Origin of the sequence: Mucilaginibacter sp. (assembly GCF_028288225.1) — a bacterium.
Taxonomy (GTDB): Bacteria; Bacteroidota; Bacteroidia; order Sphingobacteriales; family Sphingobacteriaceae; genus Mucilaginibacter.
Genome location: NZ_JAQBOC010000072.1, coordinates 1 through 88,158 on the forward strand (window position 1 = coordinate 1; position 88,158 = coordinate 88,158).

The 88,158-nt window shown below is 40.3% G+C and carries 79 protein-coding genes; 33 read left to right on the plus strand and 46 right to left on the minus strand.

Annotated features, from left to right (window positions below):
• Positions 1-315 precede the first annotated feature (315 nt).
• A complete protein-coding gene (locus JWQ54_RS20860; protein WP_299588869.1) occupies positions 316-1,185 on the plus strand; it encodes an alpha/beta hydrolase in 870 nt (289 codons plus the stop codon).
• Between the two features lie 125 nt (positions 1,186-1,310).
• Here the strand turns inward: JWQ54_RS20860 and JWQ54_RS20865 are convergent, their stop codons facing one another.
• Entirely contained in the window at positions 1,311-1,778 is a 468-nt protein-coding gene (locus JWQ54_RS20865; RefSeq protein ID WP_299588871.1) for a DUF4293 domain-containing protein, read from the minus strand.
• 188 nt (positions 1,779-1,966) lie between these two features.
• Between JWQ54_RS20865 and JWQ54_RS20870 the strand changes: the two genes are divergently transcribed.
• The 3 genes from JWQ54_RS20870 to JWQ54_RS20880 all read left to right on the plus strand — a co-directional run bounded on the left by JWQ54_RS20870 (position 1,967) and on the right by JWQ54_RS20880 (position 5,336).
• Positions 1,967-2,485, plus strand: coding sequence for a DUF892 family protein (locus tag JWQ54_RS20870; RefSeq protein ID WP_299588873.1), 519 nt, complete (start codon positions 1,967-1,969; stop codon positions 2,483-2,485).
• A gap of 175 nt (positions 2,486-2,660) precedes the next feature.
• Entirely contained in the window at positions 2,661-3,416 is a 756-nt protein-coding gene (gene truA / locus JWQ54_RS20875; protein WP_299588876.1) for a tRNA pseudouridine(38-40) synthase TruA, read from the plus strand.
• Between the two features lie 168 nt (positions 3,417-3,584).
• The gene (locus JWQ54_RS20880; RefSeq protein WP_299589057.1) at positions 3,585-5,336 is read left to right on the plus strand and encodes an ABC transporter ATP-binding protein; all 1,752 of its coding nucleotides are present in this window, start codon (positions 3,585-3,587) and stop codon (positions 5,334-5,336) included.
• Positions 5,337-5,387: 51 nt separating this feature from the next.
• Here the strand turns inward: JWQ54_RS20880 and JWQ54_RS20885 are convergent, their stop codons facing one another.
• From JWQ54_RS20885 to JWQ54_RS20930, 10 genes are all read right to left on the minus strand, one after another.
• Positions 5,388-7,031 (minus strand): serine hydrolase, encoded by a 1,644-nt coding sequence (locus JWQ54_RS20885; RefSeq protein WP_299588878.1) that lies wholly within the window; start codon positions 7,029-7,031, stop codon positions 5,388-5,390.
• A 97-nt stretch (positions 7,032-7,128) separates the two neighbouring features.
• Positions 7,129-7,317 carry a hypothetical protein gene (locus JWQ54_RS20890; protein ID WP_299588880.1) on the minus strand — a complete coding sequence of 63 codons (189 nt, stop codon included), beginning with the start codon at positions 7,315-7,317 and terminating at the stop codon, positions 7,129-7,131.
• Positions 7,318-7,469: 152 nt separating this feature from the next.
• Positions 7,470-8,387 carry an ATP synthase F1 subunit gamma gene (atpG, locus tag JWQ54_RS20895; protein WP_299588882.1) on the minus strand — a complete coding sequence of 306 codons (918 nt, stop codon included), beginning with the start codon at positions 8,385-8,387 and terminating at the stop codon, positions 7,470-7,472.
• 79 nt (positions 8,388-8,466) lie between these two features.
• Positions 8,467-10,041, minus strand: coding sequence for a F0F1 ATP synthase subunit alpha (gene atpA, locus JWQ54_RS20900; protein ID WP_299588884.1), 1,575 nt, complete (start codon positions 10,039-10,041; stop codon positions 8,467-8,469).
• 27 nt (positions 10,042-10,068) lie between these two features.
• Complete coding sequence (gene atpH, locus JWQ54_RS20905; protein WP_299588886.1) at positions 10,069-10,626, minus strand: ATP synthase F1 subunit delta; 558 nt, start codon at positions 10,624-10,626, stop codon at positions 10,069-10,071.
• Positions 10,627-10,744: 118 nt separating this feature from the next.
• Positions 10,745-11,239: a F0F1 ATP synthase subunit B gene (atpF, locus tag JWQ54_RS20910; RefSeq protein ID WP_299588888.1), complete on the minus strand. Its 495-nt coding sequence runs from the start codon at positions 11,237-11,239 to the stop codon at positions 10,745-10,747.
• Positions 11,240-11,340: 101 nt separating this feature from the next.
• Positions 11,341-11,541, minus strand: coding sequence for an ATP synthase F0 subunit C (gene atpE / locus JWQ54_RS20915; RefSeq protein ID WP_299588891.1), 201 nt, complete (start codon positions 11,539-11,541; stop codon positions 11,341-11,343).
• 39 nt (positions 11,542-11,580) lie between these two features.
• Positions 11,581-12,639: a F0F1 ATP synthase subunit A gene (atpB, locus tag JWQ54_RS20920; RefSeq protein WP_299588893.1), complete on the minus strand. Its 1,059-nt coding sequence runs from the start codon at positions 12,637-12,639 to the stop codon at positions 11,581-11,583.
• A gap of 32 nt (positions 12,640-12,671) precedes the next feature.
• Positions 12,672-13,058, minus strand: coding sequence for a hypothetical protein (locus tag JWQ54_RS20925; RefSeq protein ID WP_299588896.1), 387 nt, complete (start codon positions 13,056-13,058; stop codon positions 12,672-12,674).
• Between the two features lie 27 nt (positions 13,059-13,085).
• Positions 13,086-13,316, minus strand: a complete 231-nt coding sequence (locus JWQ54_RS20930) for an AtpZ/AtpI family protein (RefSeq protein WP_299588899.1) — start codon at positions 13,314-13,316, stop codon at positions 13,086-13,088.
• A gap of 182 nt (positions 13,317-13,498) precedes the next feature.
• Between JWQ54_RS20930 and JWQ54_RS20935 the strand changes: the two genes are divergently transcribed.
• The 3 genes from JWQ54_RS20935 (at position 13,499) to uvrC (ending at position 20,752) form a co-directional block, all read left to right on the plus strand.
• Positions 13,499-16,423: a tetratricopeptide repeat protein gene (locus tag JWQ54_RS20935; RefSeq protein WP_299588901.1), complete on the plus strand. Its 2,925-nt coding sequence runs from the start codon at positions 13,499-13,501 to the stop codon at positions 16,421-16,423.
• A 2-nt stretch (positions 16,424-16,425) separates the two neighbouring features.
• Positions 16,426-18,669, plus strand: a complete 2,244-nt coding sequence (locus tag JWQ54_RS20940; protein ID WP_299588903.1) for a transglycosylase domain-containing protein — start codon at positions 16,426-16,428, stop codon at positions 18,667-18,669.
• 262 nt (positions 18,670-18,931) lie between these two features.
• Positions 18,932-20,752, plus strand: coding sequence for an excinuclease ABC subunit UvrC (uvrC, locus tag JWQ54_RS20945; RefSeq protein ID WP_299588905.1), 1,821 nt, complete (start codon positions 18,932-18,934; stop codon positions 20,750-20,752).
• 111 nt (positions 20,753-20,863) lie between these two features.
• On the opposite strand, the gene gldN is transcribed toward uvrC, so the two are convergent.
• The 6 genes from gldN to JWQ54_RS20975 all read right to left on the minus strand — a co-directional run bounded on the left by gldN (position 20,864) and on the right by JWQ54_RS20975 (position 27,753).
• Positions 20,864-21,829, minus strand: a complete 966-nt coding sequence (gldN, locus tag JWQ54_RS20950; protein ID WP_299588907.1) for a gliding motility protein GldN — start codon at positions 21,827-21,829, stop codon at positions 20,864-20,866.
• A 7-nt stretch (positions 21,830-21,836) separates the two neighbouring features.
• Positions 21,837-23,375, minus strand: coding sequence for a gliding motility protein GldM (gene gldM, locus JWQ54_RS20955; RefSeq protein ID WP_299588910.1), 1,539 nt, complete (start codon positions 23,373-23,375; stop codon positions 21,837-21,839).
• Between the two features lie 45 nt (positions 23,376-23,420).
• Positions 23,421-24,224: a gliding motility protein GldL gene (gene gldL / locus JWQ54_RS20960; RefSeq protein WP_299588913.1), complete on the minus strand. Its 804-nt coding sequence runs from the start codon at positions 24,222-24,224 to the stop codon at positions 23,421-23,423.
• Between the two features lie 47 nt (positions 24,225-24,271).
• Complete coding sequence (locus JWQ54_RS20965) at positions 24,272-25,591, minus strand: SUMF1/EgtB/PvdO family nonheme iron enzyme (protein ID WP_299588916.1); 1,320 nt, start codon at positions 25,589-25,591, stop codon at positions 24,272-24,274.
• A 454-nt stretch (positions 25,592-26,045) separates the two neighbouring features.
• The gene (locus JWQ54_RS20970; protein ID WP_299588918.1) at positions 26,046-26,810 is read right to left on the minus strand and encodes a uroporphyrinogen-III synthase; all 765 of its coding nucleotides are present in this window, start codon (positions 26,808-26,810) and stop codon (positions 26,046-26,048) included.
• 19 nt (positions 26,811-26,829) lie between these two features.
• Complete coding sequence (locus tag JWQ54_RS20975; RefSeq protein ID WP_299588920.1) at positions 26,830-27,753, minus strand: DUF4271 domain-containing protein; 924 nt, start codon at positions 27,751-27,753, stop codon at positions 26,830-26,832.
• A 260-nt stretch (positions 27,754-28,013) separates the two neighbouring features.
• Here JWQ54_RS20975 and JWQ54_RS20980 point away from each other — a divergent pair, with 260 nt between their 5' ends.
• From JWQ54_RS20980 to JWQ54_RS21020, 9 genes are all read left to right on the plus strand, one after another.
• Complete coding sequence (locus JWQ54_RS20980) at positions 28,014-28,400, plus strand: YrdB family protein (RefSeq protein ID WP_299588922.1); 387 nt, start codon at positions 28,014-28,016, stop codon at positions 28,398-28,400.
• Between the two features lie 321 nt (positions 28,401-28,721).
• Positions 28,722-29,162, plus strand: a complete 441-nt coding sequence (locus JWQ54_RS20985; RefSeq protein ID WP_299588924.1) for a helix-turn-helix domain-containing protein — start codon at positions 28,722-28,724, stop codon at positions 29,160-29,162.
• 715 nt (positions 29,163-29,877) lie between these two features.
• Complete coding sequence (locus JWQ54_RS20990) at positions 29,878-30,903, plus strand: hypothetical protein (protein ID WP_299588927.1); 1,026 nt, start codon at positions 29,878-29,880, stop codon at positions 30,901-30,903.
• Positions 30,904-30,958: 55 nt separating this feature from the next.
• Positions 30,959-32,080 (plus strand): radical SAM family heme chaperone HemW, encoded by a 1,122-nt coding sequence (gene hemW / locus JWQ54_RS20995; protein WP_299588930.1) that lies wholly within the window; start codon positions 30,959-30,961, stop codon positions 32,078-32,080.
• Positions 32,081-32,396: 316 nt separating this feature from the next.
• Positions 32,397-33,278: a cupin-like domain-containing protein gene (locus JWQ54_RS21000; protein ID WP_299588933.1), complete on the plus strand. Its 882-nt coding sequence runs from the start codon at positions 32,397-32,399 to the stop codon at positions 33,276-33,278.
• A 117-nt stretch (positions 33,279-33,395) separates the two neighbouring features.
• On the plus strand, positions 33,396-33,674 hold the full coding sequence (locus JWQ54_RS21005) for a hypothetical protein (RefSeq protein ID WP_299588935.1): 279 nt from the start codon (positions 33,396-33,398) through the stop codon (positions 33,672-33,674).
• A gap of 121 nt (positions 33,675-33,795) precedes the next feature.
• A complete protein-coding gene (locus tag JWQ54_RS21010; protein WP_299588937.1) occupies positions 33,796-34,203 on the plus strand; it encodes a DUF983 domain-containing protein in 408 nt (135 codons plus the stop codon).
• Entirely contained in the window at positions 34,181-34,843 is a 663-nt protein-coding gene (locus tag JWQ54_RS21015; protein WP_299588939.1) for a DUF2461 domain-containing protein, read from the plus strand. Before JWQ54_RS21010 ends, JWQ54_RS21015 begins: the two co-directional genes overlap by 23 nt.
• A gap of 18 nt (positions 34,844-34,861) precedes the next feature.
• On the plus strand, positions 34,862-35,710 hold the full coding sequence (locus JWQ54_RS21020; RefSeq protein WP_299588942.1) for an OmpA family protein: 849 nt from the start codon (positions 34,862-34,864) through the stop codon (positions 35,708-35,710).
• A gap of 82 nt (positions 35,711-35,792) precedes the next feature.
• Here the strand turns inward: JWQ54_RS21020 and rfbC are convergent, their stop codons facing one another.
• The 3 genes from rfbC to JWQ54_RS21035 form a co-directional block, all read right to left on the minus strand.
• Positions 35,793-36,341: a dTDP-4-dehydrorhamnose 3,5-epimerase gene (gene rfbC / locus JWQ54_RS21025; protein ID WP_299588945.1), complete on the minus strand. Its 549-nt coding sequence runs from the start codon at positions 36,339-36,341 to the stop codon at positions 35,793-35,795.
• A 1-nt stretch (position 36,342) separates the two neighbouring features.
• Positions 36,343-36,645, minus strand: a complete 303-nt coding sequence (locus JWQ54_RS21030; protein ID WP_299588948.1) for a DUF4286 family protein — start codon at positions 36,643-36,645, stop codon at positions 36,343-36,345.
• A gap of 122 nt (positions 36,646-36,767) precedes the next feature.
• A complete protein-coding gene (locus tag JWQ54_RS21035) occupies positions 36,768-38,579 on the minus strand; it encodes a tetratricopeptide repeat protein (protein ID WP_299588951.1) in 1,812 nt (603 codons plus the stop codon).
• A gap of 196 nt (positions 38,580-38,775) precedes the next feature.
• Between JWQ54_RS21035 and JWQ54_RS21040 the strand changes: the two genes are divergently transcribed.
• The 3 genes from JWQ54_RS21040 to JWQ54_RS21050 are packed head-to-tail and all read left to right on the plus strand — an operon-like array spanning position 38,776 to position 43,024.
• Positions 38,776-40,671: a prolyl oligopeptidase family serine peptidase gene (locus JWQ54_RS21040; protein ID WP_299588954.1), complete on the plus strand. Its 1,896-nt coding sequence runs from the start codon at positions 38,776-38,778 to the stop codon at positions 40,669-40,671.
• Between the two features lie 10 nt (positions 40,672-40,681).
• Positions 40,682-42,328: a sensor histidine kinase KdpD gene (locus tag JWQ54_RS21045; protein WP_299588956.1), complete on the plus strand. Its 1,647-nt coding sequence runs from the start codon at positions 40,682-40,684 to the stop codon at positions 42,326-42,328.
• A gap of 3 nt (positions 42,329-42,331) precedes the next feature.
• On the plus strand, positions 42,332-43,024 hold the full coding sequence (locus JWQ54_RS21050) for a response regulator transcription factor (RefSeq protein WP_299588958.1): 693 nt from the start codon (positions 42,332-42,334) through the stop codon (positions 43,022-43,024).
• Positions 43,025-43,091: 67 nt separating this feature from the next.
• Here JWQ54_RS21050 and JWQ54_RS21055 read toward each other — a convergent pair whose 3' ends face one another.
• Positions 43,092-43,277 (minus strand): hypothetical protein, encoded by a 186-nt coding sequence (locus JWQ54_RS21055; RefSeq protein WP_299588961.1) that lies wholly within the window; start codon positions 43,275-43,277, stop codon positions 43,092-43,094.
• A gap of 62 nt (positions 43,278-43,339) precedes the next feature.
• Here JWQ54_RS21055 and JWQ54_RS21060 point away from each other — a divergent pair, with 62 nt between their 5' ends.
• Positions 43,340-43,927: a transposase gene (locus JWQ54_RS21060; protein ID WP_299588963.1), complete on the plus strand. Its 588-nt coding sequence runs from the start codon at positions 43,340-43,342 to the stop codon at positions 43,925-43,927.
• Positions 43,914-44,348 (plus strand): IS110 family transposase, encoded by a 435-nt coding sequence (locus JWQ54_RS21065; RefSeq protein WP_299588965.1) that lies wholly within the window; start codon positions 43,914-43,916, stop codon positions 44,346-44,348. Before JWQ54_RS21060 ends, JWQ54_RS21065 begins: the two co-directional genes overlap by 14 nt.
• Positions 44,349-44,453: 105 nt before the next feature.
• Here the strand turns inward: JWQ54_RS21065 and JWQ54_RS21070 are convergent, their stop codons facing one another.
• Positions 44,454-45,074, minus strand: coding sequence for a class I SAM-dependent methyltransferase (locus JWQ54_RS21070; protein ID WP_299588968.1), 621 nt, complete (start codon positions 45,072-45,074; stop codon positions 44,454-44,456).
• 107 nt (positions 45,075-45,181) lie between these two features.
• On the opposite strand from JWQ54_RS21070, the gene JWQ54_RS21075 reads away from it, so the two are divergent.
• A complete protein-coding gene (locus JWQ54_RS21075; RefSeq protein ID WP_299588971.1) occupies positions 45,182-47,023 on the plus strand; it encodes a CocE/NonD family hydrolase in 1,842 nt (613 codons plus the stop codon).
• Between the two features lie 47 nt (positions 47,024-47,070).
• Here JWQ54_RS21075 and JWQ54_RS21080 read toward each other — a convergent pair whose 3' ends face one another.
• From JWQ54_RS21080 to JWQ54_RS21100, 5 genes are all read right to left on the minus strand, one after another.
• A complete protein-coding gene (locus JWQ54_RS21080) occupies positions 47,071-47,958 on the minus strand; it encodes a UbiA family prenyltransferase (protein WP_299588973.1) in 888 nt (295 codons plus the stop codon).
• Positions 47,959-47,979: 21 nt separating this feature from the next.
• Positions 47,980-49,302, minus strand: a complete 1,323-nt coding sequence (locus JWQ54_RS21085) for a metallophosphoesterase (RefSeq protein ID WP_299588975.1) — start codon at positions 49,300-49,302, stop codon at positions 47,980-47,982.
• A 24-nt stretch (positions 49,303-49,326) separates the two neighbouring features.
• Entirely contained in the window at positions 49,327-50,829 is a 1,503-nt protein-coding gene (locus tag JWQ54_RS21090; protein ID WP_299588977.1) for a sigma 54-interacting transcriptional regulator, read from the minus strand.
• Between the two features lie 94 nt (positions 50,830-50,923).
• Entirely contained in the window at positions 50,924-52,021 is a 1,098-nt protein-coding gene (locus tag JWQ54_RS21095) for a VWA domain-containing protein (RefSeq protein ID WP_299588980.1), read from the minus strand.
• A 278-nt stretch (positions 52,022-52,299) separates the two neighbouring features.
• Positions 52,300-53,166, minus strand: coding sequence for a carbohydrate kinase (locus JWQ54_RS21100; RefSeq protein WP_299588981.1), 867 nt, complete (start codon positions 53,164-53,166; stop codon positions 52,300-52,302).
• A 63-nt stretch (positions 53,167-53,229) separates the two neighbouring features.
• Here JWQ54_RS21100 and JWQ54_RS21105 point away from each other — a divergent pair, with 63 nt between their 5' ends.
• From JWQ54_RS21105 to JWQ54_RS21120, 4 genes are all read left to right on the plus strand, one after another.
• A complete protein-coding gene (locus JWQ54_RS21105; protein ID WP_299588984.1) occupies positions 53,230-53,652 on the plus strand; it encodes a nuclear transport factor 2 family protein in 423 nt (140 codons plus the stop codon).
• A gap of 298 nt (positions 53,653-53,950) precedes the next feature.
• Complete coding sequence (locus JWQ54_RS21110) at positions 53,951-54,769, plus strand: helix-turn-helix domain-containing protein (protein WP_299588987.1); 819 nt, start codon at positions 53,951-53,953, stop codon at positions 54,767-54,769.
• A gap of 68 nt (positions 54,770-54,837) precedes the next feature.
• The gene (locus tag JWQ54_RS21115; RefSeq protein ID WP_299588989.1) at positions 54,838-56,295 is read left to right on the plus strand and encodes an alpha/beta hydrolase; all 1,458 of its coding nucleotides are present in this window, start codon (positions 54,838-54,840) and stop codon (positions 56,293-56,295) included.
• Positions 56,296-56,356: 61 nt separating this feature from the next.
• A complete protein-coding gene (locus JWQ54_RS21120; RefSeq protein WP_299588991.1) occupies positions 56,357-57,538 on the plus strand; it encodes an alpha/beta hydrolase-fold protein in 1,182 nt (393 codons plus the stop codon).
• Positions 57,539-57,594: 56 nt separating this feature from the next.
• Here JWQ54_RS21120 and JWQ54_RS21125 read toward each other — a convergent pair whose 3' ends face one another.
• From JWQ54_RS21125 to JWQ54_RS21195, 15 genes are all read right to left on the minus strand, one after another.
• Complete coding sequence (locus tag JWQ54_RS21125) at positions 57,595-58,170, minus strand: DUF420 domain-containing protein (RefSeq protein ID WP_299588993.1); 576 nt, start codon at positions 58,168-58,170, stop codon at positions 57,595-57,597.
• A 151-nt stretch (positions 58,171-58,321) separates the two neighbouring features.
• Positions 58,322-59,023, minus strand: a complete 702-nt coding sequence (locus tag JWQ54_RS21130) for an SCO family protein (RefSeq protein WP_299588996.1) — start codon at positions 59,021-59,023, stop codon at positions 58,322-58,324.
• A complete protein-coding gene (locus tag JWQ54_RS21135) occupies positions 59,023-59,376 on the minus strand; it encodes a cytochrome C oxidase subunit IV family protein (RefSeq protein WP_299588998.1) in 354 nt (117 codons plus the stop codon). Before JWQ54_RS21135 ends, JWQ54_RS21130 begins: the two co-directional genes overlap by 1 nt.
• A gap of 20 nt (positions 59,377-59,396) precedes the next feature.
• Positions 59,397-60,125 carry a cytochrome c oxidase subunit 3 gene (locus tag JWQ54_RS21140; RefSeq protein ID WP_299589001.1) on the minus strand — a complete coding sequence of 243 codons (729 nt, stop codon included), beginning with the start codon at positions 60,123-60,125 and terminating at the stop codon, positions 59,397-59,399.
• Positions 60,126-60,144: 19 nt separating this feature from the next.
• A complete protein-coding gene (locus JWQ54_RS21145) occupies positions 60,145-60,726 on the minus strand; it encodes a heme-copper oxidase subunit III (RefSeq protein WP_367187125.1) in 582 nt (193 codons plus the stop codon).
• Complete coding sequence (gene cyoE / locus JWQ54_RS21150; protein ID WP_299589003.1) at positions 60,723-61,586, minus strand: heme o synthase; 864 nt, start codon at positions 61,584-61,586, stop codon at positions 60,723-60,725. Before cyoE ends, JWQ54_RS21145 begins: the two co-directional genes overlap by 4 nt.
• Entirely contained in the window at positions 61,583-62,641 is a 1,059-nt protein-coding gene (locus tag JWQ54_RS21155; protein ID WP_299589006.1) for a COX15/CtaA family protein, read from the minus strand. The genes cyoE and JWQ54_RS21155 overlap by 4 nt, the downstream gene beginning before the upstream one ends.
• Before the next feature lie 190 nt (positions 62,642-62,831).
• On the minus strand, positions 62,832-64,718 hold the full coding sequence (locus tag JWQ54_RS21160; RefSeq protein WP_299589008.1) for a cbb3-type cytochrome c oxidase subunit I: 1,887 nt from the start codon (positions 64,716-64,718) through the stop codon (positions 62,832-62,834).
• Between the two features lie 16 nt (positions 64,719-64,734).
• Entirely contained in the window at positions 64,735-65,922 is a 1,188-nt protein-coding gene (locus tag JWQ54_RS21165; RefSeq protein WP_299589011.1) for a cytochrome c oxidase subunit II, read from the minus strand.
• 48 nt (positions 65,923-65,970) lie between these two features.
• The gene (locus tag JWQ54_RS21170; RefSeq protein ID WP_299589013.1) at positions 65,971-67,239 is read right to left on the minus strand and encodes a quinol:cytochrome C oxidoreductase; all 1,269 of its coding nucleotides are present in this window, start codon (positions 67,237-67,239) and stop codon (positions 65,971-65,973) included.
• A gap of 11 nt (positions 67,240-67,250) precedes the next feature.
• Positions 67,251-67,835, minus strand: coding sequence for a cytochrome c (locus JWQ54_RS21175; RefSeq protein WP_299589015.1), 585 nt, complete (start codon positions 67,833-67,835; stop codon positions 67,251-67,253).
• Complete coding sequence (locus JWQ54_RS21180; RefSeq protein ID WP_299589017.1) at positions 67,819-68,355, minus strand: DUF3341 domain-containing protein; 537 nt, start codon at positions 68,353-68,355, stop codon at positions 67,819-67,821. The genes JWQ54_RS21175 and JWQ54_RS21180 overlap by 17 nt, the downstream gene beginning before the upstream one ends.
• Before the next feature lie 2 nt (positions 68,356-68,357).
• Complete coding sequence (gene nrfD / locus JWQ54_RS21185) at positions 68,358-69,830, minus strand: NrfD/PsrC family molybdoenzyme membrane anchor subunit (RefSeq protein ID WP_299589019.1); 1,473 nt, start codon at positions 69,828-69,830, stop codon at positions 68,358-68,360.
• Positions 69,831-69,854: 24 nt separating this feature from the next.
• Positions 69,855-72,911: a TAT-variant-translocated molybdopterin oxidoreductase gene (locus JWQ54_RS21190; protein ID WP_299589021.1), complete on the minus strand. Its 3,057-nt coding sequence runs from the start codon at positions 72,909-72,911 to the stop codon at positions 69,855-69,857.
• Between the two features lie 38 nt (positions 72,912-72,949).
• Positions 72,950-74,224 (minus strand): cytochrome c3 family protein, encoded by a 1,275-nt coding sequence (locus JWQ54_RS21195; protein WP_299589024.1) that lies wholly within the window; start codon positions 74,222-74,224, stop codon positions 72,950-72,952.
• A gap of 576 nt (positions 74,225-74,800) precedes the next feature.
• Here JWQ54_RS21195 and JWQ54_RS21200 point away from each other — a divergent pair.
• The 5 genes from JWQ54_RS21200 (at position 74,801) to JWQ54_RS21220 (ending at position 79,288) form a co-directional block, all read left to right on the plus strand.
• The gene (locus tag JWQ54_RS21200) at positions 74,801-75,673 is read left to right on the plus strand and encodes a DUF4349 domain-containing protein (RefSeq protein ID WP_299589027.1); all 873 of its coding nucleotides are present in this window, start codon (positions 74,801-74,803) and stop codon (positions 75,671-75,673) included.
• 125 nt (positions 75,674-75,798) lie between these two features.
• On the plus strand, positions 75,799-75,972 hold the full coding sequence (locus JWQ54_RS21205) for a DUF3606 domain-containing protein (RefSeq protein ID WP_299589030.1): 174 nt from the start codon (positions 75,799-75,801) through the stop codon (positions 75,970-75,972).
• A gap of 10 nt (positions 75,973-75,982) precedes the next feature.
• Positions 75,983-78,697 (plus strand): DNA ligase D, encoded by a 2,715-nt coding sequence (gene ligD, locus JWQ54_RS21210; protein ID WP_299589033.1) that lies wholly within the window; start codon positions 75,983-75,985, stop codon positions 78,695-78,697.
• A 112-nt stretch (positions 78,698-78,809) separates the two neighbouring features.
• Positions 78,810-79,013 carry a KTSC domain-containing protein gene (locus JWQ54_RS21215; RefSeq protein ID WP_299589035.1) on the plus strand — a complete coding sequence of 68 codons (204 nt, stop codon included), beginning with the start codon at positions 78,810-78,812 and terminating at the stop codon, positions 79,011-79,013.
• A gap of 89 nt (positions 79,014-79,102) precedes the next feature.
• Positions 79,103-79,288 (plus strand): hypothetical protein, encoded by a 186-nt coding sequence (locus tag JWQ54_RS21220; RefSeq protein ID WP_299589037.1) that lies wholly within the window; start codon positions 79,103-79,105, stop codon positions 79,286-79,288.
• A 78-nt stretch (positions 79,289-79,366) separates the two neighbouring features.
• Here JWQ54_RS21220 and gldB read toward each other — a convergent pair whose 3' ends face one another.
• Positions 79,367-80,410 carry a gliding motility lipoprotein GldB gene (gene gldB / locus JWQ54_RS21225; protein ID WP_299589039.1) on the minus strand — a complete coding sequence of 348 codons (1,044 nt, stop codon included), beginning with the start codon at positions 80,408-80,410 and terminating at the stop codon, positions 79,367-79,369.
• A gap of 97 nt (positions 80,411-80,507) precedes the next feature.
• Here gldB and JWQ54_RS21230 point away from each other — a divergent pair, with 97 nt between their 5' ends.
• Together JWQ54_RS21230 and JWQ54_RS21235 are read left to right on the plus strand one after the other, a co-directional pair.
• Positions 80,508-82,157 carry an NAD+ synthase gene (locus JWQ54_RS21230; RefSeq protein ID WP_299589042.1) on the plus strand — a complete coding sequence of 550 codons (1,650 nt, stop codon included), beginning with the start codon at positions 80,508-80,510 and terminating at the stop codon, positions 82,155-82,157.
• Positions 82,158-82,254: 97 nt separating this feature from the next.
• Complete coding sequence (locus JWQ54_RS21235; RefSeq protein ID WP_299589045.1) at positions 82,255-84,630, plus strand: ABC transporter permease; 2,376 nt, start codon at positions 82,255-82,257, stop codon at positions 84,628-84,630.
• Between the two features lie 110 nt (positions 84,631-84,740).
• Here the strand turns inward: JWQ54_RS21235 and JWQ54_RS21240 are convergent, their stop codons facing one another.
• The 3 genes from JWQ54_RS21240 to JWQ54_RS21250 form a co-directional block, all read right to left on the minus strand.
• On the minus strand, positions 84,741-85,703 hold the full coding sequence (locus tag JWQ54_RS21240) for a Gfo/Idh/MocA family oxidoreductase (RefSeq protein ID WP_299589048.1): 963 nt from the start codon (positions 85,701-85,703) through the stop codon (positions 84,741-84,743).
• Positions 85,704-85,796: 93 nt separating this feature from the next.
• A complete protein-coding gene (locus JWQ54_RS21245; RefSeq protein ID WP_299589050.1) occupies positions 85,797-86,858 on the minus strand; it encodes a hypothetical protein in 1,062 nt (353 codons plus the stop codon).
• A 185-nt stretch (positions 86,859-87,043) separates the two neighbouring features.
• Positions 87,044-87,931: a class I SAM-dependent methyltransferase gene (locus JWQ54_RS21250; RefSeq protein WP_299589053.1), complete on the minus strand. Its 888-nt coding sequence runs from the start codon at positions 87,929-87,931 to the stop codon at positions 87,044-87,046.
• Between the last annotated feature and the right edge of the window lie 227 nt (positions 87,932-88,158).

The window sequence follows — 88,158 nt, forward strand, 5'->3', positions numbered from 1 at the left end:
TTTGGGCTAATCCGACAAAATCGTTGCTGCCTGTTAACAATACCGGAATTGACTGTTCCTGGATTGGCGTAGGATTTTCAAATCCTAACTCAGAGATGGCATTAACAATATCATGACGGATTCCCAGATTAATAAATGGGTTCATGAATTTAAATAACGAATTTGACTACATCGCCAAATCGGGCGCAAAGGTATCCATTATTATTTACAATTCAAATACCAATTTTGAAATTTATGATAATGATATTTTATCGGTATAAAACATTACTTTTTAGACAATTATCATATATTTATTGAAAGTTTACCTTTTACAACATGAAACTAAGAATCGTCATCCTCCTCATTTTAAGCATTTTTATAAAATCCAGCTTTGCACAACAAGGTGCATCGCCATTTGATACTACCAAATATGGTAAAAATGCAGCAGTTGGCAAATATGCCGACATCCGCGGATTTAAAATGTATTATGAAACTTATGGTAAGGGCGAACCCCTGCTCATAATCCATGGCAATGGCGGCTCTATCAATAACTTTTTATACCAGATCCCCTATTTCGCCAAAAACTACCAGGTAATAATTGCCGATAGCCGGGCGCAGGGAAAATCAATTGATCATGCAGATTCATTAAGCTATGAAATGATGACCGATGACCTGAATGCCTTGCTGGATAAACTGAACTTAAAACAGTGTTATGTAATAGGATGGAGCGATGGCGGCATTAACGGTTTACTTCTGGCTATTCATCACCCTGATAAAGTAAAGAAACTTGCTGTAACCGGCGCAAATTTATGGCCCGATACCAGCGCGGTTGATCCCTTTGTTTATAACTACGCTTTAAATTTGAATTTGAAAGGTCAGGATACTATTAAAAAAATAAAGAATGTAACGCCTGAAATGAAGAACCAGATTAAATTGTTACACTTGCTAACTTATGAACCGCATATTAAATTATCGGATGTAAAAAAGATAAGCTGCCCTACCCTTGTTATAGGTGGCGATCATGATGTGATACAAACAAAGCATACTATGCTGATAGCGGAAACCATTCCCAATTCCTATTTGTGGATCTTACCAAACTCCGGCCATTCAACACCTATATACTATAAAGATATGTTTAACCAGGTAGTAGGAGATTTCTTCACGAAGCCTTATAGGAAGATTGAAGGATACGGAAGGTTTAATTAAAGTAGTTGATTGGGTTGATTAAGTGAGTGGTTGACTAGGTTGAAAGAATGCGAGCAATTGAATTTTCACCTTCAAAAACTTAATCAACTCAATCCAACCAAATCTAACTTAATCAACTTTTCACGCTACCTCAACCTATCCGCCGATTTCACCAGCTTTTCATCCGCTTTTATTGCACGGATACCCAGCAGAATAAACAACATACTTAGCGAGGAAAGAAAAAGGCCGATCCCCCAATTATGCGTATCGATCTGAATACTGCCCATTATTTTTTTTGCCGCTTGTGATAACCAGAAGCTATAGCCAACAATTACCAATAGTGCACTGTAGCACAGAGCAACTTGTTGTTTGCGATTTTTATATAAAAATATAATAACCAATGGTATTAAGCCAATAAGGGCTGTAGCAATGGTAAGGCCCGCAAAAAATTCCGTATGGGTATTTTGTCCGTTCACATCCTGGTAAACACCGGTAACCATAAGGGTAATGGGTTTGCCACCTGTATAAATGTTGTGTACCAATGGGAAAAGAAACAGGGCAAACAGGGCAAGGCTGGCAAGCAAAAGATAAATGCTTTGTATTCGTTGTAACATATAATTAATTTATCTAACAAAGATAGATAAGAGTCAAGACATTAGCGTCAAGAATCAGGAGAAAAACAATGTAAACCAATTATTGGGGTTATCTTCCTGTCTCCTGGTTCATCGCTCTTAATTCTTATTTATTAAGTATCAATTAAATATTGTAATTTTAATGACTTTAACCCCTGATATAAATTGATATGAGCGATTCATTATCTTCTTCCTTGCAACCTAAAGATGTGCGTATGGACGACTACCTGTTAAAAAAAACATTCCTTGAGCATTTAAATTACATTTATTATGGCAAGAGGCATCTTATTGATTTTTTTGTTGAAGTCAAAGACATAGCAACCTTATCGGTGTTAAAACATGCCATAGAGGAAGCCATTGACGATAACGAGAGCCAGATAAAACAGATGGATGATATATATACAGCGATAAAAGAAGCACCATCCAAAACAAATACACTCGGTATAAAAGCCCTAACCCTTGAAGCGTACCTTGCCGCAATAAAAGCGGGTAAAACCCCGCTGGAACGCGATGTATTTATCCTTTTTTATCTGCAGCAAATTGAAGGAATTGAAGTTACCTATTTTAAAGTATTAAAGAACCTGGCCAAAGCCATAGGTTACAGTAATTCTTTTTTAGATCAGCCTTTTGATACCGCCGTTGAGAACAAGATTTTGTTTGAGTCGATTTATCAGGAGTATATTTCTTAGGTTGTTGAAAAGTTGTAATGTTGAAAGGTTTTAATGTTAGAAAAATAAAAATATCGAATTCCGGGCGATTTCATCATTTTATGTATTCATAATTAAACTAACCGACACGTATTGATCCAAAACTTTACAACATTTCAACCTTCCAACATTCCAACTTCCTCACTACCTTTGCCGCGTGACCAAACAACGTTATTTTATTGAACTTTCGTATGATGGAACAAACTACCATGGCTGGCAGATCCAGCAAAATGCGGTTAGTGTACAGGAAGTATTAAATAAAAGTTTATCTATTGTGTTACGTCAGCAAATTGAAACATTAGGCTGCGGACGAACGGATACAGGTGTACATGCGAAAGAGTTTTTTGCACATTTTGATTTTGAGACCATAGACCATGGACTATGGACTATGGACGAAACGAGTACAATTTTAAGAAGTTTAAATTCCATCCTCCCCAAAGACATCGCTATAAAAAAAATCTTCCCGGTTGCTGCTGAAGCCCATGCGCGGTTTGATGCAACTTTACGCAGCTATGAATACCATATCCATTTTAATAAAGACCCGTTTAAAAATGGTTACTCCTGGGAGCTGCGGGATAAACCGGATGTTGATTTGATGAACAAAGCTGCGGCTATTATTATGGAGCATACTGATTTTAGCTGCTTCAGTAAATCAAATACACAGGTAAAGACCAATATTTGTAAAATCTCAAAAGCGGAATGGGCTATTAAGGGCGATGGAATAGTATTCCACATCTCTGCCGACCGTTTTTTGCGTAATATGGTGCGCGCTATAGTAGGCACATTGCTTATGGTTGGCAAACACGAAATTGAACCTGAAACAGTACGTTCTATCATCGAGAGCAAAAATCGCAGCAACGCAGGCATGTCAGTACCGGCAGGGGGATTATATTTAACTGAGGTAAAATATTAGCCCCCTAACCCCCTAAAGGGGGAATAAATGAAATGAGTTTTAAGAATTAAAGGTAACTTTGAATTATAAGTGAGCAACGATAAAAATAGCAATTCAAAAGTTCCCCCTTCAGGGGGCGGAGGGGGCATTACCGGTAAAGCGCTTGATTGGAAACTGCTAAGGCGGGTAATGCGTTATGTTAAACCGTATAATGTTACCTTTATCATAGCGGCGTTTTTAACCATCTTTTTGGCGGTCAATGCGCTGGTTCAGCCTATACTGATCCAGAAAACGCTTGACGATTATATTTTAAAAGATAACTACGGCGGTTTGGTCTTTATGGTTGAGCTGATGATAGCCCAACTTGTTATTCAAACCGCCGCCCAATATTATCAAACTTATTTAACCAATTCACTGGGGCAATCCGTTATCCGCGATCTTAGGATCGATATATTCAACCATATCACAAGTCTGCGCCTGAAGTACTTCGACCGCACACCTATCGGGATGCTGATTACGCGCACAGTATCAGACCTGGAAACCATTGCAGATATTTTTTCGGAAGGCCTGATATCTATTATGGGCGATCTGCTGCTGGTTGTTGCTATTATAGGGTACATGATATTTAAAGATTGGAAGCTTGCCTTCATTACGCTTATCCCGATGCCTTTTTTGTTCCTGTCTACCTATGTTTTTAAGGAGGCTATCAAATCATCCTTCCAGGAGGTGCGTACACAGGTTGCGCATCTGAACACTTTTTTGGCCGAGCACATTTCGGGGATGAGCGTTATCCAGATTTTTGCCCGGGAGGACCAGGAGATGCGAAAATTTAAAGCCGTTAACGGGAAATACAGGGATGCGAATATCCGCTCAAACTGGTATTATTCTATATTTTTCCCGGTGGTTGAAATATTGTTTGCCTGCTGTATGGGCCTAATGGTATGGTATGGTTGTAAGAGGATCCTGAGCGATCAGCAATTAAGGGCTATCTCAGCATCGCCAAACGGGGTTACCCCCGGGATGATCCTGGAATTTATAGTTTACTTAAATATACTTTTCAGGCCCATCCGCCAGCTGGCTGATAAATTTAACACCCTGCAAATGGGCATGGTCGGTGCCGACCGCATCTTTAAAGTTTTGGATACAGATGAGATAGCTATTAACACCGGGAAATTAAATCCCGCTGTTTTGCAAGGCGAGATAGAATTTAATAATGTTTGGTTTGCCTACAATGATGAGAACTGGGTTTTAAAAGACATCAGCTTTCACTTGCAGCCGGGCAAAACCCTGGCGCTGGTTGGTGCAACCGGTGCCGGCAAATCGTCAACCATAAACATCCTGAACCGCTTTTATGAGATTGGCAAAGGAGAGGTTAAAGTTGATGGTATAGATATAAGGGAATATGATGTTGACTATCTGCGCTCGCATATTGCAACCGTTATACAGGATGTTTTTTTGTTTACAGACACTATTGCCAACAACATCAGCCTTAGCAATACGGAAATAACACGCGAGCAGATCATCGCGGCAGCAAAAGATGTTGGCGCACATGAGTTTATAGAGCGGCTACCGGGGGGGTATGATTATAATGTGATGGAAAGAGGCTCAACTCTTTCGGCAGGGCAGTCGCAGTTAATTTCTTTTATCAGGGCATTGGTGTACAATCCCACTATCCTTGTGCTGGATGAAGCTACCTCATCTGTTGATACTGAGACAGAGATCCTGATCCAAAATGCCATCAGCAAGCTTATGCAGGGCCGTACAGCTATTGTAATTGCTCACCGCCTGTCAACCATTCAAAATGCCGATAAAATTATAGTACTTGATCATGGCGAGATAAAAGAAATGGGCACCCATCAGGAGCTTCTGCGCATTGAAGACGGCTACTATCGTAAGCTTTACGATTTGCAATTTAATTCAGCGGGGATTGTGAAGGAGTAAAGTTCATAGTTGATGGTTCATAAAAAAAAATTCACCAACGCACTGCCGCCTCTATTGTTTATTAAAAACGATATTCTTGATCCTTCCATTAGTCAACTTAAACCCGGAAACTTTATTTTGCCCGTTTTTATAAAATGCGATGTTCCCGTTATAGCTGCTAAAGCCGCCCGCAATGGCAATATCGGGGTCGAAAGCAAAATCGCCCAAGCGCATGTGGTGTGCAACCAACTTTCCGTTTTCAACTGTAAGACGGTAAGATGCTTCCAGTTCGGGACTGTAGTAACTGCCTGCATATTCATTAAGCTGCGATAGGTCGGCTTTTATAGGGACTATTCTTTTTGCATTAATGTCCTTGTATTTAAGCGCACCCGCTTTATCAGTTATGCCGGTAAATGTTACAGAAGCGCCATAAGCCGGCACCCAAAGCGATGTATCTGTTTTTAAATCTGTCGAAAATTTGTTTTCGCCGTTTGCCTGTACCATTAGTTTGCCGTCTTCAAGGGTAAATGTAGCGTACCAGCCTGTGCCCAATTGATAGGTGCCGGTATATTTTTTTAGTATTGAGCTGTCGACTTTAATGGTTGGCAAGCTGTTAATATCGGGGCGTGCCGGCCCAGCCTTTAGCTTATGTTTTAAAAACAGCTGCGCAATGGCATCAGCATTTGCCCCCGAGTCGAAATTACCGTGATTACTTAGCAAGATAATGGAAAGCTTTTCATCCGGGTAATTTGAAATAATGGTCCTGAAACCAGCCCAGCCGCCGTCGTGCTGTATGTTTCGTATCCCGTTGTTGTCGCCCACTGCCAACCCATAAGCATAGTTATTTTTTTGTCCATTATTAAGCAAATCCGTTTCTATCATTCTTAAATAAACCGGGTCGCGCTTATCCAACGATCGCTGGAAGTTAATCATCCATTTTGAAAGGTCTTCGGCGGTGGTAACTATTGAGCTTGAGCCCCAGGCCGTAAGCTCATCATTATTTTTGCTGTAGCCCCGCCCACTAGGCGAATAGGAACCCGCCAAATTTTTCACAACATTCGAATAATCACTCAACACCTGCGATGAATTCATACCCAGCGGTTTAAATATATTTTCAGCAATCCAATCCGGGAAAGTTTTGCTACTTACTTTGGCCACAATAGCGGCGAGCAGGTTATAGCCGGTATTTGAGTAAGAGTACTGCGAACCCGGCTCAAAATCAAGGTCGCGTTGCTTGCTCACCATGCGCATAATATCGTCGTAGCTAAACGCTTCGTCCCAGCGCCAGCCTGCGGCATGCAGGCCAGCCGGCCAGTCGCGCAAACCACTGGTATGGTGTATAAGGTTGCGGATGGTCATCGGCTTGTTAAACTGCGGCACATCGGGCAGGTATTTATGGATGTCGTCGTCAGGCGAAATCTTTCCCTGCTGTATCAATGTCGAAATGGCGAACCCTGTAAATTGCTTGGATACCGAAGCAATATCGAAAACCGTAGTAGTGCTTACCTGTATATTGTATTCAAGGCTGGCCAAACCATAACCCTTTTTAAAAACAACATTGCCATCTTTTATAATTAAAACAGCTACGCCGGGGCTGCCAGGTTGCGTGTAAGCTTTAAAAACAGAATCTATTTGTGTTTGCTGCGCCACAGGGATATCTTGCGAGCATCCCGCTACACAGCATAAAAGCAATAAAAAGGTAAGGTTAATTTTCATGGAGCTAAGAGTTAACGGCTTCGTTATTAGTTAATGGCACACATAAATATGACCATAAATTTCACAAAGCGTTGCATTACCCCAAAACTAATTTGCGCTATACTTTGCGCTTATCGCCGGGGTGCACCGGCTGCTCTTCCCGCTCGTGCTTTTTAGCAATATCGCCGCCGTGAGGCTTATCGGCTTTGTATTCACTATCCTCTTTCCTCACCTTACTTTTACTACCCTTATCAACCGGTTTATGTGTTGATGATGGTTTATCAATTGCGTTTACTGGCTTTGTCATAAAAGATTAACAAAGTAAGGGGAGATTTGTTCATTTTCGGTATTTTATGTCATTGCAAGCGCTGCGCTGCAATGACATAGACAAGAAAATAGACAAAAATAAAAAAGGCCGCTCTTTTCAGAGAAGCCTTTCAATATAAGATTCTTATAAAATTACTGTGCCGACAATGCTGCCGCGCCGCTCACAATTTCGGTAAGCTCGGTAGTAATTGCTGCCTGCCGTGCCTGGTTGTAGGCTAGCTTCAGTGCCTTCAACAGGTCACCCGCATTTTCAGTAGCCTTATCCATTGCCGTCATACGTGCACCATGCTCAGATGCATTTGAATCAAGCACTGCTTTGTATAACTGGGTTTTTATGTTTTTTGGGATCAGCTGTTCAACAATTGCTTCCTGTGAGGGTTCGAGGATGTAATCAACCTGGGTTTGGCTGGCAGCCTTATCAGGAGTTTTAGTATCCTTTTTAGCCTCTTCCTTTCTCTCGGTTTTTGGAACAGGCAACAGCTGTTCAACCGTTAATATCTGCATTGCAGCATTTTTAAATTGATTGTATACCAGGTCAACACGGTCATACTCGCCTTTCAAAAAACCATCCATAATACTTTGGGTAATTACCGATGTATTTTCAAAATTCAGGTCAAGGTACAGGTCATTGTTGTTACCAATAACGTTGTATTTGCGCCTCTGATAAAACTCCTGACTTTTTTTACCTATAGCCACAATTGATACATTGCCTGCTCTTAACTGCTCGCTGTATTTTTCGGCTATAACGTTGTTGGCAGTTTTTATAACGTTAGCGTTAAAAGCCCCGGCCAAACCACGGTTTGATGAAACCACAACTACCAATACCTTATTTGGCTCGCGCTGTTGTAAAAATGGCGATGATCCATCTTCTAAACTTGCAGACAAGTTTGCCAGCAGCTCTTTCAGCTTATTGGCATAAGGGCGTAATTGTACAATAGCGTTGGTAGCCCGTTTCAACTTAGCCGCCGAAACCATTTTCATAGCCTTGGTGATCTGCTGTGTTGAGCTTACGGACTTTATCCTGTTTCTTACTTCTTTTAAATTAGCCATGCTTTGTTGAGTCTTTAGTCCCGAGTCTTTAGTCTAAAGTCTATTGACTCAGGACTAAAGACTTCAGACTTTGAACTAATTAATATTTTCCTGTCAGCTCTTTAGCAACTGTTTCCAGTACGCCGGTTATTGTATCATCAAACTTACCTGCTTTAAGGGCAGCTAATATTTCAGGATGACGCACTTCAAGCTGACTTGTAAATTCGCTTTCAAACTCACGGATCTTGTTTACAGGTACGTTACGCATCAGGTTTTTTGTACCTAAGTAAATAACCGCAACTTGTTTTTCAACTGTTACCGGTGAGTACTGGCCTTGTTTCAGGATCTCAACGTTACGGGCACCTTTATCAAGTACGTTTTTTGTTGATGCGTCCAAATCTGACCCGAATTTTGAGAAAGCCTCAAGCTCGCGGTATTGAGCCTGGTCAAGTTTTAATGTACCGGCAACTTTCTTCATTGATTTGATCTGCGCGTTACCACCCACACGTGATACAGAGATACCTACGTTAATAGCCGGACGAACACCTGCGTTAAACAAGTTTGATTCAAGGAAGATCTGACCATCGGTAATTGAAATTACGTTGGTTGGGATATAAGCTGATACGTCACCTGCCTGTGTTTCAATAATAGGCAACGCAGTTAATGAACCGCCACCTTTTACAAGGCCACGGATAGACTCAGGCAAATCATTCATCGCCTGGGCAATTGAATCATTCTGGTTGATCTTGGCGGCACGCTCTAATAAACGGCTGTGCAGGTAAAACACGTCACCCGGATAAGCCTCGCGGCCCGGCGGACGACGCAATAATAAGGATACTTCACGATAAGCAACCGCTTGCTTTGACAAATCATCATAAATGATCAATGCAGGGCGACCTGTATCGCGGAAGTACTCGCCAATGGCAGCGCCTGCAAACGGAGCAAAGAATTGCATAGTAGCAGAGTCTGACGCACTGGCTGCAACAATGATAGAATATGGCATAGCGCCTTTTTCTTCAAGTGTTCGTACAATGTTTGCCACTGTTGAAGCTTTTTGGCCGCAGGCAACATAAATACATATTACCGGTTTGCCGGCATCATAAAATTCTTTCTGGTTGATGATGGTATCGATACAAACAGCAGTTTTACCTGTCTGACGGTCACCAATCACAAGCTCACGTTGTCCGCGGCCGATAGGGATCATTGCATCAATAGCTTTAATACCTGTTTGCAATGGCTCGGTAACCGGCTGGCGATAGATAACACCCGGCGCTTTACGCTCCAAAGGCATTTCATAAGTTTCGCCAACGATAGGGCCTTTACCATCAATAGGGTTTCCCAATGTATCAACAACACGGCCAAGCATGCCTTCGCCAACGTTGATAGAAGCAATCCTGTTAGTACGTTTAACGGTATCACCTTCTTTAATATCATCGGATTTACCTAACAATACCACACCCACGTTATCTTCTTCAAGGTTAAGTACGATACCCTGTAAACCGGTACCAAACTCAACCAGCTCACCCGATTGTACTTTTGTTAATCCATAAACGCGTGCAATACCGTCACCCACCTGGAGTACGGTACCCACTTCTTCTAATTCAGATTCTGACTTGAAGCCTGCCAATTGCTGACGCAAAATTGCTGATACTTCGTCTGGTCTTACCTCTACCATTTTTTATTTATTTTAGAGTTTTAGTTTTTAATTTTTAACTGGAACTACCCTGTGGGCAAATTCTTTTTTCAATTTATGTAAATCGCTTGCAATGCTGGTATCAATCTGCCTGTCGCCAACGGTTAAAACAAATCCGCCTATTAATGACGGATCAACCTTAGCTTCCAGTTTTACAGTACCACCTGTTGCAGCCTGGATATCAGCTATCATTTTTTGTTTGTTAGCATCAGACAAGGCCGTTGCCGATACTACTGAAGCATGAGTGATATTCTTTTTAATATCATACAGGTTAACAAACTCACTGGCGGTGGCATATAAAACCTCGCCCCGGCCTTTGTTCACCATCAGCTTAAAAAAAGCAAGGCTTGCCTTATTCACCTTTGCAGCAAAAATCTCTTCGAGTATTTTTACCTTTTTTGAGTGAGATACTATAGGGTTAGCCAAAACCGCTTTTAATTCAGGGTTTGCCTTTAAAGTGTGCAGGAAAAGCTCCATATCGCCTTTAATTGGCTCAACCAAATTTTGCTCTTCTGCAAGATCGATGATTGATTTTGCGTACCTGGCTGCTACTGTTAATTCTGACATATTTTTATTTCGGATTTCGGAAGTTCGATTTCGGAATTGATTTACTTAAGATTTCTTATTGGATAAGATGCTAAATTTCATTTTCTTAAATCCGAAATTGAACATCCGAAATCCGATATTAACTTAATTTCACTTCCTTTAAAAGATCCTTAACCAGTTCGTCTTGTTTTTTCTGATCTTCAAATTGCTTGCGCAATACTTTCTCGGCAATTTCCAATGAAAGTGATGCTACCTGGTTTTTAACGTCAGCCATAGCAATTGCTTTCTGGTTATTGATCTCGATGCGGGCAAGGTCAATCTGGCGGGAGCCTTCTTTGTGTGCAGCCTCTTTAGCATCGCTGATGATCTGGTTTTTTACTTTAGTAGCCTCTGATAAAATAGCATCGCGTTCTGCACGTGCTTGTTTAAGCAAAGCTTCGTTTTCGCTGGTTAAACGTGCCATTTCTTCTTTAACTGCTTCAGCTCTTGACAAAGCAGTTTCAATAGATTGCTCACGCTCGTTTACAGCGGCTAAGATGGGTTTCCAGGCAAATTTACCCAGTAAGAACAACAGGATCAGGAATGATAGTGTTGTCCAGAAAATTAAACCTACTTCAGGTGTAACTAATTCCATTATATTTTATTTATTACTGTATGATACTTTTTAATGAATCTTAACACATTCCCGGAACCAACCGTTCCGGGATGTTTTGTTTCTCTGTTGCCTAATAATAATTAGAGCAAAGCCACTACCACGGCAAACAATGCAACACCTTCTACAAGGGCCGCAGCGATGATCATGTTAGTTTGAATTTTAGAAATAGCTTCAGGCTGGCGTGCAATAGCTTCTACAGCTTTTCCACCAATCTGTCCGATGCCGATACCAGCACCAATAGCAGCTAAACCTGCACCGATAGGACCATATCCTCCTGTCATTGTTTAAAAATTTAAAGTGTATATATAGAATAATTAATTTTAAATCACCTCATGATCATGATGCTCCTGTATAGCCATCCCTATAAACAGGGAAGTAAGCATCGTAAAAATATAAGCCTGTAAAAACGCTACCAGTACTTCTATCGTATCAATAAATACCACAAACACAACCGATACCGGTGAGATCCACAAGCTGTTAAATATAAATATTAACGAAACAAGACTCAACACAACAATGTGGCCGGCTGTTATGTTAGCAAACAAACGGATCATTAATGCAATAGGCTTTGAAAATATAGAAACAATTTCTACCGGGATCATGATAGGGAATAACCACCATGGGTTAGGTACAAATATGTGTTTCCAGTAATGTTTATTGGCTTTCAGGTTAACAACCAAAAGTATAATAACTGCTAATACAAGGGTAACTGCAATATTACCGGTAAGGTTGTAACCACCCGGGAAGAAAGGGATCATCCCGAAAATATTATTGATCAATATAAAAAAGAATATGGTAAGCAATAAAGGCATATATGCTTTATACTTAACACCAATATTTGGCAGGGCAACATCATCCCTTATAAACAAGATCAAAGGCTCCATCCATGATTGTAAACCTTTAGGCGCTTTGCCAGCACGTTTTTTATAAGTTCCTGAAACGCTGAAGAATACAAGCAAAAGAATAATACCTGTCATCCACATACTGGCAACGTTTTGGGTGATGGAGAAATCCCAAACCTTTTTGTTATTAACAGCATCAATTTGCTTATCGGCAGCAGCAACTTTTATTTTATTATTTACCAGCATATAATTATAATACTTGCCGGTATAAACTGCACCCTGTGGCTGCAGGTGTGCCGATGAAAACATTTCTAACCCTTTATCGGTATAAAGTATTACCGGTAGCGGGATATATGACTTTCCGAACATATGCCACTCATGCTTGTCAGCAATATGTTCCATTATAGTTTCTTTCGGGTCAAACTTCTTTCCAGCACCCTCTTCCTTATTTTCCTGCGCCAGCGCTTTGGTTGGAAATCCCCCTAACGCTAAAAAAAACGCACAAATTAATGATATGTTAAAAATTTTTGATTTCAAAATCGAGCCGTTTATCATCTAAATGAAGTTTTCTACCTTAAAATTTTGTGCCGCAAGGTACGTAACAAAATATAAACTTCAAAGGCTGTATTTAAGAAATATACGTAAAAAAAATCGCCTATAAAAACATACTTATTTACCTTGTTTTTTACCAGGAAAACCAACACAAAAATGAGGCATGACAGGATCTTGAAAACTGTTGCACCCATAAATGCCTCTGAGAACATATTAGGGTACATTTGGCGTACAACCAATATGCTTGTTACCACCAAAAGCGTTAGCCCTGCTAAGAAAGAGAAGATAAGCCAGAAGTCGGGCATTATCAATTCAGCGTGTCCATAGTTCTTTAAATAATATGGCGGTATGGCAATAATAAAGGTAAACCATAAAAAAAATAATAATGCCTGGTAAATTTTCATAAGGACTGGGTTTGTAATTGTTTTTGATCAATCTTTTATCGACTTTATAACAACGTACAAAGATATAAAAACCCCGGTAAGTGATAGTACTGCAGTTACCCACTTTACGCTATGATTTGCTGACTGGTCTATCTTATAACCTGCAAATGAGAACAGGCCAATTATCACGATCATCTGGAATGCTATCCCCATAAATTTACTATAGTTATTTCCGGGGTTACCGTTGTCGTTGCTTTCTTTTTGTTCATCTTTGGCCATATGCAAATTTATTAATCCTATTGCATAATTGTTATTAAATTAGCGAGGCTTTTACAACCACCTTTACATTGGATCGAATTTCTAAATTTCAAGTATTAAAACAAATCAGGTTCCTGCTTTTTGCGTTGGCAATTATCACAGCAGGGTGTTCACTTGAAAAAAAGAGCGGATTTAACCGCACAATGCAAAACCTAACCGCCCATTACAACATTCTTTTTAATGCTAAAGAGATCTTAAGGCAAAAGCAGGTGAGCTATGCATCATCATTTGTTGACAATTATAACGAGATCCTGAGTGTTTATCCTGATACCATTGCCCAATCAGGAATACCGGATAAGGATCTGGAAGAAGCAATAGTTAAAGGAAACAAAATAATAAACATTAAAGAACAGAGTAGTTACCTGGGCGACGCCTACCTGGTTTTAGGAAAGGCTAATTACCTTGAGGGGAACTATTTTAATGCAACCGAGTTTTTAAACTACGTTATCAAATCGTTCCCAAAACGTTTGGACCTGGTACAGGATGCCCTGGTTTGGAAAACCCGGTCGCTAATGTATCTGCATGATCTGCCACAAGCTAAAATAGCTATAGACAGCGCAATACAAAATATCGACCCCAAAAAAAATAAGCGTCTTATTGCTGACGTTTATGCTACTAAATTGCAATACGACATTAATGTGCAGGAGTATGTTGATGGCGAAGAAATGGCCAAACAGGCTATAAGTTATTGCAGGGATAAAATGCAGCGCCTTCGCTGGACGTTTATTTTAAGCCAGCTACAGGAACTCAATCAAAAACCGGCCGGAGCTATTAAAAACTATAATAAAATAGCAAGCAGCAATGTATCATTCGAGATGGCTTTTAACGCCAGTTTAAACCGGATAAGAATTGATGATGCCCGCGATGGAATTAAAACAAACCGCACCGGACGTTTACTTGCCCTTTTAAAAGAGCCTAATAACAAAGATTTTAAGGACCAGATCTATTTCCAGGTGGCCGAGCTGCAAATGATTGATAAAAATGTTGACGGCGCCATTAAAAACTATAAACTATCAGTTAGTAACAGTGTTAAGAACCAGAATCAGAAAGGCCTCTCCTACCTGCGACTTGCTACCATCTACTTTAAAAACAAGGCAGATTACCTGAGCTCAAAAAAATATTATGACAGTACATTAACCAGCCTGCCTGTTAATTACCCGGGATACCAATCGATACAAAAGACGAATGCCAACCTGCAGTTACTGGCAGATGGCTACCAAACTATTGCCCGCGAAGATACTTTACAGGCATTGGCTAAAATGGACGAGAAAACACGGAGTGCGGTGATTGATAAAATGGTTAGCGATAATACGCTGCAACAACAGGCAGATCTGAATGCTGCGAGTGCGGCAGCGGCTACTACAGGGGTTACTGAAACATCTGGGCCCCGCTCGGGCCAGGCCAATGCATCTAATTCCTTCTATTTCTATAATTCAAATGCCGTTAGTAGAGGTTATAGTGATTTTAAACGAAAATGGGGCGACCGCAAGCTGGAGGATAACTGGCGCCGCAGCAGCCGCTCAAACAGTGATGTAACAGCCAACTCGGTAAATACCAGCAATATAGATCCTGATGCACCTGTGGGAGGGCAGCCTGGGGCTAAACCTAAAACAGCAACCGCAGGAGGTTATCGTGCTGAGCTTACAAAAAGCTTACCGCTTACGCCCGAACTGCTTGCGCAATCAAATTTAAAGATCTATCATGCCTATATAGATATTGCTAATTTTTACCGCGATATTTTGGGAGATAAAAAGGAAGCCATTGCTGTTTATGAAAACATTCTTCGCCGTTTTCCTAATGATGCTAATAAAGCATCCATATATTATAATTTATACCGGCTGTACAGCGATGTGGATAAACCAAAATCTGATCAGTATAAAAACATACTTTTAAAGGAATATGCCGATACCCCGTTTGCCAAAATAATTTCAGATCCGGATTTTGCTAAAAAGATGGAAGATGAAAATACAGAATTCACGCAGGCCTATAACCGGGTGTTTGACCTGTATTCACAAAAAAAGTATACAGCTGTTATTACCGGTGTGCCACAATTGTTTAAACAATACCCCGGCAATAAACTATCGGCTCAGCTATATTACCTTAAAACCATAGCCGAGGGACATAATGAAACCATAACCCCTTTTGTCGACAGCTTAAAGCAAATTGCGCAAAAGTTTCCGGATGACAGGTTAGTTACCCCTTTAATTAACCAGCAGTTGGCTTATATAAATACTAACCTTGCCGAATTGCAGGCAAGGCCGGTGGTACTTACGGATGATAACCCGCAGGACATACCGTTTACCCTTGATCCGGCTTTGCAGAAAGAAACCGCTTATCGCCCTAAAGTAGATCCGAATGCGATTAACCAGCCACAGGTTAGGATTGAAAGACAGCAACAGATAGCGGCTGAACAACCGCGCCAGGCTCCGCCAAAAATAACACCAACTATATTGCCTCCGGTTAAACAACCCATAGTGGTGAAAAAAGACGTTCCGCAAATTACCCCGCCGATTGAGCAGCCTGTTAAACAACCTGAGGTGATAGCGCAGCAGCCTGCGCCGGTTACCCCGGCAGCTAAGCCACCGGTTCGGGATACTGTAGCACCGCCGGTTAAACATGATACCATTACACAATCGGTGCAGAAAAATATTGTAATAACACCTGCTATAGAACAACGGGAAATTAAACCGGATGTGATCACTTCTGTTTTTACAATGCATGATAGTACAAACTATTACTTTGCAGTAAATGTTAAAAGCGGCACAACTAATTTGGCTTCATCGCGTTTTGGTTTTGGACAATTTATAAGGGCCAATTATCCCGGCAAGGGACTTAAACATCAGCTTATGGCTGTAGGGGCCGATAACCAGGTAATTTATATAGGCCGCTTTTTGAAACTTGCAGATGTAAAAAAATATGCCCGCGAAGTTATCCCGCTGTTGCCTGATATTATGAAAGTGCCAAAGGATAAATACAGCTTTTTTATTATATCACAGGAAAATCTGAATAAATTAGCCGACGCAAAATTATTGGATAGTTATTTAGACTATTATCAGAAAAACTTCTAACCATGAGCATTAAACTTGCACCACAAGATATACGAAGATATAATTGGTACATATGGAAAACTGTTATTTGCTTTTTAGCACTTTTCGTATTGATGCTTGTTGTAACTTATTTTGGCTTATTTGGCCAGCTGCCATCATTCAGAGCCATTGAAAACCCTAAAAGCAACCAGGCATCTGAAGTGCTTGCTGCAGATAAAACAGTTTTAGGTACTTATTACGTACAAAACCGTTCAAGCGTAAATTATTCACAATTGTCGCCAAATGTGGTTAATGCCTTGATAGCTACTGAAGATGTTCGTTTTTATGAACATTCAGGTATTGACTTTCAACGCTTGCCGGGCATTGTTTTCTTTACGCTGATAGGCAAAAAACAGGGCGCCAGCACAATTACCCAGCAGCTCGCAAAAAATCTTTTTTCGGGGCAAATCTCTCACAACCCTTTTGTACGCTTTACCCAAAAGCTTAAAGAGTGGATAATTGCTATACAATTGGAACGCCGCTACACCAAGCAGGAAATAGTTACCATGTATTTAAATACGGTTGATTTTGGCGCCTATAATACCTTCGGCATTAAGTCGGCTGCGCGTACCTATTTTAATGTTACGCCTGATAAGCTTAGCCCTGACCAGGCCGCATTGCTGGTAGGCATGCTTAAAGGCACCGGGGTCTATTCACCCATCAGGCATCCGGATAGGGCGTTAAACCGCCGTAACCTTATCTTAGGATTGATGGAAGGCCAGGGATTTTTAAGCAGTGGGCAATTAGCTGAGCTAAGGGGAAAACCACTTGGACTTAACTTTACCCAAACCACCCATAACGACGGGCGTGCACCTTATTTCAGGGCAGTATTAAAGCAGGAGATCCAAAAGATCTTTAAAGATCAGAATATCACTAAATCTGATGGTTCTGCATATGACCTTGACCGCGACGGGCTAAAAATATACACTACCATTGATGCAACCATGCAGCAATATGCCGAAGAAGCTCAGCATGATTATATGCATATATTGCAAGATGAGTTTAATGCCCAATGGAAAGGCGTTAGCCGCGCAAAGACCATTAAAAACTACAAGTTGCTGCTTGACCAGGGCATGTTCAGGTCTGACAGGTATAAGGAGCTACAATTGCAGGGAAAATCGGAAGATGAAATAAAGGAGAATTTTAATACCCGCGATAGCCTGGAACTTTTTACCTGGAGGGGGAATGTTGATACGGTGATGAGACCTATCGATTCTATTGTGTACAGTAAGATGATGCTCCGCAATTCCATGATGAGCATGGATCCTACCACAGGTTATGTAAAAGCATGGGTAGGCGGCACAAACTTTGAACATTTTAAATATGACCAGGTAAAGCTTGGAACCCGGCAGGTAGGTTCAACAGCTAAGCCTTTTACTTATTCGGTAGCTATTGAAAACGGGTTTTCGCCTTGCCAGGAGGTTGATAATGTACCGGTAACTATAACGGGATATGGATCAGGGCCATGGACCCCAAAACAATCATCATCAGATTGGCTGCAGGGTTCCATAACATTACGAAAGGCCCTGGGCTATTCGCAAAACTACGTGGCCGCCTATGTTATGAACGAAGTTAAACCCATCCCGGTGATGGAGCTGATAAAAAAAATGGGGATCACCAGCGATGTACCGCCGTACCCTTCCATATGCCTGGGTACGTTTAATGCCTCGGTATATGATATGACAGGCGCATACTCGGTATTTGCCAATCACGGTACCTGGACGGAGCCTACTTATATACTGCGTATTGAAGATAAAAATGGCAATGTGATATACACCCACACCCCCAAGGTAGTACAGGCCATGGATGTGCAAACCGCTTATGTAATGACCTATATGCTTAAAGGTGTAATTGAAGAAGGTACAGGATCAAGGCTGATGTACAAATATGGGTTTCATAACCCTATAGGCGGTAAAACAGGCACCACTCAAGACAACTCGGACGGCTGGTTTATGGGTATTACTCCGCAGCTTGTTACCGGCGTGTGGACAGGCTGTGAAGACCGCGACATCCATTTCCGTTCAACAAGGCTTGGGGAAGGCGCTAACTCGGCCCTGCCTATTTTTGCCGGGTTTATGAAACGGGTATATGACAACCCAGCCCTCGGCATTAAAAGGAACGTCGATTTTGATGCACCAAAAAATGGTGTAAATATTGTTATGGATTGCAACGCGTATAAGCAGCAACAACAAGGAACGGGTGAGGTGGATAAAAAACTAGGGTTCTAGTTTATTGAAAGGTTGGAAAGTTGTAATGTTTTAAAGTTGTAATATCGTTAATTATTAACATCGTCATTGCGAGGACCGAAGCAACTTCTGCACTCGCTGATCATGAACCTTGAGGTTATGTAGCGCCCTGACAGTTGACAAGCTTTACATTCACCATGTAAACTAAGTTCCATGAATGTCCTTTGCAGAGGTTGCGTCGTTCCTCACAATGACATTTGTTATATTACTAAGTCATTCACAATGACTTAATGACCAAATGACAATGACTACAATATTTGATTATAAAGTCGTATTAAAGAACATACCTCACAAACCCGGTATTTACCAGTTTTGGGATGATGAGAAGGAACTGATCTATATTGGTAAGGCGAAAGACCTGCGTAACCGTGTTACCAGCTACTTTAACAAGGACAACCATGTAAATGCCAAAACAAAGGTACTGGTATCAAAGATCAGGAATATTACATTTACTATTGTTGATACCGAAGTTGACGCCTGGCTGCTGGAAAACAGCCTGATAAAAAAACATCAGCCGCGATATAATGTGATGCTGAAAGATGATAAAACCTATCCATGGATCATCATTAAGAATGAGCATTTTCCCCGCATATTTTATACAAGGCGCATTATTCGGGATGGCTCAAAATACCTGGGGCCTTATGCCTCTGTGAGTATGATGCACAATATCCTGGGGCTTATAAAAGAAACTTTCCCCTTACGTACCTGTAACCTGGCACTTACCCGTGAAAACATTGACAAGGGAAAGTTTAAAGTTTGTTTGGAGTACCAGCTGGGCAATTGCAAAGGCCCCTGCCAAAACTACCAGACAGAGGACGACTATGATCACAGCATTGAAGAAATAACCGATATTTTAAACGGCAAAATTGGTGCTGTGCTGCGTAACCTTAAAGCTGATATGGAGAAGGCCGTGAGCGATATGAATTATGAACAAGCGCACCGCTTAAAAAGAAAATTCGAGCTGCTGGACAATTACCAGAGCAAATCAACCGTAGTAAATTCATCAATAACTGATGTGGATGTTTTCAGCATAGCATCCGAAGAGAAATATGCCTTTGTTAACTATTTAAAGGTGATGAACGGCACAATCATCCAGACACAAACCATCGAACTAAAAAAACGATTGGATGAAAGTGATGAGGAGCTGTTAACCCTGGCCATATCCGAGTTCAGGAGCCGGTATGATAGCCATTCAAAGGAGATCATTGTGCCGTTTAATATAGATCTGGATGATGCTAAGATAAAATTCACTGTGCCAAAGCTGGGCGAAAAAAGGAAGCTGCTTGATCTTTCGCAAAAGAATGTTCATTTCTTTAAAAGAGATAAGCTGGATCAGTATGAAAAATTAAATCCAGAGATAAGGACCGAAAGGCTGCTTACGCAAATGATGAAAGATTTGCGGATGAACCAGCTGCCCAGGCATATTGAATGTTTTGATAACTCCAATTTCCAGGGTAAATACCCGGTATCGGCAATTGTTGTTTTTAAAGATGCAAAACCATCAAAAAAGGATTACCGGCACTTTAATGTGAAGACCGTTGAGGGCCCGGATGATTTTGCAACTATGGAAGAAGCAGTTCACCGCCGTTACAGGCGGATGCTTGATGAAGGTACAGAGCTGCCGCAACTAATAGTTATTGATGGCGGCAAGGGACAGCTATCATCAGCATTAAAAAGCCTTAAACTACTGGGCATTGATAAGCAGGTAACCGTAATTGGTATTGCCAAGCGACTGGAAGAGCTATATTACCCCGGCGACCAATATCCATTGTATCTCGACAAAAAATCAGAAACCTTAAAAGTTATTCAGCAATTAAGGGACGAGGCGCACCGCTTCGGTATAACTTTTCACCGTAAAAAACGCGACAAGGGCACCCTGGTAACCGAACTTGAACTTATTGAAGGCATTGGCAAAACAACCGCTGAAAAGCTTCTTAAATACTTTAAATCTGTTAAAAAAGTGCGTGCAGCAACGGAGGTTGAATTACAGGAAGTAGTGAATACGAAGCAAGCGAAAGCGATAATAGCTTATTTTAGTGATCAGAGGTTAGAGACCAGAGATTAGTTTAAAAAAAACTTTGCTTCTGCGGGTTTAACACAGCGTAAATTAAAAAAGCCTCTGCAAAATGCAAAGGCTCTATATCTTTCGGTCTTTACTGACTTTCGGACTACAACATTAATACGACCACAAATTAAGCTCCCAGTCCATCAGGGTTTTCTTCATCCGTTCAGCTTCATACAGCCGGTCTATACCACTGGCGTAATCTTTTATACGTTCGTCCTTGTCGTTTGATTCTTTTACTATGTAACTCGTGAAGATCCTTTTTACAAAGGCATCGTCAAAGCTTAGCCCTGTAGCATCATTATTTCGACTAACAATTTCTTTGGTTGCCAATATGTGCCTTGCTTCCTGAAAATTCACCCAAAATGCCGGCTGATAATCTTCAGTAGCGCCAACCTTAACCTTAATCATTGGTGCAATACCAACTATACGGGGTTCAAAAATGGACCGCTGCCTGTCAAATATCCAATCTTCCTTAATCCGGAACTTCACAACACTATCGGCATTAAATTCTCCTGCCTGTACAGTAGAGCCGGTTTTGTTGCCGTTGGCGTCAAATTTATCAACTACACTGCTATCCGCCATTTTGCTCCTTGCCTTTCCCTGTGCTAATGGAACTAAAAACCTGTCGCCTCCCGGGTCATCCTTGCTGGCAATTGGATCATATGCTGTTAGTTCGCCGGCGTCAATAGCAGTTAGTAAAACTTCAATTAAACGCTGTTTTGGCGAAGCAAGGTATGCGTTCATTTTTTCGCGGATATCAATTTCGCGCCATACGCGTTTAACAAATGCAGCATCAGATTCCCTTAAATTAGGATATGGGGTTACTTTGGCGCTTAAAATATTGGCCTTTTTAAAATAGCCATCCAACGGCGGTTCAAAAGGCTTTACCGGGCCTGCTTTTTTTGTGGTATCAATACCTGTAGGTTTTGCACTTGTAGTGGCATTGGGATTTACTGCTGCAGGTTGTTGTTGCTGCGTTTGCGCAGGTGGCGTAGCAGCAGCTTTTTTCTTACGTTTTTGAGCATAAGAACTTATGCAGGCCAGGCAAAGTATAACAATTAAAATCCTTGTTTTCATAATTCTTTTAATTAGCAGTTAATACAATCGAATCAAGTCCGCGTTGTGTACCATCAGGGCCAACAGCAATAATCTCTTTAAATACGACAGTTGTACCTGGCGTAACACCATTCATAGCAGAACGCATAGCGCTTGTTAATTCACCGCCATTTGCTGATAATATAACAACATCCTGGCGGGGCTTTGCAATCATTAAGGTAAAACGGGTAACGTTAAATTTAGCATCAAAATCAAAGTTGTCAAGTTTTGCAAAAAGCCTGTCCTGCGCCCTTATGTTAGCCGCACTGGTATTGCCGCTGCTTTTACCTGCAAACTGAGGTTTAGGATCAGGGATCCGTTTAGTACGAAACAATGAGCTACCCAAAACAGATGTTTTACCTGGTGCCAATTCACCCGAAACGGTAATTGTCGCTTCACCTATAGAGGTAACGGTAGCCGTATAATGTCCATTTGAGCCACTTATACTACCACCTGTCATACTTACTCTAAGTTTTTCTTTTCCGATCCCGGGAGCCGAAACTGAAACTGGATTTGGCACACCTATGTATAATACATTCATTTTATCAGGAGACACAACAGCTGATGGCCTGGCAACCTGGTAAGTTTGTGTTGGAAGATCATATGTTTTAATACCATCCGGGCCTTTCACACCAATTTTACCAGAGTAGGTAAAAACACCTTCCTTTGAAGTATTAACAGTATATTTCCCTTTGCCACCTGTTACCGCAATGTTTCCCCCGTTAACAGTAATGATAGGATTTGATTTAGAATCATATGCAGTTAAAAAAATATCTGCAGTATATGGCTGACCAGCTAATACATAGCTTGTTGGCGCAACAGCAACACCTACAAATTGATCTAAAGTAACCTGTGCTACATCAATTTCACTCAATATTTTTTTAACAACTTCGTTTTCAGCGTTTTTATTATCAGTTTGGATCTTGGCAAGTGTGGTGATTGTAGCACCCAAAGGTATCCCTTCTCCAAAATAAGCCTCCTCCCAATTTTTCTTAGGGCCTTGTCCCGCAGTTGCAGGCGGGTCAACAGCCTCAAGTGAGAAATTAACCCCGGCTCTTTCTTTGTCATTCTTTAACAAAGCCAGTAAACTGGAACGTGTTTCAGTAATCTTTTGGCGTAATTCCTCACCCTTTTTTCCGGTTATCATTACCCGGGGAGAAACATCCAGGTTATCCCGTTTTTCAACGTCATTAGTTGTGGTGTTTATACCACCACCTTCAGCAGTTAATTGATCCCTTAAAGCCTGGATATAATCATTCAGGGCTTTTGCCACAGCTGTGGCTTTCTTGGCCCTATCATATATGGGCTGCGCCCGGTCATGCTGTTCCTTAAGCTTACCATTCTCAAAAGAAGTATAAGTTGTACTAATACCCTTTTCTACATTAGATGTGGATGTATCCAGGCTATTCTTTATATTTTTAAATGCATCAAGTAAATTATCCGGTACACTTAAGGCCACAAGGCCTAAAAGCACCAGGTAAAGGATACCCATCATTCGTTGTCTTGGGGTTTGCTTACCTCCAGCCATTTGTCTTAAATGTTATGTTTTTAATTAAATAAAAATTAATAAGCCTTAATTAACGCGTGGCTGATTCATTGCTGAAAGCATATTGCCGTATATTGAGTTTAATGTCGACAGGTTCTTAGCTAAGCGATTAACCTCTTCCTTAAATTGTTTTGAATCATTTGCTGATGCATTAAAGTCCTGAATGGTTGCCGACATTTCGCTATAAAACCTGTTCATTGATTTTAAATGGTTGCTTGAATCCTGCAGCTCAAGCTCATAAACAGCATTTAATGCGGTTAAATTTTTAGCCATTTTATTGATCTGCTCGTGGTATGGTTTTGAATCAACATTTGAGTTGGCCATATCTGCCAGATTTGCTGATGCTTTTTCAAACGCATTGTTTAAGTTATCATAACTTGCTGATGCCTGCTTAATTTTTTGGGTGAAAGCAATAGTTGCATCGCCGGCATCGGTAACACGTGAAATAGAGTTCACTTTATCGCCAAATGTCCTTAGCCCGCTTGCAAGGCTCCCTATTAGTTCAGGACCAATTTTAGCCTCGCTCAACATTGCATCTAAAGCTGCCGTGTTTGAAAAATTATCGCCCGTTGATACAGCCTTGGTAGCCTTTGGCATCTCACCATCATAGTCTTCATCCAGCTCAGGATAGGCACGCTTCCAGTCAAGTTCTTTCTCTTCTCTCTGGAATCCTAAAAGGAAGAACAAAATGGCTTCTGCCGATAGTCCTCCTGAAATAAACCAGGTAGCACCCGGCCAGTGCAATATTTTGAACATCAGACCTACAATAACCACTGTAGCGCCCCATGATACGATATTATTAATTCCGTAAGGTTGTTTCTTCCCTGCCATAGTAATTTGAAAAAGATTAAATTTTATTTTTTATTTGATTAATGTGTTTATCGTTTGTCCCTTATGTCGCGACCAAGGTAAGAAGTTACGCAGCGGAAACCTATATATGATTTGGCTGTATCCTGGTATTCATAAGTACGGGTTGAATTTTGAAGAAAATAACCGATATCTTTCCACGAGCCTCCACGTACTACTTTACGTTTCAGTACTTCGGGATCGCTTGCTTTAGCTTCGTAGTTAAATGTAGGCGCAAGGTCATGAACAAAGGTTGAAGCAGATTCATCAAATGCTGATAGCGTCCACTCGGCCACGTTTCCTGCCATGTTATATAAACCGTAATCATTAGGGAAGTACGACTTAACATTTACTGTATATGCCCCGCCGTCATCAGTATAATTACCTCTGCCGGGTTTAAAGTTAGCCAACAGGCACCCTTTAGCATTTTTTGGATAAGGCCCGCCCCATGGATAATCGGTACCTATCCTGCCGCCGCGGGATGCATATTCAAATTGAGATTCAGTAGGCAGCTCGTAACGCGCACGGTGGGCTAATTTTCTTGAATCTTTATAAGCTTCGTTATAGCGTGTGCGCCATACTGTGAATGCACGTGCCTGGCGCCATGTTACACCCACAACAGGATAGTTGCGAAATGCAGGGTGAGAAAAGTAACCTTCTGTCATAGGCTCATTGGCGGCGTATGAAAAATCACTCAGCCAAACCAGTGTATCAGGATAAACCGGTACAGTATCACGTAATATGAAATCAGAACGTTTTTTGGTTTTATCATTCTTATACTCGGCTGCGTTACGCAAAACCATTAAGGCAAAATTATATTTCAGTAAGCGGACATCCAGCTCGTCGCGGTCAAAAACACGGTCATCGCCCTGGTAATACATTCCCTGTAGTTTTGAAGCATTTGCAGCGCTTGCCTTACCTTTTTTAGTACTCATTACCGGGTATTTTTTTACATAGGCCCAGTTGATATATTTCTTTCCGCTTGGGTTTGCAGACGCGCCTTTACCTGGCTTAAGATAATATTTGTCGTCGCTGATATAATTGGTGATTGCTATTGAGTCGCGAACCCAGTTTACAAACTGATGATACTGACTATTGGAGATCTCCGTTTGATCCATAAAAAATGGAGCTACGGTAACTTGTTTTGTTTGCGCAATTTGTGAAAAGGTAACATCCTGGTCTGTTTGCCCCATAAGGAACGAGCCACCCGGGACGTAAACCATACCATACGGGACCTCAGCACGGAAAGAGCGTTGCGGAACACCTGTAAGCTCGCCCCTGTCGCCTCCCTTGCCACATCCGCTTAAAATTCCAACTGCCAAAACCCCTAGTAAAAAGTATAATTGTTTCATCTTAAAAATCAATGTTAGCTATATAAATATAACACAATGTAACCCCCGAATATATTACTTTTGACGGATTATATCACAAAAAACATTTTTTATCAGTCAAATCTATTCTATTTACAGTTGAAATAGTATAAATCTATAGCTAATAAAAGCATAATTTCAATTAATTAGCCTAATACCATTATGCTAATTAGTTTGCATTTTTACGGAAATATAAAGAAAATAGTTGCAACAGGATTAAATAAATTTAAACAAGTTAATCAAATTGCCTAGCAGTCATGGTAAATTGTTGATTAAGTGAGCAATATACTAATATTGCTCAACAGGTTAAATAATTTATTAACATGCATTTAATACTTTAATAACTTAACCAGGAACCGTGAATGAACCTATTATACAATGAACGCCCCGATATTGGGGCGTTCATTGTTATTATATATCCGGATTAAGTATCCGGTTATTTATTAACCTGTTTTACGTATTGCTCAATAGCCATCGTCATGGAAGGGGCGCCTGGGGTTGGAGCGGGGATATCCATTATAAGGCCCGCTTCCAAAACAGCCTTATGGGTAGTTGCGCCAAAAGCTGCTATCCTGGTATTGTTTTGTTTAAAATCGGGGAAGTTTTTATAAAGCGATTGGATGCTTGAAGGACTGAAAAAAGCAATAACATCATAAAATACTTCTGCCAGATCTGAAAGATCGCTGCAAACAGTGCGAAAAAGCACAGCAGGAGTAAAATTATAGCCGTTTTCCAGCAAAAATTTTTGCGTTTCTTCTGCCGCAACGTCTGAACAAGGATAAAGAAACTTTTCGCCCGAATGCTTTTTTAATACTTCGGCAAGGTCAGATGCGGTTTGTTTGCCAAAAAAGATCTTTCGTTTACGGTACTGAATGTATTTTTGAAGATACAGGGCAATAGTTTCGGATAAGCAGAAATATTTCATTTCAACCGGGACCTCAAAACGCATCTCTTCACAGATCCTGAAAAAATGATCAGCAGAGTTCCGGCTGGTGAAAATTACTGCGCTAAAATCAGCCAGGGTGATTTTTTCCTTACGAAAATCTTTAGCCGGCACGCCTTCAACATGAATAAATGATCTGAAATCAATTTTCAAATTGAGCTTCTTAGCTAGCTCGGCATAAGGGTTCTTATCGTTTTCTGGCTTAGGCAAAGTAACTAAAATGCTTTTAACCTTTTTCTTTCTCTCTTCCAAATTCAAATCGTGTAACAACCTTAATTTATCTATTAAGTGCTTTAATTAAAATTAAAACGGGGCAAATTTCGAGGGCACAAAGATAGATAAATAAATAAAATTTATGAAATCGAATGTTAGAAATGATATTTACACTGTTGCGCAGGTATTGCCATGCAAATATTATAGCTATTAACACCACTGTAAAAATCAATAACCCGGGTATAAACCTGCTTGAAATTAAACTAAAGCAGATTGCGATAAATAAAAGAACAAAAGCTACATTAAAATAAGTAAGGTTTAATATAGCTATATATTCGCTAACTACCCTGTTTATATCAAAAACAAAACCGATAAATTTCAATACAAAAAATTTAAGGGCAAAAAGTAAGCTTATTGATACGGAAAGAAAAACAAACCGCCGGAAACCGCTAAAAGGCAAAGTTATTTTATAATAAATGGTAAGCTGGTATAAAACAAGGCCAAAAGTTAAGCTGAACAATACAAACAAACCTATAAATGCCCATGAATTGATCATGCCGCCCTCTTTATCCAATTGCGTATGTTTACTGTAAAATGATTGTATAATCAATTTTAGATCCTTGCCTAAAAAAACATTAAGCAGTGCAGTATATATCAGCAAACAAATAATAATTGCAATAAGCCATGGATTACGATAGATGCGTACCTCGCCAGTGCGCAGCTGGATATTAGTTTTTAACGGAATATTTAAAAATGAATTAATATCAGCAAATGGATTTTTGTTTAACGTCTTCAAAAACTGATTTTCGCGCAATGAATCGGGCTTTAGCCAGAGCATGGCTAATGAATCGGCAACAAACTGTTCGCGTTTTTCTTTGGCCATAGCGGCAGTATCAGGCACCGGAACAGAAACTATGCGTGTTGGTGCTGCTGTTAAATTACTATCTTTTTTTGCAGGTACTGTATCTGGCTGGGCGCCAGCCACCATGCAACAAATTATTATTAACAAAAAACAAAAAACACTAAACTTCATTTTATATATAACGCATGCCTTATAATGCCACAAAATTACCTTAATAATTGATTGTTTTATAACAGCGTAATCAATTTAGTGTTAAATTAATTACTAAGCGAATGTTTTTGCCTCGCCTAAACCCTCTCCAAGGAAAGGCCTTAGAAACAACTGCTATTTAAGAAGCTCTTTCTTTGAAGTCAGGATGAGGAAAAACAATTAACTTATACTTGTATATGAACACCAATCCAATAAACTTAGCTATTAGGTTTTTATTAGAAATAGCCATGCTTATTACATTTGGCTACTGGGGCTGGCATATAACCAGGGGCTGGATGCAATATACAGCGGCATTGGCCCTTCCGGTAATAGCAGCCGTTTTGTGGGGCGTGTTTCGCATACAAAACGACCCTAAGCCGGCACCTGTTGAAGTTCCCGGTCTTGTAAGATTACTATTGGAATGGGCGCTATTTGGCGGTGCTGTTTTAGCCCTGTTTAGTTTAGGGTATTTTACACTAAGCCTGGCAATGGCCATAATTGTAAAGCTGCACTATATTATATCATATGATCGTACCTGGGCGATGTTGCGGAATAAGCCCTACCGGGGTTTTATCAATAATTAATATCCAAAATCAATGCACACTGTATATTTTATTACCCATTTAAACTACACTTTATAGATTTTTTTACCCCATTTGCGATTTCTTTATTTGCTCGCTTTTTAAAAGGCACCCCATTTTAAAATAAAGAAAGTGACGAAAATTTACTGAAATTATGATGAATTTCAATACACAAGTCTACTAAAACAACTTATAGTTGTATAATGCTTGTAAAAAAAAATCGTCTATAAGCTTCAAACCGGTTAAAATAAAATATTGGTAAGATTTTTGTTAATATTATTTAGTTATAATTTATTATTATTACTAAAAATTAAATTCTGCGACATGAGTGCTTTATTTGTTAACGATAATCATTTTGAAGATAATGATGATATAGCTTATAAAAATGCTGAGGTCGCTCATAAAAATGCCGGTTTAAATTATGGAAGCGTTTTAGAAAAAGCTGTCAGAAAAGATTGTATGGGCATCAGTGAGATTGCCCGTAAACTACAGGTAAGCCGCCGTACCTTATACAATTGGTTTGAATCAGAAAACCTTGATCTTGAAGTTTTTTATAAAGTCGGGCTGGTTACCGGTCATGATTTTTCTAAAGAAATTCCAGGTTTCGAGGAGGAAAAAAAACGCTTTGCCGGTAATTTCCCAAAAGAACTTTCAGCTTTAGATGACAATGCCAATACAGTATATTATTGGATGGAAAGATATATTCATTTACTTGAAAAATACAATTCGATTTTAAGAGAACTTAATCTTGAAAATGGAGAGTAATGCCTGTTTTGCATTTAATTCATTTATCCCGATAGTCACCAGGTGTATTTCAACAATCATTTTTCTTAGTGGCAAGCTTCTCTTAAGTCGTTCTCTCTTTTATTTATTACGGATCATTTAATGATTTAGTATTTTCTTATCAGTCTCAATAAACCAGCATTTGCATCCGCGTAATCTATATCACATTAATCTGTAAAAACCGATTTGCGCTTACCTTGCCATTAGCGGAATTAGCATATAGATATAAGCAGGACACTGTATTTGGCGCTTTTATTTTTTATTTCTAAGGCCGCCATTTGTTACTTTAAATTCAATAAAACACATAGGAGTAACAAAATTAACGAAGCTAATTAAAACGCAGAAATAATTATGTTGCATACTGACAATGAATATTATACTTATTAGTCCGTTGCGATTTATATAAATTTAAGCTCTCATAAAAGCATGGCCGGAACAGAATATTTAATTGATTTACAAATACTTAAAACTTAAAAGTAACAAATAAGCAACAATGCGGAATGAAAAATATCAACTAAAAAACAGTTGGTTTATAGGGCATGCAAGAGGCCATCCTTTCGGCTCCAATATTCTCCACCGTAAATCAAATGCTTAAACCAATAAGTTTAAATACATTAAAATGTGTTTTTCTGTGTTTTTAAAAAGAAAGGTTTGTCGCGTATTTTTGAGAGTCAGAGGCAATTTATAAATTACGCAAATGACAAGACGACATTTAATAACTTTAATTTATTTTTTTCCGACACTTTTGTTTGCCCAGAAGCAAGGAAAACTGACCGCAAGTCAAATTGTAGATTCTTCATTAGTTTTTTGCGGTGGTGAACTCCGAATATCAAAAATAAATTCGGTCCAAATTAATTACTTACTTATCCAACCAGACCAGTCAACAGCAATAATTGATGATAAATTAAAAACTGGAGAAAAATATGTTCAGTGTATTTTATCAAAAACTCATTTTCCGCAGACCACGTTCTTCAATGGAGATAAAATTAGCAGGGTTGACGGAAACTCGGTCATTCATGTTACTGACATTCAATCAAAAGAAGAAGTAAAACTTAAAACATACGGTCAAGTTCAATATGGTTACAAAAAACTTAACTATCAATTGTCCCGACTTCCTGACCAAAAATTTAAAAACTTTGACTGTTTTGTAGTTAATGCCAAAGCGAACAATGGTTATACGACCATGAACTTTTTTGACAAAACAAATTATAGACTATTAATGGTAGCTTACCCCAATGGCAACAAATCAGCCATGATAGAATACATTTTTAAAGATCGCGTTCTTTTTAATTCCCACATCGTAAACACATTCGCTAATTCCAAGGACTTACAAATATTAGAACTGCGAACAATTGATTTAAACGCGAACATTTCCAACACATGGTTTAATTGTCCGTATTCGGACAAAGTATATGTTCCTGAATATATTAAAACCGGGCAATTCGCCTCTACAAATGGGGAAGCAACAACATTTAACAGGACTAAAAGTTCAATGGACTATACTGACAACAAAGGAAATGTAGATTTAAGGCGATTCTTAACATGGGGTATTGTTTCGCCAGACACTTTCGGTCTAATCGATGAACAAGCATTGAAAAATAATGATAAATCTTCATCATCACAGATATTAGTTAGAGTTGTTTCTTGGGACAAACACGGATATGTTTGTCAATGGATTACCGACAAGTATGCAGATACTCAGGATTATAAATTAATTAAGTAAATAGGAGACCTGTCCCTAACAAGGATAGTTTAACTTTGCATTTTATTAATCCCCAATGGCTGGCATATATATCCATATTCCATTTTGTAAACAGGCGTGTCATTACTGCGATTTTCATTTCAGCACCTCTTTAAAATATAAGAACGAGCTTTTGCAGGCATTGATTAAAGAAATTAACCTGCAAAAAGCTTATTTGGGCAACGATACCATTGAAACCATTTACTTTGGCGGTGGCACCCCATCAATATTAAGTGCTGATGAATTAAACCTGCTTATTGGTACAATTACCGGTTTACATACTGTAGCTGCAGATGCTGAAATTACTATTGAGGCCAACCCGGATGACCTGGATAAAGCCAAACTGCAGGCGCTTCGCCAAACAGATATAAACAGGTTCAGCATAGGGATCCAGTCGTTTTTTGATGATGATTTGGAGTGGATGAACCGGGTACACCGTGCCGCCGAAGCTGAAGCATCTGTAAAAAGGGCGCAGGACCTTGGGTTTGAAAACATAACCGTCGACCTTATTTATGGTTATCCATTATTAACTTATGTAAAGTGGAAGCACAATCTCAATAAGATATTTGAACTGAATATTCCTCATGTATCGTCCTATTCTATGACAGTTGAGCCCCAAACCGCGCTGGCATCATTCATCAAAAAGAAAAAACAGGGTGCAATGGATGAACAGCAAAGCGCCGAGCAGTTTATATTGTTAATGGACGCCATGCAGAACCATGGTTTTGAACATTATGAGATCTCCAATTTTTGCAAGCCGGGGCATTATTCCAGGCATAACTCCAATTACTGGAAAGGCGTAAAATACTTGGGAATTGGGCCCTCTGCCCATTCTTACAATGGCGAGGCCCGGCAGTGGAACATAGCTAACAATGCTAAATACATACAAGCTTTGGAAAAAGCAGAAATACCTGCCGAAATGGAATTACTTACAGAAACTGACCGTTTAAACGAATATATTATGACCTCACTGCGCACTATGTGGGGCCTCGATCTCAACAAGCTAAACAGTATTGTAAAAGGGGCCGAAGGACAGTTAAAAAAGGCAGCGCAACGTTACTTTGAAAATCGTTGGATAGAACAGAAAGATAATGTAATTTATCTTACCTCAATAGGGAAGCTATATGCGGATAATATAGCTTCGGGGCTGTTTTTTTAGTGGCTTAATAAATTTATCCAGTCTGCAACTTAAACATCAATAAACGCTGTTTTACTTTTTGAACCTTGCAGTAAAATCAACTGCCCAAATCACCAGGCAGGAACAAAAGATAGCAAAAACGATCAATGCAGTATATAGGGTGAAAAGAGAAGCTGGCCGTAAGGGATAAAAAGACCGCTGCTGCCCAGTCACCTTCGTAGTTTTGTAATTTTAACAATTTGTTAATACAGATCGTCATATTATTTCGTTATTTTGTTAACTTTCCGATAAATAAGTTTTTGTTTTAGCTTATATTAATAGGGAATCAAAACAAAATATGAGCTTTATTCTTCGCCCGATAGATACTGTAGAAACTATTAGTCCCGCAGATTTTACAGCCAACTACTTAAAGCCGCGCCGCCCGTTGGTTATCAAGGGATTAACCAACAACTGGTCCGCACGTGAAAAGTGGACGCCCGAATATTTAAAAAGTGTTGTTGGCAGCAAAATAGTTCCGCTTTATGATAATTCTAAAGCCGATCCTTCAAAACCGATCAATTCATCAGCAGCAGAAATGCCGTTTGATAAATATATCGACCTTATAATGTCAGAACCTACTGAGCTTAGGATCTTTTTCTTTAACATTTTTAAGCAGGCGCCGCAATTACTGGATGATATTGTCTTTCCGAAAGAACTGATGGGCGGCTTTTTAGAAAGCATGCCTTCTATGTTTTTTGGAGGATCAAACTCGGTTACGTTTTTGCATTACGATATTGATTTGCCCCACATATTTCATACCCATTTTGGCGGTAAAAAACATGTGATATTGTTCGAGAATAAATGGAAGCGCCGCTTATACTGTATCCCTAATGCAACCTACGCACTGGAGGATTATGATGTATTAAATCCTGACATTAAAAGATTCCCTGCTCTTGACGGTGTGGAAGGCATTGAAGTGTTTTTAGAACATGGCGACACTCTGTTTATGCCTACCGGCTACTGGCACTGGATGAAGTACCTTGAAGGTGGCTATTCTTTAAGTCTGCGCGCCTGGGATGCATCCATAAGCCGTAAAGCAGCAAGCATATATAACCTGGCCATAAAGGGTGGTTTAGACAGTGTTTTAAAGATGGCCTTTAAAGCCAATTATGCGCAATACCGCGAAAAACTGGCAGTAAAATGGGCTGAGCGGGAACTGGCTGCGGGAAAACCGTATTAGGAGAGAGATTATCGCCTCTCTGCGGTTCAACTGTTTTTGATCTTCTCAACCCTTTAAAATTCCGCGTCGATGTGTATATTCAATTGGTTGCTAAAAATTATTAGTTAAATTTGCCTTATGAAAACAAGCTTAAAAACTGCATTATTCCTTATCGTATTTGGGTTGATGGTTGTAAGCACCATACCTGTTAAAGCACAATGTGCCCAGTGCGCCGCTACTGTTGAAACCAATACCAAAAATGGTGGTAACGCTGCAAGAGGTTTAAATAAAGGTATTATATTTTTATTAGGCGCTCCTTACCTGGCTGTTGCTGCTGTAGGATTGATCTGGTATAAAAAATATCGCCGTAAAAACGTTGATATGAACATGCGCGATGAAAAGCTGCATCTAAATTAAGAAAGCTTACAGTTAATGGTTCATAGTTCATAGCAGGAGTTTATTAATCCTTTCTGTTACAACTATCAACCATGGCCTTTTCCTACCATGAACCATCAACTATGAACTATGAACAACTGCTATGACGCAAACACCAAAATCATGGGCAATGCTGCATACCAAATGCCCGCGTTGCAGGCGTGGTGATATGTTTAGCGGTGGCCTGTATAATTTTGGCTCAAATAAAATTTACGACCATTGTCCGCACTGCAATTTGCATTTTGAAATAGAACCGGGATATTTTTACGCAGCTATGTATGTAAGCTATGCTTTAAATGTAATGGAAGCTTTTGGCATAGTGGCAATTACCTGGGCCGTTACTCAAAATGCTGATTCGCCCTGGCTTTATACGGGCGTAATATTGTTGGGATGTTTGCTGCTTTCGCCAATAAATTTCAGATATTCCCGCGTTTTACTTTTATATTGGCTATCCCCTAAAATAAATTATCAGCCACATTTAGATACCGATGATACAACGCCATACCTTTGATTTTTTAAAAGATCTGGTTGAAAATAATAACCGCGAATGGTTCAATGCTAACAAGGATCGCTACGAGGCTGCCCGGGAAAACGTAATTGACTTTACTACCGGCCTTATAAAGCTGATGCATAAAATTGATCCCGGAATTGATGCAGGGCTCGACAGTAAAAAATGCGTGATGCGCATTTACCGCGACATCCGCTTCAGCAAAAACAAAACACCTTATAAAAATAACTTTGGCGTTAGCATACCTACCAGGGGCCTTAAGCTTGGCGGCGCCGAATACTACCTTCATATTACGCCCGATAAATCATTTATTGCCGGCGGCTATTGGATGCCCGAGGCGGGTCATTTAAAATCAATAAGGCAGGAGATTGACTATAACGGGCACGACCTTAAAAAAATAATTGATGATACAGGATTTATTGAGTTATTTGGCGACTTCAGGAAGCAGGATCAGTTAAAAAGCGTTCCGAGAGATTATGGCGCTGATAATGAAAATATTGAGTTATTAAAACTTAAAAGCTTTATAGCACAACGCTCCCTTAAAAACGAGGAACTGCTAAAAGAAAACGCCGCCGAAACCGTGGCCGCAATATGCAGCAGGATCTATCCGTTAAATGCTTTTTTAAACAGTGCCATTGCTTAACTTATTTTATATACTATAATGAAGACCAGATACATTTTATTTGCAGCCCTATTTTGTTTTGTATTACATTCCTGTGTGGTTATGTCGCCTAAAAAGTATAAGGCATTGGTAGCCGAACGCGATTCACTTTCAATGCGCACAAATTCGCTGTTTGATACGGTAGCCATGCTTCGTGCCGATACCATGCGCCTGCACCGTGAAATAAGGGAAGCCCACGGCACTTATGATGCACTTAAGGGCAACTATAATAGCCTGAATGATAAATACGGCGCACTCAACAATAACTTTAATGCAAGCTCATCAAAAGTAAACGAGCTATCATCTGATCTGAAAAAGAGGGAGGCCCGCTTAAAAGAAGTAGAGGATGCACTGCGTAAACGCGATGAAGCCACAAACGCCTTAAAAGATAAATTACAAAAAGCCCTGCTTGGTTTTCAGCAAAACGGTTTATCTGTTGATATCAGGAACGGAAAAGTTTATGTTTCATTAACTGATAAATTGCTGTTCCCGTCAGGCAGTATTATTATTGATGCCCGTGGTAAACAAGCCCTGGGACAATTAGCCACGGTGCTTAATAAAGAAATGGATATTAACATTGCAGTTGAAGGGCATACGGATGATAAAAAGGTAATTAACCTGGGCCAGATAAAAGATAACTGGGACTTGAGCGTATTGCGGTCGACCTCCGTATGCCGTTACCTTACTGAAGTTGAAAAAATAGATCCGAAAAGACTTACTGCAACCGGCAAAAGCCAATATCAGCCTATTGACGCTGGTATTACAGCAGATGCGCTTTCCAAAAACCGCAGGATCGAGATCATCCTTAGCCCTAAGCTGGATGAGTTGTATAATTTGATAAAACAGTAATACGATTGAAGGATTTAAAGGATGACCATGATTGAAGTAATCATGGTCATCCCCTAAATCCCAAAATCATAAAAAAAATAAATTAGAAAGGGCTAATAAAAGAGTCGAAGGTTGGAAGTACCTCATCTTTGGGCGATAATAAAATTTCGCTGGATGGCAGGCCCCAGTCAATGCCTAAAGCTGGATCATTCCAGAGCACGCCGATCTCTGAGGCTTTATCATAATAGTTATTTACCTTGTAGGTAAAAATGGTATTGTTTTCTAAAACGGCAAAGCCATGTAAAAAGCCGGCAGGCACCCAAAATTGCAAATTATTGTCGCCGCTTAGCTCAATCGAAAAATGCTTTCCATAGGTTGGTGAGTTCTTACGGATATCAACAGCAATATCCAAAACCCGGCCGGTTATAACCCGTACCAGTTTGCCCTGTGCAAACGGGTCAGCTTGGCCATGAAGGCCCCTAACCGCACCTTTGTGTGAAAAGGATTGATTATCCTGCACAAAATCAACCGCTATACCCGCTTCAGTTAACTTTGCTTTACTATAGCTTTCGTAAAAGTATCCCCTGTCATCCTTAAAAATGCGTGGTTCAATTATTAGCAAGCCCTCAATGTTAGTTTTTGTTACTTTCATTTTAGTCTACAGTTTTCATAAGGGTATTGAAGATCACAAACTGATTCTCAAATTCCTGGTTGTGGATTGCCTGTAGCTGATGCAGGTGCATATTATAGAACCGGTTAAAGTTTTCAATATTTTCTGCATAATATTGAACACAATAGGTTATGCCCTCGTTTGGCGAATCAATAACATTCAGCACCTGGTACGATTTAAAGTAGCCGGTTGCCATTACTGCGGGAATATGGACTTCCTTTACCCATTTAAGCCATTTCTCGTGGATAGCTTCATCCACAATTACGGTATCGTTAAATATAATCATTGGCGCAAAGGTAAGGTTTTGGGTTGAATTGTTGATTGAGTTGATTAGGTTAGATTAAGTTGATTGGTTTAATTTGGTTAAATATTACAAAACTTAGTCAACCTCTCACTTAATCAACTCAATCAACTTGCAGCTTCATTCTTATCTCCCCTTAGCAATCTGAAACGCCTGCGGGCTTCATTTATGTAAAGGCTGCCGGCATAATCTGTAATTATTTTTTGGTAGTATATCTTGGCTTTTTCTTTATCCTGAAGCTGATTTTCGTAAATATCGCCCAGCATAAAAACAGCATCATCGGCCCAAAGGTCAAAACTATGCTCTTCAGCAATTTTTTTCAATAGCGGTACGGCATCCGCGTAATTTTTTTTCTGGATGAATAAGCGGGCTTTAGCCATTAAAATATCATCGGAAAGTGAATTACCCGGGTATTTTATATCTATGCTGTCAAGTGTAATTAAAGCTTTGTCGGGCTGTTCGGCAAATATCAACAGATCAGCCCGCGCATAAATTTTCAATGCTGCCCCGGTAGAATCAGCCGTTATATTATCAGATATCAGCAACGAAAGGTTCAGTGCATCATTAGCTATCAGTTGCGTTGTTGCCGCTTTTAGTACATCAAGCTGCCCCTTTGCCCAGGTAAAATCGCCGGTATACCAGGCCAGTTTAGCATTTCGATATTTGGCATCCTGGCCTATAGTTGAATTCGGAAAATCCTTCTCAACCTGGCTATACAGCAATGTTGCATCCCAGGGTTGATTATTTAAAAGTGTAACATCGCCAAGGTCAAGCTTACAGCCAGCCAGCAAAGCAGGCTTAATGCCGGGAATTTTAATGGTTTCTTCCAATAGCTTTTGCGCGTCTGTCAGCTTGTGCAGTTTAAACGCCTGCAGGTTAGCCAGCTTTTGCATAGCGAAGGCAGTGTTTGCATTTTTGCCAAACTCGATTAACAGGTTGTTATAATCCTTTTCAAGACTCAAAAGGTCCTCGTTAGTATATTTGCCAGATGTTACCCTTGAATTTTTAGTGTTTATCAGCTCAATTTTTGAGGGAATATATAATTGCTGGTCTTTCCCCTTGCTAACCAAATATTCGTACCCGCGGATCGCTGCATCATATGCCTCATTAGCGGTAAGTGTGCGGCACAGTTCAAAAATATTGCTGCCATCATCATTTTGACGCCTGCTCAGGGCAAGAGCCTGATTCAATGCCTGGTCAAATTGCTTTTGCTGGAGGAATTGCCAGGTAAGCAGCTCAGGATATAAAGTTTGCTGCGGATCTTTCTGGATCCGTTTCAGCAAGGCCGCTTTAAGCAGGTCATAATCCGCCGGCCCCTCAAACAAAGCCGACAATGTATTCTCAGCCTGGGTTATAAAAGGTGGGTTTGATGGCAAAAAGCTTAGGTATTCCTCAACCAATGCCGCCTTATCTCTTTTATAACGATAAAGGTTTATCAGCTCGTAAGAAAATAACTGATCACTCTGCAGCAGCTTGCGGCCTTGCAAAAAGATCTTTATGGCATAATCAACATTGGCATTTTGGTAAAACAGTGAGGCCAGCATTGCTATCTGGCCCTGGTCGGCCGGCAGGTCTTTAATCAGGTCATCGTAAATGGCACTTGCCTTATCGACAGAGCCCTGCTGTGTGTAAGTCGCTCCCAGCATTATATTATATTGATGATCTTCGGGATGCTTACGCATCATTTTTTTAGTGATACTTATAGCATCATCAAACTTTTTTGCCCCAAGCAGGCTATTTACATAAACAGTAAAATAAGCTTCGTTATTTTGTTTATATAACTTTTGATAAATGTCAAGCGCCTTTTGCTGATCGCCATTGGCTGCATACTGTTTGGCCAATAGCAAATCATTATCTTGTGCAAAAAGCGTTGAGCAAGCTATTAATACAAATAAAAAACACAGGCGTAATTGCTTCATTAATCCAAAAATAGTTTTTTAATTTGAAGTTTTTTAATTTGAAGATTTGGTAATTAGTTAATTTGAAAATGAGCATCTTCAAATTATCAAATCAACACATTTTCAAATTAAGTCGCGGTAAAATTGTAGTGACAGTTTGAATTGATAAAGTTTATTGTATAATTTAACCTGATTAATAACAACGAAGTATAAACTAATGTTAAAGCTTTTCAGAACATTACTGTTTATTTATGTAATAACTGCTTTAAGCGCCTGTAAACAAAAGGCGGTGTCTATCCCTGTGATTGATTTTTTTAAAACCCCTGAAAAAGTTTCGTACAGGATCTCGCCCGATGGTAAATATATTTCCTATTTAAAACCGTATAAGGATAAGCAAAACCTCTTTATTCAATCACTTGCTGGCGGAAAAGAACAAATGGCCACAGCATTCACCGATTATTCAATAAGGGGCGATTATTTTTGGACCTACAACAACGAGATTGTTTTTTTCCAGGATATTATCACTGTTGATGAAATAAGGATGTTCGCCCTGGATGTTTCCACTTTAAAGGCGCAAATTATTATTTCACCAAAAAAAGTACGGATTTCCGTTATTGGCCGTGACAAGCATGAGCCGGATGTTGTAACCATTAGGATGAATAAGAGGGATTCTGCAAACTTTGATATCTACAAGTTAAATATCAAAACCAAACAGCTAAACCCATACCTGGTAAATCCTGGTAATATAACGCAATGGTTCCCTGATGCTGATGGCAAGATCCGCCTGGTAAGAGCATCAGACGGCGTTGATGAAACCATACTTTACCGGCCAAATGATAACGCGCCGTTCAAAAGCATTATAGCTAATAACTTTAAAACATCAGTTAAACCAATAGCATTTACAGGCGACGGGAATTGTTTTTTGGCCCTGTCAAATGTCAATCGGGATAAATCGGCCCTGGTTGAAATTAATGCCAAGGATGGTAAAGAGCGAAAAGTTATATTTGCCTCAAACAATGCTGATATCCAGGATTATCAATATTCAAAAAGCAAACATAAAATTGAGCTTGTAACGTGGGATGCGGCAAAACCTCAAAAGCACTTTTTAGACCCGGAAATAAAACACATCTACGATAAATTATCAACAGAACTTAAAGGGAATGAGATTAACATTGCAGACAGGGATAGTGCTGAAAATAAGTTTATTATTACCACTTATACCGACCGCAATCCCGGCTCATATTATCTGTATGAAAAAAACACAGAAAAGCTCACTAAATTAGGTGATATAAACCCAGACCTTAAGCCGGCTGAATTATGCGTTATGCAACCCATATCATTCAAAGCCGGCGACGGAATGACCATTAATGGTTATCTTACCTTGCCACTTGGCTCAAAAACAACTAACCTGCCGTTAGTTGTAATGCCGCACGATGGGCCTTTTAGCCATACCGGCTGGGGCTATAACCCCGAAGTACAGTTTTTAGCTAACCGGGGCTATGCTGTTTTCCAGGTTAATTACCGGGGATCAACAGGTTTTGGAAAAGCTTTTTATAGCGCAGGCTTTAAAGAAGTTGGGGGTAAAATACAGCAGGACATTACCGATGGGGTTAACTGGCTTATTCAAAATAAAATTGCAAACCCTAAAAAGATAGCCATTTTTGGGGGTGGATTTGGCGGTTTTTCGGCTTTATATGGCGTATCATTTCACCCCGGCCTATATAATTGTGCAATAGTACAGCATGGCCTTATTAATTTTTTTACTTACATTAAAGATGCCCCGCCTTTTATGAAGCCCCTGGTACAAATGACATACGAAAGAGTGGGTAACCCCGAAACCGATGCCAGTCAGCTTAGGGCCATATCACCGGTATTCAATATACGTAAGATCAGGGCTCCTTTACTCATCTTCCAGGGAGCCAGGGACGACCGTGCAAACATAAGCGAGCTAAACCAGTTTGTGCGTGAGTTGCAAAAACAAAATGGGAATGATAAGGTTAAATATTTTTTAAAGGCCAGAGAACGTACTTTTTTCAGGAGCCAGGCAAACAGAATGGAGATGTATGCCGAAATTGAAAAATTCCTGGACGAAAATATGCGGATGAAACCTTAACCTGGTTTTTATGAAAAAGCAGGACACAACTTACCGGAAAAATTTTTCACTGATCATCGTTTTCCTGGTCCTTATATCAGTAACCTTTATAATTGCTCTTTTTGTATCCTATGACCTGAATGTTAAATACGTTGAAAATGAGTTTGCATCAAAAAAAATTGATGTTCAGGAGCAAACTATGAAGCCTTATTACAATCTTTTTCAAAACAAAATACCCGAGATAACTTCATACCAGGGATTTCTTGATTCAGCTTCTGCTGCCAGGTATGCCGATTCAGTATTTCACAACTATAATTTTGTAAGGCGTATAGTTTTTTATGATGTACAGATAGGCAATCAAAAAAACAATAATGCTATTACTAAAAATAAATTGGGCATTTCAATAAAAACCATGTACCAGTACCTGCCTCGAAAAGGCAAGGTAACGGGAATAAGGATCTGGAACACTAATGATGAACCTGATTTTGACCAGATGGCTTCAAAATTGAGTAATTATATAGCATTATCAGATACCTCGCACGGATCAACGCAGGATGAAATATTCCATTCATTTTATGACGTTAAGCCCGGTAAAATAAGCTATTCAAATATTTTGCGCCGCGAGGATGTGAAGATCTTGCGCGAATTGAAGAAACATCCAAACTCATCGTCTTTCTCTAAACAGAACATGATGACGTTTTTTCTTGACCCCAACTTACTAAAAGTTAAAAACACACATAAGGAGCTATACCAGGAGGTAACCATACAACCGGTTGTATATGACCCGCCTGATAACCAGGCAGGCAACCTTATAACTGAAGCACCTTTACCCGGCGCCTTTTCTGATTATAAATTATATTTCAAATCGGCACCAGATTATCTTACTGCTGAAATTAATCGCAGGTTTATGCCAATAGGTGCTTTAGTGCTGTTAATTTATTGTTTTTTGGTACTCATAGGATGGCTCATTTATCGTAACTTAAGTATTAATATAAAGCTGTTTAAACTGCAATATGATTTTATAAATAACTTTACCCACGAGTTTAAAACACCGGTAAGCGTTATTAAAATTGCAGGGTCAAACTTAAGCGGCGATAGCGAGTTAAGCGAACGGCAGCGCAAGCAATATGGCCGTATTTTAAATGAAGAAGCTGATAAGCTTAACGAACTGATGAACAAACTTTTATCATTTACACAGCTTGAAAATAAATCCTTCAATATAAAAAAAGAGGAAATTGATGTTGAGCATTTTGTTAAAAGTTACATTGAAACGTTCAGGATAAAATATCCTGATTTTAAAATCAGCTATAAGGTGCATGATGTCGATCCTTTATACACAGATCCGGTACTGTTGGGGAGTATTTTTCAGAACCTGATAGAAAACGCTTACAAATATTCGCACCCTCAAAAAAAGGAACTTTATATAAATGTGAGCCATACGAAGCGCAATATTGTATTTTCTTTCAGAGACCGGGGGATAGGGATCAGGAAGGATGAGTTGAACAATGTATTTAAGAAATTTTACAGAATAGAGAACCAGTATAATCAAAATGGAAGTGTGGGCCTGGGTTTGGCTTTTTGTAAAGAACTGGTTAATTTTATGGATGGAGAAATAATTGTTAACAGCAAGGTAAACGAAGGTTCGGAGTTTATAGTTACCTTACCCTATGAAAATTAAAATATGAATAAAGAAATAAAAATTGCGCTGGTTGAAGATGATGAAAACCTGCGTTTCCTGGTGGCTGAACGCTTACAGAGTGAAGGGTATAAAGTGTTGGAAGCCGCTAACGGCGACGATGCCGAAAAGGTAATTTTGCAGGAACTGCCTGATATTGTTTTACTCGACTGGATGCTGCCCGGCAAGCAGGGATCGGATGTTTGTACAAACATCAGGGAAAGAGGCTTTGATAACCTGGTAATTATGATGACCGCCAAAGGGCAGGATGTCGACAAAATCCAGGCTTATAATTTTGGGGTATCTGATTATATCATCAAACCATTTAATATGGATGTATTGGTGGCCATGATTGATAATAAGATCAAGTTTTCGCTAAACAGCGAGAAATCAGAATCGTACAAGTTTGCCAATATGGAGCATTTACCAAACACGCATTTGCTGATAAGGGATGGCCGCAAAATAGAGCTTACCATTTTAGAAAACCGCATCCTGCTGTATTTCCTGAAAAACAAGAACAAGGTAATTAACCGCGAAGAGCTGATGATGGAAGTTTGGGGATATAATGCTGATGTAAACACACGCACCCTTGATATGCATATTGTCAGGCTCCGTAAAAAGATAGAATCAAACCCGGATTCACCGCAATATTTGCAAACGGTTAGGGGTATTGGGTATAAGTTTGTGTATAACGGGTAGGTAAATAGAATTCATCTTCCTTGTCATTGCCTTTAGATTGGCTTCAACAAAATAGAATAGGTTATTATTATTGTTGAAGCTTTCTTTTTGCTTCTTTTTCTGTGTTAATAACCTTGATTTTTGTTGATAAAGTTAACAACGGTAAGGGTGCATCATTGTCATTGCCAGGCTTAAGGCCTATAGCTCGATTGAATCCCTTACCGTTTGTTTTAAACTGTGACATCAAATAGAAATTAGAGTTTGGAAGGCTCATTAGTAAGGTATTGATGTGGTTTAAAACCGTTAACTGTTTACTTACATAAACAGGACAAAGATATGGAATTTGAATTTTTCATCGGGATCGATGTATCAAAGAATGAACTGGATTTCTCAGTTCAGCAAGGCAAGTGTTTCCTTTTCCACAAGGAAATAATCAATGAACCGGAAGCCATCAAGGCGCTTTTAAAAGAGATCGGTAAGGTAGAGGGCTTTTCTTTAAACAATGCTGTCTTCTGTATGGAGCATACCGGTATTTACAGTAATCACCTGTTATCTTGTTTGTATCAGAAGAAGGCAAACAGTTGTTTGGAATCTGCTACCCAGATCAAAAAATCGCTTGGCAATCTCCGGGGAAAGAATGACAAGGTTGATTCCATGCGGATCGCAGCCTATGCTTATAAAAACCGCGATGAACTTCGTTTATGGGCACCCAGGCGGGAAGAAATCCAGCGACTGGCCCATTTATCATCCACCCGTTCCAGGCTTATAAAAGCAAAGAAGATGCTCAAGACCCCACTTAAAGAATATGGCTCTTTTGTTAAAAAGAAAGCAGCCAGGCAAAATACAGATGTATGTAACAAAGCATTGAATGGCATCGAGGCCAGCCTGGAAAATGTGGAAAAAAGCGATAATGATTATCATTAATACAGACCCGGAACTGAAACGTTTGTTTACTTTAGTTACTTCTGTAGTTGGGATTGGTAAAGTTACAGCCATACAGCTAATAGTGACCACCAACGAGTTTAAAGATATCAATAATGCCAAGTCATATGCCTGCTATGCTGGCCTGGTACCTTACCTTGAAGAGTCCGGGATATTCAAAGGAAAAGGCAGGATCTCCCACATGGCCAATAAAAAAGTAAAGACACTTTTGCATATGGCAGCATTGGTAGCCATTCAATATAATGATGAGCTAAGGCTTTACTACGAACGAAAGGTCAACGTCGAAAAGAAAAACAAAATGAGCGTAATTAACGCGGTCAGGAATAAACTTGTACAGCGCATTTTCTCCTGCGTGAACCAAAATAGAATGTATGAAAAAAATTATCTTATTTTAGTTGCGTAAATCATAGAAATCGAGGTACAAAGCAATCGCATGCTATACAGAGCGATCAGAAAAGTTGCAGAACTGCACAGTTCGCGATTGCTTCGTTCCTCGCAATAACATATTTTATAATTTTTGGTACACTCTGGATATTATAAAATCACTAAAAAAAGCCTTCTCTATAATAACTTTATAACCATTCAGCTCAAACTGCTTATCTATATCAGGCAGTTTTGATGCTTCGATATTACAAAGCATCCTAAAAAATAAAAACATCGATCTCAACAAAATATTCTGCCACCATTTACCGGTTAGCTGAAAATCTGCATTGAGCCATAACCCAACAGGCTTGAGTAAATTGTGAAGATGATTGAACACCTTTTGTGTTGTTTGTTCAGTAAAATTATCAAACAGGAATGGGGTTATTACTAAATCAAATTTTATATCCGGGTTTACATTTTCCACAGCATCGTTAATAAAGATTACCTTATTGCTGCCAATGTTTCTTTTTTTCGATAAAGCCATCATATCAGCAGCAATCTCAACATAAGTTATTTGCAAGCCGGATAGATGGATCTTTGTTAACTCCTCCAGAATCCAGCCCGTTCCCCCTCCTGCTATCAAAACATCAGCACCGGCCGGAACATATTGCAACAGGTATACCTGGGCATTGATCAAAGCGCGCCCATAAACCATGTGCGAAAGCCTGTCATAAAACCATGCTGAATTATTATAGTTAGCGGACATCTGTCTTATTTATGAGCTAATCAGGTAATTATCTAACTTAATCAACCACTCAACTAATCAACTTAATCAACCAATTCTTATCTTTAAACAACCTTTACTCAGCAAATATGAAAGTAATATTTATAAGGATCAGCTTTTATAGCATTTTACTATTAAGCGTTTTTAATTTATCGGCTCAGCAAACAAAGCCTGATGATAAATACAACCGGCAAGAAGTAATGATAACCATGCGCGATGGTGTTAAACTGCATACTGTTATTTTTTCGCCAAAGGGACAAACGGAGAAGTTGCCGTTTTTAATTTTGCGCACACCCTATGGTGTCAACAATTATCAAAGTCCTGAAAAAAGTAGTTACACTAAAGATATGGCTGATGACGGTTACCTCTTTGTTTTCCAGGATATAAGGGGGAGATACCTTTCGGAAGGGAAATATGCGATGATGCGTTTTAGTCGTGATAAAACCGATCCTAAAGCAATAGATGAAAGCAGTGATACTTATGATACCATCGACTGGCTTTTGAAAAATGTACCTGATAACAATGGCAAGGCCGGTATGTACGGGATCTCATACGATGGATGGACAACCATTATAGCAGCAAGCGACCCCCACCCTGCTTTAAAGGCAGTTTCAGAACAGGCCACACCGTCGGATATGTTTATGAATGACGACCTGCATCATAACGGTGCATTCCGTTTAAGCTACGCTTTTGAATATGCCTTTATGGAAGAGATCTCGAAAACAGACTCGCTTTACCAGTTTGGCAATTATGATACATACGACTGGTATTTAAAACTGGGGCCTCTATCAAACATGAACAAAAAATATATCCATGGCAAACTGCCCAGTTGGAACGACTTTACGACTCACCCTAATTATGATGCTTACTGGAAAAAGCAGGCACTTACTTCAAGGCTTGATTATCCGCGCCTGGCTATACAGCATGTAAGTGGCTGGTGGGACCAGGAAGATATGGTGGGGCCGCAGGACGCCTATAAGGCTTTAGAGAAAAGGGATACCAACAATAAGAATTTTATTGTACTTGGCCCGTGGCGGCATGGCGGCTGGGCCGGAGGCGAGGGCAAGAGCCTTGGAAATATTAAGTTTGATGAACCAACTGCTACCTATTTCAGAAAAGAGATCCAGGCTAAATGGTTTGCCTGGTATTTAAAAGATAAAGGCGACGGCAAATTTGCCGAGGCTATCTCCTTCCAAACCGGCTCAAATAAATGGAAAAATTATTCATCATGGCCGCCAAAGGAAGCGGCGACAAAAAATATTTATTTTCACAGTAATGGTAAGCTCTCTTTCAATAAGCCATCGGCTGCAGAAACAAAACCATTTGACAGTTATGTATCCGATCCTTCAAAACCAGTTCCTTACCGCGCCCGGCCGATTGAAGAAACCTATGGCCCCGGCTCACGTTGGTATACCTGGCTTACTGATGATCAGCGCTTTGTTGATGGTCGTCCTGATGTTTTAAGCTGGCAAACCGATACCCTTACGCAGGATGTTACCATAACCGGCAACGTAATTGCAAAACTTTATGCAGCTACATCAGGCAGCGATGCCGACTGGATAGTAAAATTGATAGATGTTTACCCTGAAAATTATAAAAAGGAACCCAAAATGTCGGGGTATCAACTAATGATAGCTGATGATGTATTTCGCGGCAGGTTCAGGAACAGTTTTTCAAAGCCGGAAGCCATTACACCTAATAAAGTAGAAATGTACACAATTGATTTGCACGGAGCTGACCACGTGTTTAAGAAGGGGCATAAAATAATGGTACAGGTACAAAGCACATGGTTCCCGATAATTGACCGGAACCCACAAAAGTATGTACCCAATATTTTTGAGGCGAAAGAAAGCGATTATCAAACAGCAACGCAAAAAGTGTTTCACTCTTTGCAGTTTGCCAGCAGTATTGAATTGCCTGTTGTGGAGTAATTTGAAGTTTCAGTTTTGACAACTTTTAAAAAGTTGTCAAAGCTTTTCTATAAGAAACTCCAACCCCAGCTAAACAACAGCACAAATACATATTGCAGTATCAGCACGCCATCCATATAAAAAAAGTAGTAATACTCATTCTTTTCCCATTTGGATTTAAATATGAGCCATCCGGTTAACACCACAGTAAGGGTTAACGCCAAAAAATCATGAGTAATACCTCTGTTTTTGAAAAGAAGCAACAGAACAACATAGCCGGCCAATAAAACCTGGCAAAAAAGATAGGCGTTTTTCTCGCCCAAAACTGTTGGTACTGTTTTTAGTCCTGATTTGCGGTCATCAAACAGATCGCGGATATCAAAAGGAATGGTAAGCGCGGCAATAAACAAAAAGCGCTTGGCAATAAGTATAGTAGTATCCCTTAGTGATATGGTGGTTAAATGAAAATGCTGCGCCTCCAAAACCGGCAGCAAAACAATGCTCATAGTCCATACCAGGGCTATCATAAATTGTTTTAACCAGGGGATGTGCCTTAGCCCAAACTTGTGGTCGCCGATGGTAAATAACGGGATGCTGTAAAAAAAAGAGATGATCCCCAAAAAGATGAGCAGGATCCTTGACTCCATCGACAGTAATACAAACAGCGGAACCAATGAGAGGAGCGATACAATGGTAAAAGTAACCATCAACCTGTAGTGCGAAAAGAACCAGCGTACACGTAAATACGGCGATTTAAGCGGGTCGCCGGTCTTTGTGGCTAATATGCTAAAATTGTAAATGCCCAATGTTGAGGTAAAAAGCAAGCCAAGTACCGGGAACACTGGTTTTGCGCCAATTAAATAAAAAGTTAGCAGGCCTTGCGCAACTGCACATAGCGACATGAAAATATTACTGAAGAGCAGAAAATCAAAAACAGAATATAATGTTTTCTTCATTTTCAATGGTTAGTAGCAGAACTAGGTAGTGTTATGCTTTTTTAAAGCAGGGTCTGTTCCGGTTTTTAATTCAAATATCGTAATCTCCGGCAATATTCCAACACGTCCCCGAAAACCTAAAAAGCCATAACCTACATTTACGTACAATTGCTGCGGCCCCTGGTGATAATGCCCTGCCCATTCGTTATAAATATACTGGATAGGGCTCCATTGAAAATGCTCAGTTCTAACGCCCATTTGCATGCCATGGGTATGCCCCGAAAACATGGCGTCAATTTGCGGATATTGCGGCAATACCTGTGCCCGCCAGTGCGACGGATCGTGCGAGAGCAGTAGTTTTACAGGCAGGTCGTCTGTGTTTTTTACGGCAAGGTCCATTCGGCCATACTTTGGAAAACGGCTCAGCTCACCCCAGTTTTCAATACCGAGAATGCCAATTTCCTCGCCATCAACTTTTAAGCGGCGGTTTTCGTTCATCAACAAATCCCAGCCCATTGTTTTGTGAATTCCTATTAATTCATCCAGATTTTTACGCCTGGCTTCGGCATTTGGCCACCAGGCATAATCGCCATAATCATGGTTGCCCAAGCATGAGTAAACTCCAAGCGGCGCCTTTACTTTGCTAAAAATATCCTGGTAATCCTTTACCTCATCACTAATGGAGTTTACCAGGTCGCCGGTAAAAAATATAAAATCAGCTTTTTCCCTCATTAACATTTCAACTCCGCCACGCACTGCTTTTTTATTGAAAAAACTACCTGAATGGATATCCGAGATCTGCCCCAGTTTAATACCGTCAAATGCTTTTGGCAAATTTGGGAGATATAGCTTACGGCGTATTACATGATAATCATACAGCCCGCTTTTCATGTTAAGCTTTAGAGCGGCCAGCGGAATAGCCCCTGCCAGTAAGCCTGCTTTCATCAAAAACTCTGAACGGGGAATAGCTGGCAAAGGTGTATGCGATATGGATATATCTGATTGGGGCGTATGTGATAAGGGCGTATGCGATACGCCCCTACGGAATATACGATTTTTTATAGCCAGGATCAACCTGCGAACATCATCAATCAATAAAAAAGGAATATAGGAGATCTTAAATAAAAACACCACGAAAAAGAGCATAACAAATGCCAGCCTTATCACCAGGCCCATCTTCACAAAAACAACAAATATTAAACCTGTTATCAGTAAAACTGATGCGATCCAGTACCAAATATGGAAAGGTCTTTTTTTCAGGAACAGCCATTTTTTAGAAACGCCTCTTAATCCGCTTAAAACATACAGATCAATTAATAAAAGTGCAGCTACCAGGAAAATTATGTGCAGGGCTTGTCCCTTCATTATACAGGATAAAAATTTACAGGATTAATAACGATCATCATCCAGGTCCAGATCGTCCTCATCGGGCTGCAAATTAAACAAACTATTAAACATATCCGAAAACGCAAAGCCATTATCTAAAAATCCCTTATTCAATTGTGAGAATTCCGATAATCCATGCAAAACAAACTCCATTAGTAACAGGTCCTGGTTTTCGGTTAAACGCGGGTGGAACTTTTTAACCAACGCTTTTAAGCCGGTAACTGAGTTTAAGTTCTTTTTATATTCCTGCTGCGGCAATTCATCAACTAATGATAAGTTATTGCCATCACCAAACCAGTTGATAATTTCGGCATAAGGATTTGGGGCCTTTGCTTTTTTTGATTTTTCAGGATCAGGGAAAAATTGCAGCATTAGGGTTTTGATGGCTTTGCCGATAAGAATATTCGCTACTTTACCCGGGCCTTCCAACTCGCCTTCATAAACCAGCTCTATCTTACCGGTAATTGCAGGGATGACGCCCAAAAAATCAGAAATACGTACAAAAGTGTTTTTTTCGTGATTGATGAGCATTCTTCTTTCGGCATTACTAACCAGGTTTTCAAAAGCTGATATAGTTAAACGTGCCGATACGCCTGATTTTTTGTCGATGTACTCCGAATTGCGGGCTTCGAATGCAATTTGCTCAACCAGGTCTTTAACAAGGCCGTCAGCCTCAACCGCAACGCGTTGATCGTCTGTAAGTGATGCTTCCTGCTGGGTTATTTTGCGGGAGATCTCAACCGAACGCGGATAGTGCGTAAGGATTTGGCTCTCGATCCGATCTTTAAGTGGTGTTACAATAGCGCCACGATTGGTATAATCCTCTGGATTTGCAGTAAATACAAACTGGATATCAAGCGGTAAGCGCAATTTGAAGCCACGGATCTGGATATCCCTTTCCTGCAGAATGTTGAACAACGATACCTGGATGCGTGCCTGCAGATCCGGAAGCTCATTGATAACAAAAATCCCCCTGTGTGCGCGTGGTATTAATCCAAAGTGAATAACCCGCTCATCCGAGTAGGTCAATTTCATGGTGGCTGCCTTGATCGGGTCAACATCGCCAATTAAATCAGCAACGGTAACATCAGGAGTAGCCAGCTTTTCGGTATATCGTTCAGAGCGATGCACCCAGGCAATCGGCGCATTATCGCCTTTGTCCAATATTTCATGATGTCCAAACCATGAGATAGGCGCTAAAGGATCATCATATAATTCTGATCCTTCAATATACGGCATCCATTCATCCAATAAGTTAACCAGCAAACGGGCTATGCGGGTTTTTGCCTGTCCGCGCAAACCCAGCAGCAAAATATTATGGCGTGAAAGTATCGCAGTTTGCAGGTCGGGTATTACCGTGTCCTCAAATCCAACAATTCCTTCAAAACCGCCTTCGCCTTTTTGCAGTTGCTTTATCAGGTTTTCACGTAACTCATCTTTAACCGACCGGCTTTTGTAATCTGTCTTTTTTAACTGGCCGAGGGTTGTTATTTCTTGTTTGTTCATTAGTCATTATTTGAATTTGAAAATTTGGCGATTTGATGATTTGAAAATGAAGATCATTAACATCTTCAAATTTTCAAATTAACTCATCTTCAAATCAACGAACTGTCTTTCTTCTATTTTTAATATAATCTTCAAAAATATATTCACCCAAACCGTTTAACGAGCTGTAAAACGCTTTACCGCCATTTGTTTCGGTAAACTTACGTACAAACTGCTGCAGGTAGGGGTCTTTAGCTATCATGAATGTGGTTATAGGGATCTTAAGCCGTTTGCATTGGGCAGCCATATTAAGGGTTTTATTTACCACTTTTCTATCGAGCCCAATGCTGTTCTTATAATATTTTGTGCCTTCTTTTAAGCAGGTTGGCTTGCCATCGGTAATCATAAAGATCTGCTTGTTATGGGTTTTACGCCTGCGCAGCAAATCAGTAGCCAGTTCCAACCCGGCATAAGTATTGGTATGATAAGGCCCTACCTGTAAATAAGGCAGATCTTTTAAAGTGATAGGCCATGCATCATTACCAAACACTACAATATCCAAAGTATCCTTAGGGTATGTGGTGCGGATCAGTTCTGCCAGTGCCATAGCTACCTTTTTTGCCGGGGTGATCCTGTCCTCCCCATAAAGGATCATGGAGTGCGATATATCAATCATCAGCACGGTAGAAGTAAGGGTTTTATAGTCCATTTCCTCTACTTCCAGGTCGCGCTCGGTCATCATAAAATCGCCGATCCCGTGGTTTACCTGTGCGTTGTGGATGGACTGGGTCATGTTGATCTGATCCAAACTATCGCCAAATTCAAACTCGCGGCGTTCCGCATTCTTTTCATCGCCCTGGCCAGATTGCGGCGAACGGTGATTTCCCTTACCTGATTTTTTGAGCTTACCAAAGATCTCTTCCAGCGCTGATTCACGAATGCTTTGCTCGGTCTTTGCAGTGATCCTAAACTCGCCGTTTTGCTCTTCCTCGGTCAGGTAGCCTCTTTGTTTCAGGTCATCAATGAAATTACCCATACCATATTCATCATTGGTAAGGTTATATTGTTTATCAAGCTCATTCATCCAGGCCAAAGCTTCGCCTGCATCGCCTGCCGTATAGTTAAGCAATTCCAAAAACAACTTTAGTAATTCCTCAAATCCGCCTTTTTGGATCTGATTGGGTTTAAACTTCGAAAATTCGAATCCGCGCATACAATACCCTTTCTGATATAAAATAACGGATTATTTTTCTTAAAAGTTTTAGAAAGGTGGTTTTAGATAGAATTGTTATGAGAATATGACAAACGTGGTGAGTTGGCAGTTATGAGTAGGCAGTTGGTAGTGTAATAAATTTGCAAGTCGCAGAGGCGTATCGCATACGCCCTTAAACGGCTGTACAATTAGGTATTTAATTGGGGGGGGGTAAATTATTTACGCATGCAAGGGCGTATGCTATAGGCCCCTACAATTGACACCAATTATTTTTACAACTAAAATTTCGCCAGCAAACTCTCATCATAAACTGGATTGGCTCCCCTATGACCGGCAACAAATGCACCTACATAACAAGCTTTTTCTATCAGCTGCTGCATAGGTTCATTTTTTAACAGGCCCGAAACAAAAGCCGCAAGGAATGCATCGCCGGCGCCAACAGTATCTACTACCGATACAGGGCAGCCCGGGTGTTCATAAAATTCATAGTCGTGCCAGGCTATTGCGCCATGTTCGCCACGGGTAACACAGATGGTTTTGGGGTGATATTTTTTCTGAAACTCTATAATTTTTTCTTTTATATGGCTGTTACTGCCGCCAATTAATAATGCCGCTTCGTCCTCGTTCATCTTTATCACATCGGCGCCGGCAACCAGCGTTTCAATGGTTGATAAGGTATAATGTGGCGCACGCAGGTTTACATCAAATATTTTTAAAGCGGTAGTTTCCTGAAGCAAGTTTAACAAGGTGTCTTTAGTTTTAGCTTCGCGACAGGCCAAACTCCCATATACAATTGCCGATGCCTTTCCGGCAGCTTTGGTAAGCGCAGTTTCAGTCAAAATATTATCCCATGAAACCGGCTCAGGGATAATGTACGTTGCAATCCCATTTTTATCCAGTTCAACGGTAACCTCGCAGGTAGGCAGTTTTTCATCCAACTGGATCAGGTCGCTAAATAAGCCGTTTGCTTTTAAAAAGTCGACAAGGCCATCGCCCGATGCATCCCTGCCAACCCTGCTGGCAAATAAAACATTCATGTGCTGCTGTACCAAATGACGTGCAACATTCATTGGAGCGCCGCCTGCAATTTTTTCATCGCCAAAGGCATCCCATAATATTTCGCCAAAGCAGAGTATGTTCTTCATAAAGGTGAAAGCTGAAAGGTCAAAGCTAAAAGGATTTTTGGTTAAAATTGTTTAAATTGCTTTATGAAAAAAATCATACTCTCTTGTCTCCTGATCCTTACCTTTTGTTTTTTCCTCCATGCGCAGGATAAGCAGGCCATTTTAAAAGTATTGGAAACCCAGCGCATAGCCTGGAACAAAGGTGACATTGATGCATATATGCAGGGGTACTGGAAATCAGATTCTTTACTGTTTGTGGGCAAAAGCGCACCCACCTATGGCTGGCAAACCACACTTGATCATTATAAAAAAGGATACCCTGACAAGGCTGCTATGGGCTTCCTTACCTTTGATATTTTAAAGGTTGAATTGCTTGATAAAACCAATGCCTTTATACTGGGTGGCTGGCATTTAAAACGCGAAAAGGATGCGCCGGGCGGTTATTTTACGCTTTGGCTTAAAAAGATTGGTGGCGAATGGAAGATAGTTTGTGACCATACGAGCTAGATTTGAGATGTTAGATTTGAGATTAACATCTGAATATGAAGGCATTACTTATTATTGATATCCAGGAAGGCTCCTTTATACGGAATCTAAAGGGTGAAGAACATGAGGCGTGCGGACAAAGGCCTCTGCACCATGCTTAGCAAGTGGATAGGCCATTGCGCTCATGCTTCGAGTGCCTCAGCATGACAGCCCATTATATGTTCAATATAACTTGAGTATTTTAACGTTTCAAACTACATTATTTAAACCGATCACTATTTCCTGTAACTTATTATTTTATCCTTCGTCTTATCTTTAAATGGTCGAGATCTTTAATAATATCCGTAAAGTGCATCAGTTCATAAAACCATGCGATGAACTTGCCGGTCATATTGAATTTTTCTCAGAATCAACGCCGCCTGTTCCTGAAAATTCTTTTGGCTATAAAATAGTTCCACAGTTTGAAAGCGTAAAAATGTTCCCCAGCTATACGCCTACCTTCTGGATAAACCTTGGTACTCCTTATTACTTAACTGTAGCTAATAAACAATATCTAATAAAGGAAACCGATGATATTTTAGTGTTAAGGGATACCAGCGTTGAAAAATTCAAACAACCAACCGATCATATATTCACTGTTAAATTTTTACCCGGCGGACTCGAGGCTGTTTTAGGGATCAGCCAGGTTCAGTTTGTAGGGCAGGTAATTAATCTGAATACCTTTTTACCTCCTGCTTTTATAAAAAAGATCAAGCAACCAATGTGCCTGGAAGAAAGGGCGCTGCTAATGGAGAGCTTTCTTTTAGCCCGTTTTAAAAATAAGAGCAAAGATCATTACCTGCAGTTTGTACACGATTGCATTGAAAATTATGATTCGGCCGATATGCAGCTAAACACATCGGAAATGGCCGAAAAGATGTTTGTAACTTCAAAAACCATTAACCGTTATTTTAACAAGGTGGTTGGCACATCACCAAAAAACTATTTTACTATCATGCGTACCCGCACTGCCCTAACCGCATACGTAAACCGAAAAGACCTTTTTACCCCATATGATTTTGGCTATTATGATATGAGCCACTTTTATAAAGATGTGGTAAAGTTTACCGGGCGAAAGCTTACTGCTAACAGTTTTTAAAGATTGTCCGTTTTTTACTAAAAATCCTTCCCACTATGCTTTTACTTTGAGGAAAATAAATAATCATCATGATAAAGCATATTATACTCATATTCCTATTCATAACTTCCTTTCAGCATATTTCAATTGCCCAGCAAAAGGGAACTTACACCCCAAAAATTGAACCTTGCGCATGCATATTTAAAGCGGATAGCAGTTTAAAAACCCGTTGCGCCTATTTGGTTGTGCCTGAAAACAGGAGCAAGCCGAATGGCAAAACTATAAAGCTGCCTTTTATTTATGTAGAAAGCAGCAACCCCAATAAACAAAAAGATCCCGTACTTTATACTGCCGGTGGCCCCGGAGCAAGTTCATTAAGTGGCGTACGTTTTATCCACTACCGCCAGTTTGTAAAAAACAGGGATTACATTGCCTTTGAACAAAGGGGTACAACCTTTGCCCAGCCATGCCTCTCGTGCGATGGAATTAGTGAGGCGGTAAAAAACGCCTATCGTAAAAACCTGCCATTAGATAGTTCGATTACTCAGGAAGCAAAAAACTGCCGTAAGAAACTGATTGCAGATGGCAATGACCTTTCAGCATACAATACCATTGAAAATGCAGCTGATATTGAGGATTTGCGCCGTGCCTTAAAAATCGACTCCATAAACTTAATAGGCATCTCATACAGCGGCGGACTGATGATGACCGTAATGCGTAACTATCCGCAGCATATCCGTTCTGTTGTCCTTGATTCGGCGCTGCCTGGTTTTGTAAATTACGAGGAGGATGCCTTGTTCAGTATCAACCAATCTTTTAACAAGGTGTTTGGCAATTGTGAGCGTGACTCTACCGCTAATCCATTGTATAATAATTTAAAACAACGGTTCCAGGAGTATTTTTCATCCATCGGCAATAAGGAGTTTACTTTGAAATATTTAGAAAAAGGCAGCGGCGATAGCATCAGCATAAAATACAGGCGTAGTGATCTGCTCGATTTTTTAGTTGATAAACTCACCAGCAACGGTGAATTAAAAAATGTTCCTTACCTGGTTACTCAATTTATTGCAGGCAATCAGAAAGTTTATATGACCAAATACTTTGATAACATTTTTAATGCGGGTAAAAGTAATACTTTAGGGATGCGTTATTCTATGTATTGCTCTGAGCAGATCTACTTTGCCGATCAACATTTGATTGATAAGCAAAATGAGATTTTTCCCTACCTTGCGGGATACCGCTTTAATGATGTTGATCACCCGATATGTAATTGCTGGAATGTAAAACCAGTTAGCAGCATTGCCAAAACACCTCTGTATTCAAACATCCCGGCTTTGCTGTCGACAGGAGATACCGATCCATACTGCCCGGCTTTTTACAACGATGTAATTCACCATTATATGCCCAATAGTCAGCGTATATTGTTTACTGATAAAACGCATGGCCCTGCATTAAACTCCAGGGAAGGCGATGTTTTAATAGCCCAATTCCTTGACCATCCCTTTCGGCCGGTAAAAACCGATGGAAAGAAGATAACAACATGGTAGAGTTAGTTAGTGAATTAGTGAGTTGGTGAATTAGTGATTTAAAAAATTATCAAATTGAATTATGAGAACACTTATAACCATTATATTTTCCATTATTTATTTGTCAGCAGTTGCTCAAAAAGCAGATAACAGGATTGTAATAGGCACGATTGATACCGTTTATTCAAAGATCTTGAACGAGAAAAGGACATTGCTGATCCATGTACCACAAGGCAATAAAGATGAGCGCTACCCGGTATTGTATTTACTGGATGGCGAATCACATTTTCATTCGGCTGTTGGTATTGTGCAGCAAATGGCCGGTGTAATACCTGACATGATAGTTGTTGGCATTGTTAATACTGTACGCGATCGTGATCTTACACCAACGCATGTAACAGATTCAAAAACGTCAGGCGGGGGAGAAAACTTTTTGAAGTTTATTGGAGATGAATTGGTCCCTTATGTCAATGCGCATTATCCGGCGGCACCATACTGGGTTTTAAGCGGGCATTCTTTGGGCGGATTAACGGTTGTAAATACTTTACTTAATCATACCAAATTGTTTAATGCCTATATAGCCATTGAACCAAGCTTATGGTGGGATAATAAAAAACTATTGAAACAGGCTCAACAGCAGTTATCATCAATTGATCTTTCAAAAAGATCATTATTCGTAGCTATCGCCAATAATATGCCACCTGGAATTGATACCATCAGCGTAATGAAGGATACGCTCAACAGCAATACACAAGTAACCCGCTCCGTACTGCCATTTGTTAAGGCTTTAAAAGATGCCAGACCAAAAGGACTGCGATGGAGTACCAAGTTTTATCCCAACGAGCGGCACGGCACCGTTGAGCTTAATGCGGAATATGATGCACTGCGTTACCTGTTCGACTATTACCCTTTCAGAGAAGACCAATTTGACGGGCATCCCGAATTGAATGTTGATTCAGTATTAGCCGCTCATTTTAAAATGCTTTCGGATAATTTTGGTTATACAGTTGTCCCGCCTGAATCATTGGTGAATAGCCTTGCCTATCATTGCTGGGGTATTAATAAACCCAAAGAGGCCTTTTCACTTTTCAAAAGGAACATCGACAATCATCCTCAAAGCGCAAATGCTTTTGACAGCATTGGTGAATTTTATGCAGGAACAGGAGAAAAACAAAAAGCAATAGAAGCCTACACCAGATCATTAAGCCTGCAAGAAACGGTGGATACCAGAAGAAAGCTGAACGAGTTGAAGGCGAAGAAATAAAGGGGAAATATCAGACTTACGAAGTTTTAAAAACTTCGTAAGTCTTTGTAAACAACCTAAAAATGATAATAAGGCGAGATCATTACATAAACTATAACGCCTGTAATAGTTACATAAAGCCAGATAGGGAATGCCCATCTAACCAATTTCTTATGTTTTTCAACCTGCATTTGCAGCCCGCGGTAAAAGCTTAGCAGGATGAGCGGCAATACGCCTGCTGCAAGTATGATGTGTGAAATTAAAATGACAAGATAAACATTGCGAAGTCCACCCACTGCATCGCGTTCTATATTAGATAATTGCCCGTCGCCATCCAGATCACCAAATACTATATCTTTTTTCATCAGGTAATGAAAAGTAATGTACGAAACCAGGAAAAGTGAGGAAAGACAAAACGCCAATATATTGATCCGCTTGTGTACCTTAATGTTCTGCTGACGTATAAAATATAATGATATACATAGCAGCACACAGCACGTGCCGTTTAATATAGCATTAAGCTTTGGCAAAAAAGGAGTAAATGAAGGAGTAACATCTGGTCCCGGTATAATTTTCCTATTAAGGATCACTACTACAGCAAACACAAATATGGATACTGCTGCCACAAAACGGAATATAAATTTATCTGTCATTTTTTGAGATTCAAGAATCAGGAAGTCAAAAGTCAAGATAGAAGTTAACGTTATCTACCCTCTTTATTCCTGATCCACTTTTAATAACTGATTTTATTAATTTTTTTATTTCTTGATTCTTAACGTCTTGATTCCTGCTTCTACCTTACTTCTAATACAAAGGCGTGTCATTCTTCCTCAACTCGTCAGATATTAACACCTTAATTTCATCATTCAACCGCTCCGCCTCTAATGTAGATGCACCTGTGTAGTACCCTCTGATGCGCCTGTCGCGGTCAACTAATATCAGCTGATCGCTGTATACAAAATCATCAGAGCCAGTCTGCAGGGCGTTTACTAAAAAGCCTTTTCGGGCAAGGTTATATATCGTACTGGTATCGCCGGTCAAAAACAATCTTTTTGGCGATAGATTCTTAAAGCCTTCAGCATATTTTTTTAAGGCAGGAACATCGTCATGCCTTGGATCAACCGTTATTGATACAAAATACACCATTTTATTCCTGGTGTAAAACGAATCAATAACATTAACATTTCTGTTCATCAATCCGCAAACCGAGGAACAGCCTGTGTAAAAAAAATTTACTACTAATATTTTATTATCCAAGGTTTTAAGCGATACCGCTTTCCCGTTCTGATCGGTTAAATTAAAATCGGGCAGGGTGTGGTAAATGGTATCCTGAATATCTTTTCCATTAACTTTATGAGAGGTTTTGGCAACCTGTTTAGGGCCAAAAACAGCTAATGGCTTATACCTGTTTTTACCGTGGGCGGTTAGTAAATAATATAAAAATCCTGGTACAACTAAAACTAGTACCAGGATCGTGATTTTTTTCAATATGCCGGCTTTCTTCATTACAGCCTTAAGTCAATCCAATAGTGGCTCTCGTTTGTAAGTACCAGTATTAAACCGATGATGAAAAGTATAGGTACAATAATAGCCAATGCCAGGCCTATCCTTTCAAACTTTAAGTGCATAAAGTAAGCAACAATATAAAACGCCTTAAATAAAGTTAATACAATATAAATAGGGTTTATCCAGTGTGATGGCCAATGGTAAGTAGGTGCCAGCCAAAGTGCTATAATAAACTCAATACAGGTTATACCTAATAATATGAAAAATACTTTCCATATCCTACCCTTGGTCATTGTATCATGCTCTTCGTGCTCAGCGCCTTCTGCATGTATATGTGTGGTTTCTGATGACATATATAAATCGGGTTAAATTATCAAACTAAATAAAAGTAAGTAAATACAAACACCCACACCAAATCTAAAAAGTGCCAGTAAAGGCCAACTTTTTCGATCATTAAGTAGCTGCCGCGTTTTTGGTAGGTGCCTAACAACACATTAACGGTGATTATAATATTTATAACAACTCCTGAAAATACGTGGAAACCGTGGAAACCTGTAATGGTAAAGAACAAGTTTGCAAACTGGTGCGATGACATTTGCTGCTGTGCAAGCGGAATACCTTCATTAAAAAATTCCTTCAAAGTATGCGCATTCGGAATTGCTGACCACCAGAAGCCTTCGCTATGCAGGTGATTCCACTCCAATGCCTGGCAGCTTAAGAACATTAAACCACCAATAATGGTGCCTATCATCCACCAAACTACTTCCTTTTTTGAATTTCGGTGACCAGCCTCAACAGCTAATACCATGGTTACAGAGCTCATGATGAGGATAAACGTCATTAACCCCACAAATACTAAAGGGGCTCCGGTTTCAATTGATGTGCCGGGAACCGATTGAAATACTAAAGAAGGCGACGGCCAGGTTGGCGCACTAAAACGTAAAGCGCCATAAGAGATCAGCAATGATGAGAAGGTAAATGCATCCGAAAGGAGAAAAAACCACATCATCATTTTACCATACTCTACGTTAAAAGGCGATCTGCCTCCTGACCATGGTGTTGATTTTACCTCATCAACTTGTTGTGTTACTACTGTACTCATTTGTACTTGGATAATTGTTTTAATTTTGGTTCAAAAGTAAAAAAACATACAGATAAATCCACATAATATCGAGAAAATGCCAAAAAATAGATGCCATTTCCATCTTAAATATGTTCTTTACCTGTGGGATGTTCTTGTATGTGGCCAATACGGTATTAAGTAATACCAATAGGCCGGCAATAATGTGTAATAAATGCATCCCGCAAAACACATAAAGAAATGTGCGTGATGCATTGGGGTCTGTAAAGTAGATCTGCATTTTATAGGTTAGTACATAACATGCATAAAGCTGTACTGCGAAAAAAGCAACACCTAATAAAATTGTAACCCATAAATACAAACGTTGTTTGTCAATTTGCAATTGTTTGGCCGCCTTTGAGGCCATAAAGAGCGTTATACTACTTATAATTATAATTAGTGTACTGTACAAAAACGGCTGGGGTATTTGTACATTAAGTCCATGCCCCTTGCCTCCGCTGTAAACTATAAAGCCACTGGATAAAGCCGCAAAAAACATAAACGAAGTGAATATAAAAATCCACATGGTAAACTTTTTGGCCCCCAGGTTAATTTTATCTTCTTGTTGTATCTGAGCCATCATTTCACCTTTCCTATAAAATCAAATAAAAACATTAACTGCACAACCGGTAAATAAAAAAATGAACCATACATCAATTTTTTTGCCGACGGGATCTGCAGATCTTTTAAAAGTTTAAACGCAAAATATAAAAACGCCAAACCGCACACTAACGATACCCCTCCTAAATAGTAACCGCCATAACCATAATAAGTTGGCAATAAACTTACGGGTATTAATATTAAAGCAGATGCAAAGGTAAATATTGCACTGGTTAAATTTCTTTTTCCTGACGGCAACAATCTGAAGCCAGCCAACTTATAATCATCATCAAGTACCCAGGCAATGGCCCAAAAATGCGGAAATTGCCATACAAACTGAATCCCGAACAAGATTAAAGCTATTTCATCTATTTGCGGATGCGCCGCTACATAACCAATAAGTGGTGGTAGTGCACCCGGAATAGCACCAACAAATACAGCAACAGGCGATTTACGTTTTAACGGTGTATAAGCAAATGCATACAGCAGTACCGAAAATACTGAAAGATAACCCGCTGTTAAATTAAGCTTGCCCAGTAAAATAGTACCGGCTATGCCCATAAATAAACCCATTACTAAGCCTTGCCCTGTAGTCATACGTCCGGCAGGGATTGGCCTGTCCATAGTGCGTTTCATTAGTTTATCCAGGTCCTTTTCAATGATCTCGTTAAAACAATTAGCCGCTGCCGTAACCAAAAAGCCCCCTGCTATCAGTTTTAGCCAGTTCCCCCAGTCAATATGGCCGTTAACTTTGCTGCCTATTAAAAATGATATGGAAGCTGAAAACACCACCAAAAAGGTGAGCCTCAATTTTATCAGCTTTGAAAAATCTTTCCAGATCATTTATGAACCCCTCCTTTAACCGACCGGTATAAATTTAACATCAGGTAAAATTGTGCGCTAAAAACCAGTGTTGCCAGTAATACGTGCGCAGCTTGTGCAACCGGTGGTAATGCCCAATAGGATAACAATATCCCGGTAACAATTTGCAGCATTATCATTAAAAACGCAAAGCTCATTATTTGCTGCTGTATAGAGTGACGGCTAAATGTACGGCGCATTAAAGCGTACAATACAATATTAGCAATTAAAACCAGTACGGCAACATCCCTGTGCCGGGTAAAAATAGCGCCGGCATTGCTTATCCAGTCATCGCGGTAACCGCCCTGTAAATGGCCGGCCACAGCATCAATCTTTTCCCTTACTTCGCTGCCAAATGCTATTTGAACAATGCTTATTACTAAGGCAAGTAATGTTACTATATGCGTTACCGGGTTAACATTAAGCTTTGGCCTGCCATTAGCCCTTGCCAGGTGATAAGTAATTATACTTAATGCCAATATGGCCAATGCCAGCAGCATGTGTACCGTAACTATCCACGCAACCAGGTTTGTTGACACCACTATTGAACCCAGCCATCCCTGGAAACCTACCAGTATTACATTAAGGATGCTTAAAACCGAGATCCATTTATTTTCACTGCTATAGCTAAAAGCCAAAATTGCAGTTAATAATAGAAATATTCCTGAAGCTGCTCCAATAAGCCTGTTGATATACTCTGTCCAGGTTTTAGCAGCGTTAAACTCTTCGGGCACTAATATCGATCTGTCTTCCCGGATCCTTTTAGCAAGATCACTATAGCCAAACACATCTAATGTTTTGGCAAAGCGCTGGTTTTTTGCTAAACGGCCTGCAGCATATTTCTGCTTATAATCTTTTGGCAGCTCCGAACTGCTTATTGGGGGTATATATCTTCCAAAGCATTTGGGCCAATCAGGGCATCCCATTCCCGAACCTGTACTACGAACAACTCCGCCGGCGAGTATTAATATAAATAGCAGAATAATTGTAGCGAGGTTAATTTTTTGGAACCGGATTTTCGACGTGGATGTCCTCATTTATTTTTAAACTGAAGCATTAACTTAGTCCGAAGCCCTAAGTCTTTAGTCATAAGTCCGGAGGAAGAAGTTCAAATAAACATTTTCGGAACCTGTAACTTTATTTCACTGAATTATAGTCTGAGTCCTAAATCGTAACCAAAAATCATTTTATTTTTAATTCCAGACTTAGGACTCAAGACTTAGTACTTTACTTTACCGCTTCATTAGCTTTTTGTACACTTGTCCATTTAGTGTGTTCATCCAAACCGGCCGGATTATCTTCAAAATCATGTGGCAAATTTGAGCTCATAGTTTGTGAAAAAGGTACATTTTGCGGTATAAAATCTTCATCATGCCCTGGCTTGCTGTAATCATATGGCCAGCGGTATACTGTTGGGATCTCTCCTATCCAGTTACCATGTACGTGCTCAATTGGCGCTGTCCACTCCAATGTGTTGGCATTCCATGGATTCTGAACGGTTTTCTTACCCCAGAATATGGAGTGAACAAAGTTATATGCGAAAGCTAATTGTGCAATACCCGCCATAATGGCCGACCATGTAATAAATACGTTTACTGTTAACCAGCGCTTCATTGATTCAAACTCAGTGAAGGCATAGTATCGGCGTGGTACACCATCAAGGCCCATAAAGTGCATCGGGAAAAACACCAGGTAAGCACCGATAAAGGTTAACCAAAAGTGCAGGTAGCCTAAACGCTCATCCATCATACGGCGGAACATTTTAGGGAACCAATGATAAACACCTGCCAGCATTCCGAATATAGCCGCCGACCCCATTACAAGGTGGAAGTGGGCAATAACGAAATAAGTATCGTGTAAGTTGATATCCAAAGCAGCATTACCAAGGAAGATGCCTGTTAAACCACCAGAGATAAAGAATGAAACCATCCCGATGGCAAAAAGCATAGCTGGTGTAAAGCGGATATTACCACGCCATAATGTAGCCAGCCAGTTAAAGGTTTTTACAGCCGATGGCACCGCAATAATCAATGTTGTGATCATAAATACCCCGCCCAGGAACGGATTCATACCCGTTACAAACATGTGGTGGCCCCAAACTATAAATGATAATACGGCAATACCTATTAATGAGTAAACCATTGCATGGTAACCGAAGATTGGTTTGCGCGAGTTTACTGCTAACACTTCCGATGAAAGACCCATGGCTGGCATAATAACAATATACACCTCAGGGTGTCCCAGGAACCAGAATAAATGCTGGAACAATATTGGGCTGCCGCCCTCATAAGGCTGCACAGCACCGCCAAGCACAATATCAGAAAGATAAAAGCTTGTACCAAAGCTGCGGTCAAATATCAACAATACTACACCGGCAACCAATACAGGGAATGATAATACACCCAATACTGCAGTAAGGAATAAAGCCCATACTGTTAAAGGCATTTTCCAAAGGTCCATACCTTTAGTGCGCATGTTTAATACGGTACTGATATAGTTGATACCGCCCATTAGCTGTGATGCAATAAACAATACCATACTGATCAACCATAGTGTCATCCCCATTCCTGACCCCGGCATAGCTTTTGGCAATGCAGATAGTGGCGGGTAAATTGTCCAGCCACCGCTTGCAGGGCCTTTTTGAACAAGGAAAGATGATAGCATGATCAAACTGGCAATAAAGAAGAACCAGTAAGAAAGCATGTTAACAAATGGCGATGCCATATCACGCGCACCAACCTGAAGAGGGATCAATAAGTTTGCAAAGGTTCCGCTCAAGCCGGCCGTTAATACAAAGAATACCATGATGGTACCATGTATAGTAACCAATGACATATAAAAATCAGGGCTAATTCGTCCGCCCGGAGCGAAATGACCTAATAATGTTTCCAGTATAGGGAATGATTTATCCGGATAAGCAAGCTGGATCCTGAATAAGATAGATAAGCTCATTGCAATGAAAGCCATAACGATCCCTGTAACAAGGAACTGCTTGGCTATCATTTTATGATCCTGGCTAAATACGTAGGTATTCAGAAAAGTTGCTTTATGGTGGTGTTCGTGACCTTCTTCGTGATGTACAACTCCGTGATCGTGAACTGCTAATGTTGACATAATCGTTACTCTTATATTAATTGTTTAACGCTAACGTGTTTGATGCTGCCTGTACCGGGATTGACGGTTTTGCATCAGCAAAATGCAACTCCTTCTTTAACGGCTCAGATAAATATGGTTTTTGCTTTGCTATCCAGTCCTGGTATTCGGCTTGTGTAACAACGCGCACTACTTTCTGCATATTGTAATGGCCGGTTCCGCATATTTTATTGCAATACAGCAGGTATTCAAATTTTGGATCGTCCGTTTTCCTACGCATCTCAGACGTAAGAATAGTCGGCGTAAATTTAAAAAATGTTGGCAGGCCCGGTACCGCGTTTAGTTGAACACGGAAGTGAGGCATGTAAACGCTATGGATAACATCCTGTGCATGGATGTTGATCCTGATTGATTTATTAACAGGTATTACCAAAGTATCTGCCGATAAGTCGTCAAAACTATTGCGGTCTTTAAAATTAACACCTAATTTGTTTAATGCTGTTGTTAACCTGAAATTAGTTGAGCCAAGTTTCCCGTCGGTACCAGGATAACGTAGTTCCCAGGAAAACTGGTGGCCGGTAACATCAATATTTATATCGCCTTTTGCTTCTGTAGAGTTCATTACCTTTTGCCAGGTAAAGAATCCGAATACAACCAATATGGTTAAAACGGTGGCAGGAACAATTGTCCAGATCTTTTCAATTGTATTATTATGCGGTAAAAAATATGCTTTGCGTTTATCAGACCCACGGTAAACAAATGCGAACCCAAAAAGGCAGATCTGCGTAATTACAAATACTATCAGCGTTAAAATGGTTGTTGTTGTAAACATACTGTCAATTGCACCGCCATGGGCTGATGCTGCTTCAGGCAAGCTCATGCTTCCCTGTACAGTTAATGACCAGTAAGCTCCATACATACCGGTAATCAGGAATATTGCGCAGCAAATTCCCATTATGCCGTTCCAGTTTAAGCCTTTTTTTCCCTGCATTTTTTGGGTAAGGTCATAAACCCTTAATATTTTACCCAGTATGGCAACACAAAGTGATGCTACAAAAAATAGTAATACGTAATAGGCAACCCCTGTCCACATAGCGCCCTTATCAGCAGTAGCAGTATCAGCCGCTGCTGTTGCCTGCGCCATTAACCGGTTTGTGCCAAACAGCACGAACGCTGCAAAAAGCGATAGTGTTTTTTTAGAATTTATTAGTTGTTTGAATCCCATTTTAATGGTTGTTTGGTATTCTTTTATTTAGTGCAAAAATAACAATTATTACAAATGATGATGAAGGCTCTCTTCAAGCAACGGATGTTTTTTAGGAACAAGTGACTTAAATTTACTTAATGCCATTGAAAACATAAATATAAATAAGCCAGCAAAACCTATAAACAAAAAGATCTCGATAGGGCCTATTTCCGTTGCCCAGCTTGATTGAGGTCCTACAGCGCCTGGCATAATCATTTGCCAGTAATCCAGCCAGTGGCCGCAGATCAATATGATACAAGCTACTTTTAATACCTTAACCTTACGTTTTGCATCCCGCGACATTAACACAAGTAATGGCGTAAGAAAGTTAATTACTATATTCAGCCAAAACCAGAATTTAAACTGCGGTTCCCATCTCCTGTAAAAATATGCTGATTCCTCAGGAATGTTGGCATACCAGGTTAACAGGAATTGTGCGAACCATAAATAAGTCCAGAATATGGAGAACCCAAACATCAGCTGCCCTAAGTTATGCAAATGATCTTCGGTTACCCACTGCATATAACCACCTTGTCTTAAAAGTATCAGTGTTAAAGTGATAACCGATAAACCTCCAACCCAAAGGGCTGCAAAGTTATACCAGCCAAACATGGTTGAAAACCAATGAGCTTCTAACGACATAATAGTATCAAAAGCAAATAATGGAATGGTGAAACCAAATATTACAAGGAATATAACCGATACTTTGAAACTTTTGTTGTAGTTAAACATACCTCCAAGATTATCCTCATTGTTTGAATATTTCACAAGCAAGCGGCCTAACAGGCTATAACTTCCAAGGTAAATCACCAAACGGATCAAAAAGAAAGGAATATTTAAGTATCCTGATTTAGCAGTAATTATAGCATCAAAATTTTCACTGTGAGTGTCGGTTACACCTTTAAGCGCCCAAAGTTTATACAGGTAAGGTATAGTTGTCAATTTACCTTCCTCGTTAGGGCCCGTATGGGTAATAAATAAACCTGCACATATAATACCAAGTAATATAAGGCCTGCATAAGGCAAAACTTTTGCAAATGCCTGCGGCACACGAAGCACTGAGGCTGACCAACCTGCTTGTGCCACATATTGTAAAGCGCAAAAGAAAACACCACAAATACATACACATGCTAAGTAATAACCATTCAGCAATAAATTTGCGAATGTGCGTTCCACATTACCAGTAACGAGGCCAATGATCAAACCAACCAGACCAATGGCTATCATGATCAGGCTCCAGGTTTTGGCCTTGCCTTTAAATTCAAATTGCTCGTCGAAACTATGAGAATTGTTCATTAATAATAAGCTTATAAAGTTTGTAAATGGTGAACGTACATAATTACTTTCCAGCGTTCTTTAGGGTCAAGCTGTGAAGCGTATGAACCCATTGCGTTTACACCATAAGTAATAGTATGATAAATTTTACCGTCTGACAGATCTTTCATTGCGCCGCCGCGTGAAGACTGTCCTTTTGAATAGGATGGAGGAGCCGGAAAACCGTGCGCTACCACCAAACCATCGCCCTGCCCGTTTACGCCGTGGCATGGTGAACAAAAATGCTCAAATAAGATCTTGCCATCGGCATAGTTTGCCTGTGTTTGCGGCAATGTGCTTTTTACTTCAAGGCCTGCTTTTTCGTACCCATCCTTATTGTTCAGGTAATCAAATCTTACAAAACCCAGCGGCGTGGTGCCTGCAGGTGGAACCTGTGCGGTTTTTCCATCCTTAAAGTTTTCATTTTTCTGGTCGGGGTCGTATGCAATGTGCTCATACATATTGGGAGCGTATTCCCATCCGGTACTTCTTTTATCCTTGCACGATGTAACTATAACCGCTGCAACGATAGCAATAACCGTTATGCCCAATATTTTAATTTTATTCATAGCTAACATATTTTCTATCGTTATGCTTAACTTCTACTGCGCCTGCTTCTTTTAATAAATTGGTGATATCCTCATGCGGGATGTTTCCCTTTGCGTCGATGGCAATAACAAACCTGTCGTCGGTAGCTCTTAAATCCATTACCCTTGGTGTACGGCCCGGAAATAGGTGGGTTGCGTAGAAAAAGGTAAGCGTCATACCAAATGCTGTAAATAATACAGTCCACTCAAATGTGATTGGAATAAAATCGGGGATAGCAAAAGCGGGTTTACCGCCAATGTTCATAGGCCAATCCTGTACCAGCATGTAATATGCCATGCTAAATATAGTTGTACCGCCCAGGCAGCCAAACATAAATGCTGCATAGCCCAACCGCGAATCTTTTATACCAAGCTTTTTCTCAATACCATGGATAGGCATTGGCGTGTAAACATCGTAAATAGGAACACTGTTCTTTTGTAGTGTATCAATCCCCTGCATCATTTCATCGGGATCTGCAAAAAGGCCTAAAATATATTTCGTGCTGCTCATTTTTATATTTTTTGGTAATCAGTAATATCAACGCTGTCAAACGATGTTAATGATTCTTTATAAAACTCTACCTGCTCCGGCTCCATGTGGCCACTGTCAATTAATTTTCTCTTAGCCTGCTCACTGCTGCTCTTTAATATCAGTTTCACTTCGGCCATTGCAATTGAAGGCAATACGCGGATGAACAAGAGGAACATGGTAAAAAATAAACCTATTGAACCAACAAACACGCTTACGTCAACCCAGGTTGGATAAAACATTGCCCAGCTTGATGGTATAAAATCGCGGTGCAGGGAAACAACGATAATTACAAAACGTTCAAACCACATACCGATGTTAACCACGATAGACAACACCCATGAAATTGGAATATTTGTACGGATCTTTTTGAACCACATTAACTGGGTCATCAATACGTTACAACCGTACATCATACAACCTGCCCACCAGTATGGCCCGATAAACCTGTTTAAGAAAGTATATTGCTCATATTCGCCGCCTGAATAGTAAGCGATAAAAAACTCGGTTAAATAAGCTACACCTACAATTGATCCGGTTAAAAGGATGATCTTATTCATCGCTTCAATGTGGAACATGGTGATGTAGTTTTCCAAACCTAATACCTTACGGGTTACCAGCAACAGCGTTTGCACCATGGCAAACCCCGAGAAGATTGCACCCGCAACGAAGTATGGAGGGAATATAGTGGTGTGCCATCCCGGTTCAAGGGAGGTAGCAAAGTCCATTGATACAATGGTGTGTACAGAAAGCACCAGTGGTGTTGAAATACCTGCAAGTATCAAACATACAGTTTCAAAACGCTGCCATGTTTTTACTGATCCTGTCCAGCCGAATGACAATACAGAATATATTTTTCTGCGGATGCCTGTAGCGCGGTCGCGGATGGTAGCAAGGTCAGGCAATAAACCTGTGTACCAAAACACTAACGAAACGGAAAAGTAAGTTGATATCGCAAATACGTCCCATACCAGCGGCGAGTTAAAGTTAACCCATATTGAGCCGAACTGGTTTGGCAGCGGCAAAGGCCAGTATGCCAGCCACGGGCGGCCCATGTGCGATACTACGTATGTTGCGGCGCAAATTACCGCGAAGATCGTCATCGCCTCGGCCGAGCGGTTGATGGAGTTTCGCCAGTTTTGACGGAACAATAATAAGATTGCCGAAATAAGCGTTCCGGCGTGACCAATACCTACCCACCACACGAAACCGGTGATATCCCAGGCCCAGCCCACTGTTTTGTTTAATCCCCATGAGCCTACGCCATACCAAAATGTATAACTCACGGCAAATACCCAAAGACAAGCACCCAACGACGCTACAGAAAAACCTATCCACCACGCTTTACCGGGCATATTTTCTACTGGGCGCAGCACATCGTTAGTTATTCGGGCGTATGTGATGTCGTTCCCTGTAATTAACGGTTCCCGGATTATTGATTCACTATGAGATGCCATATTTTAAATCTCTCTTGTAATTAATTAAGCCTCTAATTCAGATATATTTCTAATTTTTGTTTGGTAACCAATGCCTGGCTGTACGTTTAGCTCTTCTAAAACGTAATAAGTTCTTTCGCTCTTTAAAGCTTTTGAAACTTCAGATTCAGGGTCGTTTTTATTACCAAACACAATAGCGTTAGCCGAGCATGTTTGCTGGCAAGCCATTTTAATATCACCGTCTTTAAGCGGGCGTTTTTCTATTTTAGCTTTAAGCTTGCCTGCCTGGATGCGTTGAATACACATTGAGCATTTTTCCATTACCCCGCGGAAACGGGTAGTAACGTCAGGATTAAGTACTAATTGTGTATGCTCGTTGTTCAGGTAGTTATCAAAACGCGAATCGTTCCAATAGTTAAACCAGTTAAAACGACGCACTTTATATGGACAGTTATTAGCGCAGTAACGTGTACCAACGCAACGGTTATAAGCCATGTGGTTCAAGCCCTCAGATGAGTGAACAGTTGCCAATACAGGGCAAACAGTTTCGCATGGTGCATGGTCACAGTGCTGGCAAAGCATTGGCTGGTAAACAACCTTTACGTGATCAAGATCTTCAAGCTTAGCAATTTCATGCTCTCTTGTAACACCACCATCTTTTCCATTATCATTAAAGCTGTAGTAACGGTCAATACGGATCCAGTGCATTTCACGGCGTCTCCTTACTTCATCCTTACCTACAACCGGAATGTTATTTTCAGCACTACAAGCTACCACACAAGCACCGCAGCCGGTACATGCATTAAGGTCAATTGCCATTACCCAATCATAGGCAGGGCGCTCATATTTTTGCCAGAACAGGTTATCCTTTTCAGTATAATCTTTATGCCCTTCACCCTTACCCGTGCCTGTTGCCGGGCTTTTAAGATATTCTGTGAAAGATGCTTCTTTTATAATACTGTTACGGCCCTCGATGGAGTGGTGCGTTTGCGTTTGCGCCAAAGGTGAATTTTCGCCTGTTGGGGTTAATATTGCAGTAGCGCTTGTTTGCAGTGTTCCGTTGCGCAAGCTATGGAAAGGGAAAGCGTTTTTACCAACGTTAATACCCACCGGCCCAACAACTGTACGGCCATAACCAACCGCTACTGATATAGTACCTTGTGCCTGACCTGGCTGTGACGATACAGGCAACGCTATTGAATAGCCATTTGCATCTATTTTAACAACATCACCATCCTGCAAACCTTTCTTCTTCATATCTGAAGGAGACATGGCTGCAAAGTTATCCCAGGTTACTTTTGATACCGGATCAGGTAATTCTTGCAGCCATGGGTTATTGGCACGTTTACCATCGCGCATTGCTACGGTTTGGTAAAGCTGTAATTCTGTTTTATCACCTGCAAGCAGGTTGCTGTGATCTATTACAGTTTGCGCAACCGCATTAAGGTCTTTGCTGAACGTGTATGTACCTGCTGTTACAGATGCTGCTTTAACAAAGCCGGTTTGCAAAAGGGTTTCCCATCCGCTTTGGCCTGATAAGCCGCCTTTAGCTAACAGGTTTTTATCCCAGTTGTTCCTCACATAAGTATAATAATCTTTTGCAGGGTTATCACTCCATTTCATCAGACTTTGTTCAGCCTGGCGGGTATCATAAACCGGGTTAATGGTTGGCTGCAATACAGTGTAGTATCCGGAAAGCGCATTGTCATCACCCCATGATTCCAGGTAATGATGATTTGGAGCCACTATATTACAAAGTGCTGAAGTTTCATCAGTATTTGAAGCGAATGATACTTTTAAACGTACTTTCTTTAACCCTTCTGTAAAATCCTTGCTGTTGTAATAATCATAAGCCGGGTTAGCATTTAAAAAGAACAAGGCATCAACCTGGCCGCTTTTCATGTCATTTACCAGCTCAGCAAACTCTGCATCGTTACCTGCATATTGTAATGAGGGATTATCAAGATCGATAGTAGTTCCGTAGCTGCCTAACAGGGAGTTGATAGCGTTTACCAAAACCTGCGCAGCCACATCGTTTGAACCTGCAACTACCAATGCTTTACCTTTAGCTGCAATTAATTCTTTTGCTGCTATAGCGATTGCATTTTCAGCAACCTTATTAGTTAATGCTTTTGTTCCGGCCAATGTTGAGCCTGATACTGCATTATATAAAGCTACCAGCGCCAAACCTTCTTCTGATGGTTTAATAGGGATTCTTACATCGGCATTTGAACCTGTAAGGCTCATACCAGTTTCAAACTGAATATGGCGCGACATTTTTTTGCTTTCGAGCGATTTATTATTCCTGTTTGAAACATATTGCCTGGTGAACTCCTCAGGAGAGATCCATGTGCCCAGGAAATCAGCAGCAAAACTTACAATTATATCGGCCTTATCAAAGTTATAGTGCGGCAATACTGCTTTACCAAAACTATTTTGATTTGCCTGGATGATACCGGTATATGATACTGCGTCGTAATTAATATGTTTTGCGGCAGGGAATTGCGTAATAAAATCAGCAATAACACCAAGGGTTGAAGGGCTGGTTACTGTTGATGATACAATCCGGATCTTTTTACCGCCGGCTTTAATATTTAACAACTCTCTTACAACAAAATCATCTACCTGTGACCATCCGCTGTCACCATTATCCTTCAACGGGTTTTTCAAACGGTTAACATCATACAGGTCAAGTACTGATGCCTGTGCCTGTGCACTTGCACCACCTTTTGCTATAATGTCATTCGGATGACCTTCAATTTTGATCGGACGGCCCTCACGGGTTTTAACTAAAATAGCCTGTCCTTCATAAGTTGAAGTGTAGTAGTTAGGGATCCCCGGGGTAACTTCCTCCGGTTTTATTAAATAAGGTATTGATTTATGAACCGGCACTTTCTGACAAGCAGCCAGGGTTACAGCACCAACGCCAAAGCCCAGCGCTTTCAAAAAATCGCGACGCGGAGATTTGCCTTCCAAACCACCACCGGTTAAAACTTCTTCGATAGGAATTGGCTCCGCGAATTCGTGTTTATTTAATTCAACAAATTCCGGGGTTTTGTTCAGCTCTTCTAAACCTTTCCAGTATTTTTTATTGCTATCCATTTAAGCTATATAAACTGTAATGCTACGTTTTAATAATATTAATAATGGCACTTACCGCACTCAATACCACCCATTAATGCGGCGGTAACCTTTTTGCCTTCTTTAAGCAAATCATGCACCTGCTGCAGGTTTTCGTAATAAGCGTTACCTTTCATGTTAACATCTGTGCGTTTGTGGCACTGGATACACCATTTCATGGTAAGCGGCGAATATTGATAAACCTCTTTCATTTCCTGAACAGGGCCATGGCATGTCTGGCATTTTAAACCGGCAACTTTAACGTGTTGTGAGTGGTTAAAATAAGCCAGGTCTGGCAGGTTATGAATACGCACCCATTGCATAGGTTTTGTTTTTGTACTGTCGTATTTTTGAGTTTGAGGATCATATCCCAATGCATCATAGATCTTATGAATTTCGGGCGACTCAGTTTTAACAACCTTGTGGCAGTTCATACATACGTTTAATGACGGGATTGATGCATTTTTTGATTTGTATGCACCTGAGTGGCAGTACTGGCAATCAATTTTCATTGCTCCGGCATGCAGATCATGCGGGAATTTTATTGGCTGCACCGGCTGGTAACCCTGGTGAACGTTGGTGGTCCACATGGTAACCCATGTCCAGCTGCCTAAAGCCAGCGTTCCGCAAAGCAGGACAAAGAAAACCAGTTTCTTATTTTTTGCAAGCTTCTTTAAGCCGGCTAAACGGTCAACCGGTTCGCCCTCAACTTCTTCGTCTTCTAAAACTAAAGCACCTTTGTTTTTTAATAACAGGCGCTCAAGTGTTGAAATTACCCTGTTTAAAACAAGTATAATTATAAAGGCAAGAACAATAACGCCTAATAATGAAAAGATAACCACATCGCTCGGGCCTTTTTCTTCAGCAGCCGCCCCCTCACCCTTAGCCGGGCCAGCTGTCTTTGCAGCCTGCAAAGTTTTCCAGTCATTGCGTACATAAGTAATAATGTTGGTTACATCTGCATCGCTAAGTTCCGGAAAAACGGTCATGCTTTTCTGCTCAAACTTATTGAAAATGGCAACGGCCTTAGGGTTTTTAGCTGCAATTAAAGCCTGGTTGTTCTGGATCCATTTGATAAGATATTTATCATCAGTTTCCTCAGTTAACTGGGGACCTAAAGCAGGGCCGGTTAGGATCTGATCAACCTTATGGCACGATGTACATTTGGCCTTAAACAGGGCCTCGCCCTTAGCGGCATCCCCCTGCGCATGGGCCTGCAATCCCAAAAAAGCAAAACAGGCAATCAGTAAAACCGACCGTGAGAATTGTTTAAAAATCAATGAGAAACTCCTCATAAAGCGTATTTATACTAAATAATTTTATTGTTAATGATTGATATTCACGAAGAAATGTATATATAACCCGAAATTTTCAGCCACAAAAGTAAAATTTATTACAGTATGAGTGACAAATAAATGACAGCAATATCTAATTTATAATTGTTCTAAATAAGTTTTTATTGTGCCCTAAATCGCTAAAAATCCATAATTATAGTGTTCTTTTTACATCAATTAGTAATTGCTTATTAATCAAAAACTTACATAGCTTTTGCAAAAGAGTGAGCGTTCTAGTCAATAGTGATAGGTAAAAATATTTGCAGGCCCCGCTGACCCTGCATTTGTCGGTGTCCATACAATGTTTGGCATTCGCTGCAGCAAGTTTAGCGCAGCGGAACCCGTGGTTAAACATTGCCTAGCTTTCAACTACGCGATTGGTGGGTCTAAGCCCCATGTTTTGATACTCAAAAACCCTATAAAAGACCCTGTAATTCTAAAGTCCTGCAAATCATAGATCTAAAATCCTTTCAAGGGTCACCTTATGTCAGTATCCGGTATCAATAAGTACCAAAAAACAAATTAAATTTTATTATTATGAAATCAAAAACCTTAATCCCACTGCTGGCAGGCCTTGTTCTGCTGGGCGCTTGTAAAGGAAAACATGGCTCTGAAGAATTTGTCAACAATAGTAGTAGCAATGCTGACACCCTTAAAGTAGCAGATTCAGCTATCTTAGCACCCCCTAAACTGGTAAAAACTGCCGATATGCGCTTTAAAGTAAAAAACGTGCAGCAAACCAGCGAACATATTACCGCCCTTACTACAAGTTACCATGGCCTTGTATTGCACCACCAGGTCGGCTCATCCGAGCTGCGCAGTATGGATGTTCGCAGGGGTGATGATTCTGTTACGAGGGTAACTGCCTTTAATACTACTGCTGACATTACTGTAAAAGTCCCGACAGATAAGCTGGAGGGCTTTATGAATGAGGTGGAGCGCATGGGTATCTATATTAATAACCGTCAATTGGATATCTCTGATAAATCGCTGGATTATCTTGCGGCAAGGCTCAAGCTTCAAAGCCGCAAGGAACTGGTAAGCCAGCAAAAAAGAGGAAAGATCGTTATAAAAAACCCCGCCAATGTTTTGCTTTTAAAAGATGACATGGTTGACCAGCAAATTGGCAACAGCCAAATTGATGATGAAGTTAAAAACAGTATAGTTACCCTCAGTTTTTATCAAAGCAATACCATTTATAAAGAGATCATAGCCAATGATGATCCGACAGCTTACAATCTTCCGTTTTTTAAACGCCTGGTTAGTGCTATCGAAAATGGATGGTCAATATTTGAAGAGCTGTTATTAGGCCTGGCAAACTTATGGGTATTAATAATAGCAGGCTTGGGGGTGTGGGTGGTGATAAGGTATTATAAAAACAAAAGGCCTGTTCTCCATGCTAAAGCCTAAATACACAAATCGGGCGGCGCTTAACATCTGTTCGCCCGTTTTTATTTAATAATAAATATTATTCCCTTATAAGAAAACCAATATCGGCCCATTATTGTTAATAGTGAAATCAATTATTAATAACCATGGACGATAAAACAAAAACAGGGAGCCCGGATAGGGATCTGATCAATCCAAGCGAATATTATGAGCTGGAATACTGGTCTAAAAAATTTGGTGTCACTCCCGAAAAATTAAGATCGGCAATTAAAGCTGTGGGTTCATCCGCAAAAGAAGTTGAAGCTTATTTAAATAAATAAACCTGCTGTTATGAGCCTGGAAAAATACGCAGAGAAGCGCGACTTCACCAAAACTGCCGAGCCTAAAGCGGGCAAAAGCGAGGATAAGGATAAGCTGACATTCGTGATCCAAAAGCACGATGCGTCGCGGCTGCATTATGATTTAAGGCTGGAGATGGATGGCGTATTAAAAAGCTGGGCCGTACCCAAGGGGCCTTCCACCCATCCAAAAACAAAACGTTTGGCCATGATGGTGGAGGACCATCCTTATGATTACCGCAATTTTGAAGGCATTATACCGGAGGGAGAATATGGCGGCGGTACTGTTATTGTTTGGGATGAAGGAACTTATGAACCCATTGAAGAAATAAAAGGTAAAAAGGCGCAGGAAAAAGCCTTACTGGCTCAGCTCAAGTCAGGCTCATTAAAAATAAAACTTAATGGCAAAAAACTGCATGGAGAGTTTGCCCTTGTAAAAACCCACGGCATGGGCGATAATGCCTGGCTGTTGATAAAACACAATGATGATTTCGCATCAGCAAAGGATATTACCAAAGAGGATAAATCGGTAATATCCGGCAAAACCATTGCCGCGATGGAAAAAACAAGCGACAAAGTTTGGCAAAATGGCCACGAAGAAATGGTAGATCAACCCAAAAAATCTACTAAAAAAAAAGTAGCGACTGAACCTGAAGAACTTGCTGATGAAACGCCGGATACAGACCGCATTGATACTGACGCTCTTATAAAATCAGCACCAAAATCATCTATCCCCAAAAAAATAAAACCAATGCTTACCACACTGGTTGATGAACCTTTTGACGATCCGGATTGGCTGTATGAAGTTAAGTGGGATGGCTACCGTGCGCTGGCCTTTATTAACAAGGGCGAAGTAGAACTGCTATCGCGCAACAATAAGACTTTCCACGAAAAATTTTACCCGATATATGATCTGTTAAAGAAACAAAAGCTTAACACTGTTCTGGATGGCGAGATCCTGGTGCTGAATGAAAAAGGCATCTCCAACTTTGGCGATCTGCAAAACTGGCGTAGTGAAGCGGATGGCGAGCTGGTTTATTATGTTTTTGATATCCTTTGGTACGAGGGAAAAAACCTGATGAGTTTGCCGTTGATCCAACGGCAGGCTATATTAAAAGAGGTGCTCCCAACCACCGATGACCGTATGCGAATAAGCAAAGTATTTAATGCCAGCGGTATTGATTTTTTTAACGCCGCTCAGCGGATGGGGCTGGAAGGGATCATCGCTAAAAAAGCAAACAGCATTTATTCACCTGATCTGCGTTCAAAAGAGTGGTTAAAGATAAAAGTACATAAACGCCAGGAAGTAATTATTGGGGGCTATACCAAAAACGCTGATACTTCAAAGCAGTTCAGCTCACTATTATTAGGCGTTTATGAAAATGGAGGGTTGCAATATGTGGGTAAGGTGGGTACCGGCTTTAGTGATAAGGTACAAAAGGAAATGATGGCGCAATTTAAGCCATTGATAACCAATAAAAGTCCGTTTGATACAACCCCCGATGTAAATAAACCTTCACGTTTCCGGCCCAATCCGCCCAAAGCGAAAGCTACCTGGTTAAAACCCGAGCTGGTTTGCGAAGTTGAGTACGGCGAGGTAACCAGCGATGGCGTGTTCAGGCACCCTTCATTCCAGGGAATGAGAATTGATAAAATGGCTAAAGACGTAGTTAGGGAAACAGCAACGCATACTGATGATGTTATGGAAACAATTGAAAAAGAAGAAAATGACGCTCATGCCAGTGCCATAAAGCCGCCAAAAGGTAAAGAACGAAAAACCTTACTAAACCCAAAAGAAGAAACACAGGTGCGCAAAATTTGCGGCCATGAGCTAAAGTTTACCAACCTGAGTAAAATTTACTGGCCCGAAGATAAGGTAACCAAAAGGGATATGTTTAATTACTATTACCAGGTTGCCGAATATATGCTGCCCTATTTAAAGGATAGACCAATGTCGCTCAACCGCTTTCCTGGTGGTATTCACGGACCAAGCTTTTACCAAAAGGATGTAAAGGATAAAGCCCCTGATTGGGCCAAAACATTCCCTTATACTACCAGCGAAGGAGAGCATAAAGAATACCTGGTAGGCACGGATGAAGCCAGCCTGTTGTGGATGGCATCATTAGGCTGTATTGAAATAAACCCCTGGTTTAGCCGTGTGCAGTCGCCGGATAACCCGGATTATTGTGTAATAGATCTTGATCCTGACAAAAACACGTTCGACCAGGTTATTGAAGCAGCGCAACAAGTAAAAAAAGTGCTCGACGCCATTGACGTTCCCTCTTACTGTAAAACATCAGGCTCAACGGGGATGCATATTTATATTCCGATGGATGCTAAATATGATTATGACCAAACACAGATGTTTGCCCGTATTATTGTTGGCATAGTACACAAGCAATTGCCGGATTACACAAGTTTGGAAAGAATGGTTGCTGCCCGGAATGGAAAGATGTATCTTGATTTTTTACAGAACCGCCCCGGCGCTACTATTGCCGGTCCTTATTCGCTGCGTCCAAAAGTCGGTGCAACTGTATCCATGCCATTGCATTGGGACGAAGTAAAACCCGGCCTTACAATGAAACACTTTACTATTTTTAATTCCATTGATCGCCTTAAAGAAACAGGCGACCTGTTTAAGGGCGTATTAGGTAAAGGCATTGATTTGGAGAAAACAATTAAAAAAGCACAGGCCACATTTAGCTAACAAAGAGACAAGAAGCAAGAGATCAGGAAGCAAGAAAACTAATGCAGGATCAATACATAAAAGAAACGCTTCCGTCCTGACTCTTTTATCTTGACTCTTAAATCTTATAACTATGCCCTCATCTGTTGTTGCAGATATGGAATACAATGAAGAGAAATCATCGCTGCGGATAACTTATACGTCTGGTGCTGTGTACGATTATTTAGGCGTACCTCCCGAAGTTTTTAAGGAAATGAAAATTGCAGGCTCAAAAGGGACATTTTTAAATTACATGATAAAGGGCAAATACCGATATAAAAAGATCAGGCAGGTGTAAATATTTACGTCACTTTAAATTAAAATTATAAAATGCGTTTAAATTTTTAGGTAAACAATTATATTTGCGCCACATTAAACAAAAATAAAATGAACTCAACAGAAAACGCCAACGCAGAAGGTCACTATAAATTAATGGTACTTGCAATAGTGATAGGTACAATAGGTGTTTACTTGCGTTTTGCTGATTTTCATTACTCTTCAATAGTATCAAATATCATATTGATCATTGGTGTTTTATTAGCATTGAAATCTATATTCGCAATACTTAAGTAAGTCCAAAGTCTTTAGTAACAAGTCTTAAGTCAATAGCAAAGTGACTTAAGACTACAGACTCAATACTTTCACCCCCCCCTACTTTCCCTTATATTTCGATTCGTTCAGGATCTTTTGCGCATCTGAATTGGCCATTAGTGCCGGCAGGGTAACTTCAGGATGTCTCTCCATATATTGTTTTACAATTTGCCAGCCCGTCCAGATGGCAAGCTTTGGCGCCGATTCATTCTTTTCGCCCAGTCCGGGGGTAAAAGGCGCCGGGTTAAGGTATTTCTGGATTTTGGGATAGTCACTTTCGTAAAGCAAATTCTCATCTAAAAAATAGGCCCATATTTTCGATTTAAAATCTTCGCACCATTTTATTTGCGCATTGGTGTAGCCAATTTTGGTACTGTCGCCCACATCGGGGAGCACCTGGTCCATAAAGTACATAATCTTGCCATTGTAAATCATTTTCGATAACAGGGTTTTGCTGCTGTCGCTCTCTGGGAACATGTCTTCGCGGGCCAGGCCCTCAACAATACGCGGCACTATGTTTTCCTTATTAAAAAATTGCGACATATAATGCGGGTAAAGATTGGCAAGTGAAGGATAAAATCGCGAGTTTCCGCCTAAAAATAAATCAAGCCCAACGCCGAAGTAATTATTGCCAATCATCTCCTGATGCTCAAAGCCCGAGTAAAACGAATAAACTTTGGGCAGCTGTTTTTTTGGAAAGTAATATTTTATATGCCTGAAGGCGTCGGTTAGCTCGTCGTTCTGCTTATCCAGCCCATCTTTAAATACAGAATCAACGTCATGCTTTAAGTCGTTATAACCCTGGTTGGCAAAAACCTTTCGTAACAGTTCAAAATAGGATGTATCTTGCGTGTTTATGCGGGCTTCCTGCAATATCACACAAATAAAATCGTGATAAAACACACCGTATTTACGCTGTAGGTAAGCGGCTTGTGCTCCCATTGGTTTTGTACGCATAGCGTCAAATTCTTTATCAAAGCGCTCAATCTTAACATCAACAGGTATATTGCTAACATCAATCCTTTTATGGTTTGTACATGCGCTGATAACCAGAGCGGCTAAAAAGAAAAAATAAAATGGTTTTTTGGGGTTTAAAACAGTCATTGTTTGTGCTTTGAGCAAAAATAATTTTTATTTGCATTTAAATATGCAATCAACGGAATTAAACCGTTTGTTATTTATCAATCAGAAAATTTTATAAATGAAGATCGCGTTAGCCCAGCTTAATTATCATGTCGGAAATTTTGAATCAAATACTGCCAAAATTATTGAGCATATTCAAAAGGCCCGTACCAATGGCGCCGACCTTGTCGTATTTGCCGAACTATGCGTTTGCGGCTACCCATCACGCGATTTTTTGGAGTTTGATGAGTTTATCGACCTTTGCGAAGCATCGGCACAAAAAATAGCCGAAGAGTGTTATGGCATTGCCTGTATAATAGGCTTGCCAACCCCTAACCACCGCACCGAGGGAAAGGATTTAAACAACTCTGCTTATTTTATCGAAGAAGGTAAAGTTAAAGCAGTGGCCAATAAGGCACTGCTGCCCAACTATGATATTTTTGATGAGTACCGTTATTTTGAACCATCAACCGAGTTTAACTGCATTGAATTTAAAGGGCACCGGATAGCATTAACCATTTGTGAGGACCTCTGGAACACCATCGAAAACCCACTATATGTTACCCGCCCAATGGACATTTTGATAGCGCAAAAGCCCGATGTGATGATAAATATTGCTGCCTCGCCTTTTGCATATAACCATGATGAGGAGCGGATTAATATCTTAAGCGATAATGCTAAAAGATATCAGCTACCCTTGCTATATGTAAACCATGTGGGCGCACAAACCGAACTGATTTTTGACGGCGGATCATTAATTTTTGATAATACCGGAAAGCTGATAGATGAGCTGCCTTATTTTGAGGAGAGCGTTGCTTATTATACTTTGGACGATAAAGGCATTGTAACTTTTGAACACCCTACAACACTTAAAGTTGAAAGACAAAGCGATATTGAGCAGATCCACAAAGGGATTATTTTAGGGATAAAGGACTATTTTTATAAATCGGGATTTAAACAGGCGATATTGGGTCTTTCAGGCGGGATTGATTCTGCAGTGGTATGTGCATTGGCAGCTGAAGCTTTAGGCCCTCAAAATGTTATGGCGGTATTATTGCCCTCACATTTCTCAAGCGACCACTCTATCAAAGATGCGGAGGACCTGGTTAACAACCTGGGTTGTATGCATGAAACTGTCGCTATAAAAAATATTACTGAAGCCTTTGAAGCCACCCTAAGTCCACAGTTTAAGGGACTGCCGTTTAATATTGCTGAAGAAAATATCCAGTCGCGCAGCCGGGCAGTATTGCTGATGGCCATGTGTAATAAATTTGGCTATATTTTATTAAACACCTCCAACAAAAGCGAGGCAGCTGTAGGCTACGGAACATTATATGGCGATATGTGCGGCGGTATCTCTGTTATTGGCGATGTTTACAAAACGCAGGTTTTTGAGCTAGCCAGGCACATTAACCGCGACAAGGAAATTATCCCTATAAATTCTATTATCAAACCACCATCAGCAGAGTTAAGGCCCGATCAAAAGGATACCGACTCGCTGCCTGAATATGATATTTTGGATAAGATATTACAGGTGTATATTGAAGAAAGACGTTCATCGGCCGAGATCATAAAAATGGGCTACGATGAAAATACCGTTCGACGGGTGATAAAGCTGGTTAACCTTGCCGAACATAAGCGCTACCAAACCCCACCTATTTTAAGAGTATCGCCAAAGGCTTTTGGCATGGGGAGAAGGATGCCGATAGTAGGGAAATATTTGTCGTAATAGTTTTTTTCTATCTTGTAATTCACTGCCGCGGGTTTTAGCGCAGCAATGTTGGTTAATTGTTTTTTTTCTATCTTGTAATTCCTATTACCAGCATATGTTAAAAAACTACATCAAAACCTCATCCAGGTATTTCCTAAACCACAAGGCATTTTCAACTATCAATATTATTGGCTTAAGCACCGGCATTTGCGTTTGCTTTTTTGCTTTGCTGTATGTGCAGTTTGAGCTAAGCCGGGATAGTTATAATAAACAAGCTGATAATATTTACCGCTTGGTAACAGATGTTAAAACTCCGCTGGGCATTAATTATGAAAGCACATCAGCGCCTATGGCGGCGGCCATACAGGCTGCCTTCCCCGAGGTAAAAATTGCCACCAGGGTTTTTATGGATGATATGATCATCCAGAGCAACCCAAACAATGCAGCTAAGGAAGAGATAGCCTACACTGATGCTTCCGCATTCTCTGTTTTCACATGGTCACTGCTGCGCGGCGACGCAAGGCATTTATTTGATGTGCCGTTTAATGTAGTGCTCACCGAAACCGCCGCGAAAAAGTATTTTGGCAATAGCGACCCAATGGGGCAAACGTTGCTGGTTAACGGCCAGGAAAAAGCTGCTGTTACTGGGATAATGAAGGATATTCCTTACAATTCGCACCTGCGGGTTGATATGCTTTTTTCTATCTCCACCTTTCACATGGGGGAGCAAACCAACTGGGCGCACTTTGGCTTTTATACTTACCTGTTGCTAAAGCCCGGTACCGATCCGGCTAAGCTAAGTGCGAAGCTGGCTGGTATAGTCAATGGTAATATGGATCAGAGCAAGTCGAAATACAGCCTGTCACTTGAGCCCTTAAAAAAAGTTTACCTGTATGGCAAGCCGCGCGGGCATAGAACGGGCAGTTCGGAGAACGGCAGCATTACCAATATTTATATCTTCTCTATTATCGCCATCTTCGTTTTATTTATTGCATGCTTTAATTTCATCAATTTAACTACTGCATTTTCTTTAAAGCGCGCAAGAGAGATCGGTGTGCGGAAAGTGCTCGGCGCAACAAAAAAACAATTGATTGTTCAGTTTTTTACCGATTCTGTTTTGCTTTGCCTGGTAGCTTTTGTAATTGCCTTAGGACTCTCTGCCTTACTGCTGCCTATGTTTAACCAGCTTACAGGAACCACCATTGCCACCGGGATCTTCGACAATCTATATTATATAGCCGGGTTATTATTAATAGCGGTATTTGTGGGCTTGCTCTCCGGCGCGTATCCAGCCCTATTCTTATCGGGGTTTAAACCGATCAGCAGTCTAAAGGGACAATTGGCTTCCGGCAGTAGCAGCCTGATCCTGCGTAAATCGTTAGTGGTGGCACAATTTTCTATTTCCATTGTGCTCATCATATCCACCATTGTAGTTTATAACCAGCTGGATTTTATGCAGAACCAGCAACTTGGGTTCAAAAAGGCCCACCAGTTAGTTATCGATTATCAATTTGACCAGCGCATAACCGATCATCCCGATCTTGTAAAACAACAGCTTACCGCCATACCTGGTGTAACAAGTGTAAGCTACTCGTCAAGCGTACCCGGAATGCCGAATAACAAAACCTCAACCATAATAGCAGATAAGGAAAACGCCAGCCAGGATGTACTTGCAGAAACCTATTACTTTGACAGCGACTTTTTAAATCAATACGGCATCCAAATTATAGCCGGGCGCGGCTTTAACAAGCAATTTACTTTGGATGAAAAGGCCATGCTAATCAATGAAACGATGGTTCAAAAAATGGGCTATAAAAATCTTGACGAGACCATTGGCAAACCCTTTAAACAATTTAAAGCCGAAGGAACTATTGTTGGCGTTGTAAAAGATTTTCATTTTCATTCATCGCAGGAGTTGGTGCAGCCATTGGCTATCAGGCCCATCAGTGGTTTCTTTACCTGTTTAACGTTAGATCTCAGCTCAGCTAATATTCAGCAAACCATCAACGAGATAGAAAAGCAGTGGAAGAAGTTGGTGCCCGACTTACCCTTAATTTACTTTTTTGAAGATGAGGCTTATAACAAGCAATACCTTGCCCAGCAGCGCTTCGGCAGTTTGTTTGTTTGCTTTTCTACATTAGCTATACTAATTTCTTGTTTGGGTTTGCTGGGTCTTTCCGCATTCAGCACAGTGCAACGAAAAAAGGAAATAAGCATCCGCAAAATAATGGGTGCTTCTGTTACAAGCATTGCGGCTTTACTTTCTAAAGATTTTGTAAGGCTAGTATTTATGGCGTTCATTGTTGGCTCACCTTTAGCCTGGTGGGCAATGCATAGCTGGCTGCAGGGCTTTGCCTATCGTATCCAAATCAGTTGGTGGGTGTTTATACTTTCAGGTACCGCAGCATTATTAATAGCATTGCTAACGGTAAGTTTCCAATCGATAAAGGCGGCGTTGGTTAATCCGGTTAAGAGTTTGAAGAGTGAGTGAGGGGTCTGAATCAGAATTCTCAGAATTAAAGAATTTTCAAGATGCGCGTTCTCTGGTATCGTTAAGATTCTGTCAATTTAAAAATTCTTTAAATTCTGATTCAGACAAAATTATTCTCCCTTAAACTTCAGCCCTATCTGTTCTCTTGCTTTATCAAGCATGGCGATCATTTGTCTTGACATTTCATGGCTGATGATAGGGCTCTCCGATTTTCCTTCGTTTATCAATTGGCAGAAGTGTCCAATTTCATAGTTAAGGCCACCTGCTTTAAAAGGCTCATCTATTTCAACTGTCCTGCCATCAAGGTAGCTGATAGTAGCCCGTTGAGGGTTCCACCAGTTTTTATGAATGGTTATGTTGCCTGTGGTACCGCAGATCAAAGCATCGCCTTTTCCATGAAGGTCAAACCCTGCATAAAGCTGGGCGTAGCCATTTGTATGAAGGGTTTGAAAAATAGCAAACATATCAATGCCTGTTTCGCCAAAGCGGCCCATAGTTTGCACTTGTTGGGTTTCCCCCAACCAGTCGATTGCTAAAAATGCTTCGTAAATACCAATCCCCATTATTGCACCGCCAACCAGGTCATAACTAAAATTAGGATGCTCTGACGGAATATCGGCAACTGATGATCCCGCCCTTACATAACCAACCGGGCCAATAGGATCAGTAATTAAATATTCTTTTAAACGGTGGTATAACGGATAGAATGGAGGCTTCATCCCCTCCATAAAAAGCAACTTTTTAAACCTGGCAGCTTCAAGTATCGTATTTAAGATGGGTAGATTAATAGCAGCTGGTTTTTCGCACAGCACATGTTTACCAGCGTTAAAAGCAGCGAAGCAGTATTGCGCATGGCTATCGGGCAGCGTGGCAATATAAACGGCATCGATATCGCTGGCAAGCAGTTCGTCAACCGTTTTACAGGCATGGCCTCCATATTGTTTAACAAAGCTATTAACAGATTCTTCCCTGCGCGACCATAAAGATACCAATTCCGTACCGGGAATTGCTTTAAGCCCCTGTACAAAGCGGTGCGCTATACGCCCGCAACCTATGATGCCCCATTTGATCATTTCTTTTAAAAACGTAGAGACGCAATACCTTGCGTCTCTGATTATGTTTTAATAACTTGAACAAGAGACACAAAGTATTGTGTCTCTACATGATTATTGGTATTGAATATAAATTGGAAAAGGCCTTTTCTTTAAAACCTCTTCAGGCGTTAACATATGATGCGGTGCTTTTTTTATATCATTTTTATAAAAAAGCTTAAAGCCGGTAAACTGAACAGGCTCTTCCCTGATGAAGTAGCGGTAAGTGCCTTCTTTCAAATCAGGTTCGCCCCAGCCATCCATATCTATTACCATTTGAATTTCGGGATGTAATTTTATATTTTTATAGTTAGTTACCATCTTTTTTGTAAAGCGGTGTACTATTAAAATTTTTGGAGGAAGGTTATATTTCTTTACCAAACCACTTAAATAACCTGATACATAGTTAATATCATCAGCATCATAAGTACCTATTTTTTTGCCGGGATGTGTTCCGTCCTTCATAGAAAATTCAGGATCCATACCAAAGTGTACATTTGGCATACTCAGGTATTTTTCAAGTAATGGCAGTTCAACCCTTATAGTACTTAATGCTACCTGCACATCTAAAAACACAATAGCATGCGCCTTTTTGGCAAGTTTCAAAACTGTATCTATTTGTTTAAGTGGCATCCGGTGACGGTATTTACCATCTTTACCAGCGTCGCCACTGGCTACAACTGCAATATAATGTAAAGCCGGTTGTACCGGCGTTTTTGGATCGGCCCTTTCCCAGTTTTTTACTTCCCCTTTTAATTTGGCGAGCATTTCATTTGGAGGCAGCTCACCCAAAATACCCATCTTTTTGGCATAAAGGTTTCCGTAAAATGCAACCACTCTCTTAAAAGGCAAAATTGCGCCGGGTAAAGGATAAGGTGTATTTTTAACGGGCCATTTGCCGGTGGTATCGCCATTTGCCAGTCGCTTCATTAATGAATCATAAAGCTTTTTATCAATTGGCGGGTACACTACATGTGCAGGAACAGTATCCTCTTTTGCTGCTGCGGCAACTTTTTGGGTAGTATCCTTTGGATCAGCAGCCTTGTCCTTAATAGAAGCCGGCTGGCTGCAGCTTGAAAACAGCATTAATAAGGTTAGCATAAATACAACAGATAGAAGAACGTTTTTCACTTTCATTTTAACAATTTTTTGTATGTAACAGGGGTGCCGCAAAGTAACACCTTTTTTGGAGTTGGTATGGCTAAAATTATCAACAATTTTGTAATCAGCTTGCAGTGTCCGGTTGGCTGTGTGCAGTTTTACACTAAGAATAGTTTATTAATTTAATTTCTTCATATCTCTAACCCTCCAGCCTTTGACCTCTAAAGCGCCGCTTTAAAAAACTTGCCAAACACACCCAAAGGCAGCTTTGAACCTGCCGTTGCCTGCAGGTAAAGTTCGCCGGTTTCCAGGTTTTGCACCTTCGGATAGGCACTTTTTATGAGGTTTTCAATAATCACAGATGAAAAGCCTAAAGAGTAGGTATTCAATATCAGGAAATGCTCATCAGGATCGAGCAGCTGCATTACATCGCCCATCATTTCATTAATATTATCTTCCAGCTTCCATTTTTCTCCATTGGGACCATGGCCATAAGCCGGTGGATCAAGGATGATACCATTGTATTTTTTTCCGCGTTTTAGCTCGCGTTTTACAAATTTAAGTGCATCCTCAACAACCCAGCGAATGTTGTTTAGACCTGATAGCTCCTGATTCTCATTGGCCCAGGTAACTACCTGTTTAATTGAATCAACGTGGGTAGTGTCAGCGCCTGCTGCCTGCGCAATTAATGAAGCGCCGCCAGTATAGGCAAACAGATTGAGCACTTTAGGCTCGGGGGTTTTAAACTTCTTTATATTTTGGGTGATATAGTCCCAGTTAACTGCCTGCTCGGGAAAAATACCGAGGTGCTTAAATGAGGTTAATGCCAGCCTGAATTTGATGCTTGCTTCCGGGTTTTTATATTCAATGTGCCAGCGATCAGGTGTGGCGGGGTTCTTTTTTAACCATTCCCCTGATGTTGCTGAGCGACCTTTAAATTTAATGTGGTGCAAGCGTTGCCACTCGGCATTGTTTAAAGCTTTGCTCCAAACTGCTTGCGGCTCGGGCCTGATCAAAATCACATTGCCAAAACGCTCAAGCTTTTCAAAATCACCGCAATCAATCAGTTCGTAATCTTTCCAGTGTGTGGGGGTGAGTAGTTGGATCATTTTTTAAGTCGTAAGTCTGTAGTCTTAAGTCGAAAGCCGCTTTTCGCATTTTAAACGGGTGCAAATATAAACATATCTTAAGATTTCGACTTTGGACTAAAGGTAACTTCTAAAAACTCCTTTTTTTTCGAAAGCGTCGATTTCGATGTTTTTAAAAAAAAGGCGTTTTTAGTTTTGTTTACATAAAACGGTGATTTTTAAGTATGTATTGCTGTTTTTGTTCATTA

Excerpts from the sequence above, each read along its gene's own strand:
- JWQ54_RS20860 (WP_299588869.1), top strand. The coding sequence starts at position 316 with ATGAAACTAAGAATCGTCATCCTCCTCATTTTAAGCATTTTTATAAAA.
- JWQ54_RS20865 (WP_299588871.1), bottom strand. The coding sequence starts at position 1,778 with ATGTTACAACGAATACAAAGCATTTATCTTTTGCTTGCCAGCCTTGCC.
- JWQ54_RS20870 (WP_299588873.1), top strand. The coding sequence starts at position 1,967 with ATGAGCGATTCATTATCTTCTTCCTTGCAACCTAAAGATGTGCGTATG.
- JWQ54_RS20880 (WP_299589057.1), top strand. The coding sequence starts at position 3,585 with ATGCGTTATGTTAAACCGTATAATGTTACCTTTATCATAGCGGCGTTT.
- JWQ54_RS20885 (WP_299588878.1), bottom strand. The coding sequence starts at position 7,031 with ATGAAAATTAACCTTACCTTTTTATTGCTTTTATGCTGTGTAGCGGGA.
- JWQ54_RS20890 (WP_299588880.1), bottom strand. The coding sequence starts at position 7,317 with ATGACAAAGCCAGTAAACGCAATTGATAAACCATCATCAACACATAAA.
- atpG (WP_299588882.1), bottom strand. The coding sequence starts at position 8,387 with ATGGCTAATTTAAAAGAAGTAAGAAACAGGATAAAGTCCGTAAGCTCA.
- atpA (WP_299588884.1), bottom strand. The coding sequence starts at position 10,041 with ATGGTAGAGGTAAGACCAGACGAAGTATCAGCAATTTTGCGTCAGCAA.
- atpH (WP_299588886.1), bottom strand. The coding sequence starts at position 10,626 with ATGTCAGAATTAACAGTAGCAGCCAGGTACGCAAAATCAATCATCGAT.
- atpF (WP_299588888.1), bottom strand. The coding sequence starts at position 11,239 with ATGGAATTAGTTACACCTGAAGTAGGTTTAATTTTCTGGACAACACTA.
- atpE (WP_299588891.1), bottom strand. The coding sequence starts at position 11,541 with ATGACAGGAGGATATGGTCCTATCGGTGCAGGTTTAGCTGCTATTGGT.
- JWQ54_RS20925 (WP_299588896.1), bottom strand. The coding sequence starts at position 13,058 with ATGAAAATTTACCAGGCATTATTATTTTTTTTATGGTTTACCTTTATT.
- JWQ54_RS20930 (WP_299588899.1), bottom strand. The coding sequence starts at position 13,316 with ATGGCCAAAGATGAACAAAAAGAAAGCAACGACAACGGTAACCCCGGA.
- JWQ54_RS20935 (WP_299588901.1), top strand. The coding sequence starts at position 13,499 with ATGCAAAACCTAACCGCCCATTACAACATTCTTTTTAATGCTAAAGAG.
- JWQ54_RS20940 (WP_299588903.1), top strand. The coding sequence starts at position 16,426 with ATGAGCATTAAACTTGCACCACAAGATATACGAAGATATAATTGGTAC.
- uvrC (WP_299588905.1), top strand. The coding sequence starts at position 18,932 with ATGACTACAATATTTGATTATAAAGTCGTATTAAAGAACATACCTCAC.
- gldN (WP_299588907.1), bottom strand. The coding sequence starts at position 21,829 with ATGAAAACAAGGATTTTAATTGTTATACTTTGCCTGGCCTGCATAAGT.
- gldM (WP_299588910.1), bottom strand. The coding sequence starts at position 23,375 with ATGGCTGGAGGTAAGCAAACCCCAAGACAACGAATGATGGGTATCCTT.
- gldL (WP_299588913.1), bottom strand. The coding sequence starts at position 24,224 with ATGGCAGGGAAGAAACAACCTTACGGAATTAATAATATCGTATCATGG.
- JWQ54_RS20965 (WP_299588916.1), bottom strand. The coding sequence starts at position 25,591 with ATGAAACAATTATACTTTTTACTAGGGGTTTTGGCAGTTGGAATTTTA.
- JWQ54_RS20975 (WP_299588920.1), bottom strand. The coding sequence starts at position 27,753 with ATGGTGGCTGGCGCCCAGCCAGATACAGTACCTGCAAAAAAAGATAGT.
- JWQ54_RS20980 (WP_299588922.1), top strand. The coding sequence starts at position 28,014 with ATGAACACCAATCCAATAAACTTAGCTATTAGGTTTTTATTAGAAATA.
- JWQ54_RS20985 (WP_299588924.1), top strand. The coding sequence starts at position 28,722 with ATGAGTGCTTTATTTGTTAACGATAATCATTTTGAAGATAATGATGAT.
- JWQ54_RS20990 (WP_299588927.1), top strand. The coding sequence starts at position 29,878 with ATGACAAGACGACATTTAATAACTTTAATTTATTTTTTTCCGACACTT.
- hemW (WP_299588930.1), top strand. The coding sequence starts at position 30,959 with ATGGCTGGCATATATATCCATATTCCATTTTGTAAACAGGCGTGTCAT.
- JWQ54_RS21000 (WP_299588933.1), top strand. The coding sequence starts at position 32,397 with ATGAGCTTTATTCTTCGCCCGATAGATACTGTAGAAACTATTAGTCCC.
- JWQ54_RS21005 (WP_299588935.1), top strand. The coding sequence starts at position 33,396 with ATGAAAACAAGCTTAAAAACTGCATTATTCCTTATCGTATTTGGGTTG.
- JWQ54_RS21010 (WP_299588937.1), top strand. The coding sequence starts at position 33,796 with ATGACGCAAACACCAAAATCATGGGCAATGCTGCATACCAAATGCCCG.
- JWQ54_RS21015 (WP_299588939.1), top strand. The coding sequence starts at position 34,181 with ATGATACAACGCCATACCTTTGATTTTTTAAAAGATCTGGTTGAAAAT.
- JWQ54_RS21020 (WP_299588942.1), top strand. The coding sequence starts at position 34,862 with ATGAAGACCAGATACATTTTATTTGCAGCCCTATTTTGTTTTGTATTA.
- rfbC (WP_299588945.1), bottom strand. The coding sequence starts at position 36,341 with ATGAAAGTAACAAAAACTAACATTGAGGGCTTGCTAATAATTGAACCA.
- JWQ54_RS21030 (WP_299588948.1), bottom strand. The coding sequence starts at position 36,645 with ATGATTATATTTAACGATACCGTAATTGTGGATGAAGCTATCCACGAG.
- JWQ54_RS21035 (WP_299588951.1), bottom strand. The coding sequence starts at position 38,579 with ATGAAGCAATTACGCCTGTGTTTTTTATTTGTATTAATAGCTTGCTCA.
- JWQ54_RS21040 (WP_299588954.1), top strand. The coding sequence starts at position 38,776 with ATGTTAAAGCTTTTCAGAACATTACTGTTTATTTATGTAATAACTGCT.
- JWQ54_RS21045 (WP_299588956.1), top strand. The coding sequence starts at position 40,682 with ATGAAAAAGCAGGACACAACTTACCGGAAAAATTTTTCACTGATCATC.
- JWQ54_RS21050 (WP_299588958.1), top strand. The coding sequence starts at position 42,332 with ATGAATAAAGAAATAAAAATTGCGCTGGTTGAAGATGATGAAAACCTG.
- JWQ54_RS21055 (WP_299588961.1), bottom strand. The coding sequence starts at position 43,277 with ATGAGCCTTCCAAACTCTAATTTCTATTTGATGTCACAGTTTAAAACA.
- JWQ54_RS21060 (WP_299588963.1), top strand. The coding sequence starts at position 43,340 with ATGGAATTTGAATTTTTCATCGGGATCGATGTATCAAAGAATGAACTG.
- JWQ54_RS21065 (WP_299588965.1), top strand. The coding sequence starts at position 43,914 with ATGATTATCATTAATACAGACCCGGAACTGAAACGTTTGTTTACTTTA.
- JWQ54_RS21070 (WP_299588968.1), bottom strand. The coding sequence starts at position 45,074 with ATGTCCGCTAACTATAATAATTCAGCATGGTTTTATGACAGGCTTTCG.
- JWQ54_RS21075 (WP_299588971.1), top strand. The coding sequence starts at position 45,182 with ATGAAAGTAATATTTATAAGGATCAGCTTTTATAGCATTTTACTATTA.
- JWQ54_RS21080 (WP_299588973.1), bottom strand. The coding sequence starts at position 47,958 with ATGAAGAAAACATTATATTCTGTTTTTGATTTTCTGCTCTTCAGTAAT.
- JWQ54_RS21085 (WP_299588975.1), bottom strand. The coding sequence starts at position 49,302 with ATGAAGGGACAAGCCCTGCACATAATTTTCCTGGTAGCTGCACTTTTA.
- JWQ54_RS21090 (WP_299588977.1), bottom strand. The coding sequence starts at position 50,829 with ATGAACAAACAAGAAATAACAACCCTCGGCCAGTTAAAAAAGACAGAT.
- JWQ54_RS21095 (WP_299588980.1), bottom strand. The coding sequence starts at position 52,021 with ATGCGCGGATTCGAATTTTCGAAGTTTAAACCCAATCAGATCCAAAAA.
- JWQ54_RS21100 (WP_299588981.1), bottom strand. The coding sequence starts at position 53,166 with ATGAAGAACATACTCTGCTTTGGCGAAATATTATGGGATGCCTTTGGC.
- JWQ54_RS21105 (WP_299588984.1), top strand. The coding sequence starts at position 53,230 with ATGAAAAAAATCATACTCTCTTGTCTCCTGATCCTTACCTTTTGTTTT.
- JWQ54_RS21110 (WP_299588987.1), top strand. The coding sequence starts at position 53,951 with ATGGTCGAGATCTTTAATAATATCCGTAAAGTGCATCAGTTCATAAAA.
- JWQ54_RS21115 (WP_299588989.1), top strand. The coding sequence starts at position 54,838 with ATGATAAAGCATATTATACTCATATTCCTATTCATAACTTCCTTTCAG.
- JWQ54_RS21120 (WP_299588991.1), top strand. The coding sequence starts at position 56,357 with ATGAGAACACTTATAACCATTATATTTTCCATTATTTATTTGTCAGCA.
- JWQ54_RS21125 (WP_299588993.1), bottom strand. The coding sequence starts at position 58,170 with ATGACAGATAAATTTATATTCCGTTTTGTGGCAGCAGTATCCATATTT.
- JWQ54_RS21130 (WP_299588996.1), bottom strand. The coding sequence starts at position 59,023 with ATGAAGAAAGCCGGCATATTGAAAAAAATCACGATCCTGGTACTAGTT.
- JWQ54_RS21135 (WP_299588998.1), bottom strand. The coding sequence starts at position 59,376 with ATGTCATCAGAAACCACACATATACATGCAGAAGGCGCTGAGCACGAA.
- JWQ54_RS21140 (WP_299589001.1), bottom strand. The coding sequence starts at position 60,125 with ATGAGTACAGTAGTAACACAACAAGTTGATGAGGTAAAATCAACACCA.
- JWQ54_RS21145 (WP_367187125.1), bottom strand. The coding sequence starts at position 60,726 with ATGATGGCTCAGATACAACAAGAAGATAAAATTAACCTGGGGGCCAAA.
- cyoE (WP_299589003.1), bottom strand. The coding sequence starts at position 61,586 with ATGATCTGGAAAGATTTTTCAAAGCTGATAAAATTGAGGCTCACCTTT.
- JWQ54_RS21155 (WP_299589006.1), bottom strand. The coding sequence starts at position 62,641 with ATGAGGACATCCACGTCGAAAATCCGGTTCCAAAAAATTAACCTCGCT.
- JWQ54_RS21160 (WP_299589008.1), bottom strand. The coding sequence starts at position 64,718 with ATGTCAACATTAGCAGTTCACGATCACGGAGTTGTACATCACGAAGAA.
- JWQ54_RS21165 (WP_299589011.1), bottom strand. The coding sequence starts at position 65,922 with ATGGGATTCAAACAACTAATAAATTCTAAAAAAACACTATCGCTTTTT.
- JWQ54_RS21170 (WP_299589013.1), bottom strand. The coding sequence starts at position 67,239 with ATGAACAATTCTCATAGTTTCGACGAGCAATTTGAATTTAAAGGCAAG.
- JWQ54_RS21175 (WP_299589015.1), bottom strand. The coding sequence starts at position 67,835 with ATGTTAGCTATGAATAAAATTAAAATATTGGGCATAACGGTTATTGCT.
- JWQ54_RS21180 (WP_299589017.1), bottom strand. The coding sequence starts at position 68,355 with ATGAGCAGCACGAAATATATTTTAGGCCTTTTTGCAGATCCCGATGAA.
- nrfD (WP_299589019.1), bottom strand. The coding sequence starts at position 69,830 with ATGGCATCTCATAGTGAATCAATAATCCGGGAACCGTTAATTACAGGG.
- JWQ54_RS21190 (WP_299589021.1), bottom strand. The coding sequence starts at position 72,911 with ATGGATAGCAATAAAAAATACTGGAAAGGTTTAGAAGAGCTGAACAAA.
- JWQ54_RS21195 (WP_299589024.1), bottom strand. The coding sequence starts at position 74,224 with ATGAGGAGTTTCTCATTGATTTTTAAACAATTCTCACGGTCGGTTTTA.
- JWQ54_RS21200 (WP_299589027.1), top strand. The coding sequence starts at position 74,801 with ATGAAATCAAAAACCTTAATCCCACTGCTGGCAGGCCTTGTTCTGCTG.
- JWQ54_RS21205 (WP_299589030.1), top strand. The coding sequence starts at position 75,799 with ATGGACGATAAAACAAAAACAGGGAGCCCGGATAGGGATCTGATCAAT.
- ligD (WP_299589033.1), top strand. The coding sequence starts at position 75,983 with ATGAGCCTGGAAAAATACGCAGAGAAGCGCGACTTCACCAAAACTGCC.
- JWQ54_RS21215 (WP_299589035.1), top strand. The coding sequence starts at position 78,810 with ATGCCCTCATCTGTTGTTGCAGATATGGAATACAATGAAGAGAAATCA.
- JWQ54_RS21220 (WP_299589037.1), top strand. The coding sequence starts at position 79,103 with ATGAACTCAACAGAAAACGCCAACGCAGAAGGTCACTATAAATTAATG.
- gldB (WP_299589039.1), bottom strand. The coding sequence starts at position 80,410 with ATGACTGTTTTAAACCCCAAAAAACCATTTTATTTTTTCTTTTTAGCC.
- JWQ54_RS21230 (WP_299589042.1), top strand. The coding sequence starts at position 80,508 with ATGAAGATCGCGTTAGCCCAGCTTAATTATCATGTCGGAAATTTTGAA.
- JWQ54_RS21235 (WP_299589045.1), top strand. The coding sequence starts at position 82,255 with ATGTTAAAAAACTACATCAAAACCTCATCCAGGTATTTCCTAAACCAC.
- JWQ54_RS21240 (WP_299589048.1), bottom strand. The coding sequence starts at position 85,703 with ATGATCAAATGGGGCATCATAGGTTGCGGGCGTATAGCGCACCGCTTT.
- JWQ54_RS21245 (WP_299589050.1), bottom strand. The coding sequence starts at position 86,858 with ATGAAAGTGAAAAACGTTCTTCTATCTGTTGTATTTATGCTAACCTTA.
- JWQ54_RS21250 (WP_299589053.1), bottom strand. The coding sequence starts at position 87,931 with ATGATCCAACTACTCACCCCCACACACTGGAAAGATTACGAACTGATT.